Source organism: Brevibacterium oceani (genome assembly GCF_013623835.1).
Lineage (GTDB): Bacteria > Actinomycetota > Actinomycetes > Actinomycetales > Brevibacteriaceae > Brevibacterium > Brevibacterium oceani.
Window position 1 is genome coordinate 517818 of sequence record NZ_JABKDE010000003.1, and the last position, 115343, is coordinate 633160.

The 115343-nt window shown below is 65.9% G+C and carries 103 protein-coding genes, 1 tRNA gene and 1 pseudogene (2 of these 105 cut by a window edge); 61 read left to right on the forward strand and 44 right to left on the reverse strand.

Translation table 11 applies throughout. The features are described 5' to 3' along the window. The 6 genes from HK401_RS08800 to rplI form a co-directional block, all read left to right on the forward strand. A protein-coding gene (locus tag HK401_RS08800) for a transglycosylase domain-containing protein (RefSeq protein WP_309135943.1) crosses the window boundary here: on the forward strand, positions 1-964 show its 3' end. Its footprint begins 1457 nt before the window's first position; the window shows 964 of its 2421 coding nt (coding positions 1458-2421); its start codon lies off the left edge, out of view; its stop codon occupies positions 962-964. Between the two features lie 16 nt (positions 965-980). Continuing rightward, positions 981-2381 carry a glycosyltransferase family protein gene (locus HK401_RS08805; RefSeq protein ID WP_181274267.1) on the forward strand — a complete coding sequence of 467 codons (1401 nt, stop codon included), beginning with the start codon at positions 981-983 and terminating at the stop codon, positions 2379-2381. Positions 2382-2527: 146 nt separating this feature from the next. Continuing rightward, positions 2528-2818 (forward strand): 30S ribosomal protein S6, encoded by a 291-nt coding sequence (rpsF, locus tag HK401_RS08810; RefSeq protein ID WP_025779601.1) that lies wholly within the window; start codon positions 2528-2530, stop codon positions 2816-2818. 34 nt (positions 2819-2852) lie between these two features. Next, positions 2853-3485 (forward strand): single-stranded DNA-binding protein, encoded by a 633-nt coding sequence (locus HK401_RS08815; protein ID WP_181274268.1) that lies wholly within the window; start codon positions 2853-2855, stop codon positions 3483-3485. A 35-nt stretch (positions 3486-3520) separates the two neighbouring features. Then, positions 3521-3760, forward strand: coding sequence for a 30S ribosomal protein S18 (gene rpsR, locus HK401_RS08820; RefSeq protein ID WP_025779604.1), 240 nt, complete (start codon positions 3521-3523; stop codon positions 3758-3760). A gap of 16 nt (positions 3761-3776) precedes the next feature. Then, positions 3777-4235 carry a 50S ribosomal protein L9 gene (gene rplI, locus HK401_RS08825; protein WP_181274269.1) on the forward strand — a complete coding sequence of 153 codons (459 nt, stop codon included), beginning with the start codon at positions 3777-3779 and terminating at the stop codon, positions 4233-4235. Positions 4236-4440: 205 nt separating this feature from the next. Here rplI and efeB read toward each other — a convergent pair whose 3' ends face one another. Genes efeB through efeU form a run of 3 tightly spaced genes read right to left on the reverse strand, consistent with a single transcriptional unit; the run spans position 4441 to position 8106 of the window. After that, on the reverse strand, positions 4441-5796 hold the full coding sequence (efeB, locus tag HK401_RS08830; protein ID WP_181274416.1) for an iron uptake transporter deferrochelatase/peroxidase subunit: 1356 nt from the start codon (positions 5794-5796) through the stop codon (positions 4441-4443). Next, positions 5793-7106, reverse strand: a complete 1314-nt coding sequence (gene efeO / locus HK401_RS08835) for an iron uptake system protein EfeO (protein WP_181274270.1) — start codon at positions 7104-7106, stop codon at positions 5793-5795. Before efeO ends, efeB begins: the two co-directional genes overlap by 4 nt. Before the next feature lie 46 nt (positions 7107-7152). Next, entirely contained in the window at positions 7153-8106 is a 954-nt protein-coding gene (gene efeU / locus HK401_RS08840; RefSeq protein WP_181274271.1) for an iron uptake transporter permease EfeU, read from the reverse strand. Positions 8107-8362: 256 nt separating this feature from the next. On the opposite strand from efeU, the gene HK401_RS08845 reads away from it, so the two are divergent. Then, positions 8363-8998: a DUF1345 domain-containing protein gene (locus tag HK401_RS08845; RefSeq protein WP_181274272.1), complete on the forward strand. Its 636-nt coding sequence runs from the start codon at positions 8363-8365 to the stop codon at positions 8996-8998. A gap of 15 nt (positions 8999-9013) precedes the next feature. Here HK401_RS08845 and argE read toward each other — a convergent pair whose 3' ends face one another. Both argE and HK401_RS08855 read right to left on the reverse strand, forming a co-directional pair. Continuing rightward, positions 9014-10189, reverse strand: coding sequence for an acetylornithine deacetylase (gene argE, locus HK401_RS08850; protein ID WP_309135944.1), 1176 nt, complete (start codon positions 10187-10189; stop codon positions 9014-9016). Positions 10190-10528: 339 nt separating this feature from the next. Then, positions 10529-11344, reverse strand: coding sequence for a class I SAM-dependent methyltransferase (locus HK401_RS08855; protein WP_181274273.1), 816 nt, complete (start codon positions 11342-11344; stop codon positions 10529-10531). 336 nt (positions 11345-11680) lie between these two features. On the opposite strand from HK401_RS08855, the gene HK401_RS08860 reads away from it, so the two are divergent. The 3 genes from HK401_RS08860 to HK401_RS08870 all read left to right on the forward strand — a co-directional run bounded on the left by HK401_RS08860 (position 11681) and on the right by HK401_RS08870 (position 13718). Beyond that, positions 11681-12997, forward strand: coding sequence for a DUF445 domain-containing protein (locus HK401_RS08860; RefSeq protein ID WP_181274274.1), 1317 nt, complete (start codon positions 11681-11683; stop codon positions 12995-12997). 155 nt (positions 12998-13152) lie between these two features. Then, on the forward strand, positions 13153-13350 hold the full coding sequence (locus HK401_RS08865) for a type II toxin-antitoxin system VapB family antitoxin (protein ID WP_181274275.1): 198 nt from the start codon (positions 13153-13155) through the stop codon (positions 13348-13350). After that, on the forward strand, positions 13347-13718 hold the full coding sequence (locus HK401_RS08870; RefSeq protein WP_181274276.1) for a type II toxin-antitoxin system VapC family toxin: 372 nt from the start codon (positions 13347-13349) through the stop codon (positions 13716-13718). Before HK401_RS08865 ends, HK401_RS08870 begins: the two co-directional genes overlap by 4 nt. Positions 13719-13735: 17 nt before the next feature. Here the strand turns inward: HK401_RS08870 and HK401_RS08875 are convergent, their stop codons facing one another. Continuing rightward, positions 13736-14389, reverse strand: coding sequence for a TetR/AcrR family transcriptional regulator (locus HK401_RS08875; protein ID WP_181274277.1), 654 nt, complete (start codon positions 14387-14389; stop codon positions 13736-13738). 121 nt (positions 14390-14510) lie between these two features. Between HK401_RS08875 and HK401_RS08880 the strand changes: the two genes are divergently transcribed. The 3 genes from HK401_RS08880 (at position 14511) to HK401_RS08890 (ending at position 18181) form a co-directional block, all read left to right on the forward strand. Then, complete coding sequence (locus HK401_RS08880) at positions 14511-15302, forward strand: SDR family NAD(P)-dependent oxidoreductase (protein WP_181274278.1); 792 nt, start codon at positions 14511-14513, stop codon at positions 15300-15302. A gap of 90 nt (positions 15303-15392) precedes the next feature. Further along, complete coding sequence (locus tag HK401_RS08885) at positions 15393-16526, forward strand: DUF5938 domain-containing protein (RefSeq protein ID WP_181274279.1); 1134 nt, start codon at positions 15393-15395, stop codon at positions 16524-16526. 95 nt (positions 16527-16621) lie between these two features. Further along, positions 16622-18181 carry an acyl-CoA synthetase gene (locus HK401_RS08890; RefSeq protein ID WP_181274280.1) on the forward strand — a complete coding sequence of 520 codons (1560 nt, stop codon included), beginning with the start codon at positions 16622-16624 and terminating at the stop codon, positions 18179-18181. Here HK401_RS08890 and HK401_RS08895 read toward each other — a convergent pair. After that, positions 18162-18344 carry a VOC family protein gene (locus tag HK401_RS08895; protein ID WP_219921864.1) on the reverse strand — a complete coding sequence of 61 codons (183 nt, stop codon included), beginning with the start codon at positions 18342-18344 and terminating at the stop codon, positions 18162-18164. The two genes, HK401_RS08890 and HK401_RS08895, sit on opposite strands and share 20 nt — an antisense overlap. A gap of 108 nt (positions 18345-18452) precedes the next feature. On the opposite strand from HK401_RS08895, the gene HK401_RS08900 reads away from it, so the two are divergent. The 12 genes from HK401_RS08900 to HK401_RS08955 all read left to right on the forward strand — a co-directional run bounded on the left by HK401_RS08900 (position 18453) and on the right by HK401_RS08955 (position 30840). Further along, the gene (locus HK401_RS08900) at positions 18453-19202 is read left to right on the forward strand and encodes an ABC transporter ATP-binding protein (RefSeq protein ID WP_181274281.1); all 750 of its coding nucleotides are present in this window, start codon (positions 18453-18455) and stop codon (positions 19200-19202) included. Continuing rightward, the gene (locus HK401_RS08905; RefSeq protein ID WP_181274282.1) at positions 19202-20557 is read left to right on the forward strand and encodes an FtsX-like permease family protein; all 1356 of its coding nucleotides are present in this window, start codon (positions 19202-19204) and stop codon (positions 20555-20557) included. Before HK401_RS08900 ends, HK401_RS08905 begins: the two co-directional genes overlap by 1 nt. A gap of 11 nt (positions 20558-20568) precedes the next feature. Further along, positions 20569-21948: an FtsX-like permease family protein gene (locus tag HK401_RS08910; protein WP_181274283.1), complete on the forward strand. Its 1380-nt coding sequence runs from the start codon at positions 20569-20571 to the stop codon at positions 21946-21948. A gap of 153 nt (positions 21949-22101) precedes the next feature. Then, the gene (locus tag HK401_RS08915) at positions 22102-23481 is read left to right on the forward strand and encodes an MFS transporter (RefSeq protein ID WP_181274284.1); all 1380 of its coding nucleotides are present in this window, start codon (positions 22102-22104) and stop codon (positions 23479-23481) included. A gap of 34 nt (positions 23482-23515) precedes the next feature. Further along, complete coding sequence (locus tag HK401_RS08920) at positions 23516-24244, forward strand: TetR/AcrR family transcriptional regulator (RefSeq protein WP_219921811.1); 729 nt, start codon at positions 23516-23518, stop codon at positions 24242-24244. A gap of 228 nt (positions 24245-24472) precedes the next feature. Next, complete coding sequence (gene dnaB / locus HK401_RS08925; protein WP_181274286.1) at positions 24473-25810, forward strand: replicative DNA helicase; 1338 nt, start codon at positions 24473-24475, stop codon at positions 25808-25810. Between the two features lie 29 nt (positions 25811-25839). Beyond that, positions 25840-26478, forward strand: coding sequence for a YccS family putative transporter (locus HK401_RS08930; protein ID WP_181274287.1), 639 nt, complete (start codon positions 25840-25842; stop codon positions 26476-26478). An 88-nt stretch (positions 26479-26566) separates the two neighbouring features. Beyond that, entirely contained in the window at positions 26567-26926 is a 360-nt protein-coding gene (cmtR, locus tag HK401_RS08935) for a Cd(II)/Pb(II)-sensing metalloregulatory transcriptional regulator CmtR (protein ID WP_181274288.1), read from the forward strand. Next, positions 26923-27651 carry a cation efflux transmembrane domain-containing protein gene (locus HK401_RS08940; protein WP_181274289.1) on the forward strand — a complete coding sequence of 243 codons (729 nt, stop codon included), beginning with the start codon at positions 26923-26925 and terminating at the stop codon, positions 27649-27651. Before cmtR ends, HK401_RS08940 begins: the two co-directional genes overlap by 4 nt. A 130-nt stretch (positions 27652-27781) precedes the next feature. Further along, positions 27782-28948, forward strand: a complete 1167-nt coding sequence (locus tag HK401_RS08945; protein WP_181274290.1) for an MFS transporter — start codon at positions 27782-27784, stop codon at positions 28946-28948. Between the two features lie 132 nt (positions 28949-29080). Next, a complete protein-coding gene (locus HK401_RS08950) occupies positions 29081-29989 on the forward strand; it encodes a LysR family transcriptional regulator (RefSeq protein ID WP_181274291.1) in 909 nt (302 codons plus the stop codon). Positions 29990-29991: 2 nt separating this feature from the next. Continuing rightward, the gene (locus HK401_RS08955; protein WP_181274292.1) at positions 29992-30840 is read left to right on the forward strand and encodes a uroporphyrinogen-III synthase; all 849 of its coding nucleotides are present in this window, start codon (positions 29992-29994) and stop codon (positions 30838-30840) included. 37 nt (positions 30841-30877) lie between these two features. Here HK401_RS08955 and HK401_RS08960 read toward each other — a convergent pair whose 3' ends face one another. After that, on the reverse strand, positions 30878-31375 hold the full coding sequence (locus HK401_RS08960) for a GNAT family N-acetyltransferase (RefSeq protein ID WP_181274293.1): 498 nt from the start codon (positions 31373-31375) through the stop codon (positions 30878-30880). Positions 31376-31429: 54 nt separating this feature from the next. Here HK401_RS08960 and HK401_RS08965 point away from each other — a divergent pair, with 54 nt between their 5' ends. Together HK401_RS08965 and HK401_RS08970 are read left to right on the forward strand one after the other, a co-directional pair. Further along, positions 31430-31933: an SRPBCC family protein gene (locus HK401_RS08965; protein WP_181274294.1), complete on the forward strand. Its 504-nt coding sequence runs from the start codon at positions 31430-31432 to the stop codon at positions 31931-31933. A 137-nt stretch (positions 31934-32070) separates the two neighbouring features. Continuing rightward, positions 32071-32553: an acyl-CoA thioesterase gene (locus HK401_RS08970; RefSeq protein ID WP_219921855.1), complete on the forward strand. Its 483-nt coding sequence runs from the start codon at positions 32071-32073 to the stop codon at positions 32551-32553. On the opposite strand, the gene HK401_RS08975 is transcribed toward HK401_RS08970, so the two are convergent. Together HK401_RS08975 and HK401_RS08980 are read right to left on the reverse strand one after the other, a co-directional pair. After that, entirely contained in the window at positions 32538-33761 is a 1224-nt protein-coding gene (locus tag HK401_RS08975; RefSeq protein WP_181274296.1) for an amidohydrolase, read from the reverse strand. The genes HK401_RS08970 and HK401_RS08975 overlap by 16 nt on opposite strands. Positions 33762-33840: 79 nt before the next feature. Next, on the reverse strand, positions 33841-34461 hold the full coding sequence (locus HK401_RS08980; RefSeq protein ID WP_181274297.1) for an HAD family hydrolase: 621 nt from the start codon (positions 34459-34461) through the stop codon (positions 33841-33843). A gap of 136 nt (positions 34462-34597) precedes the next feature. Here HK401_RS08980 and HK401_RS08985 point away from each other — a divergent pair, with 136 nt between their 5' ends. Further along, positions 34598-35242 carry a GNAT family N-acetyltransferase gene (locus tag HK401_RS08985; RefSeq protein ID WP_181274298.1) on the forward strand — a complete coding sequence of 215 codons (645 nt, stop codon included), beginning with the start codon at positions 34598-34600 and terminating at the stop codon, positions 35240-35242. 121 nt (positions 35243-35363) lie between these two features. Here the strand turns inward: HK401_RS08985 and HK401_RS08990 are convergent, their stop codons facing one another. Further along, entirely contained in the window at positions 35364-35555 is a 192-nt protein-coding gene (locus HK401_RS08990; RefSeq protein ID WP_181274299.1) for a hypothetical protein, read from the reverse strand. Between the two features lie 265 nt (positions 35556-35820). Next, positions 35821-36024 carry a cold-shock protein gene (locus HK401_RS08995; RefSeq protein WP_062240453.1) on the reverse strand — a complete coding sequence of 68 codons (204 nt, stop codon included), beginning with the start codon at positions 36022-36024 and terminating at the stop codon, positions 35821-35823. Between the two features lie 579 nt (positions 36025-36603). Here HK401_RS08995 and HK401_RS09000 point away from each other — a divergent pair. Then, positions 36604-37650 carry an LCP family protein gene (locus HK401_RS09000; protein ID WP_309135945.1) on the forward strand — a complete coding sequence of 349 codons (1047 nt, stop codon included), beginning with the start codon at positions 36604-36606 and terminating at the stop codon, positions 37648-37650. A 46-nt stretch (positions 37651-37696) separates the two neighbouring features. Here the strand turns inward: HK401_RS09000 and HK401_RS09005 are convergent, their stop codons facing one another. Then, complete coding sequence (locus HK401_RS09005; RefSeq protein WP_181274300.1) at positions 37697-38578, reverse strand: SDR family oxidoreductase; 882 nt, start codon at positions 38576-38578, stop codon at positions 37697-37699. A gap of 51 nt (positions 38579-38629) precedes the next feature. Between HK401_RS09005 and HK401_RS09010 the strand changes: the two genes are divergently transcribed. The 7 genes and pseudogenes from HK401_RS09010 (at position 38630) to nrfD (ending at position 47474) form a co-directional block, all read left to right on the forward strand. Then, the gene (locus HK401_RS09010) at positions 38630-39259 is read left to right on the forward strand and encodes a TetR/AcrR family transcriptional regulator (protein WP_219921812.1); all 630 of its coding nucleotides are present in this window, start codon (positions 38630-38632) and stop codon (positions 39257-39259) included. Between the two features lie 38 nt (positions 39260-39297). Next, entirely contained in the window at positions 39298-40044 is a 747-nt protein-coding gene (locus HK401_RS09015; protein ID WP_219921813.1) for an ABC transporter permease, read from the forward strand. A 76-nt stretch (positions 40045-40120) separates the two neighbouring features. Then, positions 40121-40549, forward strand: coding sequence for a thioredoxin (gene trxA / locus HK401_RS09020; protein ID WP_181274301.1), 429 nt, complete (start codon positions 40121-40123; stop codon positions 40547-40549). After that, positions 40546-41274, forward strand: coding sequence for a class I SAM-dependent methyltransferase (locus HK401_RS09025; RefSeq protein ID WP_309135946.1), 729 nt, complete (start codon positions 40546-40548; stop codon positions 41272-41274). Before trxA ends, HK401_RS09025 begins: the two co-directional genes overlap by 4 nt. Before the next feature lie 145 nt (positions 41275-41419). Further along, positions 41420-44605 (forward strand): annotated as a pseudogene (gene fdnG / locus HK401_RS09035) (formate dehydrogenase-N subunit alpha); the annotation flags it as partial. Positions 44606-45102: 497 nt separating this feature from the next. After that, positions 45103-46227, forward strand: coding sequence for a 4Fe-4S dicluster domain-containing protein (locus HK401_RS09040; RefSeq protein ID WP_181274304.1), 1125 nt, complete (start codon positions 45103-45105; stop codon positions 46225-46227). After that, entirely contained in the window at positions 46224-47474 is a 1251-nt protein-coding gene (nrfD, locus tag HK401_RS09045; protein WP_181274305.1) for an NrfD/PsrC family molybdoenzyme membrane anchor subunit, read from the forward strand. Before HK401_RS09040 ends, nrfD begins: the two co-directional genes overlap by 4 nt. Positions 47475-47797: 323 nt before the next feature. Here the strand turns inward: nrfD and HK401_RS09050 are convergent, their stop codons facing one another. After that, entirely contained in the window at positions 47798-49441 is a 1644-nt protein-coding gene (locus tag HK401_RS09050) for an amidohydrolase (protein ID WP_181274306.1), read from the reverse strand. Beyond that, positions 49438-50670, reverse strand: coding sequence for an MFS transporter (locus HK401_RS09055; protein ID WP_181274307.1), 1233 nt, complete (start codon positions 50668-50670; stop codon positions 49438-49440). Before HK401_RS09055 ends, HK401_RS09050 begins: the two co-directional genes overlap by 4 nt. A gap of 128 nt (positions 50671-50798) precedes the next feature. Here HK401_RS09055 and HK401_RS09060 point away from each other — a divergent pair, with 128 nt between their 5' ends. Beyond that, the gene (locus HK401_RS09060; RefSeq protein ID WP_181274308.1) at positions 50799-51401 is read left to right on the forward strand and encodes a TetR/AcrR family transcriptional regulator; all 603 of its coding nucleotides are present in this window, start codon (positions 50799-50801) and stop codon (positions 51399-51401) included. 104 nt (positions 51402-51505) lie between these two features. Next, on the forward strand, positions 51506-51727 hold the full coding sequence (locus HK401_RS09065; protein WP_181274309.1) for a hypothetical protein: 222 nt from the start codon (positions 51506-51508) through the stop codon (positions 51725-51727). Between the two features lie 30 nt (positions 51728-51757). Here HK401_RS09065 and selD read toward each other — a convergent pair whose 3' ends face one another. Next, the gene (gene selD, locus HK401_RS09070) at positions 51758-52744 is read right to left on the reverse strand and encodes a selenide, water dikinase SelD (protein ID WP_181274310.1); all 987 of its coding nucleotides are present in this window, start codon (positions 52742-52744) and stop codon (positions 51758-51760) included. Between the two features lie 133 nt (positions 52745-52877). Between selD and HK401_RS21240 the strand changes: the two genes are divergently transcribed. Beyond that, positions 52878-53858, forward strand: a complete 981-nt coding sequence (locus HK401_RS21240) for a helix-turn-helix domain-containing protein (protein ID WP_181274311.1) — start codon at positions 52878-52880, stop codon at positions 53856-53858. A gap of 227 nt (positions 53859-54085) precedes the next feature. Further along, positions 54086-54571: a hypothetical protein gene (locus HK401_RS09080; RefSeq protein WP_181274312.1), complete on the forward strand. Its 486-nt coding sequence runs from the start codon at positions 54086-54088 to the stop codon at positions 54569-54571. A 501-nt stretch (positions 54572-55072) separates the two neighbouring features. On the opposite strand, the gene HK401_RS09085 is transcribed toward HK401_RS09080, so the two are convergent. The 3 genes from HK401_RS09085 to HK401_RS09090 all read right to left on the reverse strand — a co-directional run bounded on the left by HK401_RS09085 (position 55073) and on the right by HK401_RS09090 (position 56787). Beyond that, a complete protein-coding gene (locus HK401_RS09085) occupies positions 55073-55636 on the reverse strand; it encodes a hypothetical protein (protein WP_181274313.1) in 564 nt (187 codons plus the stop codon). A 179-nt stretch (positions 55637-55815) separates the two neighbouring features. Beyond that, complete coding sequence (locus HK401_RS21165) at positions 55816-56361, reverse strand: VanZ family protein (RefSeq protein WP_219921814.1); 546 nt, start codon at positions 56359-56361, stop codon at positions 55816-55818. Further along, complete coding sequence (locus HK401_RS09090; protein ID WP_181274314.1) at positions 56362-56787, reverse strand: hypothetical protein; 426 nt, start codon at positions 56785-56787, stop codon at positions 56362-56364. A gap of 542 nt (positions 56788-57329) precedes the next feature. Between HK401_RS09090 and HK401_RS09095 the strand changes: the two genes are divergently transcribed. The 4 genes from HK401_RS09095 (at position 57330) to HK401_RS09110 (ending at position 62537) form a co-directional block, all read left to right on the forward strand. Beyond that, positions 57330-57424: transfer RNA gene (locus HK401_RS09095), tRNA-Sec, on the forward strand. 82 nt (positions 57425-57506) lie between these two features. Further along, entirely contained in the window at positions 57507-58961 is a 1455-nt protein-coding gene (gene selA / locus HK401_RS09100) for an L-seryl-tRNA(Sec) selenium transferase (protein ID WP_181274315.1), read from the forward strand. Next, positions 58954-60825 (forward strand): selenocysteine-specific translation elongation factor, encoded by a 1872-nt coding sequence (gene selB, locus HK401_RS09105; protein WP_181274316.1) that lies wholly within the window; start codon positions 58954-58956, stop codon positions 60823-60825. The genes selA and selB overlap by 8 nt, the downstream gene beginning before the upstream one ends. Positions 60826-61160: 335 nt before the next feature. After that, a complete protein-coding gene (locus tag HK401_RS09110; RefSeq protein WP_181274317.1) occupies positions 61161-62537 on the forward strand; it encodes an NAD-dependent succinate-semialdehyde dehydrogenase in 1377 nt (458 codons plus the stop codon). A 158-nt stretch (positions 62538-62695) separates the two neighbouring features. Here the strand turns inward: HK401_RS09110 and HK401_RS09115 are convergent, their stop codons facing one another. Then, a complete protein-coding gene (locus HK401_RS09115; protein ID WP_181274318.1) occupies positions 62696-63523 on the reverse strand; it encodes an aminoglycoside adenylyltransferase domain-containing protein in 828 nt (275 codons plus the stop codon). 132 nt (positions 63524-63655) lie between these two features. Between HK401_RS09115 and HK401_RS20690 the strand changes: the two genes are divergently transcribed. Beyond that, positions 63656-64219 carry a hypothetical protein gene (locus HK401_RS20690; RefSeq protein WP_309135947.1) on the forward strand — a complete coding sequence of 188 codons (564 nt, stop codon included), beginning with the start codon at positions 63656-63658 and terminating at the stop codon, positions 64217-64219. Positions 64220-64231: 12 nt separating this feature from the next. Then, entirely contained in the window at positions 64232-64840 is a 609-nt protein-coding gene (locus HK401_RS09125; protein WP_181274319.1) for a hypothetical protein, read from the forward strand. A 9-nt stretch (positions 64841-64849) separates the two neighbouring features. On the opposite strand, the gene HK401_RS09130 is transcribed toward HK401_RS09125, so the two are convergent. The 3 genes from HK401_RS09130 to HK401_RS09140 form a co-directional block, all read right to left on the reverse strand. Further along, positions 64850-66118 (reverse strand): M20 family metallo-hydrolase, encoded by a 1269-nt coding sequence (locus tag HK401_RS09130; protein ID WP_181274320.1) that lies wholly within the window; start codon positions 66116-66118, stop codon positions 64850-64852. A 117-nt stretch (positions 66119-66235) separates the two neighbouring features. Continuing rightward, positions 66236-68008, reverse strand: a complete 1773-nt coding sequence (locus tag HK401_RS09135; RefSeq protein ID WP_181274321.1) for a thiamine pyrophosphate-dependent enzyme — start codon at positions 68006-68008, stop codon at positions 66236-66238. A gap of 146 nt (positions 68009-68154) precedes the next feature. Further along, positions 68155-69486: an MFS transporter gene (locus tag HK401_RS09140; protein ID WP_181274322.1), complete on the reverse strand. Its 1332-nt coding sequence runs from the start codon at positions 69484-69486 to the stop codon at positions 68155-68157. A gap of 234 nt (positions 69487-69720) precedes the next feature. Here HK401_RS09140 and HK401_RS09145 point away from each other — a divergent pair, with 234 nt between their 5' ends. Continuing rightward, positions 69721-70899: a PucR family transcriptional regulator gene (locus tag HK401_RS09145; RefSeq protein WP_181274323.1), complete on the forward strand. Its 1179-nt coding sequence runs from the start codon at positions 69721-69723 to the stop codon at positions 70897-70899. A gap of 268 nt (positions 70900-71167) precedes the next feature. Next, complete coding sequence (locus HK401_RS09150; protein ID WP_181274324.1) at positions 71168-72196, forward strand: LLM class flavin-dependent oxidoreductase; 1029 nt, start codon at positions 71168-71170, stop codon at positions 72194-72196. 204 nt (positions 72197-72400) lie between these two features. Here the strand turns inward: HK401_RS09150 and HK401_RS09155 are convergent, their stop codons facing one another. Continuing rightward, positions 72401-73462 (reverse strand): DUF2332 domain-containing protein, encoded by a 1062-nt coding sequence (locus HK401_RS09155; RefSeq protein WP_258234088.1) that lies wholly within the window; start codon positions 73460-73462, stop codon positions 72401-72403. Between the two features lie 200 nt (positions 73463-73662). Between HK401_RS09155 and HK401_RS09160 the strand changes: the two genes are divergently transcribed. Next, positions 73663-75030, forward strand: coding sequence for an MFS transporter (locus tag HK401_RS09160; RefSeq protein WP_181274326.1), 1368 nt, complete (start codon positions 73663-73665; stop codon positions 75028-75030). A gap of 32 nt (positions 75031-75062) precedes the next feature. Beyond that, positions 75063-76565 carry an FAD-binding oxidoreductase gene (locus HK401_RS09165; protein ID WP_181274327.1) on the forward strand — a complete coding sequence of 501 codons (1503 nt, stop codon included), beginning with the start codon at positions 75063-75065 and terminating at the stop codon, positions 76563-76565. 128 nt (positions 76566-76693) lie between these two features. Here the strand turns inward: HK401_RS09165 and HK401_RS09170 are convergent, their stop codons facing one another. Together HK401_RS09170 and HK401_RS09175 are read right to left on the reverse strand one after the other, a co-directional pair. Beyond that, a complete protein-coding gene (locus HK401_RS09170) occupies positions 76694-77215 on the reverse strand; it encodes a class I SAM-dependent methyltransferase (protein ID WP_258234089.1) in 522 nt (173 codons plus the stop codon). A 58-nt stretch (positions 77216-77273) separates the two neighbouring features. Next, entirely contained in the window at positions 77274-78176 is a 903-nt protein-coding gene (locus tag HK401_RS09175) for a LysR family transcriptional regulator (protein ID WP_181274328.1), read from the reverse strand. 82 nt (positions 78177-78258) lie between these two features. On the opposite strand from HK401_RS09175, the gene HK401_RS09180 reads away from it, so the two are divergent. Continuing rightward, entirely contained in the window at positions 78259-79203 is a 945-nt protein-coding gene (locus tag HK401_RS09180) for a DMT family transporter (protein ID WP_181274329.1), read from the forward strand. A gap of 38 nt (positions 79204-79241) precedes the next feature. Here HK401_RS09180 and HK401_RS09185 read toward each other — a convergent pair whose 3' ends face one another. Further along, positions 79242-80270 carry a siderophore-interacting protein gene (locus HK401_RS09185; RefSeq protein ID WP_181274330.1) on the reverse strand — a complete coding sequence of 343 codons (1029 nt, stop codon included), beginning with the start codon at positions 80268-80270 and terminating at the stop codon, positions 79242-79244. 250 nt (positions 80271-80520) lie between these two features. Here HK401_RS09185 and HK401_RS09190 point away from each other — a divergent pair, with 250 nt between their 5' ends. Both HK401_RS09190 and dsdA read left to right on the forward strand, forming a co-directional pair. Next, a complete protein-coding gene (locus HK401_RS09190; RefSeq protein WP_181274331.1) occupies positions 80521-81486 on the forward strand; it encodes an ABC transporter substrate-binding protein in 966 nt (321 codons plus the stop codon). Between the two features lie 29 nt (positions 81487-81515). After that, positions 81516-82931, forward strand: a complete 1416-nt coding sequence (gene dsdA / locus HK401_RS09195) for a D-serine ammonia-lyase (RefSeq protein ID WP_181274332.1) — start codon at positions 81516-81518, stop codon at positions 82929-82931. Between the two features lie 53 nt (positions 82932-82984). On the opposite strand, the gene HK401_RS09200 is transcribed toward dsdA, so the two are convergent. Continuing rightward, complete coding sequence (locus HK401_RS09200) at positions 82985-86368, reverse strand: hypothetical protein (RefSeq protein ID WP_258234090.1); 3384 nt, start codon at positions 86366-86368, stop codon at positions 82985-82987. 179 nt (positions 86369-86547) lie between these two features. Between HK401_RS09200 and HK401_RS20695 the strand changes: the two genes are divergently transcribed. Further along, positions 86548-87519 carry a hypothetical protein gene (locus tag HK401_RS20695; RefSeq protein ID WP_258234091.1) on the forward strand — a complete coding sequence of 324 codons (972 nt, stop codon included), beginning with the start codon at positions 86548-86550 and terminating at the stop codon, positions 87517-87519. Positions 87520-87600: 81 nt separating this feature from the next. On the opposite strand, the gene HK401_RS09210 is transcribed toward HK401_RS20695, so the two are convergent. Together HK401_RS09210 and HK401_RS09215 are read right to left on the reverse strand one after the other, a co-directional pair. Further along, positions 87601-88935 (reverse strand): APC family permease, encoded by a 1335-nt coding sequence (locus HK401_RS09210; RefSeq protein WP_181274333.1) that lies wholly within the window; start codon positions 88933-88935, stop codon positions 87601-87603. 103 nt (positions 88936-89038) lie between these two features. Beyond that, positions 89039-89962, reverse strand: a complete 924-nt coding sequence (locus HK401_RS09215) for a LysR family transcriptional regulator (RefSeq protein WP_181274334.1) — start codon at positions 89960-89962, stop codon at positions 89039-89041. Positions 89963-90117: 155 nt separating this feature from the next. On the opposite strand from HK401_RS09215, the gene HK401_RS09220 reads away from it, so the two are divergent. Together HK401_RS09220 and HK401_RS09225 are read left to right on the forward strand one after the other, a co-directional pair. Next, entirely contained in the window at positions 90118-91467 is a 1350-nt protein-coding gene (locus tag HK401_RS09220; protein ID WP_219921815.1) for an aromatic ring-hydroxylating oxygenase subunit alpha, read from the forward strand. Continuing rightward, the gene (locus tag HK401_RS09225) at positions 91464-92849 is read left to right on the forward strand and encodes an FAD-binding oxidoreductase (protein ID WP_219921816.1); all 1386 of its coding nucleotides are present in this window, start codon (positions 91464-91466) and stop codon (positions 92847-92849) included. The genes HK401_RS09220 and HK401_RS09225 overlap by 4 nt, the downstream gene beginning before the upstream one ends. A 75-nt stretch (positions 92850-92924) precedes the next feature. Here HK401_RS09225 and HK401_RS09230 read toward each other — a convergent pair whose 3' ends face one another. Beyond that, on the reverse strand, positions 92925-93467 hold the full coding sequence (locus HK401_RS09230) for a TetR/AcrR family transcriptional regulator (RefSeq protein ID WP_181274335.1): 543 nt from the start codon (positions 93465-93467) through the stop codon (positions 92925-92927). 163 nt (positions 93468-93630) lie between these two features. On the opposite strand from HK401_RS09230, the gene HK401_RS09235 reads away from it, so the two are divergent. Next, the gene (locus HK401_RS09235; RefSeq protein WP_181274336.1) at positions 93631-94590 is read left to right on the forward strand and encodes a quinone oxidoreductase family protein; all 960 of its coding nucleotides are present in this window, start codon (positions 93631-93633) and stop codon (positions 94588-94590) included. A gap of 72 nt (positions 94591-94662) precedes the next feature. Here the strand turns inward: HK401_RS09235 and HK401_RS09240 are convergent, their stop codons facing one another. From HK401_RS09240 to HK401_RS09265, 6 genes are all read right to left on the reverse strand, one after another. After that, positions 94663-96207: an ABC transporter substrate-binding protein gene (locus HK401_RS09240; RefSeq protein WP_181274337.1), complete on the reverse strand. Its 1545-nt coding sequence runs from the start codon at positions 96205-96207 to the stop codon at positions 94663-94665. Beyond that, complete coding sequence (locus tag HK401_RS09245) at positions 96207-97163, reverse strand: ABC transporter ATP-binding protein (protein ID WP_181274338.1); 957 nt, start codon at positions 97161-97163, stop codon at positions 96207-96209. The genes HK401_RS09240 and HK401_RS09245 overlap by 1 nt, the downstream gene beginning before the upstream one ends. Then, positions 97160-98020: an ABC transporter ATP-binding protein gene (locus tag HK401_RS09250; protein ID WP_181274339.1), complete on the reverse strand. Its 861-nt coding sequence runs from the start codon at positions 98018-98020 to the stop codon at positions 97160-97162. Before HK401_RS09250 ends, HK401_RS09245 begins: the two co-directional genes overlap by 4 nt. Positions 98021-98022: 2 nt before the next feature. Beyond that, positions 98023-98955 (reverse strand): ABC transporter permease, encoded by a 933-nt coding sequence (locus HK401_RS09255; RefSeq protein WP_181274340.1) that lies wholly within the window; start codon positions 98953-98955, stop codon positions 98023-98025. Positions 98956-98966: 11 nt separating this feature from the next. Next, positions 98967-99905: an ABC transporter permease gene (locus HK401_RS09260; protein WP_181274341.1), complete on the reverse strand. Its 939-nt coding sequence runs from the start codon at positions 99903-99905 to the stop codon at positions 98967-98969. Positions 99906-100060: 155 nt separating this feature from the next. Next, entirely contained in the window at positions 100061-101047 is a 987-nt protein-coding gene (locus HK401_RS09265; RefSeq protein ID WP_181274342.1) for a LacI family DNA-binding transcriptional regulator, read from the reverse strand. A 196-nt stretch (positions 101048-101243) separates the two neighbouring features. On the opposite strand from HK401_RS09265, the gene HK401_RS09270 reads away from it, so the two are divergent. Both HK401_RS09270 and HK401_RS09275 read left to right on the forward strand, forming a co-directional pair. Continuing rightward, the gene (locus HK401_RS09270) at positions 101244-102596 is read left to right on the forward strand and encodes an NCS2 family permease (protein WP_181274343.1); all 1353 of its coding nucleotides are present in this window, start codon (positions 101244-101246) and stop codon (positions 102594-102596) included. A 76-nt stretch (positions 102597-102672) separates the two neighbouring features. After that, positions 102673-103704 carry an adenosine deaminase family protein gene (locus HK401_RS09275; protein ID WP_181274344.1) on the forward strand — a complete coding sequence of 344 codons (1032 nt, stop codon included), beginning with the start codon at positions 102673-102675 and terminating at the stop codon, positions 103702-103704. Between the two features lie 56 nt (positions 103705-103760). Here HK401_RS09275 and HK401_RS09280 read toward each other — a convergent pair whose 3' ends face one another. Next, positions 103761-104837 carry a proline racemase family protein gene (locus HK401_RS09280; RefSeq protein ID WP_309135948.1) on the reverse strand — a complete coding sequence of 359 codons (1077 nt, stop codon included), beginning with the start codon at positions 104835-104837 and terminating at the stop codon, positions 103761-103763. Continuing rightward, on the reverse strand, positions 104834-106954 hold the full coding sequence (locus tag HK401_RS09285) for an oxidoreductase (RefSeq protein WP_219921817.1): 2121 nt from the start codon (positions 106952-106954) through the stop codon (positions 104834-104836). The genes HK401_RS09280 and HK401_RS09285 overlap by 4 nt, the downstream gene beginning before the upstream one ends. Positions 106955-107116: 162 nt before the next feature. On the opposite strand from HK401_RS09285, the gene HK401_RS09290 reads away from it, so the two are divergent. Next, positions 107117-107782: a GntR family transcriptional regulator gene (locus tag HK401_RS09290; RefSeq protein ID WP_309135949.1), complete on the forward strand. Its 666-nt coding sequence runs from the start codon at positions 107117-107119 to the stop codon at positions 107780-107782. A 119-nt stretch (positions 107783-107901) separates the two neighbouring features. On the opposite strand, the gene HK401_RS09295 is transcribed toward HK401_RS09290, so the two are convergent. Together HK401_RS09295 and HK401_RS09300 are read right to left on the reverse strand one after the other, a co-directional pair. Further along, positions 107902-109428, reverse strand: a complete 1527-nt coding sequence (locus HK401_RS09295) for an MFS transporter (protein WP_258234092.1) — start codon at positions 109426-109428, stop codon at positions 107902-107904. A gap of 302 nt (positions 109429-109730) precedes the next feature. Next, complete coding sequence (locus tag HK401_RS09300; protein WP_309135950.1) at positions 109731-111323, reverse strand: aminotransferase class I/II-fold pyridoxal phosphate-dependent enzyme; 1593 nt, start codon at positions 111321-111323, stop codon at positions 109731-109733. Between the two features lie 101 nt (positions 111324-111424). Here HK401_RS09300 and HK401_RS09305 point away from each other — a divergent pair, with 101 nt between their 5' ends. Next, positions 111425-112438 (forward strand): LysR family transcriptional regulator, encoded by a 1014-nt coding sequence (locus HK401_RS09305; RefSeq protein WP_181274345.1) that lies wholly within the window; start codon positions 111425-111427, stop codon positions 112436-112438. 66 nt (positions 112439-112504) lie between these two features. Here HK401_RS09305 and HK401_RS09310 read toward each other — a convergent pair whose 3' ends face one another. The 3 genes from HK401_RS09310 to HK401_RS09320 all read right to left on the reverse strand — a co-directional run. Then, a complete protein-coding gene (locus HK401_RS09310) occupies positions 112505-112963 on the reverse strand; it encodes an RrF2 family transcriptional regulator (protein ID WP_181274346.1) in 459 nt (152 codons plus the stop codon). Positions 112964-113062: 99 nt separating this feature from the next. After that, positions 113063-113971, reverse strand: coding sequence for a sulfite exporter TauE/SafE family protein (locus HK401_RS09315; RefSeq protein ID WP_181274347.1), 909 nt, complete (start codon positions 113969-113971; stop codon positions 113063-113065). Between the two features lie 180 nt (positions 113972-114151). Then, positions 114152-115343, reverse strand: the 3' portion of a protein-coding gene (locus HK401_RS09320) for a tripartite tricarboxylate transporter permease (RefSeq protein WP_181274348.1). The gene runs 191 nt beyond the window's last position; only the last 1192 of its 1383 coding nucleotides appear in the window; the start codon falls outside the window, past its right edge; the stop codon is at positions 114152-114154.

Consider the following 115343-nt stretch of genomic DNA (forward strand, 5'->3'; position numbering starts at 1 on the left):
GATCGGTCTGACCCCGAACCCGTCGAACGTGCTCGGTACGCCCAGCGTCAAGCCCATCGATATGGCCTCGGCGTATGCGACGTTCGCGGCGAACGGCGTCCACCATGAGACGCACGCGATCAAGAAGATCAATCAGGGTGCCGAGGACAAGGAAGTGTACAAGGCCGAAACGAAGGGCAAGCGCGTCTTCGACAAGGCCGTCGGTGCAGAGACCTCCTACGCTCTGCAGCAGGTCGTCAACGGCGGTTCGGGCAGCTACGCCCAGAACCTCGGCCGCCCGGCCGCCGGCAAGACCGGTACGACGAACGAGAACAAGGCCGCCTGGTTCTCCGGGTACACGCCGAACCTCGCGACCTCGGTCGTGCTCTACCGCGAGGTCGACGGGAAGTCCGTGTCGATCGGCGCCTTCGGCGGCCGCGGTGAGGTCACCGGTGGTTCGTTCCCGGTGCAGGTCTGGACCGACTACATGCAGCAGGCTCTCCAGGGCGAGAAGGTCGAACAGTTCCCGGCCCGCGGCGAACTGCCCGACAAGCCGAAGCCGAAGAACACCAATGCCCCTGCGGCTCCGAAGCCCGAGCCGAAGGCACCGTCGGGCAGCAACAGCGGCAGCGACGGGGACGACTCGGAGAAGAAGGCACCGATCGAAGAGCCGAAGGACGACGAGGACAAGAACAAGGATTCGGATTCCAAGGGCGACGAGAAGGGCAAGGAAGAGGGCTCGACGGACGGATCCGACGATTCCAAGGACTCCGGTAAGGACAACGGAAGCGACGGCGGTGACGGCGACAAGTCCAGCGGCTCGGACAACGGTTCCGACGATGGAAGCGGTGGCGACACCGGTGGCGGTGACACCGGAGGCAGTGGCGACAGCAACGGTGGCAGTACGTCTAAGGGCGGCGGCAAAGGTGACGGTGGTGGGGACACCACCGACGGCAATGGTGATCCCTTGGACATTGGTGGCTGACCGGTAACCTCGAGTCATGCCTTCGAAGCCCAGCACCCGGATCGCCGAGCCCCTGCTCGGCGGTCCGGTCGGCATTCACCTCGGTGTCGCCGGACGTCGGTTCCGCAGTTCGCAGGCCTACGTCCTCGCTGCGCTCCTCGGGCTGACCACGTTCCTCGGTCTGGCTCTGCAGGGACCGTGTCTGAACTCCGGCTATGCACAGCCATCCGCCTCGGCGAGGATGTGCGCAGGCCCCCTGTCCACGGCGTTCGCCGGTGACGTCAACCCCGAGGAGCTCGGTCGTGCCCACGGCGGAGCGGCGGGTCTGGCCCCGCTCGAGGCCCGCCTCGTCGACCTCCTCCACCTGTTCACGAACGACGTCTCACTCTTCATGGTCGTGGTCCTCCTGCTCAACACGGCCGGGGTCGCGGCCCTCGGCGCGGGACTCCTCGTCCTCGCCCGTGAACGCGCCTGGCTGATCGCGGTCTTCGCCTCACCGCTCATTCTCTTCACCCTGGGCTCGACGCTCGATCCGCTGGCGCTGGCACTCGCGGTGTGGGCGATGGTCCTCTTCTTCGGCGCACCGCCGCTGCGTCCGCGCGGATGGCCGGCCGGAGTCCTGCTCGGCATCGCGACGTTCATCAACCCGCTTGCGCTCCTCGTCCTCCTCGCCCTCACCCTGTCCGGACCGCGTCCGGCCCGCGGACTGAAGCGGCGAGATCCGCGGATGATGGTCGCTTCGGCCACAATCACCTCGGCGATCCTCCTCGTCATCAATATGACGACGATCGACCGGCTGATCCACTGGTACTCCGATGCCGTCGATGGCGGATCGTTCGCCTCGATCCTGCTCATGGCCCAACTCGGCGACAGTGCGCTGTGGGCTCCGCTGTGGATCACCGCCAGCGCCGGCGTGGTCCTCGCCGTGACCGTCAGCCTGTACATGGTCAGGCGCACCGGGTTGGACCCGGCCGTGTCCGCCTGCCTGCTCATCGGCGGCTGCCTGCTTCTCGCACCGGGACTCATGCCGTGGGACAGCCTGTGGCTGCTGCCCTTCGCCGCGCTGGCCGTCCGACGCTGGTGGGTGCTCATCGTCTGGACCGTCGCCGAGGCGGTCTTCGCCGTCGGCATCCAGCTCGGCGACGTCTCCGGCTACGAAGCCGACAAGGGACTCGACCCCGGCTTCGTCGCTCTCTTCGCCCTGCTGCGCCTGCTCGCCCTCGTCCTCCTCATCATCATGGTCGGCGAGAACCTCTACCGGCGCCGGATCCGCGGTGTGCCGGCTCCGGCGGCACCACTTCGGCGACCGGATGCGGACGATGGTCCCGACGGATCGGAAGACCAGCCTCGGCGGGAGAGCGGGGATGACGTTCATCAGGGGAACGACGATTCTCCGCACGAGGACAACCCGCCGCTGGTGGTAAGGAAAGCCACGTGAACGGACATGACAGCGCGCGGGCCATTCGACTAGAATAGTGAGGTCTGTTCCCATTTCGTGACCGATACGGAAGCGGAACGGACAGGCATATACCCTCCTGCCATGGACCGACCATGGCCGCAGAGACCAGAGGAGGTGGGTGACATATGCGTAAGTACGAGCTCATGCTCATTCTTGACAACGACCTCGAAGAGCGGACGCTGGCTGACACCGTGAACAACCTGATCAAGGTTGTCCCGGCTGAGAACGGCACTGTCGACAACGTGGATATCTGGGGACGTCGTCGCTTCGCGTACGAGATCCAGAAGAAGTCCGAAGGCTACTACGTCGTGGTTGATTTCCACGCCGAGCCTGCAACGACCAAGGAACTCGATCGTCAGCTCGGACTCAACGAGTCCGTTCTGCGCACGAAGATCCTCCGCCCGGACGCCAAGTAAGGCATCTCAGCTACCTCGCTTCAAGGAGCATTCAATGGCAGGCGAAACAGTCATCACGGTCGTCGGGAACCTCACCAGCGATCCCGAACTGCGCTTCACACCCAACGGTGCTGCAGTCGCAAACTTCACCGTGGCCTCGACGCCGCGCATCTTCGACCGTCAGGCCAACGAGTTCAAGGACGGGGAGACCCTGTTCCTCCGCTGCTCGGTATGGCGTGAAATGGGAGAGAACGTTGCCGAATCGCTCACGCGCGGTAGCCGGGTCATCGTTCAGGGCCGACTGAAGTCCCGGTCCTTCGAAACCAAGGAAGGCGAGAAGCGCACCGTCATGGAACTGGACGTCGACGAAGTCGGCCCCAGCCTGCGACGCGCCACCGCCCAGGTGACGAAGAACAACCCCGGCGGCGGAGGAAACTTCGGCGGCGGCAACTTCGGCGGAGGCCAGGGCGGAGGCGGCCAGCAGGGCGGCTTCGGCAACCAGCAGTCCTCCGGATGGGGCAACAACCCGCAGGGCGGCCAGCAGGGCAACCCGCAGGGCGGTCAGCGCCAGGGCGGCTACAGCCAGGGCAGCAACAACGGTCCCGCCGATGACCCGTGGGCATCATCGAATCCACAGAGCGGCAACGGCGGCTGGGGCAATCCCGGCGCCGATGAACCCCCGTTCTGATCCACGTTCAGACATTTCGTTAACAGGAGATACTCATGGCCAAGCCAGAGATCCGGAAGCCGATCAAGAAGAAGGCTAATCCGCTCAAGAAGGGCGAAGCGGCGAACATCCACTACAAGGACACCGCTACGCTCCGTAAGTTCATTTCCGACCGCGGCAAGATCCGTGCACGTCGAGTCACCGGTGTGACCGTGCAGGAACAGCGCGTCATCGCAAAGGCTGTCAAGAACGCCCGCGAGATGGCACTTCTGCCCTACTCGAGCTCAGCTCGCTGATCGGAGGGAAAGAATAATGCCTAACCGCAAAGTGATTCTCAACCAGGAAGTCGACGGCCTCGGTGCCGCCGGCGATGTCGTCGAGGTTCGTGCCGGATACGCACGCAACCTGCTGCTGCCCCGTGGCTGGGCATCCGCATGGTCCGCAGGCGCGGAGAAGCACATCGAGGCTCTCCGCAAGGCCCGCCAGGCCAAGCAGATCGCCGACCACGACGAAGCAGTGAAGGTCAAGGGCGAACTCGAGTCGACCACGTCTCGCATCGAGATGAAGGCCGGCAAGAACGGTCGCCTCTTCGGCGCCGTCACCCCCGCCCTCGTGGCAGAGGCCCTGCACACGGCCACCGGTCGCGATTTCGATCGCCGCCAGGTCGCTCTGACCGGTCACGTCAAGAGCCCCGGCAGCTACAACGCTGTTGTGCGCGTCAGCGACGAGATCACCGCGAAGATCAAGTTCGAGGTCATCGGCAAGGCCTGATCCGAACACTGCACCACCGCCGAGGCGGCACCTGAGTTCAGGTGCCGCCTCGGTGTCTATTGTGGGGGCGTGAGTCTCGGTTCGGCACGTTTTCCGCTGGATAGCCCAGTTCCGGAATTGGGCTTCTCAGCGCAGAATGTGGCGATTGTGCATCGATGCGGGCGAGTGTGGACGAGTGTGGGTGGCTGTCTGCGCCCGATGCGCCTCAGGAGAAGAGCTTCTGGCCGATCATCGTGTCGGACTCACCGAGCCCCGGTGGAATCGCGAACAGCGCCGAGGCCTGGTGCTGGAGGTACTCGGTGAGCAGATCCTTGTGCGCCATGGTCTTGAGTATCGGGTAGAACTGGGTGCGCGGGTCGCGGACATAGGCGATGAAGAACAGACCGGCGTCGAGACGGCCGAGCGAATCATTGCCGTCGGTGTAGTTGTATCCGCGGCGCAGCATCATCGCGCCGTGATTGTGCTCGGGAGCGACGATCGCAACGTGTGCACGAGCGTCGATGGCACGATCACCCTGTCCGTTCTTCGCTGCGAAGTCCAGCGGGGTGAACTCTGCGTCCGCATCCGGTGAGGCCACGGACTGTGGGGCTCCGTAGCGTTTGTCGCGACCGATGATGTCTTCCTGCTCGGCCAGGGAGACACGGTCCCAGATCTCTAAGTACATGTGGATCTTCCGAGCCATGAAGTAGGTTCCGCCGGTCATCCACGCATCCGAGGCGTCATCGTCGCCGGACTGGACCCACAGGTGCTCTTCCAGCTCCTTGTCCCCGTCCTCGGACTTGATGTTGTTGGTTCCGTCTTTGAACCCGAAGAGGTTGCGCGGCGTCTCCTGCGCAGTCGACGTCGACGAGGTGCGCCCGTAGCCGATCTGCCCCCACCGGAGTTTCGCGGTGCCGAAGGCGATGCGGGTGAGATTGCGGATGGCATGGACGGCGACCTGCGGATCGTTCGCGCAGGCCTGGACGAGGAGGTCACCGTCCGATGCATCCTTGCGCAGTGCCTCATTGGCGAACTTCGGCACTCCGTCGCGGAGTACTGCCGGCATCTTCTCGGCCAGTCCGAACCGGTCTCGGCCCTTGTCGTCGACGAAGAGGGAACGGCCGAAGCCGAAGGTGATGGTCAGTCCGCTGGCCGGATAGCCCCATGCCTCACCGGAGTCTGCGGGTGGGAACTCGCGGTTGGCGCTCGGGGCACCCCCGACGAGTTCGCCCGCGGTCATCTGCTCGGCCGCAACCGTCCAGTCCTCGAGGAGGAACCTCAGCGAGTCGAGATCCTCGTCGGTGACGTCGAACGCCGCCGTGTACATATTGTCCTGTGCCGGGGTGAGGATTCCCTGCTGGACCTCGCCCCGAAACGGGTAGCGCAGTTCGGTCGCCGACCGTTTGTCCGCCTTCGCCCCGCGGATCCCGTAGCCGACGGCACCTCCGCCGATGCCGGCGATGCCCAGTGCCCCTGCTGCCCCGCCGAGGGCGAAGAGGCGTCTGCGGTCGATGCCGCGGAACCGGCCGGAGGACTCATCGTCCCTGCCGGCCGGTTCCTTGGCGTCGTTCTGCGGGGTCAGTGCAGCACCGTCCCGGCGACCTTGGACAGGGGCTCGCTCAGTGCGTTCACAGCATCGGAGAACTCCTGCTGGGTCTTCGTGTAGTCCGTGTCCTTCGGAGCCTCACCGGCGTCCTTCTGCACGGTCGCGACCTTCGCATAGTCCTGGTAGAGGGCGTTGCCGTCGTCGTCCTTGCCGTCCTGCTGCTTCTTCAGCAGCGTGTTGACCTTGTCGAAGTTGTGCGTGATGCGCTTCGCCAGGTCGGGGTCCTGGTCCTCGACGAGCTTCTCGACGTTGCCGTAGGCCACCTCGGCGCCTTCGACATTGGCTTTGAAGTCGTAGAGGTCGGTGTGGGAGAAGGTCTCCTCCTCACCGCCGATCTTCGACAGGGCGACCTCCTCCATGAGGTCGGAGGCGCCGGTGGCGACGTCGGAGAGTTTGAGCTCGAACTTTCCGTTCGCTCCGTCGACCTTGCCGTAGACGAGGTCGTAGAGCTTCTTCGTGTCCTTGTTGAGCTGGTCGGCGACCTTCTTCCGGTCGGCGTCGGAGTCGAAGGCGAAGCCCTCGGACTTCTTTGCGAACAGGTCGGCCTCGATGCGGTGCCAGCCGGTCCAGTCGGCGAGCACGTCCGGATCATTGGGCTTCTTGTCCGCATCGGCCGAGAGGTCCTGGACGCGGGCGTCGAGTGCCCCGTCGAGGTCGCCGGCCTCCTTGATGCCGAAGGATTCCGCGGTCGGTTCGATGCGTTCGTAGTGCTGGCGGGCCAGCGGGAACAGGGCCTTGGCCTTCTCGGTGTCGCCGGAGGTGTAGGCGTCGGTGAACTCCTGCGTGGCGTCGACGAGCTGGCCGACCTGGTCCTTGACGTAGCCGGTGTAGTTCGTGATGGCCTTGTCCTCTTCGGCCTGCACGTCCTTCGAGACCTCGACCTTCTCGCCCTTCGTCACCGCGAGTTCGGCGAGTCCGACGAAGTCGCCGACCATGTTCGGCTTGCAGGCGGTGTAGTACGTGCCCTCGTCGAGTGCCGTGGTCAGGGTGGCGGTCGTGCCGGGGCCGATGTTCTCGCGTTCGGATTCGATCTGGAGCTTGTTCTCGGCGAGGATCTCGAATTCGTTCGGCTTGGTGCCGTTGTTCGTCACGGTGAAGGTGACCTTGCCCGAGGGGAACTCGGCCGGTGAGACCTCACAGGAGTCATCGGAGATCGTCACTGTGATGTCGCCGTTGCCGTCGGCATCGTCGGACTTCTTGTTCTGCGGGTTGTCGGTGCACGCCGCCAGCGACAGTGCCAGCAGCGTGGCGGTCGGCAGGGCGATGAGAGCGCTGTGTCGTTTCATGGGTGTCCTTGTGGTGAGAAGGGATGGAGGGACGGGACGGGGTGGATCAGGGATCGACCGTGGGGGCCGGGGTATCGGGTCGGGCCGTCGCCGAGGTGGGGGCCGCCTCGGCGCGGGATCCGGTGTTCGGGGCGGAGGGAGTCACGGGTGTCCGGGTCGACGTCGTGCGCGTGCGGCCGTGCACCTGGCGGGCGAAGAGGATGATGACGGGCACGGCGTAGACGATCCAGCCGATCGTCTGCAGCACCGTGGGCTGGACGTTGATCTGGAAGATCGCCTGGCCGAGGACGTAGAGCCAGTAGATGGGCGAACCCGGGTCGGGCAGGGATGAGCTGAAGTCCCAGGTATGGTTCATGATCCCCGGCAGGACGCCGGCTTCCTGGAGGTCGCCGATGCCGTAGGCGAAGATGCCGGCGGCGACGAGGATGAGGAAGTAGCCGGTGACGGAGAAGAAGAGCTTCATATTGATGCGCCTGGATCCGCGGTAGATGATCCAGCCGAGGACGACCGCGAGGACGAGGCCGGTGATGACTCCCGCGGTCGTGGCGAGCACGCTGTTCTCGACCGATGAGCGCACCGTCGCCCAGATGAACAGCGCCGTCTCGGCCCCTTCGCGGCCGACGGCCAGGACGGCCAGGCCGACGATGCCCCACCCGGAGGAGCGTTTGGTCAACGAGGCGGCCATCGACGATTCGAGTTCGCCCTTGAGTTGGCGGGAGTGCTTGCCCATCCAGAAGATCATCCCGGTGACGAGCGCGACGGTGACGATCGACAGGGAGCCGCCGATGATCTCCTGCGCCTGGAATGTCAGCGTCTTCGGGCCCCACGTGAGCGCCGCGCCGATCGAGAGCGGGATGAGCGCTGCCACGCCCACACCGAGCCAGAGCTTCGGCAGCACATCGCGTCGGTCGGTCTTGACCAGGTATCCCACGAGGATGCCGATGACCAGGGTGGCCTCGAGGCCTTCGCGCAGGGCGATGAGGAGATTCGCGACGAACATCTGACCTGCTCTCGTCAGTTCGTCGAGGCGGGGATGGTGCCGTCTCGAGGGTGGATGAACGAATTTAGCCTAACCTAAGGGCGTGGCCGAACTTCAGTGTACATCCACTTTCGGCGACTGCGGGGTTCGCGTTCGGACAGAGCGGCTCGCCCTCGGACTGGAGGGGCCCGCGTCCGGGAAGGCCCGCGGGATCCGGGGTCGGCGGCAGTAGGATGAGGACCGTCCGCGACACCCTGGAGTGAACGGAGGAAGGCCCATGGGCGGTCTGTTCATCAGCGCGACGAGGCGGCTGATCACCTCGATCGTCGCCGGCATAGTCGTCGGGGTGGGAGTCGGGCTCCTCGGCCAGCCGGCGCTCGGTGCACTCATCGGCATCACCGTGGTGACCAGTGTCTTCGTGGTGTTGGGGACGGTCGTGCTGTGGCCGATGGACGCCGAGGCGACCCGTGCGAACGCGAACCGCGAGGACTTCCGCCCGTTCGTCGACGAGGTCATCGTCACCATCGCCCAGCTTCTGGGCATCGGCGGCATCGTCGCTCTGCTCGTCATGGGCGGCTCAGCGGCCGGACCGTGGCCAGCCGCGATCGCCCTCCTCGGCGTGTTCATGTCCTGGGCGGGACTCCAGCTGCTCTACTCGGTGAGATACGCGTTCATGTATTTCGACCGCGAGCGGCCCGGTGGCATCGATTTCAACTCTGAGGCGGCACCGAACTACCAGGACTTCCTGTACTTCGGGTTTGCGGTGGGGATGACCTTCGGCGTCACCGACACGAGCGTGTCCACGACGCGGATCCGCGCAGTCGTGCTGCGCCACAGCATTCTGTCCTACCTGTTCAACGCCGTCATCCTCGCCACGGCGATCAACCTCGTCGTCGGTGTGTTCGCGGGCTGAGCCGGGACGGGAACCCTACTCGGCGCCGAGGTCGCTGATGAGGGCGTCGATGAAGGACTCGCAGGCGGCGATCTGCTCGAGTTCGATGAATTCGTCGGGCGCGTGGGCCTGGGCGATGTCCCCGGGACCGCACACGACGGTCGGGATGCCGGCCTCGGAGAACAGACCCGCCTCGGTGCCGTAGGTGACCTTGTCATCCGTGGTGATGCCGCCCCAGCCTGCGGCGAGGGAGACGATCTCGGCATCGGCGGGAGTCTCGCATCCGGGGGCGGCGGCTTCGATGGAGAAGTCGACACCGGCGGATTCGTTCTCGGCGGCCATGGCACGGCCCAGACGCTCGGCCTCATCGCGGAAACGGGCGATGAGGGCTTCGCGGTCGACGGGACCCAGCGAGCGGAATTCGAACTGCACGGTCGCCTCGGCGGGGATCGTATTCACAGCGATTCCGCCATGGAACGTGTTCGCCGTGACCGAGGTGAACGGCACGACATAGGCCTCGTCGAAGGGTCCTTCGGTGCGGAATTCGGCGGCGACCGCGTGGACGAAGGCGACGAATTCGGAGGCGTAGGCGATGGCGTTGACCCCTTCGGGGGTGAGCGAGGAGTGGGCGGCGACGCCGTGGAAGTCGACGCGGAAGACGTTCATCGACTTGTGTCCGCGGATGACACGCATGCTCGAGGGTTCGCCGACGACACAGCCGCGAGGTGCGAGTTCGGCGGCGGTGATGGCCTTGACGAGGTCGATGGCGCCGACGCATCCGATCTCCTCGTCATAGGAGAACGCGAGGTGGATGGGTTCGCGCAGCTTCGCGGAGGTGAGCGTTTCGAGGCGGGAGAGGATGACGCCGACGAAGGACTTCATGTCCGCGCTGCCGCGGGCGTAGTACTTGCCGTCGCGGATCTCCGGCGTGAACGGGTCACTCGACCAGTCCTGGCCGTCGACGGGGACGACGTCGGTGTGTCCGGACAGGACGATGCCGCCGGTGGTGGTGCCGTCGGCGGCGGGGATGGTGGCGAGCAGGTTCGCCTTCGTGCCCTCTGGGTTCGGGATCCGCTGGAAGCTGATGCCGGCGGCTGCGAGGCGCGCTTCGACGTGTTCGATGAGCGGCAGGTTCGTGTCCCGGCTCGTCGTGTCGAAGGTGATGAGATCGGTGATCTCGGCGATGGTGGCTTCGGCCGGCTGTGCTGGCACGACTGCTCCTGACTCTCGGATGCTGATGGCGTCGATCCGGTCGGTGCGCTGCGGGCAAGTGAGGGTCCGGGTGGTCCCGGGACTCGGCGGGGCCGCGTCTCCCAGGTAGGAGCGGTCCGTGGTCCCGTGTGCAGGACAGCGATGACCAGACTCCTCTCACTCTACGGGGCGCGTTGCTGCGTGGGCTCACCGGCCCCGTCAGTGGGGCCTGAGTATCCCGCACCTTTGGCGCCACGCCCTCCCGTTAGGCGGACGGCCTCGCGGCAGCCGGATCTCCTACCGTTGCACCGGTACCTTGTCGCGCTGGCGGAGCGAAACGTCGGTAACGGTGAGGGATGCTCACGTGTGTGCGAGGATGAGCAGGGCCTCGTTGCGAGCCGCGAGCCCCTCGGCTGGGATTTCGGCGTTCATCTCTTCGCGCATGACTGCTCGCTTGACCGGGTCCATCGTCAGCTGAGCCGAATGAGTGAACACCATCGACAGCCAGCCGTGCCGCGAATAGTGCAGGTCTTCGGTGAAAGTGGACTCCCGTGGGGTGAAGTTCATGGCGCGCAGCTGGGCGAGGGCCGGGTGCTCGACGGGTTCGAAATTGTCTGGCGTTGTCGCTGCCGAATTCGTCGCAGTTTCTTGGTTCGCCGCAGTTCCGAGACTCGCGGAGGCTCCTCCACCATGGAAGCGCGAGCTGATGGCGTCGAGTCGCTCCCGCAACTCTCCGCACGGTTCGATATCGTTCCAGGCCAGGGCCAGACTCCCGCCCGGTTCGAGCAGTCCCCTGATCTTCGGCAGAGCGACCAGCGGGTCGACCCAGTGGAACGACTGGCCGAAGCTCACGAGGTCGAACGTGCGGCCGCATGCATTCCAGTCTTCGAACCCAGAGATTTCGACGTCGAGACCTTTGGAACGGGCGATGGCGGCCATCTCCTCGTCGGGTTCGACCGCCAGGACCTCGGCGCCGGTATCTCTGAGTTGAACGGCGAGGATGCCCGTGCCCGAACCGACATCGAGGACGCGCGGAACACGTGAACCGGGTCCCGCCTCGGCGGCGTTGATCATGGTCGAGACGAGCGCGGCAGGATAAATCGGTCGGTAGGTGTCGTAGTCCGTGGCCACCTCGCCGAAGGATTCCGCTCGCTCACGATTCTCAAAGTACTCCATTCACCGAGCCTATCGCCGGTCGCCGGATTCGCGAGAGCGGTCATCTCCTACATGCAGCGGCATAACCAACCGGTGCACCGGGGTGTTGTGCCGCGAACGGTGGTTTATGCCGCGTGCGGGTGGGAGTGACGGCAATTGTGGTCGATGAGTGCGGTTGGGCGGTCGGTGGGAGTGACGGCAACGGTGTCAGATGCCTGATTGCGGTGACGCTGATCTCGCGCCCAGACGGCACGCCGCCCGGACGGCACGCCGAATTCCCAGCTGAGAATGCGTCGGCGGATGCGGGCCGAGCGGCGTGGTTTCGCTAAAGTCGATGACAAGTGACAAGGGGGAACGATGTCGATCGAGAATACACCGACTGTGCCGCGCTTCGGCGCCGGAAGCGGCGCCGGCGGACCGGCCGAGCTGACGCCGGAGGACCAGCAGCGCGCCCGCGGGCTGAAGAAGATGCGCACTCTCGCGCTGTCGCTGCTCGTCCTCGCCACACTCATCTTCCTTTCCACCCATCTCTTCACCGACAACTCCGGCGTCTGGGGCTTCGTCTCCCGGGCCTCGGAGGCGGCGATGATCGGTGCGATCGCCGACTGGTTCGCCGTCACCGCGCTCTTCCGCCACCCGCTCGGGCTGCCGATCCCGCACACTGCGATCATTCCCCGCAAGAAGGACACCCTCGGGGCGAGCCTGTCGGCGTTCGTTGCGGCGAACTTCCTCCACGCCGAGGCGGTGTCGACGAAGATCCGCTCCGCCGAGGTGTCCCACCGTGCCGGCCGGTGGCTGGCCAAACCCGGCAACCGGGACATCGTCGTCGACCGTGCCGCAGGAGGACTCGAGTATGTGCTCGCCCGCATCGACGATGACTCCATCAAAGCTCTGACCAGGAACGTCATCATACCGCGGCTCGTCGCGACTCGGAAGACCCCGGTGTTGGCGCAGCTGCTGCGTCAGATCGTCCTCGACGGCGCCCATCACAAGCTCGTCGATCTCATCGTCACCGAGGCATACGCGTGGCTGCAGGATAATCCGCAGGTCATCGACGAGATCGTGCATAATCGGGCACCGTCCTGGGTGCCGGACTTCGTCAACGAACAGCTGGCCAACCGTCTGCAGCGCGAAGTGCTCGGCTGGGTCGCCGACGTCCGCGACAACGAATACCACAAGGCCCGGCAGGCCCTCGACGCCTGGCTCGTCGATCTCTCCGACGACCTCGAGGCGGACTCATCGCTGTCGGAACGGGCCGAGACGATCATCAACGACCTGCTCAGCCAGGACGGCGTCGTCGACTCGGTGCTCGAGATCTGGACCTCGCTGAAACAGCTGCTGCGCGAGGCCATCATCGACGAAGGCGGTGAGGTCCGTGCCCGGATCTGGCAGCTCATCGGCGAATTCGCCGACCGCCTGCAGTCCGATTCGGACTTCTCCCGTCGCATCGACGATCGGATCGCGACGACGGCCGGCGACCTCGCCGAGAGCTTCGGTCCCGAGATCGCCAGCGTCATCTCCGACACCATCGAACGCTGGGACGCGAAGGAAGCCGCCGAGCGCATCGAACTCTACGTCGGCCGCGACCTCCAATACATCCGTATCAACGGCACCGTCATCGGCGCTTTCGTGGGCCTCCTCCTCCACACCGTCATCGTGCTCCTGCCGGGGTGACGCCAGACCGCGGGGGCCATGCAGCCAGATCAGTTCCTCGACGGGAGCCCTCGGTTCATCAATCGAACATCGCAATCATCATCTGCTGATGCTAGAATTGATGCTCACGGTCAGATGCCATTCGGGTTGCTGATGGCACTGTAGGAGGGGGCGCGATGCGAACCACAGTCACCATCGATGATGAGCTCATGGACAAAGCCGCGGAGGTCAGCGGAATCACTGAGCGCTCGGCCCTGATCCGCGAGGCTCTCAAGACACTTGTCAGGGTGGAGAGTGCGCGACGCCTTGCGGCTCTTGGCGGAACTGATCCGGAGAGTTCCGCGGCACCCCGACGGCGTAACGAAGTCGCATGATCCTTGTCGACACCTCGGTGTGGATCAACCATCTTCATCGACCCGATCCTCTGCTCCAGCGTCTGCTGGAGGTCGATGAGGTCGGATGCCACTCCGCGGTCGTCGAAGAATTGGGTCTCGGTACGCTGAAGTCTCGCAACGACTTTCTCAACGACCTCGAATCGCTGTTCCGGTTTCCCGTTCTGGCTCACGATGAGCTCATGAGCTTCATCGCGATGCGGTCGCTATGGGGTCGAGGGCTGAGCGCGGCCGACGTCCACCTTCTCGGTTCCGTGTTGGTGATCGACGGTGCCCGTCTGTGGACACGTGATAAGAGACTGCTGCGCGCTGCCGAAGAGGTCGGCTGCGCTTTCGTTGACGACGAGTGAGAGTCGAGACTGCGAGATCAGGCGGATTCGGTCTCCGCGCTCTGTGAGCACAGTGCCGGGATGAGAGTGGCGATCTGGTCGCTGATCCATTCCACTGCTCCCGCGCGACCGGCGATGTGATCGCGCAGCGCGCTTTCGAAGATGCCGTCGAACATCGTGTAGGCCGCACGCGATCCGACCAGCGGCTGATTCCCCGCGAGGTCGGAGAATCGGCTCACCACGCGCCAGATCATGTCCTCGAGGCCACGGTCGATGTCGTAGACGTCCTCGCGCAGCTCCTCCTGGAACATGCTCTGCGACCGCAAGTCGTACCAGAGGCGATGCATCGACGACTCTTCCGTCAGCGTCTGCACGAGCTTGTCGGCGAAGCCCGTGAGGAGGCCGTCGGCGCTCCTCGCTTCCTCGACGACCGAGTCGTAGCGGTGCATGCACTGGGTTTTGTAGTGCTTGACGCAGAAGACGATGAGTTCGGTCTTGTCGCGGAAGTAGTAGTGGATGACTCCGTGGCTGAACTCCGAATTGGCAGCGATCTCGCGCAGGCTCGTTCGGGCATAGCCGAGCTCACCGAGCGTCTGCAGCGCGGATTCCGCGAGCCTGATCCGGCGCTCGTCATAGCTGCCCGTGCCCCGTCTGCTGCGGGCGGGCTTCTGCTGAGATTCGGTAGTGGCCACATCTCGATGTTAGCTTCTTCGGCTGGTCTGGGCAATTGTTTTGGACAGATGGTCTTGACAGTCGTCAAGAATGAATGTGACGCTGAACACCCAACTCGGAAACAACGGCGAAGGAGCCGCAATGACTGCTTATGATCTGACCGGACGTCGAGCTTTGGTGACAGGTGGAGCGCAGGGACTCGGAGAGTCCTACGCTCGTGCACTGTCCGCCTCGGGAGCGAAGGTCGCCATCGCTGACCTGCAAGAACGCGGCGCCGAGGTGGCTGCCGACCTCGGCGAAGGTCATCACTTCGTCAAGCACGACGTCACCGACGACGCGTCCTGGCAGGCAGCGGTCGATTCGACCGTCGGCGCACTGGGCGGGTTGGACATCATCATCAACAACGCCGGAGTCGAGATCACCAGCCTGATCGCCGATATCGACCCGGCCGAGGCGAAGGCGATGCTCGACGTCAATGTCCTCGGTACGGTCCTCGGCCTCAAGCACGGATTGCGCGCGATGCGGCCAGGAGGACCTGCCGAAGGCGGCGGAACGATCATCAACGTCGCCTCGGTGGCAGCCACGATCGCATTCCCCGGAATCTCCGTGTACTCAGCGACGAAATCGGCGATCGACCGGCTCACACGAGTCGCAGCGATGGAGAGCGGGAAGCTCGGCTACGGGGTTCGGGTCAACTGCCTCTTCCCCGGTCTCGTTCCCAACGAGATGGGCGCCGGTCTGGCCAATGACGTCTCGGAGCTCGGCCTCTTCGAGAGCCCGGAGGCAGCTGTCCAGGCCGTCGTCGAATTGACTCCGTCGGGTCGCTTGGCCGAGGAGCAGGACATCACCGACGCACTGCTGTTCCTCGCCTCCGATGAATCACGGTTCGTCAACGGCGCAGCCCTGCAGGTCGACGGCGGCATGGGCATGTGAGCCCCACCGGTGACCTCCGACAATGCCTCTGATTGCTGCATCGTCGGCGACCCAGCATTACCACGAAGACAGAAGACAAAGGAGACACTGATGCCCGAATCCAACAAACCCGTCGTCGTCTACGGCGCCAGCGGCTACACCGGCCGAATCATCTGCGAATATCTGAGACAGTACGACGTTCCCTTCATCGCCGCCGGCAGGAGCGAGGAGAGGCTCCGCGAGTCAATGGACCGCAACGTGCCCGGCATCGAGACCGCGGACTATGAGATCCGCACCGTCGATACCACGGTTGAGGCCCTCACCGAGCTTTTCTCCGGGGCGAAGGTCGTGCTCAATACGGTCGGTCCGTTCAGCAAGTACGGTCCGACCGTCGTTGAGGCGGCTCTCGCCGGAGGAGCGCATTACCTGGATACCAGCGGGGAACAGGATTGGCTCATCACATGTGAAGAACAGTTCGGCGAGGCCTATGCCGAGAAGAGCCTTCTGCTCTCACCAGGACTTGCGCAGATGTATACGATCGGCGAAGTCGCCGCCAATCTCTGTCTGGAACAGCCGGGGCTCGATACTTTGGACATTGCCGTCTTCTGGGGAGGCAGCCCGACGATCGCGTCGACGCAGACGATTCTCGTCAACGCCGCGACGTCGAAAGCCTACTATCTCGAGCGGAACAATTACGCCGAGTTCGATCCCAATGAAGGTCTCGTGCCCTTGGTCGTCCCCGGGCAGCATGAGCTTGCTCAATCACTTCCCTGGGGTGGAACCAGCCACCCGGTGTGGTTCAGGAACGACCCTCGGGTCGCCAATGTGAAGGCCCAAGGCGGTGTCTTCAACACTCCTCTCATGCGCGGAGTTCCGGTGATCGTCGCCAATGCCTTGGAAGAGACCAAGGACATGAGCGAGAGTGAGCGCGACCGAGTGCTCACCGAACGTGCCGCAGAAGTGATGAGCGTGATGCCGCCGCGAGAGAATCCACGAGTCAACAAGTCATTGGATTCCGTGCATGCCAGCGGACCGCTCGGCCGCGCTCACTGCGTGATCCACGGCAACAGCAACTATCAGCAGACCGGCCTGCTGCAGGCCTTCGCGGCCTACTACCTCGTTCAGAAAGCACCTCTCAAGGTGGGCTTCGCCTCCGGGTGCCAGGCCTTCGGCCATCGTGAGCTCCTCGGGGTTCTGCGCGAGTTCGGGCTGGTGGCGCCTCCGGTGCTCTCCGTTCAGGCCTGATCCGATACCGAATACCCCTGCGGGGCCACGGACTGCGTGCAGTGGCATCTGCGGCGCATTCGTGGCCCCGCACAGACTATGGAAGGACATGGGAAATGAGGCTCTCCGACTATTTGGACAAAGGTGCGTCCATCGATGTCGATGCTGCGTGCCTGACGACCGACGGTGAGACGCTGAACTACGGGCAGGTGCAGACATTGTCGGTGCGAATCGCCGCTGGACTTGCCGCCAGAGGCGTCGGCCCCGGTGACAAGGTGGCCATCATATCGAGCAATGATCCCTTCGCCTTCACCTGCGTCTTCGGGATAAGCCGCCTCGGGGCGGTCTGGTGCCCGATCAATCCGCGCAACGAAGCGGAGGAGAATCGCGAACTGCTCGAGCTCTCCGACTGTACGGTGGTCTTCTTCGCCGGTGCTTATGTGCAGCTCGTCGAGAAGATCAGAGCCGACCTCCCTCTCGTTCACACATGGGTGTGTCTCGACCAGCAACACGATGACGCGCTGGGTTGGGACGAATTCCTCGACGGTGGTGACGGACGGGATCCCGGCGGGGTCCCGGTGGATGACCTCGCGATGGTCGTCGGAACCGGAGGCACGACCGGCAAGCCCAAGGGCGTCATGCTCACCAATCACAACCTCGAGACCATGACGGCCATCACTCTGATGTCCTACCCGTTCACCCGGACTCCGGTGTACCTGGCCATGGCTCCTCTGACACACGCCGCGGGCGTGCTGTGCTTCCCGATCCTGGCGCTCGGCGGCGAGATCGTCATCATGCGCAGCGCGGACGTCGGTCAGTTCCTATCCAATGTGGAGACACATAGGGTCACCCATTCGTTCCTTCCACCGACGATCGTCTACATGGTTCTCGCCGACGCGGGCCTCGATTCGACCGATCTGAGTTCATTGGAATGCCTGTGGTACGGAGCCGCTCCGATGTCTCCCGTGCGTCTTGAGGAGGCGCTCGAGCGAATCGGCCCGGTCATGGCACAGCTGTTCGGCCAGACGGAGGCCCCGATGATGGTCTCCACCATGGAGCCGCGGGACCACTTCTTCCCCGACGCGTCGGTGGCCACGGACCGCCTGCGTTCCGCAGGAAGGCCCTCGCCACTGTGCACCGTGGCGATTATGGATGCCGACGGCTCGATCCTGCCCCGCGGTGAGCGAGGCGAGATCGTCGTCCGCGGCTCACTCGTCATGGACGGCTACTATAAGAATCCCGAAGCCACCGAGGAGGCCACGCGCTTCGGATGGCACCACACCGGTGACATCGGCTACCTCGACGAGGATGACTACCTCTTCGTCGTCGACCGTGCCAAAGACATGATCATCACCGGAGGGTTCAACGTCTACTCCACAGAGGTTGAGCAAGCGCTGCTCTCGCACCCGGATGTGCAGGATTGTGCCGTCATCGGTCTTCCCGACGACCACTGGGGTGAGAAAGTCACCGCCGTCGTCCAGCTGCGCCGAGGCGGTGAGGTGACGATGGAGGAGCTGCGCGCCCACGTCAAGGATCGCATCGGCAGTGTGAAGGCCCCGAAGCGCATCGAGGCCTGGTCGGATCTGCCGCGGTCCAAGGTCGGGAAGGTTCTCAAGGTCGATATCCGTGACGAACTGCTGCAGGCAGATCCGTCGGTCACCCGTCTCGGTGGATGAGCTGAATGAGGTTGCCGACCGTGTCGTCGAGCACTGCCGTGGTGATCGGCCCCATCGTCGTGGGAGCCTGCGTGAACGTCACTCCGGCGGGATCGTCGGGTGAGACCACGGTCAGCCAGCGCGGACCACCCATGTCGATGTCGTGGTGCCTGGAGACTATCAAGCTCAGAGCCCCGACATCGGCTTTCCACCAACAGAGGTTGGGTTTTCCTTCCCCTACTCGTGGGCTGACTTCATGGCCTGCGCAGACACGGTGAGAAAACATGGGGACATGACTTCTTCACCGAATGCTGCACAGCACACCGCTCACCAGAACCCCGCCATCATCAACGCCGGGAACATCACGAAGCACTTCAACCAGACGTACGCGCTCGCCGGCGTCGACCTCACGATCGGCCTCGGCGAATCCCTGGCGATCATGGGGCCCTCCGGTTCGGGCAAGACCACCCTCCTGCACTGCCTGGCCGGCATCATCCGCCCTGACGGCGGCCACATCGCACTCTCGGCCACCGACCGCAGCGCCGCCGCGGACATCACCGCACTCAAAGAATCCGGCCGTACCGCCCTGCGCCGCGAAGTCTTCGGCTTCGTCTTCCAACAGGGACTGCTTCTGCCCGAACTCACCGCCGTCGACAACGTCGCGCTCGCCGCCATGCTCGCAGGGATGAACCGGGCCGATGCCACCCGACATGCCCACGCTTGGCTCGACCGCCTCGGACTGGCCGAACATCTGAACAAACGGATCGGCCAGCTCTCCGGCGGCCAGGCCCAGCGAGTGGCCATCGCCCGCTCCCAGGTCACCCAGCCCGTCGTCACCTTCGCCGACGAACCGACCGGGGCCCTGGATTCCCAGACGTCGACCGAGGTGCTCACCGAACTGCTCGGCTCCACGACCGGCCGCGGCTCCACCCTCGTCGTCGTCACCCACGATGAGAACGTTGCCGCCCGCTGCTCGCGAGTCGTCCGGCTCGCCGACGGTCGCATCGTCGCCGACTCCGCGATGCAGGATGTTGCGCACTGATGAACGTCCTACCCATCCTTCTCTCCCGACAGACCTTGACCTCGACGACAGCGAGGCTCGTGGGCATCGCGTTCTTCGCGTGCTCGACGATCTTCCTCACCGTCGCCGGCGGCGCCTGGGCATTCACCGACCGTCCTGAAGTCGCCGGATACTCCGAGATCGCCGACCTCTACCAACTGCTCGCGATCTTCGCCACCGTGTTCCTCGTCGTTCCCGCCGTCAGCCTCGGAGTCGCCTCGGCGAAACTGAGCGCCCGCCGGCAGGACGAACGACTCTCCACCCTGTCCCTGCTCGGCGCCGGCAGAGGCACGATCCGCCTCATCGCCGTCGCCGAACCCGTCATCCCCGCCGCGATCGGCATCGTGGCCGGCATCGGAGGCTACCTGCTGGTCGCCTGGCCGCTCAGCTTCATCACCTTCACCGGTGTGCCGCTGGGATATTCGGCCCTCCTCATGCCGGCCTGGCTGCTCGCAGCCGTCGTGGCCGGACTCGCCCTCATCTGCCTGCTCGCCTCACTGCTGGGTCTGCGCAGGATCACCGTCTCTCCGCTGGGTGTGCGCACCCGTGCGCTGGAGCGGAAGTTCCCCCTGATCCGCGTGATCACGGCGATCCTGCTCATCCTCGTCGTGGCCATCGCCGCCTACGTGTCAACCATGATGGAACTGTCGATCACGGCCACCATCGTCTCGAGCATCGCCACGACCGGCCTCGCTCTCCTGCTCATCAGCGTTCTCGGGGTTCTGTGCATCCGCATCCACGCCGGAATCGCGGGCAAGACCGCCCGCGGGCCCGCCTCGGTGATCGCCGCCGGAATGGTCGCCGATGCTCCCGGGCAGTACTGGCGCAGGGTCGCGGGGCTGGCGATGATCACCTTCATCGCCGTCGTCGTCGGAACGGGAACGGCGATGATGCGCAACAGTCAGGGCGACCTCACGGCGGAAGAGCGGGCCATCATGGGTCCCTACCAATTCCTCGCCGACGATATCTTCACCGGACTCATCCTCACTCTGGCCATCGCCTTCATCCTCGTCATCGTCTCCGCCACGATCAATCAGGCAGCGGACATCCTCGACCGGGCGGACACCTACCGCGAACTCCACGCCGCCGGGATGCCGCAGACGATGATGCACCGCGTCACCGTCCGGGCCGTGATGTCACCGATCCTGCTCGTCACCGTGGTCTCTCTGCTGCTCGGAGGAGGACTCGCCGGTCTCATGGCTTCGGTCGGCGACCTCGGCGATCCGCTCACCATCGGGACCGTCGCCATCGTCCTCGTCGCCGGGGTGGCGATGGTGTGGCTCGGCCTGCAGTTCACCCGTCCTCTCGTCCGCCGCGTCACCGCGGTTCCGGCCTGAAAGGAACACCCATGTCCACCACTATGCGCACCATTCCCCTCGTCCTCGGGCGACGGTCGCTGACCTCGGCAAGCTCCGTCCTCGTCGCCGGCGCGTTCTTCGCCTGCGCCACACTGTTCCTCACAGTGGCCGCCGGCGCCTGGATGTTCTTCCAGATCCCGCCGAGCACGGACCCCGCCGAGGCGGGCATGGACGTCATGTACAAGACCCTGGCCGCACTGGCCACCGTCCTCCTCGTCATCCCAGCCGCCACCCTGGCCTCGGCCTCGGCGACGCTGTCGGCCCGCCGACAGGACGAACGGCTGTCGACGATGTCCCTCCTCGGCGCCAAGCAGTCACAGATCACGGCACTGGCAGTGGCCGAACCGCTCATGCCGGCACTGGCCGGAATCGTCCTCGGCGTGGTCGGCTACCTGGGGCTGGCGCTGCCGGTCAGCCTCATCCACTTCATGGGCGAGCCCATCGGATACGCGAACATGCTCATGCCGGTCTGGCTCATCCTCGTCGTGGTCGTCTTCCTCGTCCTCGTCTGTGCAGGTTCGGCGCTGCTCGGTCTGCGGAAAGTCGCGGTGTCGCCTCTGGGAGTGCGGACGAAGAGCCTGGAACGGAAGTTCCCCCTCGGCCGCATCATCGTCGCGGTCGCCGCCGTCATCGCCCTGCCCATCGTCTTCGCACTCACGAAGGCCGGCCTCGGCGTCGGTTTCATCCTCGGCCTGACCATCGGCTTCCTGGCGCTCGGACTCGTCGTCGTCGACCTCGTCGGCGGTCTGCTCATCCGCTGGTTCGCCCATCTCAGCGGTCGGCGCGCGGCCACTCCTGATCGTCTCATCGCCGCCCGGCTGGTCTCCGATGAACCGAAGCGGTTCTGGCGGCGGGTCTCCGGACTGGCGATGGCGGCCTTCATCGCCGCCGTCTGCGGTTCCGGCGTCGCCCTGTCCCAGCTCGGCATCGATTCCGCCGAGGGCTCCGAGATGGGAGTGAGCGAGGCCGAGATCCATCTCTTCCACGACATGTTCACCGGGGTGCTGCTGGTCATGGGCATCGCGATCGTGCTCATCGCTGTCTCTGCGGTGATCAACCAGGTCGCCGACATCTACGATCGGGCCGATACCTTCCAAGACCTCTATGCCGCCGGAGCCGATCCGACCCTCATGCATCGGGCGCTGGTGCGGGCCGTCATGTCCCCGGCGATCTGGGTCTCGTTCGTGGCCGGCGGGCTCGGGCTGCTGCTCGTGTTCCCCCTGGCCGGAGCGGCACTCGTGTTCAAACCGGTCACGTTCCTCACGATCCTCCTCACCGTGGCGGTGGGCATCGGGATCATCCGCGGCGGGCTGCAGCTGACGAAGCCGATCCTGCGCTCCGTGGCCACCGCCGGCCGGGCGCGGGACTGAGGACCCCACCCCATCACCGAGGCGGCTCACCCGGTCGGGATGGGCCGCCTCGGCGATGGTGTCCGAGGTGCTCAGGCCCGTGTCATCGGCCCGTATGGTGAGAATCTGTTGAATTATGGTTGTCTACCTCCGAAAATGAATTAGCCTGGTCCCATGACCGCTGACCGCACTTCTCCCGCTGCACGAGACTCGGACCGACCGGACCCGACCGAGTCACCGACACAGGCTCCGACGCGGCCCTCGAGGCAGGTTGCCTCGCCCGTATCATCGCGACCGCAGATCCAGGTGCTGCTGACCATCGTCTTCCTCGTCTACCTCGGGCAGATGACGCTCAACCCGATCATTGCGCCCCTGGCCAGGGAGGTCGGACTGGCCGAGTGGCAGATCGGAGTGACGATCTCGACCGCGGCGATCATGGTCGTTGTCTCCAGCCAGTTCTGGGGCCGGCGCTCGCAGTCATGGGGCCGCAAACCGGTGCTCATTGCCGCCCTCCTCGTGGCGACCGTCTCAACCGCACTGTTCGCGCTCGCCTCCTTCGCGGGAATGCGAGGAGTCGTGGTCGGCACCGCGCTGTTCTGTCTCTTTGTGCTGCTGCGGGGGCTCGGCTTCGGCACTGCGATCGCCGCGGTCCCACCGACTGCTCAGGCCTACATCGCCGATGTCACCGTCGACGAATCCGCCCGCGTCAGGGGGATGGCAGGCGTCGGCGCCGTCCAGGGCATCGCAATGGTCGTCGGGGCCGTCGTCGGAGGACTGCTCTCCGGATTCGGCCTCATCACGCCTCTCATCGTCGTCCCCGTGCTGCTCGCCGTCGGATTGGTCCTCGTCATCTTCGTCCTTCGGCCCGAACCCCGTCATGAGCTCATTGCCGAACCGGCACGCATCCGGCCCGGCGACACACGCGTGTGGCCGTTCCTGCTCGCCGGATTCGGGCTGCTCACCTCGCTGGGCTTCGTGCAGGTGATCTGCGGATTCATCGTCCAGGACCGACTGGCTCTCGATGCCGAGGCGACCGGTCTCGTCACCGGCGGTGTGCTGCTCGCAGCCGGGGTCGGCATGGTCCTGGCACAGTCGATCATCGTGCCTCGCAGCGGGTGGTCGCCGGCGACTCTGCTGCGTGTCGGCGCACTGACCACACTGTCAGGGTTCATCGTCCTCATCCCTGACATCGGGCTATGGTCGGTGGCGGTGGGCATCTTCCTCATCGGCTGTGGTCTGGGGGTCGCGCTGCCCGGGTACACGGCGGGGCCTTCGCTGCTCATGCGACGCGACGAGCAGGGCGGTCTGGCGGGGCTCATCGGAGCGACCAACGGACTGACCTTCGTCGTCGCACCGACCCTGAGCACCGCGCTCTACGGGATCCGACCACAGCTGCCGATCGTCGTCGGCGCCCTGGTCGTGGCGGCCGTCGCCGGCTTCGTCTTACTTCATCCCCGTTTCCGCATCGTCGCCGAGGCGGCTGCAGCGGAGCCGTCACCCGTCGATGCCGGCGGGGCGGAGGGTGATCAGGCCGTGATAGCGTCACCGGAATAAGAGTGGCCGGCGACAGCGAGGATGGTGCGTGAGTGTGACGGGCAGACGGGGTCGACCCCCACGGGTCAGCCGCGACGAGATCGCGGACGCCGTCGTCACCGTCGGCTTCTCCACCCTGACGTTCGCGGCGGTGCGTGAGAACCTCGGGGTCGGTGAGACGACCCTCTATCGCCACGCCCCGGATCGCGACCACCTTGTGCGTCTTGGTCTCGATCTCATCATCACGAATGCCGACTGGCCGAGCCTCGATGGGGACTGGGAGCCCGTGCTGCGCAGCTACGCCTGTGCGGCATGGAATCTGTTCGCCGACCATCCCGGCTCGGCCGGTGAAGTCTCCCGCGGGGTCGTGCCGTTCGGGATCATGCGCCTCCTGGACGACCTGTGCGCCGTCCTCATGCGTGCCGGATTCAGCGCCGAAAACGCGGTTCTCGCCTGCGATGTGGTCTTCGACCTCGTCACGGACAACCGACGCGGCGTCGAGCACTTCGATGCGGTGAGCTCAGGAAGCGTGGAGTCGGAAAGCGAGAATTCCGGAGGTGAGAACCCGGGAACACCGCGTCAGCTGCTCGAACGCGCATGGTCGGGGGCGGCCTCGGCGAGTGAGGAATCTGCCACCGATGTCGAACGCGATGCCATCCACACAGCGATCCACGGGTCGATCGTGGCCGAACCGTATGCATGGTTCACGGGAAAGCTCGAGGTCGTCCTCGCAGGTGTGAGGCATGCGCTCGCACCTCGAGATTCCACGCCATCGGCTGACTGATCCGTCCTTGACGTGGGTCGGGGACCGACGCCGCGCTCGTGTCTGCACCGGTGTGTAAGGTATCTCTCCACCGACCGAGGAGCTTCGCCGACTACGCGCGGAGCTGAGCCGGCGTCGCGCGGAACCAGACGAGCGCCTCCGTAGTCGCCGGTGCCTGAGTGCCGTCGGTCACGGGTACAGTTGGATGGCACCGATTCCGGGCGTGCCGAGCGTGAGAGAGGACGACGAGTGAGCAACGACCAGGGGTATGACGGTCTGAGGACCCCTCCGCAGGACGTCGAGGCCGAGCAGAGCGTGCTCGGTGCGATGCTGCTGTCGAAGGACGCCATCGCCGACTGCGTCGAGACGATGAAGGGCGATGACTTCTACAAGCCCGCTCACGAAACCATCTACGAAGCCGTGCTCGACCTCTACTCCCGCGGTGAGCCGGCGGACTCGGTGACGGTCGCGAACTATCTGACGAAGACCGGTGACCTCGCCCGGGTCGGCGGTGCCGCTTACCTCCACACGCTCATCTCCTCGGTTCCGACCGCAGCCAACGCCGGGTACTATGCCGCGATCGTCAGCGAGCAGGCCGTGCTGCGCCGTCTCGTCGAGGCCGGCACCCGCATCGTGCAGATGGGCTACGACGCCGAAGGCGACACCGATGACGTCGTGAACTCCGCGCAGGCGGAGATCTACAAGGTCACCGAACGCCATACGACCGAGGACTACGTCATCCTCTCCGACATCCTCGGCGAGGTCGCCCAGGAGATCGAACGCAACGGCAACACCGACGGTCAGACCGCGGGTGTGCCCACCGGCTTCACCGAGTTCGACAACCTCACGAACGGTCTGCACCCGGGCACGATGATCGTCATCGCCGCCCGACCCGGTGTCGGCAAGTCGACGTTGGCGCTCGACTTCATCCGGTCGGCGGCGATCCACAACAATGCGGCCGCCGTGTTCTTCTCACTCGAGATGGGCAAGAACGAGCTCGTCATGCGTCTGCTCTCGGCGGAGTCGGAGATCCCGCTGCAGAATCTGCGTCGCGGCGAACTCAGCCCGCACGACTGGACCACTCTGGCCGCGACCGAGGCTCGGATCAACGGCGCTCCGCTGTTCGTCGACGATTCGCCGAACATGGCGCTCACCGAGATCCGTGCGAAGTGCCGGAGGCTCAAGCAGCAGCACGATCTGCAGATGGTCTGCGTCGACTATCTGCAGCTGATGTCCTCGGGCAAGCGCGTCGAATCGCGTCAGCAGGAGGTCTCGGAGTTCTCCCGTTCGCTCAAGCTGTTGGCCAAGGAGCTCGAGGTCCCGGTGATCGCGTTGTCCCAGCTCAACCGTGGCAGCGAGCAGCGCACCGACAAACGGCCGATGATCTCGGATCTGCGTGAGTCCGGTTCGATCGAGCAGGACGCCGACATGGTCCTCCTCATCCACCGTGAGGACATGTACGACAAGGAACACGAACGCGCCGGTGAGGCCGACATCATCGTCGCCAAGCACCGTGCCGGTCCGACGATGGACATCCCCGTGGCGTTCCAGGGTGCGAAATCCCGCTTCGTCAACATGCCGCAGTAGGGCAGAGGCGTCGACAGAAGGGAACATTCATGTCACCGAACAAGGCGCGGAGTCTGCTGATCCTGCTGATCATGCCTGCAGTGGTGGTGATCGGATTCGCGGTGGCATTCGCCGTGACCTATCTGAGGCCCTCGCTGCTTCTCGCGGGCATCATCGTTGCCTGCTGCGCGTTCATCGTGGCACTTGTCGGCGTGTACCAGTCGATGGGCCGCAGGTGGCCCCTGTGGCTGGTCGCTCCCGCTGTCGCGATTGCGGGCATCGGGACGATCATGCTCGCCGAAGACCTCGCACTGTCCAAGGTCGGCGAGCTCACAGAAGTGGTCGTCGTCAGCCACGACGTCGAGCAGGAGACCGTGCACGACTCGGACAACACCGGTGGTCGTGAGGTCTATACGCACGAGTACACCCTCGAGAAGACCGACGGCACTCCCGTCGACCAGCCGATGACCTACCGTGGCAAGGACGGCTTCGACGACATCGATGAGGGAGACACGATCACGGTGATGATCGATCCCGCGGGCAAAGTCCCCACCGAACCGGCCGATGAGGTGGACGTCCCCGCCGATATCGGCATCCTCGTCGTCGGAACGGTGCTGACCATCGGAGCCTTCGGCGTGTGCACTCTCGTGGTTGCGCTGAGACCGCGGGGGCCCCAGCGGGTGCGCTGACCCGGGCCGGCTTCCACTCCGTCCTCAGCTTCGGACCTCAGCCTCGGACGGCCTACTCATACGTCAGTGACCACTGTATAGTCAGAGAATGCTGACTATTGCTTCGAGGCTCGATGCGATGAATCGACTCGGCCGTGCCATGGCCGATTCCACCCGATCCCGCATCCTCCTCTCCCTTCTGAACGAGCCCGGCTACCCGGCCCGATTAGCCGCTGATCTGGCTCTGACCAGGACAAATGTATCGAATCATCTAGCCTGCCTGCACGGATGTGGCATCGTCGTCGCCGAACCAGAGGGACGACAGACCCGCTACGAGATCGCCGATCCGCACCTGACAGCGGCGCTCAATGCACTCGTCGAGGTGACCTTGGCCGTCGATGATAACGCGGAATGCATCGACCCCGACTGCACGGTCGAAGGGTGCTGCGAGAACTCGGTGACCGGATGACATCGGCCGACGTGAGCCCGACCTCGTATGCGGCCCGACCATCTCCGAGTTCGGCGCGAGCAGCGACTCTGCGACGACGGATCCGAATCGTCGTCGCGATCACGATCGCATGGAACGTCATCGAAGCCGTGGTCGCGATCGTCGCGGGAGGAGCAGCCTCCTCGGCGGCCCTCATCGGTTTCGGTCTCGACTCTATCGTCGAGGTTCTCTCCGCCGCGGCAGTGGCCTGGCAGTTCGCCGCCCCGAACCCGGAACGCCGCGAGAAGACGGCCCTGCGGGTGATCGCCGTGTCCTTCTTCGCCCTCGCCGCATACGTCGGCGTCGACGCCGTACTGTCTCTCACCGGCCTGCGGGATCCCGAGCACTCCACCGTCGGCATCGTCATCGCGGCTCTCAGCCTGCTCGTCATGCCCTTCCTGAGCTGGTTCGAACGGCTCACCGGACGGGAACTCGGATCCGCCTCCGCGGTGGCTGATTCCAAGCAGACCCTCATCTGCACCTATCTCAGCGCCGCCCTCCTCGCCGGGCTGCTGCTCAACAGCCTGCTCGGTTGGGCATGGGCCGACTCCCTTGCGGCCCTGGTCATCGCGGTCTTCGCTGTCCGGGAGGGCATCGAAGCCTGGCGGGGCGATGCCTGCTGCGCGGCTCCGATCAACGTGCTCACGGGAGAGCGTGAGGTCGAATCGTGCTGTTGTGACGATGAGGAGACGTGTCCCTGCGGCTGAGCCGTGATAGTGCGCCCTGCTGTGAGGTCCGTCGTTGGAACTCCTGTCGTCGACACCGTCCGGCATCGAATTGCGCAGCGGTTCGGACAGGTGGGGAGCGGCCGGATCGGTCGGAGTACAGTGGGCGGACGTGAGCAGTCCCGAGCTTCCGTCACCGCTGATCCGTCCACCTGTCGCGGTCTCAGCGGCAGCCTTCGTCTCGAGCTTCGACCGGTTCGCGGTCAGCCCCCTGCTCGTCCTGGTCGCCGCTGATCTCGGGGCCACACTGACGCAGAGTCTGTCAGTCGCGAGTCTGTACTACCTCGCCTACGGCATCAGCCAGCCGCTGTGGGGTGCCCTGTCCGACCGATTCGGGCGGATCCGGCTGATGTGGCTGACGCTGTTCGCCGCCGCTCTGGCTGGGGCGGTCTCCGCCGTGGCTCCGGACCTCATCACCCTGATCGTGGCGCGTGCGTTCGCCGGCGCCTTCTACGGGGCCGTCGTTCCTGCCTCCCTGACCTACGTCGGTGACACCGTGGCCGAAGAACGGCGCCAGCCGGCCCTGGCCGATCTCATGGCGGCGATCGCACTGGGCACCGCCTCGGCGACCGCGATCTCCGGCCTGCTCGCCGACTGGCTCGACTGGCGGATCGTCTTCGCCGTTCCCGCCGTCCTGGCCGTCCTCTGCTCCTTCGGGCTCATGCGACTGCGCGAGTATCGACCCGAGACCGGCAGCGGCATGCTCTCGACCTTCCGTTCTGCTCTCACCCACCGCTGGGTGCTCGTCGTCATCGGCCTCGCCTTCGTCGAAGGTGCGGTCGTCCTCGGGGTGCTCACCCTGCTCGCCCCGGCGCTGCAGTCCCAGGGGATCGGCGCCGGCGCGGCCGGACTGGCCACCGCCGCCTACGGCCTCGGAGTGATCATCACCAGCCGGTTCGTCAGACCGCTGTCGGCCAGGATGTCCATGCCGCGCCTGATGACGCTCGGCGGCTGCGCGCCGATCATCGGCTATGTCGTGCTGACCATTCACATCTCCCTGGCCACCGTCGTCATCGCCGGCCTGCTGCTCGGCGCGACCTGGTCGTTCCTCCACTCCTCCCTGCAGACCTGGTCGACCTCTGTCCTCCCGCAGGCCCGAGGCACGGTGGTCGCGCTCTTCGCCGGCTGCCTCTTCGCCGGCAGCGCCCTCGGAGCGGCGGTCGGCGGGCCGATGGGCCACGGCGATCACTGGAGCGTCCTCTTCGGCTCGACGGCACTCGTCATGGCCATCCTCACGGTCACTGCCGTCCTCAGCCGCCGGGCCTACGACAGACGATGACGACCTGCTGACGATCCTGCCGTCGGCACGACCACTCCGTCACTATGACCACTGCAGCCCCCGCCTCGGTGCCGGGCATCTGCTCCGCCCCGACGAGGGTGCGCCGGTCGGGGCGCACCTACCATGGCAGATATGGACACCACGCCGAATGACCTTCTCGTGCTGCTCGCGGTCTCTCGCACTGCGAAGTTCACGACGGCCGCCCACAACCTGGGGCTGACCCACACGACGGTCTCGCGCCGCATCGCCGCCTTGGAGAAGTCACTCGGAGGGCGGGTGCTCGCCCGCTCCGCAGACGGCTGGGAGCTGACCGAACTCGGGCAGAGGGCCGTCGCCGTGGCCGAGCAGATGGAGGCCGCGGTCGCCGACCTCGGACACACGAGACAGGGACCGGACGCGGTCACCGGAGTCGTGCGCATGACCGCCACCGACGGGTTCAGCGCCTACATCGCCTCACCGGCGGCAGCCCAGCTGCGCCGTCGACATCCGGGGCTGAGCGTCGAAATCGTCACCGTCACCCGGCAGGCCCTGCAGCAGCGTTCGGGACTCGACATCGAGGTCGTCGTCGGCGAACCTCGCGTCCACCGCGCGGAAGCGATGAAGCTCGGCGACTACGTGCTCGGCCTCTACGCCTCACGCGAGTATCTGGAGTCCAACGGCACCCCGACCTCGGTGGAGGAACTGGACGACCACCGCCTCGTCTACTTCGTCGACTCCATGCTCCAGGTCGATGACCTCGATGCGCCGAGGCGACTCTTCCCGACCATGAAAGATGCCCTGACCTCGACGAACGTCTTCGTCCATGTCGAAGCCACCCGTGCCGGTGCCGGCATCGGATTCCTCCCGTGCTTCATGGCCGACCTGCATCCGGACCTCGTGCGTCTCTTCCCCGACACGGTCGCCGAGCGTCTGCCGTATTGGATGGTGCTGCGGCCCGACTCGATGCGTCGACCCGCTATCGCTGCGCTCGTGCAGGCGCTGAAGGATCAGATGATCGTTCACCGCAATGCGCTCGAAGGACGAGTTGGAGGCAGAATATGAGTATGGACCAGCCCCGCAGCGACATCGGTGACGAACTGTCCGGACGGCGCATCGTGCTCACCGCTCAACGGCGAGCAGAACAGCTCGCATCCGCTCTCGAGAGGCATGGAGCGCAGATCGTGCACGCTCCGACCCTGTCCGTCATCCCGCACATCGATGACCCTGAACTCGCCGCCCGTACCCGTGACCTCATCGACCACCGGCCCGACATCGTCGTGGTCACGACCGGCGTCGGATTCACCGGTTGGGGCGAGGTCGCCGAAGCCGCGGGCATGCGCGATGAGTGGAAAGCGATGCTCCGAGGGGCACGGATCGTCGTTCGCGGCCCGAAAGCCGGAGGTGCGGTTCAGGCGGCCGGTCTGACGGTCGACTGGGTCGCCGAGTCCGAGACCAGCGCGGAGATCGAACAGGTGCTCCTGACAGAGGGCGTCAACGGCCTGCGGATCGCGGTGCAGCACCACGGCGCCGGAGCCGACGGCCTGGATGAGGCCTTTGCCGCGGCCGGTGCCGATGTCCGCTCACTCGTCATCTACCGCTGGGGTCCCGCGCCCGATCCGGAAGCCGTGGTCGATGCGGTCGACCTCGTTGCGCAGCGCAGGTGCGACGCCGTTGCCTTCACCTCGGCACCCGGTGCCGCCGCCTTCCTCGCCATGGCCGAGGAGCAGAGTCTGCTGCCTGCAGTGATCGAGGCGTTCAACGACGGAGTCGTGGCTGCGGCGGTCGGCAATGTCACCGCCGCGCCGCTGTGGGAACGGGGCATCAGAACCGTGATCCCGGAGCGATTCCGCCTCGGCGCCCTCGCCCGAATCCTCGTCAGCGAACTCGCCGCATCGGGGCGAGCATCGCAGTGAGCGGTTAGTCGGTCCTCGACGACAGGCCCGATGAGGGTCACAGCCTCATCGAGAACACCTCGTGGATCGGCGAGGTATGCCGCAGTGACGGGTCTCGTCGCATGCCGAGTTTCTCGGCCACTCGCTGGGACGATCGATTGTCCTGGTGGACGACGGAGACGAGATGCTGAGCGACCGCGAGGTCGCGCGCATGATCACGGCAGGCCAGAGCCGCCTCGGTGGCACAGCCCTTCCCCTGAGCCGCGGCCCTCACGTGATACCCGACCTCGAGATGAGGAGTCCCGTTCACGGTCTGCCAGGTGAGGCCGCAGTCGCCGATGAACTCGCCGTCATGGGTATCGACCGCCCACAGTCCGAAACCGTGCTCCGCGTAATTGCGCACATTCCAGTCGATCCACGCCGCAGCTTCGTCGCGATCCTTTGGCGCCGGATAGAACTCCATGACTCTCGGGTCACCGAGCAGTGCGGCCATGTCGTCGAGGTCGGTCATCGACAACTCGCGGAACTTCAGCCGAGTCGTCCGGGGAGGGTGCATAGACGTCAGGCTACCCTGTGCCCGTAGGCTGGGACGAGAGACGAAGGGACAGTGATGACACGAATCATGCAGGTCAGCGACAGTCTGGTGATCAAGGTGGATGCCGCCGCGCTGTGGGAGCAGGTGGCCGATCCGACGCAGATGCCTCGGTGGAGTCCGGAGAACACCGGAGCCAGCACACCCTCAGCTGCGGGGCCCCTGCACGAAGGTGACATCTTCGAAGGGACGAACCGTCGTGGGCCGGCGACGTGGGTGACCGAATCCGTCGTCACCGATTCGACGCCCGGGAAGCGCTTCGCCTTCACGGTGCGTCGGATCGGCCCCCGCTCGCCGAGCATCGAAGGCGCGAATGCGAGCTGGGCGTATGACTTCGAGGATCTCGGTGGGGCGACGCGCGTGACCGAGACGTGGACCGATGACCGCCGGAAATGGCCTGATGCTCTGGCCTGGGTCTTCGACCACATCGTCACGCGCGGGAAGAGCTTCGCGGACTTTCAGCGTCTGAACATCCGACGGACGCTGACGACTCTGAAGGATGACTTCGAACGCGAAGGATGACTTCGAACGGCGAACGGCGGTGACGCGGCCGAAACGACGGCGAAACATCTGCTCGCTACCCTGATCGCATGACAGAGACGGCACAGCGCACAGAGACGGCATCGCACCCCGAGAGCCCCACCGGCCACGTCGAGGGCATGAACTTCTACACCCGCAAATGGGTTCGGCCCGAGGACCTCAACGCCAACGGCTCCCTCTTCGGCGGCAGTCTGCTGCGATGGATCGATGAAGAGGCCGCGATCTATGCGATCATCCAGCTCGGCAACCATCGCGTCGTGACGAAGCTGATCTCGGAGATCAACTTCCAGGCCTCGGCCAGAAAAGGCGACCTCATCGAGATGGGACTCATCGCCACCCACTTCGGGCGCACCTCGCTGACGATGACGGCAAGGGTGCGCAATATGATCACCCGCAAGTCCATCCTCACCATCGAGAAGATCGTATTCGTCGGCGTCGACGAGGACGGTACGCCGATTCCCCACGGCTATTCGACGATCACCTACGACCGCGACCGGATGCCGCGCCCGCATGCGGAGCCGTTGCCGGAGAAGCTGCCGGAGACGCGGAAGGGGTGTGCAGAGGCGTCCCTGAGATCTACCAGGCGTCAGCCGCCGAGGTAGGCCAGCGCGCCGACGACCTGCGCCTTCGTCGCGATCTCGAGGGCCGGATCGATCTCGGGTGCAAAGAACGGCGAATGGTTGGCCGGAACGTCCGTGAGCACGGTTCCCGCCTCCTCGGCGGCCCTGTACTTCTCGGCATCGAAGGAGCCGACGAACCAGTAGGCATACGGGATGCCGAAGGTGTTGGGCAGCTCGCTGAAGTCCTCCGAGGCGGTCGCTGGGGTGGCCTCCTGCACCACCTCGGCGCCGAAGTAGTCGGTGAGCGCCTCGGTGACGGTGTCGTTGACGGCCTCACTGTTGTCCGTCAGCGGGAACTGGTCGAAGTACTCGAAGGTCGGTTCCTTCGGCGAACCGGCCGCTTCGCATTCGCCGCGGACGATGCGTTCGATCGAGTCGATCACACGCTGCCGGACGGCGGTGTCGTAGGTGCGCACATTGAGCAGGAGTTCGGCACGGTCGGGAATGATGTTCGACTTCGAGCCCGCGTTCGAGGCGCCGACGGTGACGACGGCGAACTCGCCCGGTTCGGTCTCCCGGGACACGATCGTCTGCAGCCGGAGTACGATCGAGGCCGCGAGCACGACCGGATCGACCGACAGGTGCGGCATCGACCCGTGCGCGCCGCGACCGAAGACCGTGATCTTCACCGAATCGCCGGCCGACATCACCGGACCCGAGGCGGTGAAGATGCGCCCAGCAGGCATCGGCATGACGTGCTGGGCGAGGGCGACATCGGGTTTCGGAATCGCGGTGGTCAGACCGTCGTCGATCATCGCCTTCGCGCCGGCCGCGTTCTCCTCGGCTGGCTGGAAGAGTGCAATATACGTGCCTGAGCAGGAATTTCGGTTCTCGTTGAGGAGCCTCGCGGCGCCGAGGAGGGCAGTCGCGTGCATATCGTGTCCGCAGGCGTGCATGACCCCGTCGACGGTGGATGCGTAGTCGAGTCCGGTGTCCTCGGTGACGGGGAGTGCGTCGATGTCGGCGCGGGCCAGCACTGTCGGCCCGTCCCCGTTCTCGATCACCGTGACGCGACCGGTGTTCCCGATGCGTTTGACGTCGAGTCCCAGACCGGTGAGTTCGGACCCGATGCGCTCGGCGGTCTCATGCTCGTCGAGGCTGAGTTCCGGATGCTGGTGGAGGTGTTTGTAGAGGTCACGCTGCCACTCGAGCTGTGAGTCGATGTTGTCCAGGAATTCCGGTGTCGTCATCACTTCTCCTCGCTGCGGTCGCGCCCGGCCGGTCCGGATGCGGACGATGCTCACGCTATCAGCGTGGCATCCGAGTCGGTCAGAGCAGTCCCAAGGTCTCAAGATCCCGGCGCAGCGACTGTGCGTTCGTGAACACGTGGCCGATGATGCCGTGCTTGCGGGCCGACGCCGTGTTCGCCGGCAGATCGTCGACGAACAGGGTCCTGCTCGGGTCGAGATCGAAGCGCTCGAGCAGCAGTTCGAAGATCGCCGGATCGGGTTTGATGAGCTTCTCCCGACCGGAGACCACGACGTCCTCGAGTTCGTTGATGGCCGGAGCGACGGCGGGCGCATGGTGGAAGGTCTCGGCCGCCCAGTTCGAGAGGCCGAGGAGTCGGACACCCGAGCCCTTGAGCTCGGCGACGACCTCGGCCATGCCCTCGATCGGACCGGTCAGTGACTTCTCGAAGCGCTCGTAGTAGCGGGAGACGATCTCACCGTGTCGCTCATCGACCGCGGCCGCACGAGCGACCACCTCGGCGACGGGGACGCCGCTGTCAGAGGCGGCGTTGAGGGCGGAGAAGTCGGCCTCCTCGGCGAAGGCGCGCCACCGATCGGCACTCATCCGGTCGGCGAGCGGACCGGTCTGATCCCATCCGATGAGCACGTTGCCGAGATCGAAGACGACGGTCGTGGGTGTCTGGTCGGTGGACTGAGGCATCGCGGGGTCTCCTTCGATGAGGGTTCGGCTTCGGATTCCTACGCTACAGAACATGATGACCGTCGCGGATGATGTTCAAGGAGAAGGTGATCATCGGACCATTGTGGAATCTTCGGTGCTCGCCTAGGTTGGAGTCATGATCGGCTACGCGCCACTGCAGATCCGGGTGAAGACGCCCCGACTCGAGCTCGTCGGTGCCGGTGACGACATGCTCGCGGCACTCGCCCCGCTGGGGCGCGATGGCAAGGTCTTCGCCGAACCCGCCCCCTACGACGACCCGATGTCCTTCTACGAATCGGACCCGGACGTGCGGGTGAGCAAATGGCTGCAGAGCGTGTGGCGGGCCAGGGGTCGGTTCGGTCCGTCGGAGTTCAGGTTGGCCTTCGCCGTCCTCGTCGACGGTGAAGCCGTGGGTATGCAGGACCTCATCGCGGAGAAGCTCGACACGTGCGCAACGGTGCTCTCGTTCTCCTGGCTCTCGACCGATGTGCGCGGACGCGGACTGGGCACCGAGATGCGCAGCGCCATGCTCCACCTCGCCTTCGCCGGGCTCGGTGCCCGCGAGGCCGCCTCCGATGCCTTCGTCGACAACATCGGGTCGAACCGGGTCTCCGAAGCCCTCGGCTACGAACACAACGGAGTCGAATGGGACATCCGCCGAGGTGAGCCCGGGCTCATCCAGCGATGGAGACTCACTCGTGAGGCCTGGGAGGCTTCGCGGCGTGACGATATCGAACTCAGCGGCATCGCCGACTTCCTCGAGCTGCTCGAGCAGGGGTGATCGCCGGGGCCGATCACGGCGACCACGGTTGTTTCGGCACACTCTGCGCTGATCAGCCCAATTCGGAACTTGGGCTGCTCAGCGGAAAATGGTCCGAACCTGAAGCTGGGGGTGGGTAGGGTCAGCCTGAGTGCTGGGACTGCCTGCGAGAGCGGACGACGGCGAGTATCAGCGCGGTGACCATGAGGACGAGGCTGAGGAACCACAGAAGGGCTGCGAAGCTCTGCAGCTGAGACGTCTGGGACAGTGCGATGCACGCGACGGAGAACATGATGAGGGCAAGGATCCAGCGAGTCAGCTTCGAGTGCCTCATCGTTTCTCCTGTTCGATCGATCGTCACCTCAGTGCCTGTGAGTGAGAGCCTATAAAGAGCAAGAAAACCTGTCAATGGGCCTCAGGTGGGCGGTCGCCCGCCTTGCAGGTAGGAAGGCAGATGCAATAACGGCGACCCTCCGCCCGGCAGCCGACCGGATCCGGGAATGCCGGATCGGACGGTTGTTCGGGCGAAGGATCGCCGGTGTTGCTCAGAGGTCTCGATTGAGACCTGCAAAGTCTCTAGGTGAGACTCTCAGGGAGTCTCAGAGGCCGCGGACGCGAGTCGCCTGCAGGCCCTTGGAGCCCATCTCAGAGTCGAACTCGACGTTCTGACCCTCGGTGAGCTCGCGGTAGCCGGAGGCCTCGATCGCGGAGAAGTGGGTGAACACGTCAGCCGAACCGTCGTCAGGCTGGATGAATCCGAAACCCTTTTCCGCGTTGAACCATTTCACGGTACCTGTTGCCATAATCTTTGTATCCTTATTTTTTAACTGAAGACCACTGGTGCGGTCGTGATGGTCGAATCCATTGCTGGATCCGGCTTTCCCGCTGGATGAACTGAATTCTGGATCCAGGTCCAACGAAAAACTGTGGGTGAACCGAGAGCTCGGAGTCCGGTGTGATCATGAGTCTCTGGTGAGAGGTCGTGAGTCTCAGGCGGAATCGTGAAGATGCTCGGTTTCGATCATGCACTTGGAAGTGCTGGATGGAAGTCGTCAAGTGACTGAGAGTCAGACGACTGAGATGGGAAATATGAAAATCATGAGGGGCACGGAAGGCAGACACGCGCCGATGGGCAAACACATGGTGCCGAGCTGAACCTACCTGCTCTGTGAGGCACCACCTGCTCCGCACGATGCTGTGCGAGAACACTTCAAGCCTAACAGAGAGATCGGCAATCGGTGGCATCGACCGAGATCATCGCCGAGAGTTGGCACACAGTGACACTGAATCGCTGACAGGCTCCACGCTGCATGTTTAGGATTGTATGCAAAACGTTTTGCATACAATCCGCTTTCATCCCCAACGCAGGAGCCGCCTGAACCGTGGACAACCGAGACGCACCTCTGACCATCGGACCTCGACGCCGTCGGCGTCTGGCCGCGAAGTACCGTAGACGACGCACCTTCGTGGCGGTGGCTGCGATCCTCGTCATCGCGGCTCCGCTGACGATCGCGATCGTGGTGCACAACCTCGGCGCGAACATCTCCTCCTCGGCTCTGCGCGCCCATGACGGCTCGGACGTTCCCGAGAAGCTCACCGACGAGACCAATGTGCTCATCATCGGCTCCGACACCAGGGATCTCGCCTCGGCGCAGGCCGACTCGGGGTCCGCCTCGGCGTCGGGATACGGCAGTGCCGAGGGAGCACGCAGCGATGCGATGATCCTTGCGCACATCGCCGCAGACGGCAGTCGCATCGACGCCGTCCAGATCCCCCGAGACACGATCATGGACATTCCCGCCTGCGATGACACCGGCCGCGGGGCCACGCAGGCGGTCCACGGGATGATCAACTCCGCCCTCAACGGCGGACCGGCATGCTCGGTCTCGGCCGCCGAAACGCTCACCGGCGTGCGCGTCGACCACTTCATCAACGTCGACTTCGACGGCTTCGCCGCGATCGTCGACGCGCTCGACCTTGACGAACCGCTCAAGGACCCGAAGGCGAACCTCGACCTGCTCGCCGGCGAGCAGACGATCGGGGGAGCCGATGCGCTCGCCCTCGCCCGCACCCGGCACGCCGTCGGCGACGGCAGCGACATCTCCCGCATGGGCAACCAGCAGATGGTCATGAACGCCATCATCGATCGGGCCAAGAGCAGCCACGTGCTCACCCGACCCGACCGCCTCTACTCCTTCCTCGACGCCGTGACCTCCTCACTCGAGGTCGACGACGACCTCGACTCGGTCTCATCATTGGCTTCGCTGGCCACGACCGCGGCCGCGGTGCCCAAGGACGACATCACCTTCGACATCATGCCCTGGACCCCGGCCCCGGAGGACCCGAGCCGGGTCGTGAAGTCGTCGCAGGCCGACGAGGTCTTCGCCGCCATCAACGCCGACGAACCGATCGCCGACCTCGTGAACTGAGCCGAATGGTCCGAATGGGCCGACTGCGGGGGTTCGCAGATGGCTCTCAGCGTGAGAGGTTCTCGAGATCGTCGAGCAGCCCGGGCCGAGTCGGCATCCACCCGAGAGCGGAGCGTGTGTGCTGACTCGACGCGGGCTGGTCAGCGGCGAAGACCGGCCCGAGCGGACCGAAGCTCTCCTCCTGCACGGTGCCCGACGGCAGCCCGAGCCGGCGGCCGAGCACCTCGGCGATGTCGATGACGCGCACCCCTTCGTCGGCGACGGCATGCCAGGACGTTCCACCTTCAGCGGATTCGAGCGCGAGGCGGAAGAGGGCCGCAGCGTCCTGTGCGTGGACCGCCGGCCAGCGTTGGGTGCCGTCGCCCGGGTAGCCGCAGATCCCCGATTCCTGCGCGAAGTTCGCGAGCAGGCCGGAAAAACCGCCTTCGCCGTCGGCGTGCACGGTTCGCGGCAGCCGGATCGCTGAGGTGCGCACCCCCTGGTCTCCCAGTTGGAGGGCTCGGGTCACCGCGACGCTGCGCCCTCCGACGGGGCCATCCGTCGGAAGTGGATCCGCCTCGGTCGCGACCTTGCCCGGCACCGCAGGTGTACCTGCGACCATGACAAGTGGTTTGTCCGTGCCGATGAGGCTTCTGCCGAGAGTGTCGATCGCCGAGGCTTCCTCCTCGACGGAGGCCGTCAGCGCCGCGGGAGAACTGAAGTCGTTGCGGAAGGCGAGGTGGATGACCCCATCGGCCGCGTCTGCGCCCGAGCGCAGGACGTCGGCAGAGGAGAGGTCGCCGCGGATCGCCTCTGCTCCAAGCTGCGCCGCTCGCTCGGCAGACGCATCGGACCGGGCGAGGATGCTCGCGGTATGCCCGTTGGCGATGAGCTCCGCGGTGACCGCAGAGCCGATCAGACCGGTGCCGCCTGTGATGAAAATGTGCATGGTGTCTCCTCATCGAGTGATAGGACTGAGTCTCATCAGAATACCACCGTGATGGGACTCAGTCCCGTCATCGATCGCGTGCTCACCCGTTGCTACGATGACGGAATGCCCCGTTGGACCCCGAATGCCCGCGATCGTCTCGTTGTCGCCGCTCTCGACATGTTCGCCGAAAACGGCTTCGACGGCGCGACGGTCGCTGAGATCTCAGCGCGTGCAGGACTGACGAAGAGCACCTTCTTCCGGTATTTCCCCGACAAGCGAGAAGTGCTGGCCGTCGGCCAGGACGAGATGCTGCGACTCTTGATCGACGGCATCTCTTCGGCGCCCGCTGATGCCGGGCCGCTCGAGGCGGTCCGCGCCGGACTCGACGAGGTCTCGACCTCGATGACCCCGTTCCACCGCGAACTCGGTCCACGGATCCGCCGCGTGATCGCGGAGAACGTCGAACTGCAGGAGCGGGACGCGGCCAAGCATCGTGCACTCACCGATGGGATGGCATCGGCGCTGCGAGACCGAGGAGTCGAACGGCACGTCGCGATCATCGCCGCTCACCTCGGCACCGTGGCGTTCGGTGAAGCCTACGCGGCATGGATCGATGCCGGGCCTCAAACCGACCTCAGCGAACTGGCTCACACCGCCCTCACCGATCTCGGGCGGGCGGCCGGTGCGCTTGCGGACTGATCGGTCCTGCCCCGCCTCGGCGACCGTAGACTGATCACGTGCTGATCGCCGAGGTCCTGCCCCTGCTGCTGGGCATCGCCGTGCTCGTCGTCATCGCGGTGATCATCCTCCGCCTCGCCGAGGTGGGCCTCGGATGGCTGCCGATCGTCGCGATCGTGCGTGCCGTCGTCCAGCTCGCCCTCGTCGCGCTCCTTCTGCAGGGAGCGCTGAACGCCTGGTGGACCGTTGCCGCATTCATCGCCCTCATGCTCACCACCGCCTCGGTGACCTCGGTGCGCCGGGCCCGGCGGATGCCGCGCGGCCGCCTCGGCGCCCTCACCGGCGTCATCGTCGGATCCCTGACCACTCTGGGACTCGTCCTCGCCTTCGGTCTCGTCGACCGTGAGTTCGAACGGGTCATCGCCATCGCCGGCATCGTCACCGGCACCTGTATGACGGTGGCGACCCTGTCGATGCGGCGCTTCGCTGCGAACCTGCGCACCGGGTCCGGAGAGGTCGAAGCGTGGCTGTCCCTCGGCGCCAAACCACGGCAGGCGGTGCAGCGTCTGCGCAGCGAATCCATCAGAGAGACCCTGCTGCCGAACCTCGATCAGACGAAGAACACAGGACTGGTCACCCTGCCCGGAGCCTTCGTCGGCGCACTCTTCGGAGGTGCCTCACCCCTCGAAGCCGCCGAGTTCCAGATCGTCGTGCTCGCCTCGCTCATCCTCGCCGGCGCGATCACCGCGGTCCTCGGTACGCACATCGCCGCGGGTGCACGCGTCCTGCCCACACCGGAGGAGTGAAGTTGCGCCCGCCTGTCGCGGGCCGATGACGCCTCCGTCCAGTGAGCATTCATGGTCGACCCCTAGACTGGCGCACATGTCTACGATCGAGATCACTCAGGACACCTTCGAATCGACCATCAACGACAACGAGATCATCCTCCTCGACTTCTGGGCCGACTGGTGCGGCCCATGCAAGCAGTTCGCCCCGGTCTTCGAGAAGGCCTCCGAGGACAACCCCGACATCGTCTTCGGCAAGATCGACACCGAGGCCCAGCAGCAGCTGGCCGGACTCTTCGGAATCACCTCCATCCCCACCCTCGTCGCCTTCCGCCAGGGCATCGTCGTCTTCGCCCAGCCCGGCGCGCTCGCCGCACCCCAGCTCGAACAGGTCATCACCGCCGTCAAGGGACTCGACATGGACGAGGTCCGGGCGGAACTGGAGAAGCAGGCCGCCGCCGAGGCTGCCGAGCCGGAAGGCAACGGCCCGGATGCGATCCCGGCCGACCCCGGCGTCGACAAGTGAGCGACCAGGCCGTGAGCCTGACGTCGGAGACACCCGCGACGACCGAGGCCGTCGGACCCCGGCCGGTCGGTGTGCCGGACTCCGTGGCCGCGTGGGAAGAGCGCTACTCCGGCGCGGAATCCGTGTGGTCGGGCAATCCGAACGATGCCCTCGTGGCCGCCGTCGGTGAGATGACTCCCGGCCGCGTCCTCGACGTCGGCTGCGGAGAGGGCGCCGATGTCATCTGGCTCGCCGAGCACGGCTGGGACGCCACCGGCATCGACCTGTCGACGACCGCCGTCGACCGCGCCCGCCGAGCCGCCGATGAGCGCGGGATCGACGCCGCCTTCGCCGTCGCCGACATCTCCGACTGGGAACCGGAGAACACCGATCGCCGAGGCGGCTTCGACCTCGTCACCGGGTGCTTCCTCCACACCCGCCTGCCCGACACTCGGGAGGAGCTGCTCGCCCGCGTCGCCGCACATGTGGCACCGGGCGGAGCCCTGCTCCTCGTCTCGCATGCGACCATGCCGGACTGGGCGGCCGAGCACGACGAGAAGTTCGAGCACGGCATGGAACACCATCACGAACCCGTGAGCCCGAACGGGGACTTCGCCCTGCTCATCGGGGCCAGTCCTGATCGCTGGGAGATCGAACTCGCCGAGATCCGCACCCGGCCGGTGACCTCACCCGACGGTGACCCGTCCGAACTCGAGGACGCCGTCCTCCTCGCCCGCCGGATCTGACGCGCTCGCCGGATCTGACGCGCTCGCCGGATCTGACTGACCTGTCGGAACTGACTGGCTCGCCCGGTCTCACCTCGCAGGATGAAGCCGTCCCACGGCTGCCCTGTTGATGCGTATCGGCCTCGCGAACGACTATGGTTGAGCCATGGCTCGGTTCAGCTTCCTTGAATGGCCGGTACTCCGGCAGTTCCGCACGTCCGATCGGACGGGTCGCGGCGAATCGGTGACGTCCCAGAAGACCCGAGACACCGCTCCTCGAACCGCCACGGCCGACAAGGTCGTCCAGTCCGTCTGCCCGTACTGCGCCGTGGGCTGCGGCCAGAAGATCTTCGTCAAGGACGACAAGGTCATCCAGATCGAAGGCGATCCCGATTCGCCGATCTCGCGGGGGCGCCTGTGCCCGAAGGGTGCCGCCAGCGAACAGCTCGTCAACGCCCCCGGCCGCGTCACCGACGTCCTCTACCGCGCACCGCGGGCCAAGGACTGGCAGAAGATCGAACTGAGCACCGCGATCGACATGATCGCCGATCGCTTCCTCGAAGCCCGCCGTAGGCATTGGGAGGACTTCGACGACAAGGGCCACCCGCTGCGGCGCACGATGGGCATCGCCAGCCTCGGCGGGGCAACCATCGACAACGAAGAGAACTACCTCGCGAAGAAGCTCTACACCGCCGCGGGCGCCATACAGATCGAGAACCAGGCGCGTATTTGACACTCCGCCACGGTTCCCAGTCTGGGAACCTCGTTCGGGCGAGGCGGCGCCACACAACCCGTCCAGGATATGGCGAATGCGGACTGCATCATCATCCAGGGCTCCAATATGGCCGAGTGCCACCCCGTGGGATTCCAGTGGGTGAGCGAAGCCAAGGCCCGAGGTGCCCGCATCATCCACGTCGATCCTCGATTCACGCGCACCACCGCGATCGCCGATAAGCACGTCCCCATCCGGGCGGGCTCGGACATCGTGCTGCTCGGTGCGCTCATCAACCGGGTGCTGTCCGAAGGCAAGCACTTCGACGAGTACGTGCGTGCCTACACGAACGCCGCGAACCTCATCAGCGAGGACTATGTCGACACCGAGGACCTCGGCGGACTGTTCTCCGGCTTCGACCCGGAGACGAACTCGTACGACAATTCGACCTGGTCCTACCAGACCGATGAGCAGGGTGCGCCCCTGACCGACCCAACGCTTCAGGACCCGCGGACGGCGTTCCAGATCCTCAAGCGGCACTACTCGCGCTACACCGCGGAAATGGTCGAGGAGAACTGCGGGATCAAACCCGCCGACTTCGACTACCTCTTCGAATCGGTGACGCAGAACTCGGGCCGGGAACGGACCACGTGCTTCGCCTACGCGGTCGGCTGGACTCAGCACAGCCTCGGCGCGCAATTCATCCGCACCGCCTCCATCCTCCAGCTCCTGCTGGGAAATATGGGCCGACCGGGCGGCGGAATCATGGCGCTGCGCGGGCACGCGACGATCCAGGGATCGACCGATATTCCGACGCTGTTCAACTTGCTGCCCGGTTACCTGCCGATGCCCAGCGCCGGTGTCCACGACACCCTCGATGACTACGTCGCAGCCGTCGGCACCCCGGAGACCCACAAGGGCTTCTGGGCCAACGGTCGCAGCTACGCGGTCAGTCTGCTCAAGGCCTGGTGGGGCGATGCGGCGACACCGGACAACGACTTCGCCTACGACTATCTGCCGCGCATCAACGGCGCCCACGGCACGTACCAGACGCAGGTGCGCATGCTCAACGACGGAGTCGACGGGTACTTCCTGCTCGGCCAGAACCCGGCCGTGGGATCGGCCAACGGTCGTATGCAGCGGATGGCGATGAGTCATCTCAAGTGGATGGTTGTGCGCGACTTCAGCCTCATCGAATCCGCCACCTGGTGGAAGGACGGCCCGGAGATCGAAACCGGGGAGATGAAGACCGAGGACATCGAGACCGAGATGTTCTTCATGCCCGCGGCCAACCACACTGAGAAGGCCGGCACCTTCACCCAGACCCAGCGTCTGGTGCAGTGGCGGCACAAGGCCGTCAACCCCCCGGGAGATGCGCAGAGCGAACTCGACTTCTTCTACGAGCTCGGTCAGCGGATCCGCGAGAAGCTGGCCGACTCCGATGATCCGCGCGATCGTCCGCTGCTCGATCTGACCTGGAACTACCCGGTCGACGAGGAAGGCGAAGTCGACGCCGAAGCCGTGGTCAAGGAGATCAACGGCTACCGGGTCGGCGGCGAGGACGACGGTCAGCCGCTGGAGAACTTCAACCAGTACGCCTCCGACGGGTCGACCGCCGGCGGCTGCTGGATCTACGCCGGCGTCTATGCCGGCGGTGTGAACATGGCCGCCCGACGCAAACCGCGCAGCGAGCAGGATGAGACTGCGGCCGAATGGGCGTGGGCGTGGCCGGCGAACCGGCGCATCCTCTACAACCGCGCCTCGGCGGCCCCCGACGGGACCCCCTGGTCGGAGCGGAAGAAGTTCGTCTGGTGGGACGAAGAGGCCGGTAAGTGGACGGGCAAGGACGTGCCCGACTTCCCCATCGATCGCGCCCCCGCGGCGAGGTCGGATCAGGCCTACGGCGGTCCTGCTCACCTCGACGGCGACGATCCGTTCATCATGCAGTCCGACGGCAAGGGATGGCTCTTCGCACCCAGCGGCATGGTCGACGGTCCGATGCCCACGCATTACGAGCCGCAGGAGTCGACGGTCGCCAATCCGCTCTATCCGCAACAGAACAGCCCGACGCGGAAGGTCATGCGGCGCGGGGACAACCTGTCCGCGCCCGGTGCCGGCTACCCCGGTTCCGAGGTCTTCCCGTACGTGTTCACGACCTACCGGCTCACCGAGCATCACACCGCCGGAGGCATGTCCCGCTGGCTGCCGTACCTGTCCGAGCTGCAACCGGAGATGTTCTGTGAGATCTCACCGGAGCTCGCCGCCGAGGTGGGGCTCGAGCCCTACGGGTGGGCGACCTTGGTCTCCCCGCGGGCGGCGATCGAGGCCCGCGTGCTCGTGACGAAGCGGATGAACCCGCTGACCATCGGCGGACGCACCGTCCACCAGATCGGCCTGCCCTACCACTGGGGCGTGGGCGGTCAGGGCGCCGTCGTCGAAGGGGACTCCGCCAACGACCTGCTCGGTGTGACGATGGATCCGAACGTGTTCATCCAGAACAGCAAGTACGTCGCGGGCACGATCGTGCCCGGCAGGCGTCCGCGCGGTCCCGAGCTCGTCGACTTCGTCGAGAAGTACCAGCGCGAGGCCGGTCTGACCACGGAGTCCGGAAACCAGCAGGTCACCGCTCCCGAATCCGACGTCGAAGCGGCCGCTGCCGCCGGCGCCGGACACAGCGTCGGCGGCCACCCGCACCGCGGAGGCGACTCGGCGGTGGGTGTGACCCCGGGCAAGACGCTTGGCGGAGACACCGTCGCCGGTCCGACGGTCGAGAGTGCCGATGATCGCACCGGACGGGTCGATCTGGGGCCGGTCGACACGACCGACGCGAATTCGACCGACGATGGGGACGCGACCGACGCGAATTCGGCCGACGATGGGGACGCGACCGACGGCGATCCCGATCACGGCCGTGATCTCGACGGATCCGCCGTCACCGACTCAGAGGTCCGAGATGCCGAGGCGGAGCAGGCGCAGCGCGCGCAGGCTCAGCTCGACGAACGCCCCCGGGAGAAGGCCGATGGCTCCGGCGTGCGTGACGGTGCCGGCGACGACAGCGCGGGCTCCGGCACGTCAGATGCCGGTGCAGACTCGGACCGGGTGGACAATGGAACCAGCGATGAAGGGGAGGATGACTGATGTCGGCTTCGACGCTTGACAGCGGCACGGTCGCTGACGGCCACTGGCACGATTCGACGCAGAATCGCAAGGGGTTCTTCACCGACACCTCGATCTGCATCGGCTGCAAGGCCTGCGAGGTCGCGTGCAAGGAATGGAACCGCAATCCCCAGGACGGAACCTTCGAGCTGCTCGGCTCCTCGTACGACAACACGGGCAGCCTCGGCGCGAACACCTGGCGTCACGTCGCCTTCATCGAACAGGACTCCGAACGGATCGAGAAAGCCCGCGAATCCGGGCGCAAACTCGTCAACCTCGGCATGCCCACCATCCGACCTCGCACCGACGAGAGTGCCGCAGTCCAGCCTCTGGGCGGAGCGCTCGGTGCCGCGGATGAGGGCCGGACCAGCGACGGTCTGCCGACGACGCCGCAGCTCGACGTCGACCTCCTCGCCCCCGGGGCGATGGAACCGGCCGATCTGTCCGGGGTCGACACCACCCCGCCGGACACCGCCGACTTCCGGTGGCTGATGTCCTCGGACGTGTGCAAGCACTGCACGCATGCCGGCTGTCTCGATGTGTGCCCGACCGGTGCGCTCTTCCGCACCGAATTCGACACCGTCGTCGTCCAGAACGACGTCTGCAACGGTTGCGGCACGTGTGTGGCCGGCTGCCCCTTCGGTGTCATCGAACGTCGTGATGACGGCACGATCAACACACCCACCGACCGTGATGACCGCAAGGCCGCGGACATGGACGTGCCGGATGCGGGCACCGCGAACAAGTGCACGCTCTGCTACGACCGCCTCGTCGAGGGCCAGGAACCGGCGTGTGCGCAGACCTGCCCGACCCAGTCGATCAAGTTCGGCGACCGGTCGGACATGGTCGACAAGGCGCATGAACGCGTCGCCGAACTCCATGCGAAGGGCCTGACCGAGGCCCGACTCTACGGAGCGAACCCGAATGACGGCGTCGGCGGCACCGGATCCGTGTTCCTCCTCCTCGACGAACCCGAGGTCTACGGGCTGCCGCCGGATCCTCGGGTGGCGACGAAGGACCTGCCCGGAATGTTCGCGTCCGCAGGTGTCGCCGCACTGGGCATGGTCGCGGCCGCGGGACTGGCGTTCCTCGGGAGCCGACGTTGAGCACCTCCGAATTCGATTCCTACCGCCCACCCGAGCCCGAAGGCGGACGCCGGAAACGTCGACGAGGCGGTCGCCCGGGTGGCAGTGGTGGTCCCGGCGGCTCCGGGGGCCCGGGAGGTCGGGGCTGGAAGAACCGCGGTTCCGACGGCAATCGTGAGATGCCGATGGTCGAGGACGTCGAGTTCACGTCTTACTACGGCAGGCCCATCGTCAAGGCTCCGCCGTGGGGTCACGAGATCGCGCTCTACCTGTTTCTCGGCGGACTGGCCGGCGGGTCGACCCTGCTGGGACTCGGCGCTCAATTCACCGACCGCCCGGGGCTGCGGATCGCCAGCCGGATGACGGCGATCACGGCGACCGGAGTCGGCGGAGCGGCGCTCGTCGCCGACCTCGGACGACCCGAGCGGTTCATCAATATGATGCGCGTGGTCAAGGTGTCCTCGCCGATGAGCCTGGGCACCTGGATCCTCTCGGGCTTCGGTGTCGGTTCGGGTGTGACCTTTGCGGTCGAGCTCGACCGGGTGACCGGGCAGAAGCTGCTTCCGCTGGGGCCCCTGCGCAAGGTGCTCCACGCGATGGAGACACCGGCGGCCCTCGAGTCGGCGTTCTTCGCCACGCCGCTGGCCGCGTACACGGCGGTGCTGCTCGGGGCGACGGCCGTGCCCACCTGGAACGCTGCCGGTCGCAATGGCCTGCCGTATGTGTTCGTGTCCTCAGCATCGCTGGCCGCTGGAGGTGCGGCAATGGCGCTCGCTCCGGTGCGGGAGACGGGCCCGGCACGGCTGCTCGCGCTCACCGGGGCCGCCGGTGACGCCTACGCGATGTCGGCGATGAAGAAGCGCATGCACCCGGCCGAGGTCGACCCGATGGAAGACGGCGAACCCGGCCACAAGCTCCACCGTGCTGAGAAGTTGCTCATCGCCGGCGCCATCGGTGCCGCCGCCATCGAGGTGGGCGCACGGGTATTCGCGAAGAAGCTCGGCGGGCGGGGTGCCGGCGGTTCGGGCGCGGGTGGTTCGGCTGCTGGAGGCAAACGGAGCTGGAAGACGCGGGCCGCACTGCGCGCGCTGTCGGTCGTGTCCGGCACGGCGCTCGCGGCCGCCTCGGCGTACACCCGTTTCGGGATGCTCGAAGCCGGCATCGAGTCGACGAAGGACCCGCGTCACGTCGTCGAACCGCAGCGCGCTCGCCTCGAAGAGCGCCGCGCCCGCGGCATCACCGACGACTCGATCACCACCGGCCGGTAGAGTGCGGGAGCTGCGCGGGACCCGCGAAGTGCGGGACTGTGCACGGAGAACGTGCGGCGAACTTGGGTGCTGTTTTGGATTAATTATGGCGAGAACTGGATTTGCGAGACTGCCATAATTTCTTGTAGCTATAGATTATATTCGCTGGTGAGAGGCTTGTCGGGGTAGGAGCTTGGGCCAACGGCCCGGAGTTCGGCGCCCACTTACAGCTCGGCATCTCTCACCGATAGCGCCAAAACACCACGGTGCGACGGGAGGTTTTGGCGCTAAAGGTGACGGACAGTCCACGACTCGTCGTTCAGATGGTGTTTCGGCGCGGTCCCCTATTCGCTCACGGCATCCTCATTCGCGAAGACCGGCTCACCATCGACGAATGTGGACAGGGTGTGGGCGTCGAGAAGCTTCTGGTAGTCGTCGCTGAACGGGTTCACATCGATGACGGTGAAGTTCGCCCGCCCGCCGGGCACGATCCGGCCGATGCCGTCTTCGAACCTGCCCGCCGAGGCGGCGCCGAGAGTGAGGGCCTCCAGCGCCTGACCCGGCGAGAATGCCCGCTCGGGATGGTACGACTCGTCACCCGGGGCGAGGGCGGACCGAGTGGTCAGGGCGATGAACAAATTGTGGCTGGTGATATGCGGTGCCGTCGGAGCATCAGTGCCCAGAGCCATGCGGACACCCGACTCTCGCATGAGACGCCAGGGGAATCCGGTTTCTCCTCGCTCGTCGCCGAGCACACCCATCCAGTTGGCCATAATCGCTGGGTCGCAGTGCACCGGCTGAATCGAAGCGGTGACTCCGAGGGCAGCCATCCGTGCAATCGTGGAATCGGTCACCGATTCCAGATGCTCGATTCGTGTGGCTCTCGGCCGCGGTCCATTGATTCGTCCACACTCTTCGACGAGGCGGAGCGCAATTTCGCTCGCGTGATCACCGATTGCGTGCATGGCGAGCTCGAGTTCACGAGCATCCGCGGCGGTTGCCACGGGTGCTGCCGATTCGAACGACCAGATCGGCTCTGCCTGAGAGCCGTCGACATATGGTTCGCGCATGGCTGCGGTACAGGCATCGATCACTCCATCAAGGATGAACTTCACACCGACGATGCGGAACCAGTCAGAGCCGGGACCCGCAGCGAATTGATCTCGCATCTCAGCCGCTCGTGCAACTGACTCGAGGTCGCGAGCCGAGTCACCGGTGGGACGGAGCAGCCAGTATCCCGCGACAGGAAACGGGAGGTGTCCATCCCGGTCGAGGCGTCGGCGGAACGCAGCGGCTTCGGCCTCTCCGATCGCCATGTCCGTTGCCGCGGTCACGCCGTTTTCGAGGTATACGCGGAAGGCGCTGTCAAGGAAGCGGTCCCGGTCGTCGTCGGTCGCGATGGCCTCGAGATATGACCACGCGTACTCGATGGCTGCGCTCTCAAGCAGTAAGCCCGTCGCGTCGCCGACCGTATCGCGAACGATCTGCCCGCCCGGTGGGTTGGGAGTCTCGGCTCCGATTCCCATTGCGTTCATCGCAACAGTATTCACCCACGCGGAGTGCACGTCATTGGAATCGAGCAGAACGGGAATGTCTGCGATGACGGCATCGATCATCGATGCGGTCGGCCGTCCCCCTGGTATTGCCTCGAACATCCAGCCCGCACCGAGGATGAATGCCGCGTCAGGCTGTTCCTCGCGCCGGAGGCGAAGGCGCTCTTGGATCTCTTCGAGGCTTCGGCAGTCGCGCAACTGAACCTTGTCGAGGGTCTGGCCGAGCATCACCATGTGTGTATGGGCTTCAACGAATCCGGGTGCGATGAGGGCACCGTTGACGTCGACTTCGGCGGCTGAATCGTCGACTGTCGAGCGTACTGCTTCACGACTGCCGACCGAGAGTACACGACCGTCACGGATCGCCATCGCTTCGGAGACCGGTGCATGAGCTGAGCCGGTGAAGACCGCCCCATTAGTGAAGACCGTGGTCATGATGTCCTTTCGGGCAGATGATTGAGATTGCTTTCGACTTGAGTTGAGACACGCGCAATGAGGATCGTCGGAACAATGAGGATGAAGCTGATCGCTCCCATGGCAACTCCGAACGCCGTGATCCCCACGCCATCGATGATCCAAGCTCCGATAATCGGGGCAAAACTCGAGCCGACGATATATGCGCCGATAAGCGGGCCCGACCAGCTGCCTCGAGCATCGAGGCCGGCAGCTGTGGCGAGAAAGAGCACGAAGGCGAAAGCGTAGATCGTATTGACGATGATGATGAGGATCGCAAGGGTCTGAGGGTCACTGGTCATCCCGATCCAGATCTTCGTTCCTCCTCCGAGGATGAGCGCAATCGTCAGTGGGAGTGCACGACCGATTCGACTTCCGCCGAGGGTGACGATGACCATCGCGGCGGCGCCGACACCTGCCGCGGCACTGAGCGCAAACCCGAGGCTCTGTTCACTCAGCCCCACGGCGTTGCCGAGTACCGGGGCGAGGGTCCACACGGCGTCCTCGCTCGTACCCCAGAGGGGAAAGACGATGAGCACACCGATTCCTGCCAGAATCACTCGCCGAGGTGTTTTCGGTGGCTCTGCTCTGGTGTCCGTGTCGGTGATGACGTCGAGGCTTGAGACTTCGGGAGTGCTCGGAAGCCAGACGGTCACAGCCAGGCTGAGAAGTGAAAGGAGCGCGAGTGCACCGAAGACAGTGATCTGTGCGAGTCCGAGAATGGGGATGACGGCGAGCACCACCATGACAAGGAGACGGTTGACCACTCCGCTCGTTGCACTCACTCTGTTGGGGTTGCGCACCGCAGCGATCGCTGCCCCCGAGGTCGAGATGGCGGTGCCGACGCCGATGGCACCGACAATGAATCCAGCCACGATCAGGTGGGAGTGCCCGTTGAGTGCGGCGAACAGGAAACCAGCGACGGCTACCGCGAGGCCGCTGGACGCTATCGTCCGTCGACGCTGCCCTGCGGCCGCCCGCGAAGTGCCCAGACCGACGACTGCTGAGGCGAAGAGGCCCCAGGTCAAGATGTTGCCGGAGGCGACGACGTCGAAACCGATCTGCTCGATGACGGACATGATCAACGGGGCGAGATTGGCCATCATGAGCCCGGCAAGTGATACGAGGAAGACTGCGGTTCCATTGCCAAAGCGGAGTGGGACTCGCGGGTCATCGACAGTTGTCGACTGTGTTGCGGCGGCAGAACTCATGGTTGGCCCCTTTGCCAGTGTGAGGTTTTTGGTGAACCGAAATCTTTTCGGTTATTTAGAATGGTGCACGTACCGAGAAAAGTTGTCAATCTATTCAAAGTGCTGACCCAGTGAGGAATTAGCGTTCTATGGCACGACCGATATCACCGATTCTCAGCCGTGAGAAGATTGCGCGAGCTGCGATCGACTTGATCGATTCGGGTGAAGAACTGAAGATCCAGCCGTTGGCGAAGCGCCTGGGGGTGAGTCTGTCTTCGCTCTATCACCACGTTGACGGTCGCGACGGGATCATCCACGCGATGCGTGAAGTGCTGAGCGGTGACTATGCCTTCGACGAAACGAAGAGTGGAGCGTGGCAGGATGATCTGCGCGCCGGCGTGCACTCGCTGTGGAGACTCTATTCGGACCACCCTCGGGTCATGATCCATCTGCTGGGTGTGACGATTCACGAACCCGATACGCTTCGACTCTATGAGTCGCTCGTTGGTGGACTGAGGCGTGCGGGCCTGCCGGACGAAGAAGTCCTCACTACTTTGGAGGTCCTCGACGCTTTCGCGTTCGGAGTCGCGCTCGATGCGCTGTCTCCAACGGACATCTTCTCCCCGGAGCGGCCAGGTTCACCGTTGGCGGACCTGGCCCGCAGCCATCCGACAGGACAGGAGCGCAACCGGCGTCTCTATGAGACGGGCCTGGAGATCATACTCGCCGGAATCGAAGCTCGACTGAACTAGATACGGTGCCGCGGAGTGCTCGTGGGCAGTCCGGCTGTACGTGTACGACATTTACCGACACATAGGCTTGCGAAATTCGCGGATTCAAGTAGCGTGAATAACCTATGAGGAAGCTGTTCAAAGATCGTCAGGCCCTCAGAGCCGGCATCGGCGTGGCACTGCTCTTTCCGTTGGTCTACTTCGCTATGCATCTGCTCGGCTGGGGCAACGATTCATTCAACTGGTGGCAGACGCTTCTCGCCGGTCTTTTCACGGGCGCCTTCTTCTGGTTCTTCACATCAAGCTTCCGCCAGTTCCGCGACGAGGACGTTACTGCGGGCAGATAGTTCGCCCTGCTAAGCGCAGTTGCTGCGGCTTCACCGCACGTGCACGCCAGATCCGACGACGATCTCACCGATGACCGGATGACCAGGGAGTTCGCCGACAACGAGCAGCCCTCCGGAGGTCTGCGCATCGGCCAGCAGAAGCAAATTATCCTCGGTCACCGAGTCGTCCGCGGTCAGATGCGGACGCACCCAGTCAAGGTTCCGCCGCGTTCCACCGGACACGTAACCGGCGGCGACGGACTCATCGACGCCCTCGAGGCGGGGCACCGCGGCCGCATCGATGACCGCTCCGACGCCGGAGGCCCGGGCCATCTTGAACAGGTGCCCGAGCAGACCGAACCCGGTGACATCCGTGGCCGCCTTGATGCCCGCGGCCACCGCAGCCCGAGAGGCCCCGGCGTTGAGCGCGGTCATCGTGGCGATCGCCTCTTCGGACACCTCGCCGGTCTGTTTGTGCCGATTGTTGAGGATGCCCACGCCGATGGGTTTGGTCAAGGTCAGCGGCAGCCCCGCCGCGGCGGCGTCGTTGCGCATGAGCTCGCCGGGGTGCGCGATGCCGGTGACGGCCATGCCGTACTTCGGTTCGGGATCGTCGATGGAGTGTCCGCCGGCCACGGGGCAGCTCGCCTGTCCTGCGACTTCGAGCCCGCCGCGCAGCACCTCGGTGAGCAGCTCCATCGGCAGCTTCTCCCGGGGCCAGCCGACGAGATTGATCGCCGTGACCGGGGTCCCACCCATCGCGTAGATGTCGGAGAGGGCGTTGGCGGCGGCGATGCGGCCCCAGTCGTAGGCGTCGTCGACGACTGGTGTGAAGAAATCCGCGGTGGAGAGCACCGCGAGGTCATTGCGGACGAGGACCGCAGAGGCGTCATCGCCGTCATCGAGGCCGACGAGGACCTCGGGTGCACTCTGCCCGGTCAATCCTCTGACCGCGTCCTCGAGCTCGCCCGGCGGGATCTTGCAGGCGCAACCTCCACCGTGGGCGAATGAGGTCAGACGTTCCTGGGCGGCAGTCATACGGTGAGACTAACATCCAGGCGCAACAGCCCCGCAAAGCTGGCCCGGCTGGCACACGAGCCCCTCATACGTGGCGCCCCGCCCCCGCGTTCACGAGACTTCTGAGTTCCATCACGGTCGAGCACTGCCGCACATGCTGGCCACGCTCACGCCCTCAGATGGCCGCGGGAACCGCCGAAAGGTCGCTCGTATCCTCGGCTTCAACGCCGATTTGAAGACCCTGACGACGAACACACTCACCTGGGCGACGATTTCCGAGCGCACAGGCATGTCGCGCGCCACCGTCGCCCGTCACCTACTCGCACTCCACGAAGCCGGCTGGGTCGGCCGAGTCGCCTCCGGCCGCAGCGCCGCCGCCAAACAGGCCGCCGGCTGGACCGGCGATGACTCCTTCATCAACGATGCCCCCGTCTGCGCACTCACTCAACCCGTCGACGATGCCGTTGTGGATATAAATGAGACCCCTCCCACCGTAAGTGGCTATAAGGAATTCCCTGCACGCGCACGCGAGGCAGAAGCTCCTACAGGAGCCGCTTCGCGGCCCTCACCAACCAAGGCGGCCAGCGGCCGCCGGTGCACCGTTCCGGCAGATCGGACGTTGCCAGCCTGGCCTGGTCACGTAACGCCAAGCAGCAAAGATGAGAGGATTCTCGCCTGCCGTGAGTGGGCACGTCGAGTTCCAGCCCTCAGTAAAATCTCAGACAAGCACCTGAGGTTCTTGGCCAAGGACTTCTTTGTCGCCGGCTGGACGATCCGAGATCTCATCACAGCCCTCGACACCATGCCAGACGGCCGAGCACACGGGCAGCTCGTCGAGGGCCAGTGGGTGCCTTACTCGGGAGCCGATGGTATTCCTGCAGCCCGCCTCGGGCACTGGATTAACTGGCGACTCAACGCCTGGCGAGACCGGGCTGGAGTCGTGGTCGAATCCCCCACCCAGCGCCGAACCCGCCGAGCTGCAGCTGCACACCGTGAGCAGCAGGCCCGAAGGAAAGCCGAAGCTGACCGCCTCGAACGGCTGAGTCAGGAACGCACAACCCCGGAATACCACGCCGCGAAGCAGGCATGCCTCGATCAGATCCTCGGCCGGTCCAGGCGGGCACGCCGGCGATGAGTGCGTGTGACGTTCGTTCACGATCGCGGCAACTTCGGCCGAACCTGCACACCTACCTCTCCCCTAAAATCTCGGGCGAGATGGGAACGTGAACGAAGGCGCGGACGCAGCTTAAGCAGGTGAGATCGCCCGTATTCGGGGAGGTTGCCCCTGCTGTGTGCCAGACTTGAAGAACCAGCACAACAGGCATTGTGGTCACGGCGGCCGCAAAGTGGAAGGAGACCCTGATGAACTGGACTGATCCCCCCCCCGAAGTCATCGTGCCCCTGAGTGGATGGGCATATTTCGGCTACACCCTGCTCGGACTCTTCGCCCTCGCCGTCTTCGTCGCTGCAGCGATGCTGCTGGCCAATGGAGAAGGCGCGGCAGGCTGGGTTCTCGCCGCAGGCGGAATCTTCCTCTACGCACCGGCCGCGTTCGCGTACTTCCGGACAGTCGAGATCGCGCTCGACGTGCCCAACGTTGCGCTTTGGGTCGGACTGCTCGCAGCCGGCGCTGCGGCCTCGTTGGGGGTACACAAGATGTGCGGCGGATATTTCGAATTCAGCTCGCTCCTACCGTTCGGTGGCGCAACCGTGGCCACGGCGGGCGCGGCGGGCTTGGATAAGGTCAACGAACAGCTCGCGCATATCCCGATGGCGTGGGGCACTGTCCTCGGGCTGGTGCTCATCGGCGGGTTCTTCGCGGCCCGAATGGGCGGCATCCTCCGCTAGTGCCACCGATCCGACACGCTGTGTCAGTACCGGCTGATAAGGTTTTTTCAGCGGCGCTCTCGACCTGAGAGGCCCCGGACTAGTCTGGTCTCCGGACCAAATGAAAAACCCCCGTCTGGCAACGGGGGCTGATCCGCCATCGAGTGGCTACCAGGAGGGTAATTCCTTGGTTTATGTTCACCTTGAGAATACGCGCGGGACTTGTCATACGTCAAGCTTCGCGTGCTCAGTCTCACTGGGGTCACGGAACCCTAGGAGGCATCGTGAAGCGGAAGCGCGATCACGAGCCGAACTGGGCGTTTTGGGGATTCTGTCTCAACGGTGCTCGCACCGTGTGGGAGATCCTTAAGACGTTCATCGGCTGAGCAAATAGGTAATTATGGCGGGGCAGTGCTTTCGAGCGCTGCCCCGCTTACCGGCCGCGACGCCCACCGACTCACTGCCCGAGCACGCGGACTTCACCTTTAATCATCGCCTAATGATCAACGGCAGATCACCCTGTCAAGCTCCCTCTCTGTCTGACGCATCAAGCTTCCCTACGTAACCGTCAATGAGGCTACTCAACTTCTTCGTCTCTTCGCGGAGTTCCGCCACCCCCGCTTCTCGTACGCGCGATTCGGTGTCGATCTCGTCTTGATAACGTCGGATAACCTGACCGCCGGAACCCGACTCGTCCACCAAACCCACCAGTTCTTCGAAGTCTCTGATGAAGGTTTTGCACTGCTCAATTCTTCTTTCTGCGCGCTCCACTGATCGCCAGGGGATGCGCACTAATTGGAGCTGCGCCGAAATGGGGCGTAATTCCGGGTCGGGGAGACGCGGCTGATACTCGTCCAGTATTTCAATAGCTGCTGGAATGGAGTCGGCAACGGCACCGAGGGGTTCTCCCGCCCTGAGTCTCGAACTGGCACTATCTAGACTCTTGCGCACCTCCCGGAGTCCAGCGCGCACAATGTCTCGGTTAGCTCGCACTCGTGCGCGAGCAGGTTCCTTCTTTGCTATGCGAATCGCATAGATCGAAACAATGAGGGAGATCGCGGCAATGGCGGTCGACACAAGTTCCATACGCTCACGGTAGCAATGGACCGTCTAGCGGGTATCCCCGCTCACCGAATCTGTCTACCGATTGGGTTCGGTTGCGAACGAAACTGTCGAAGATCTGACTACGCTGACACTCGAAGGCCCCAGGCTCTGTATCTGCAGCGTGTCTCCTTCATTGGCATAACCAATGAAGGAGACACGCCCTAATTCTCCCTAGTTTGCGGTTCCCCTAGTCGAATGCGCCGTATCACGGCGGAGAGAAGCACCCCCACCAACAGGCCAATCGCGATCCCGGCCCACCCGATGAGCACGGTTGCGGAATTGAACTGCGACCGACCCAAAGGAATCACTGTGAACTGCACGATTTCGACGATTACTGACACTAGAAGCGCTAGCGTTCCGAACCGCGCGATGTGTCGTCGGCGCGTGAACAATCCGCTTGTGAAACCGAGCGGTGCGAAGAGCAGTATATTCATCGATTGCCAGTTCACCGACGACAATGCGCCAGGAGACGGCAGAGACCAGGTCCATACCCGTGTCGTCCGCAATCCCTCGTCGAGTCCGAACGCATGGCCCGAGGGAGTGAGTGTCGCGGAAAGGACTAGCGCCAGACTCGCCAGCCATAAGAAGACCAATACGGGGCGCTCATGGATTCGCCGAGCGATGCGTTTCGCGACAAGTGCGGAAACAATAATCCCGGCTGCGAGGGCGGGTACTGCGAACGGTAGGGCGGTGAAGTATCTGAGCATTTACAATCCGGTGCAGAACTTTGTTCTCGTGTAGTAGATCTTGCCCGAAATGGTATCTTTCATCAGGCCACGGGCGCACGGGCGCTTCTTACTCAATGGTGCTGATCCCGAGAACGTCGCGGTCTTCTTTTGCTTGGACTTCATTTTGTAGGTTCCGGACCAGGATATGGGGCCTTGAGCTCCGCCGCCCTTGTTGACCGCCTGGAAGCCGAACTTGACCGAAACGCCTGATCCCTTCTTCTTGTTGTAAGTGATCTTTGCCTTCGAGACGCTCTTCCCGTTGGAGTACACCTGAGCATTGAGTGAGCCGTTCTGAACGTCGTTGTAGCCTGCGTTATACCATTGGTAGCTCGCTGCTTCGGCGCTGGTGGCAAGTCCGAGCGTCAGCGCGACCGTGGCAACTGCGGCGATAAGTGTCTTTCTCAAATCTTTCCTTTCTCAACTGCAGCCCAGGTGGCTTGCAGATAACGGTCAGCCTAACGCGAGGTGGTCGGCGCGCGCCTCACACGAAAGTATGAGATTTTGAGAAAATTTCGGCCCAGCGCGCTGGGTGAGTGCGATCGTGTCAATCGGGTATATGCCTTTGACAATCGAGATCTTCGCCGGAAGCATGCTCTCAAACGGGTTACGATTCCGTTGATTGGACACATATGCTTCTGACTCCCGGAGCCCCTTAGATGCCCTTTTCGGGCAGTAACTCCGCTACCTTCGAGTGAGTAGCGCCGATCAGAATCCCGGCCGGACGTAGGAGATCATCGGCTGGTGCGATAAGACGTTCGAGGGCGACCGTGTCCGCGTCGCCTCACTCGATCGGCTAGGCCGAGACATCCGAGATCTCTGATCACTCGTCCACACACTGGCGGGGAAGGGCTGCGCAGGAATCTTGGATCGGGAGAACATCACCGGCGCTCAGGTTGGAAGCTTCCTATGCGGCAGCGGCCTGTGACTGGCACGGTAGGATTCTGCACGGAGGCGTCCGAGTCCTGGTGGGCTCCCCGGTCTTCAAAACCGGTGAGACCGAGCATCTCGGTCTGGCGGGTTCGATTCCCGTCCGCCTCCGCCACCACCATCGTCGACGTCGATGGACCGCTTTCGGGCAGATCGCCCCTGCGTCGGACTTCGACGGCAATGAAGGAGCAGACGCCTTGACCGAGTCGGATCCGCGCCGCAGCATCCCGCGCACCGATTACCTCCTGACCCTGCCCGAGGTCGTCGCCGCAGCTCAGAGACTTGGTCAGGCGACGGTCAAGGCCGTCATTGCAGAAGCTCAGTCCGCCGCCCGGGACGGCCGGATCACCCCAGCCGAGGTGGCCCCCACCGTCATCGATCGGCTCGGTTCCCGTTCGGCCTCCTCACTGACCCCGGTGCTCAACGCGACCGGCATCATCGTCCACACCAACCTCGGCCGGGCGCCCCTGTCCGAGGCCGCACAGCAAGCCGTCGCGGACGCGGCCGGCTATGTCGATGTGGAGATGGACCTCGCCACGGGCAAGCGCAGCAAGCGTGGGACAGGAGTGAAGCAGGCGCTGCTGCGCACCTGCCCCGCCGCCGAAGATGCAGTGATCGTCAACAACGGGGCGGCCGCTCTGCTGCTCGCGGTCACCGCCCTGCGCGCCGATCACTCGAGCGCCCGCGGTCATCGGGCGGGCCCTTCCACCGCGCAGGGGCCTCAGGTCGATGTCCCGGTCGCGCGCTCGGTCGATGCGGAGGAGATCATCGTCAGTCGCGGCGAACTCATCGAGATCGGCGCAGGCTTCCGCCTCACCGACCTCATGACCACCACAGGGGCACGCCTGCACGAAGTGGGAACGACGAACCGCACCCACCTCACCGACTACGCGAACGCCATTGGTCCCGAGTCCGCGAATCTTCTCAAGGTGCACACGAGCAACTTCCGGGTCGAAGGCTTCACATCGTCTGTCGAGGTGAGCGAACTGCGCGGCCTTGCCGATGAACACAACCTGCCGCTCATCGTCGACCTCGGCTCGGGACTGTTCACCCACGACGACGCACTGCCCGACGAACCCGATGTCGATGCGGCCCTGCGTGCCGGCGCCGATGTCGTCATCGTCTCCGGTGACAAGCTCCTCGGTGGACCTCAGGCCGGCCTCGTCCTCGGCCGCACCGAGGCTGTTCAGCGCATCGCGACCCATCCGCTCGCTCGAGCCATGCGCACGGACAAGCTCACCCTCGCCGCCCTCGAAGCGACGATCACGCACACCGGCAACCCCGTCCACGACGCCCTCCACATCGACCTCGATGAGCTGCGCCGACGTACCGAGACCCTCGCCGAGGTGGTCGGCGCCACGGTCGTTGCCCACGACGGTCGGGTCGGCGGCGGGGGAGCCCCGGGAGTTCCCCTGCCCGGCTGGGCGATCGAACTGCCCGAGGACTGCGCGGCCGCGTTGCGCACCGATGATCCGGCGATCGTGACCCGGGTCCATCAGGGCCGATGCCTCGTCGATCTCCGCTGCGTGCCGGCCGGTGACGACGAACGCATTGCCGCGGCCATCACACGGGTGCTCACCGGAGGCGACGACGTTCATGTCGACACCGTCACGCACACGGTTGGTTCGAACCTTCTCGGCGACCATGACTGATACACCCGCGTCCCCGGGAGCCACGGGCCCCGGCACCTTCGTAATCGCCACCGCCGGACACGTCGACCACGGCAAGTCGACACTCGTGGGCGCCCTGACCGGAATGGAACCCGACCGCTGGGCCGAGGAGAAGAAGCGCGGGCTGACCATCGACCTCGGCTTCGCCTGGACCACCCTGCCCTCGGGCCGAGAGATCGCCTTCGTCGATGTGCCTGGGCATGAGAGGTTCCTGGCGAACATGCTCGCCGGTCTCGGCCCCGCCCCCATCGCCTGCTTCGTCATCGCCGCCGACAAGGGCTGGCAGGCCCAATCGAGTGACCACCGCGATGCGATCGCCGCACTCGGCATCACCCGCGGCCTCGTCGTCATCACCCGCGCTGACATCGACCCCGCCGCGGTCGAGACCACGAAAGACCAGGTCAGAACCCAACTTCGCGGAACGCCGCTCCAGGATTCCCCCATCGTCACGGTCTCCGCGACGACCGGGGAGGGCCTGTCCGAACTCATCGACGTCCTCGATGAGGTCACGGCCGCGGCCGAGCCTCCGGACACCTCGTCGCGGGTGCGACTGTGGATCGACCGCGCGTTCACGATCAGAGGTGCGGGCACCGTCGTCACCGGGACGCTCACCGCCGGCATCCTGCACACCGGCGACACGCTCCGCCTCCACGGCGAGACGAGCGACCGCAACGTGACCGTGCGCGGACTGCAGTCGCGCAATTCCCCCGCTGCCGAGGTGGCCCCGCAGGCCCGCGTGGCCGTGAACCTGCGCGACACCCCCGCCGAGGACCTGCACCGCGGCGACGCCCTGCTCACCTCCAATGCCTGGCCGATCGTCGAGGCTCTCGATGTCCGCCGCACGATGGGTGAGCCACTCGACGCCGGGGTGCGCGAACTCATGGCCCACATCGGCACGGCCGCCGTGCCCGTGCACCTGCGCGCCTTCGACGCCGACCACGCCCGGATCACCCTTGACAGGCCCCTGCCCCTGCAGGTCGGCGACCGGATCGTGCTGCGCGCGCCCGGCAGCCGCAACGTCTTCGCCGGACTATTCGTCCTCGACGTCGACCCGCCCGAGCTGAGCCGTCGCGGTGCCGGGGCTCGTCGCGGTCGGGAGCTCGCCGGGCGTCCGGTCGAGGGTGACATCCTCGCCGAGGTGGCTCGCCGCGGCGCCGTCGAACGTGCGGTTCTCGTCCGGTTCGGATTGGCGGTGCCGGGGGAGGCTGCGTTGCCGCCCGAGGTCGATGTTGTGGGCGGGTGGCTTGTGCATGAACCTGCGCTCGCGGCGTGGGTGGAGGCGGCGAAGTCCCTGGTCACCCGCGAGCTCGAGGCTCGTCCGATGTCCCCGGGTGTTCCTGTCAAGGCCATTGCCGAGGCCCTTCGACGCGCGGACCTGCCTCTGCCGGAATCGTCCTCCTCCGCCGCGACTCGCACAATGCTCGACGACATCATCGCCCGCGCCGGGCTCGAGTTCGGCGACGGCATGGTCCGCTCACCCGGCCACCGGGCCGACCTGGGCGCAGCCGAGTCCGGTATTGCGGAAATCGAAAGCAGCCTGGCTGCCGATCCCTTCTCCGCGCCGGAGGCCGATGACCTGCGCGAACTCGGCCTAGGAGCGCGGGAGCTCGCAGTCGCCGAGAAGGCTGGGAGGGTGCTGCGCCTCGGCGGGGGTGTCATCGTCTCGCCACGGACCCCCGCGCAGGCGATGCGGGTCCTCGCCGGACTCGAGCAGCCATTCACCACCAGTCAGGCCCGGCAGGCCCTGAACACGACGAGGCGGACCGTCATCCCGCTGCTCGAACACCTCGACTCACGCGGGTGGACCCGGCGACTCGACACCACGCATCGCGAGGTCGTGCGGTAGAGGCCTGGGCCGCCTCGGGCCGCCTCGGAGCGGGTGTCACCGAAGTCTCCGTGCGCACTCGGCCAGCAGCGAATAGTGTTTTACAATCGGTTCTGGAATGACTGTTCGTGCCCGTTCGGGCACTCCAGCCGATGGTATGGGTGATAACCGACTGCGATGATTCCTCGACCTGACAGGTGAGGACCGGCGAAGGTGCCGCGCATCGATCACGTGACGCTCGTCCGGAATCGCCTCACTCACTCAACAGACTGCAACCGCGAACACCCATATTCACAACACGCGATCGCCGCCCCACTGCGGCAGGCGACGATCGCGTCGACCTGCAAGGAGCCCATATGTCGAACTACCGAGTCCAGAACCCCGCCACCGGAGAGATCGTCGAGACCTTCACCGAGGCCACCGACGCTGAGATCGAAAACACCGTCACTGCCGCCCACGACGCCTATCTGACATGGAAGGACACAGACATCCAGGAGCGGGCCGGGATCGTCCGCCGGGCCGCTGAGATCTTCCACGAGCGCAAGGACGAACTCGCCAAGACGATCTCCCTCGAGATGGGCAAGTCCTATGAGGAGTCCGTCGACGAGGTCGAGTTCGCCGCCGACATCATCGAGTACTACGGCGTTCACGGCCCCACCCTGGCCACCGACTATCAGATCCCGAGCACCATCCCCGGCACCGCCCGCATCGAGGCCCTGCCCATCGGCGCCCTGCTCGGCGTCATGCCCTGGAACTTCCCGTACTACCAGGTCGCCAGGTTCGCCGCCCCGAACCTCGTGCTCGGCAACACCATCATGCTCAAACACGCCGACATCTGCGGACGCTCGGCGCTGCTCATCGAGGAGATCTTCCTCGCCGCCGGAGTGCCCGTCGGCGGATACTCCCACCTCTTCGCCAACCACGATCAGATCGCCTCGATCATCGCCGACCCCCGCGTCCACGGTGTCTCCCTGACAGGGTCCGAGCGGGCCGGAGCGATCATCGGCGCGCAGGCCGGGCAGAACCTCAAGAAGGCTGTGCTCGAACTCGGCGGAATCGACCCGATGGTCGTCCTCGACGCCGACGATGTCGCCGCGGTCGCCCGCGAGGCCTGGGAATTCCGCGTCTACAACGCCGGCCAGGTCTGCAACTCGAACAAGCGGCTCATCGTCATGGATGACATCTACGACGACTTCGTCGCGGAACTCGTGCGACTGGGAACCGGGCTGAAGCCCGGCGATCAGGCGAAGCTCGGCGAGGGCGAGTACGTGCCGCTGTCCTCGCGGGCAGCGGCTGAGACCGTCGATGCCCAGGTGAAGAAGGCCGTGTCCGAGGGCGCTCGGGTGCTCATCGGCGGGGAACTCTCCGAAGGCCCGGCTGCCTACTACTCGCCGACCGTGCTCGTCGACGTGCCCCGTGACTCGGAGTCCTACGGCGAGGAGATCTTCGGGCCCGTCGCCACCGTGTACAAGGTCAGCAGCGACGAGGAGGCCCTTGAGCTGGCCAATGACTGCGCCCTCGGACTCGGCGGCTCGGTGTTCTCGACCGACGAAGCCCGCGCGGACAGAGTCGCCGCCCGCCTGGAGGTCGGCATGACCCACGTCAACACTATCGCCGCCGAGGCCGCCGAGATTCCCTTCGGTGGCGTCAAGCGCTCCGGCTTCGGCCGCGAGATGGGCCCGATCGGCATGGGCGAGTTCGTCAATAAGCGCCTCCACTTCGTCGCGAAGTAGGGGGAGCTGGGCAACCGCGTGCCAGAAATTCCCTCGCAGGGACATGTTCGCTGCCTGGGGACTTCTGGCGCGCGGTTGTGCCACGCCGCAGTGGTGCAGCGCCGCGGTTGTGCCGCGCGATCGCCGACGCCATTGCGGGACACCGGGCGGTTCGCCGGCTATGCCTCTTCGATGATGTCCGCCATCGCCGAGGCGGTCCGCCGGCGCCATTCCGACCGCGGGGGAATGTCTGCCACCGGGGGAGCGCTCGGCAGCCGAGTGTGTCGCACCTTCGCCAGGGCCACCTCGGTGATGGGGGCGTGGTTCGGGAACGTCATGAGGGCGTAGAGCCCGGCCGCCTCCTTGCTGATGATCTCGCCGGTGGCAAGGGTGTGGTGCATGCGAGCCGGGCCGAGCAGACACCACTCGACGCTGCCGGCGGACAGCGTTCGTGAGCCGGTGTGCAGCTGCTCGGCCAGGGGCGCCCAGTAGTCCTGCAGGTTTTCCCTGACCCACGGACGCAGCTGCGCCGGTTCCGGATCGAGTTCCCAGCCGCCGAGTTCCCTGCCGCGGATCGTGATGCCGCCGTCGACGAGTTCCTTCCACACCACGGGATTGACGTCGAACGCACCGGAGGAGTCGAAGACCTCTCCCGTGTGCGAGGCGATCGGGCGGATCCGAGTCACGGGCATCGACACCTCGGACTCCCAGATGAACGCGGTGTTGCAGCAGGCGCTGGCGCCCAGCCCGCGTGCGGCCCGAAGGGCCAGGCGGGGCAGCTGGAAGAGGTGGAGCAGACGCAAGCGCCTTACCAGATTGGGACAGCTTCGCCACTCCTCGCCGATCACGGCCACGATGTCGATATCGCTGCGGCCCGGACGATAGGCGCCCAAGGCGATGGACCCGCCGACGGCGGCGGCGATGATCGCCCCGGGCAGCAGCCGATCGGCGGCCCTGAGGTAGGACTGCACGGCGGAGGCGGCATCGGCGGGCAGCTGTGAGGGCATAGGTACAGGGTACCCAGGGCGGCGCTCGTGCCGCACCGGCGCAGGCACCCCGCCCCGCCGGGCCAGGAGCACCGGATGGATTGCTCTGGTTTCGTGTCCATGGCCTGGGGTCTCGAGGCCAATGAGAACACCGTGACCCTGCCGGACTTCGCCGATAAGATCGACAAGGAAGACCTCAGGCCGGGCGATGTCTTCATGAAGAGCGGACCGGGCACCGAGGGAGCCAACGGCCACGTCGCCATCTTCAACGGTCGGGCCAACGACGAGCATATCGCCTACCACGGCATCGAAGAAGCCGGCTCGACCAGAACCGTCGCCCGGGAGATCTCCTATCCCTACGATCAGGACGATGCGTTCGTTCCGTATTGGCTGAAGGGTCTGTGGCCGACCTGGGTTTTGGCTGACCGGGCACCGACAGACTGTGCTCTGAGCCGGGAACTCCACCGGGGAAGTGGATCCCCGGCTCATCCGGCAACCTCGGCAAGCACGTTCATCGAACTCTGTGCTCATGCTCATCCTCCCTTGACGTTTCGTTGCGGCGAGACGGATTCACCTATGAGGCTCTGTTCATTGAACCTGCCCGGTGCCTCCGACAGGGTTGTGTGGGGCGATTTCCTGCAGCCCTCCTGTGCCGAACACGGGAAAGACGCCGGTTCGGCCGATGCCGTCCAGGCCGCGAGCCCTGAGCAACGATGAAAGTGAGACCAGATGAAACGTGTACGCACACTTGCGGTGACAGTGCTCTCTGCTGCCGTCATCGCGGGAGGCGTCTCCCTGTCGACGGCGACTTCGGCTGCGGCCGATGACATCTCCGGATCCGTCGCCCAAACGACCGAGGAGGACTCGTACACCAGCAAGGCCGAGGACGGCGGTGAAACCGCGGACATCCAGAACGCGGACGATCTGACTTCCGAACAGACAGACAACGCCCGCACCATCATCGGTGTGGGCAAAGGTGCGGATCTGAGCAAACAGGCGCAGAAGATCGCCGTGATGACGGCGCTGCAGGAGTCGAGCCTGCGCAACCTCGACGGCGGTGACAAGGATTCGTCCGGGCTGTTCCAGCAGCGGCCCTCGATGGGCTGGGGCACCGTCGAACAGGTCACCGACCCGGTCTACGCCTCACAGTCCTTCTACGGGGTCAACCCCGACAGCCCGAATCCGGGGCTGACCCAGATCGACGGCTGGAAGGACATGGAACCGGGTGACGCCGCACAGGCCGTGCAGGGTTCGGCCTTCCCCGACGAGTATGCGAAGTGGGAGCCGGTGGCCGCCGATCTCGTCAACGACAATCAGGACGTCGACGACATCGACTGACGGACCCGCTCAGGCGGTCAGCGCTCCCGCGGCGAGCCGTCTGATCACCGCGGTGAGGTGATGGAGACCGGACACGAGATCCTCATCCTTCGTGAACTCGGCGAGGCTGTGTGAGACCCCGTCGACACTGGGGATGAAGAGCATGACGGTGGGCACCTGATCCTTCATGTTCGTCGAGTCGTGGCCGGCGACCGTCATCACCCGCGCCGAGGTGAGTCCCAAGTCGTCCGCGGCCGACCGTGCCAGCTCGACTCCGTCTTCGGAGTACGGGTTCTGATCCCAGCTGTGCTCGGCGACGATCTCGATCGACACCCGATCGTCCTCGCTCACCTGGGCGATCGTGGCCATGAGCGAATCATGGGCGGCGGCGATCACCTCGGCGCTGGCCGACCGCAGATCGAGGAGCAGGCTGACCTCGCTGGCGACGACGACCGGTGAGTTCGGGTAGACGGTGAGCTGACCGCACGCGGTGTGCAGCGCGCCGGGCTCGAAGTCATCGACGAGCTCACGCGCGGCGACGACGAGACGCGCCGCTCCGAGGAGGGCGTCCTGCCGGTCGGTCATGAGCGTCGACCCGCTGTGGGCCTGCGCGCCGGTGACCCTGAACTCGTACTTATGGGCCGCCCATGTGGCGTTGACCAGGCCGATCGTCACCCCGTCCTCTTCCATGCTGCGGCCCTGCTGGACGTGGATCTCCGCATAGGAGGCGATGTCCGGTGCGGTGAAGTCGCCGCGCTCACCCAACTCGTCGAGCGCCTCGGCGACGGTGGTCCCATCCGCATCGCGGGTGGCCAGAGCGGCCTCGAGCTCGGCCTTGCCGGTGAACACGTTGCTGCCCATCATCGAGGGCTTGAACCGTGACCCCTCCTCGTTGAACCAGTTGACCACGGCGAGGTTGAACCGCGCCTTCGTCGGGTCCGCGCGCAGCTCGTCGGCGACGGCGAAGCACGCGTGTGCCGAGGCCATGACCCCGTAGGCGCCGTCGAAGCGGCCGGCCGTCGGCTGCGAATCCATGTGCGATCCGGTGAGCACATAGGGGGCGCCGGGAACGAGCTCGAGGAGCCCGAACTGGTTGCCGATGGCATCCCGGTGGACGCTGAACCCGTGCTCTTCGAGCAGGTCGGCGAACCATTTCCGCTGCTGACCGTCGGCCGCGCTCGCCGCCTGCCGATCGACGCCGTTCGTGCCCTCGACGGCACCGAAACGCGAGTGGACGGCCCAGTCGGCGAGGAAATCTGCTTCACGGTCGGCGCTGATGAGAGAGGCTGCAGTGGTCATGGTGGGTCCTTTCGAGGTGCTGGCGCGGAGGGGTGGTCCGCGGAGGTGGAGGGGTGCGGCGCCGGCAGGGCCGGTGTCGAGTGGGGCCGTCGCCCAGACGGGCGAGCGGGGTGGGTGTCAGGAGGTTTCGTCGCCGGCCGGGGGCATGGTCGCCGGGTCGATGAGGACGTGGATGAGCGCAGGACCGTTGTGCGCCAGGGCGCGGTCGAGCGCGGACTCGAATTCCGCGGTGGTCTCGACGCGCTCGCCGTGCCCGGTCATCCCCGGTGCGGTCACTTCCGGCGCGGTCGGAACGGACCCGGCCCCCGCCGGAGCGGCCCCGCCGTTCGCACCGGCGTCGCCGAGCGTCGATCTCGCCGAGGCGGCTCCGGAGCGTTCGTCGAACGCCGACATCCAGGTCGCGAAGTCCGGGTTGACCATCCGCGTGCCCGAAGGCCGGCCCGGGTAGTGATTCTCCTGGTGGGACACGATCGTGCCGTACACGCCGTTGTCGATGACGATGATGAGCGGCGTCCCGCCGTGGGCGAAGGCCGTGGCGATCTCCTGGCCGTTCATGAGGAAGTCTCCGTCGCCGCAGATCGCGACGGCTCGACGCTTCGGCAACGCCAAGGAGGCCGCCACCGCGCCCGGGACCGCCAGCCCCATCGCCCCATTGCGGGCCCCGACGAGGCTGGCCGGCGCATTATGCCGGATGAATCGGTGCCCCCAGATCGTGGCATTGCCTGCCCCATAGGTGAGGATCGCCTCCCCACCGAGGTGGTCATCGAGGATCCCGAACGCGACCCCGAGGTCGACGCCGGGCCGATCGGTCGCACCTGCCTCGGTGTCGGGTCGGTGAGCGGCGAACCGGGACTGGACCGCTGCACGATCGTCCAACCACGCATCAGTGCGCACACCCCGTGCGTTTCCGACATCGATGCCGGTCAACGCCTGGGTGAAGGTACGCGGTGAGGCGAGGATCTGCTGATCGATACGGCCGGCATGCTGTCGGGCCTCGGGATCGCCGGTGACGAGCACGGTCTCGGCGTCGAAGCCGATGGTGTACCCGTCGCTGGCGACATCGGATCGGGTGCAGCCGACGAAGACCAAAAGGTCTGCCTCGGCGAAACCGGCCGCCACGGCATCGGCGCGGCCGTAGCCGAGCCAGCCAGCCCACGCGGGAGACGAATGCGGCAGCGCATCATAGGCGCGCCAATCGCAGAAGATCGGGATCCCCGCAGAGGCGGCCCACCGAGCAAGATCCGCCCCGCATCCGGACTGCCAGCCGTCGCCGCCGAGGACGAACGCAGGACGCTTCGCCGCGCTGATGCGGGCGGTCAGCGCTTCCACCTCAGCGGTGGCAGGGGTCGGTGGGGCCGCCTCGGCGATCATCGGCGTCGGGGCCTCGGTGAGGCGGACGAGGACGTCCTCGGGCAGTCCGACGACGACGGGACCGGGGCGCCCGGATGCGGCGATGCGCAGGGCTTCGGCAGTGAGCTCACCGGCGCGGTGCTCGTCATCGATGGTGAGCACGCGTTTCGTCGTCGAGGAGAACCATTCGGGCAGGCTGAACTCCTGGAAGGACTCGCGGGAGCGGTCGGAGATCGGGACGAGGCCGACGAAGAGGACGAGCGCGGTCGCATCCTGCCATGCGGTGTGGAGGGAGATCATCGCGTTCGCTGCACCGGGACCGCGGGTGACCATGGCGATGCCCGGTCGGCCGGTCAGCCGGGATTCGGCCATGGCCATGAACCCGGCACCACCCTCCTGCCGGCACACGACGGTCTCGATGGACGAGTCATAGAGGCCGTCGAGCACGTCGAGGTAGGATTCGCCGGGGACCGCGTAGACGCGTTCGATCCCCGTGGATTCGAGGGTGTCGACGATGAGATGGCCGGCGGAACGCGGCATGGCAGATGTCCTTTCGACAGGCTCGGGTGGGTCGCGGATGCCGGGAGGCGGCGAGGCAGCGACGCCGCGAGGTGAGGTTGCAGCGGTGCCGCGAGGTGACGCTGCCGACACGCCGGGGGCGGGAGCGAGACCTCGCGGACCCGACGTCAGTGCTTGAAGCCGGGGAGGTCGACGCTCAGCCTCGGCGCGATGAGCCCGGCGAAGGCGGTGAACAGGGAGAGGAAGACCAGCATCGCGGCGGCCGGCCACCAGTGATCACCGGCGGAGGCGACGAAGCCCGTAGCCAGCAGCGGGATGAAGCCGGAGAGCATTCCGGCCGCGTTCTGCGCCATGCCCACACCCGTGTAGCGGGTGGTCGCCGGGAACAGGCCGGTGAGCACGGTGCCCGAGGCGGCGTAGGGCAGGGACAGGGTGGACACGGCCAGGGTCATGGCGATGACGATGAGGACCGGCTGACCGGACTCGAACATGAAAAAGGCCGGAACGGCCACCACCGCCGAGGCGACTCCTCCCCAGAGAATGACCTTGCTCGCGCCGTACTTCGTTCCCAGGGAGCCGCCCCAGAGGAGTGCGAAGATCTCGACGGCGGCGGCGACCATGCTGCCGAGCAGGAGGAGCGAGTCGTCGTAGCCGAGGACGTTGACTCCGTACCAGACGCAGAACGCGGTGACTAGGTAGAAACCGCCGACGCCGAGCAGGGCCGCGGCCATGCCGATGATGATCTGCTTCCAGGAATCGCGGAAGGTCGTGCGGATCGGGCTCTTCTCGACCTCGCCGGACTCCTCGAGCTGACGGAAGACGGGTGACTCCTCGAGTCGGGCGCGCAGGTAGACGGCGACGACGAGCAGCGGCAGGGCGATGAGGAACGGGATCCTCCAGCCGAAGGAGTCGAAGTTCTCCTGCGAGAAGACCAGTGTCATGACGAAGAAGCCGCCAGAGGAGAGGATCGTGCCGATCGGTGAGCCGATCTGCGGGATGGCCGCGTAGCGGGCACGCAGGTGGAGCGGGGCGTTCTCGACGACCAGCGTCATCGCACCGGACCATTCGCCGCCGACGAAGAGGCCCTGCAGGATTCGCAGGAGCACGAGCAGCGTGGGGGCGGCGAAGCCGATCGCAGCGTAGGTCGGCAGCAGGCCGATGAGGCCGGTGACGACGCCGATGCCGATGATCGTGATGAGCAGGACCTTCCGGCGCCCGATCTTGTCGCCCATGCGTCCGAAGATGAGTCCGCCGATGGGGCGGGCGGCCAGCCCCACACCGAAGGTGGCGAAGGAGGCCATGGCGGCTGCCGTGGCGTTCTCGCTGCTGAAGTACTGGACGTTGAAGACCAGTGCCGCTGCGGCCGAGAAGAGGAAGAAGTCGTACCACTCGAGGGCGGTGCCGATCAGCGCTCCGGCGGCGACTTTGTTCGCGTCCTTGATGCTCAGTTCCTGGGTTGCACTGAATTCGGCTGCGTCGGGGGTCTTCTGCTCGCTCATGTTCTGCTCCGTTGAGGATCGGGACACGTTCCGTGCCGCAGCCGACGTGCGGCTAAGGTGGGCCCGTGCGGGCCCCGGAACGGTCGAGTCGTTCGGGCCGGTCACGTTCAGTGGGACCCGGGAGAGTCCGCGACCGACAGAATTCGACCTTACCGAGTGTCGCGCGTCTCTTTCCAGACGCATTTGTCGCTGAAACTGCGTGTGCGATTGTGCATCTGCACATATTCTGGGGTGATGACTGCCGACCATGACCGTCAGCTCCGTGACCGCCCGCTCCCCGGCGATGAGATGAGGTGGCACGAGCTTCTCGACGCCCTCGACATCGACGAGCTGACCGAGCGATTCATGACCAGAGTGGTCAAGGTCTCCGGTTACGACCCTGCCCCGATTCCGGTCTCCGAGCTGCGTCGGACCGGACGCTCGTCGTTCAGAACTCTCATCGAGGGCCTGAGGGCCGGAGGGTTCGACGGACCCGTGACGGTCTCGACCGAGGTCGGGGTCTCCCGGGCCCGGGCGGGGATTCCCCTCGAAGCGCTGATGACCGCGATCCGACACGATTTCAACGTGTTGTGGGAGGTCCTCACTCGAGTGGCAAGCCAGGACGACGCGGAACTCGTCATCCGTCACACGGGGATCGTGCTGTCCACCGTCGACGAATACGTCTCCCGGGTGCAGCAGGCCTATACGGCCGAACTGGCACGGATGCGCGCGGAGGAGTCCTCCGTGCGGCAGGGCTATATCGCGGGACTGTTCCAGGATCTCGACCCGAGCGAGGAACGGTTGGTCACGATCGCCTCGGCGCTGGGGATCGATCCCACGGCGACCCTGCTCGTCGTCGCTGCCCGCGGGGAGGACATCTCCGCGCTGCGGGTACTCGTCTCCGACGTCGAGCGCTCGGGTGGTGAAGTCTTCACGCACCACCTCGGCGACGTGCTCATCGCGTTCACCGCGGCCGCAGACGGTTCGGGCTCCGCTGGAACGCGCGCGACGAGCATCGAGCAGCGGATCGCCGAGGAGAGGGTGGGGTTGGTGACCGCGCCCGGGATCGCGCACCTGCGCAGATCGGCGCTGACCGCTCGTGACCTCGCCGAGGTGCTCCGATCCGGTGAGGGTGGGGCGATGACCTGGCGGCGTGGGTGGGCCAGGTTGGCGACACGTGCGCTCGGTGAGGCGGGCAGCTCCGTCATCTCCGATGTCGACGAGGCGCTCGCTGGGTGCGGAACGGCCGAGCGGGAGCGGCTGGTCGAGGCCGTGCGTGCGTATCTGCACTCGGGGAGCATCGGGGCGAGTGCGGCCGAACTCTTCTGCCACCGCAACACCGTGGCCAACCGTCTGCGCCGATTCGCCGAGCTCACCGGACTCGACCCGACGATCCCCGCCGAGGCGGCCCGACTGGTCGTCGGATGGGCCTGACCAAGCGCGCCTGCAGTCTCAGTTCGACACCGCCTCGTTCAAGGGCGAGCGCGCCGACGGTACGTCGTTCAAGGCTGTGCTCACATGTCGAACCGTGCTCGGGTCGACATGTGCGCTGGGGCTTGAGTGAGGCGCCTGGGGTCGGGTGGACGGGGTGTGACGAGCCAGTGTGACGGTCGTGCGGTCCGGTTTCAGCTCGTACTGATATAAGTTGAGGGTTCAATCATTGTCGGACGATGCCTCGCTGGGGCACCGGAAGAGAGGCACTGTGAGCACGTCGACAAACGGCCGAGTCGGCCACCTCGGATTCATCCACCTCGTTCCCTTCGACCGCGACGACCCTGCCCGTGGTCTGGCCGAGGGCATCGAGCTGTTCCGCTTCGCCGAGGAACTCGGTCTCGACAGCGGATGGGTGCGCACCCGGCACATGCAGTACGGGCTGCCGTCGCCGGCGGTGTACTTCGCCGCGCTGGCTCAGCACACGGAGCGGATCGGGCTCGGCAGCGCGGTGATTCCCGTCGGGCAGGAGAACCCGTACCGGCTGGCCGAGGACCTCGCCGTTGCCGACGTGCTCTCCAAAGGTCGGGTACTGCCGGGACTGAGCGTGCATCCGCCGGCCTTCACCGAGGAGGTCAACGACATCGTCCATGGTGAGGGGTGGCGCGGCGAGGATTACAGCTACGCGCGGATCGAGCGTCTGCATGATCTCCTCGCGGGAGCCTCGGTGCGGGAGAAGCCCGAGTACAAGGGGTTCGGCGGGGATATCGACTCCGAAAGGGTGGAACCGCACGCACCCGGACTGAGCGATCGCCTCTGGTACGGGGGAGGATCGCTGCGCTCGGCCGCGTGGGCGGGCGAAGCCGGACTGAACTGGCTGATGAGCAACATCACCTCGGCCGAAGACGACATCGAAGACTTCTCCCTCAACCAGGTCAACCAGATCGAGACATACCGCGAGGCGCTCGGCGGTGAGAGCGGACGCGTCAGCCTGGCTCGGGTCATCGTTCCCACCGATGAAGCGAGTCCAGCGCAGGCGGCCAAATACCGGAAGTACGCGGAGGAGCGGACTCCGCGGACGACGCAGGTTCACGGGAAGAACACGATCATCGCTCCGGACCTGCTCGGCTCGACCGAGGAGATCGTCGACTACCTGCTGTCCAACCCGGCGTTCCAGGCCTCGGATGATTACCTGTTCGAGCTGCCATTCGAGTTCGAGCTCGAGGACTGGAAGCACATCCTCCACCAGCTCGCCACGGAGATCGGTCCGAAGCTCGGATGGACACCGGCAGGTTCTTAGGCGCCTACCTCGGTGGCACTATCCACCGTTGCTCACTGCCGACGCTTCGTTCAAGGGGGCGCTCATGGACCGAGCCTCGATCAAGGCGCAGCTCAGTCTTCGAAAGGCGCACGTGTCGAAATCTGCGCTCTGGCTTGAACGAGCCTCCCGGGGTCGTCGACTCCTTGATTACAGCGCCGATTTCGGGCCGGTTGGCGCACCTCTTCACTCGTGCTCACGATCTGCCAGTCCTTCATAGCTCTGACCGTGCGGCCCGGTCAGGGCGATCGCTTCGCCATCGACGGCGAGGACGAACCGTCCGTCGGCAGCGTGCCCGCCCGAGGCACCGGCCTCCACCTGCGCCCCGATGTCGGGCAGCACCTGAGCCCCTTCGTTGCTGATCCACACCACATCCTCGCGCGAGCGCATGAGAGTCGCGAACTCGGCTCTCGCCTCGGCGCCGATATACGCGAGCACCGCACTGTGGAACACGATCGGCTGGGTGCTGGCGGGCACCTCGGCGAGCAAGGTTTCGATCGTCTCGAGCAGATCCCCGCGGACCAACCTCGGCGGATCCTCGGCAACGAGCGCGGCCGCTGCGATCAGACGTTTGCGCCGAACATCATGCTCGGGCCAGACGAGCGAACGCAGCCACTCGCACTCGCCGGCATCGGTGACGTCGATCGGATTGAGATCGATCCCCGCGCGCCACGCGACATCGGGCAGACCACGAGGCGCCGAAACATTGGTCAGTTCGCAGTCGATGAGCACGGGGCTCGGCCCGCTCGGCGGATCGAGCCGGACCGTTCGCGCAGGATCGGGACCGGCCGTGCGTGCCGAGGTGGCGGGACCGGCCGCCTCGGCGATCGTGTATCGGTAGCTGTACCGATCGGGATAGAGGCACAGCCCCGCCGAAGCACCGACCTCGATGAGCGCAATCGGCCCATCGATCCGCGCGAGCGCCGGAAGGAGCGTCGCACACCGGCCCGCCTCATTCGTCTGCGTGGACCGCGCGAGCATGAGTTCCCGCGTCTCCGTCCAATGCTCGAGCAGCCACGAACGGAGATCCGCATAGGATCCCTCACCCGCACCGAGGTGGCGCGCCGCTGCGAACAGCAGGTTGGCCTGGCGCTTGGGCCGGGGCAGATCGAGGAGCCGGGCGATGACCTCGTCGTCGGCGGCGACGCCCTCGGCCCAGGCGGTGTAGATCGGGGAGGTGTCGGTGGCCTCGACGCGGGCGAACGTCCGGTAGTAGTCGCGCAGGGTCTCGGCGTCGAGCTCGGTCATCGGCTGCATGTGGCTCCTTCGGTCTGCGTGGACTCAGCTTAACGAGGCACTGCGCCGAACTTGTCGAGGCCGTCCCTCCCTGTCCCGGTATTCGGTACTCCGGCCCAGAACGCTAGGCGGGAGGGACCGGCTGACGTACTGTGTTGCCATAGCGTCGTCAGCGGCCATCACAGTGGCCCGACCTGATCGAGGGAGATCACATGTCATCCGAGGTGAGCCCGTCAGTGAGCGGAGCGACTCCAGCCGATTCGGCGCTGGAGAAACGGACGATGCGCAAGGTCATCGTCCGGCTCATTCCGTTCATCATCGCGATGTACTTCATCAACTATCTCGACCGCACGAACCTCGGCATCGCCGGCCCGGGCGGAATGAACGAAGACCTCGCGATGAACGCGACCCAGTTCGGGTTCGCCGCCGGCATCTTCTTCTTCGGCTACCTCATCCTCGAAGTGCCTTCGAATCTTGCGCTGCATAGGTTCGGCGCTCGAATCTGGCTCGCCCGCATCCTCATCAGCTGGGGTGTCGTCGCCGCCGCGATGGCCTTCGTGCCCAATCACTACTGGCTCTACGCGCTGCGGTTCCTCCTCGGAGTCGCCGAGGCGGGATTCTTCCCGGGCGTCATCCTCTACCTCACGTACTGGTTCCCGACCTCGATGCGCGCTCGTGCCACCGCGCTGTTCATGCTCGCGATCCCGCTTTCGAGCGTGATCGGCTCACCGCTGTCGTCCTGGCTGATCTCGAGCGGCAATTCGGTGTTCGAGGCATTCGCCGGCTGGCGGTTCATGTTCATCATCGAAGGTGTGCCGGCGATCCTGCTCGGCATCATGTGCATCGTCTACCTCACCGACCACCCTCGCGATGCGAAGTGGCTGAGCGCCGACGAGCGCAACTGGCTGCAGGCGACGATGGATGCCGAGGAGAAGGACAAGGCCGAGACCTTCCACTACCCGGTTCGCCGCTCGCTGCTGCAGCCGCGCGTGTGGGCGCTGTCCTTCGTCTACTTCGGCATGGTCTACGGCCTCTACGCCATGAGCTTCTTCCTGCCGACGATCATCTCGGGCTTCCAGGAGACCTTCGGCATCGAGTACTCGATCGTCGAGATCGGTGTCATCACGGCGATCCCCTACGTCTTCGGCGCGCTCGCCATGTACTTCTGGTCCCGCCACGGAGACCGGACGAACGAACGCGTGTGGCACGTGGCGATCCCGCTGTTCGTCGGTGGTGTGGCGATCCCGATCGCCCTCTACCTGTCTTCGCCGTTCACCACGATGATCGCCGTGACCATCACCTGCATGGCGATCTGTGCGGCACTGCCGACCTTCTGGCCCCTGCCGCAGACCTTCCTCGCCGGTGCCGGTGCCGCAGCGGGTCTCGCACTCATCAACTCGCTGGGCAATTCGGCCGGATTCTTCGCCCCCTACATCACCGGCTGGCTCGCCGACCTCACCGGAACGCAGAACGCCGGCATGTGGGTCGTCGGCGCCGCGATGGTCGCCGCCGGCATCGTCACCCTCATCCTCAAGGCCGCACCCGCGCCCGATAACCTGGAGGCGACGCTGCGGAAATAAGTCGGCGTCGACCCGGATTCGAGGAGGTCAGCATGAGCAGTGAGCAGACGATAACCGACCGTCACACAGGTGCGGGTGATCGGGCCGCCCCGACCGCCACCTCAGCTGCTGACGCGGCCGCGGACCCGACCGCCAGCTCAACCACGGCGCCACTCGACGATCTCGCAGCCCGACTGAGCGACGGCGCGCTGACGACGGACCCCGACGTCATCGACGCCCACGCCAGCGACGAAGCCCTGTTCTGCCCTCGCGAGGGCGCGATCGCCCTGGTCAGAGCCACCTCGGTGGAGGATGTGCAGGAGGTCATGCGCTTCGCCACCGAGCATTCCGTCCCGGTCGTCCCACAGGGCGCACGGTCGGGGATCTCGGGCGGGGCGAACGCCTCACCGGGAGCGATCCTGCTCAACGTGTCGAAGATGACCGAGGTCATCGCCGTCGACCCGGCCGAACGCCTCGTCACCGTCCAACCCGGCATCATCAACCAGGACCTCAAGGACCACCTCGCCCCGTACGGACTGTCCTACCCGCCCGATCCCGGGTCGGTGGCGCTGTCGTCCATCGGCGGCAACATCGCCACGAACGCGGGCGGACTGTGCTGCGTCAAATACGGTGTCACCAGGGACTACGTCCGCTCGTTGAGGGTCGTCCTTGCCGACGGGACCATCACCACGCTCGGCCCGCAGACGGCGAAGGGCGTGGCCGGACTCGACATGCGCCACCTGTTCATCGGCTCCGAGGGCACGCTGGGCATCGTCGTCGAGGCGACCCTGCGCCTCATCCCGAAACTGCCAGACCCGTTCACCGCGATCGCGACATTCCCGAACGAGCGCAGCGGCTTGCAGACCGTGGCCGACTTCATGGCCGCAGGCGGTGTGCCCAGCCTGCTCGAATTCCTCGACGGCGCGAGCCTGCGGATGCTCAACGACTACGGAGACTTCGGCCTCGACGCCGAGGCCGGCGCCATGCTCATCATGCAGGTCGATGAGAAGCCGACCGATTCGGAAGCGGCGATGGAGTCCTTCGCCGAGGTGGCCCGAGCCTGCGGAGCCATCGACGTCGCGTACTCCGACGATCCGACCGACTCCGCGGCGCTCATCACCGCCCGACGGATGATCCAGCCGGCGTATGAGAAGTTCGCCAACGCCCACGGGGGTGGGCAGCTGCTCGACGATGTGTGCCTGCCGCGCACGGCAGTGCCCGAATTCTGCGACCGGTTGGCCGCGTTGCAGGAGTCCTCCGGGCTCGAGATCGCCCTCGTCGCGCACGCCGGAGACGGCAACATGCACCCCTCGGTGTTCTTCGACGCCGGCGAGGAGGCGGAGACGGCGAAGGCCGAGGAGGTCTTCGCGGAGATCATGCGTGTGGGCCTCGACCTCGGCGGAACGATCACCGGCGAGCACGGAGTCGGCTACCTCAAACGGGCCTGGCTGCCGAACGAACTCGACGAGGGTTCACGCCGCATCCAACTGGCCGTGAAGAACGCCCTCGACCCGTTGGGGATCCTCAACCCGGGAAAGATGCTCGCCGAGATCTGAGTTGGCCCGGTGCCCGGGTCTGCCCGGAGTGGGCGCGGGGCCGCGCCCGGCGTACCGCCCTCAGGGCTTAGCGACGATAAGGACGAGCGAGCCCTCGAAGCTCGGCTGGTTCCGCAGGTGTCCGAATCTCAAGTCCCAGGTGCCGTCGTCGAGGTCGCGTCGAAGATCCGTGTCGAAGCGTGCGACCGCCTCGCCTCGGTCGAGATCGCCTCGGGAGCGTAGTCGGTGAGCCAGAACCGCTCGAGCAGATCAGGGTCGCACGTCATGATGACGACCGGGCCGCATGCCACTCGCCGCAGTTCGGCCAAGCCTGCTTCAAGGTCCCTCCACTGGTGGACGGAGAACGTCGTCATCGCCGCATCGAAGGTGTCGTCGTCGAACGGCAGTGACTCGGCGGTCGCATCGATGGCCTCGCCGAGGTGGCCAGGCCCTTGCGAGCGCATCGCCGCCGAGGGTTCGACCGCGGTCACCTGCCGGTCGGTCGGCTCGTACGAACCGGCTCCGGCGCCGACGTTGAGGACCCGTGCCGCATCGCCGAGGGCCGCGGTGATCGCCGCAGCGAAGGCGGGTTCGGGCTGTCGGTAGTTCCTGCAGCCGTGTCCGATGACTCCGTAGTCGGCATCTCCGGCCGAGCCGTCGCGTTGCGTCATGACATCAGGCTAGGCCATGGCAGCGAGTGCCCCAGGCAACCTTCAGGCAGCGGGTGCATCACGCGACCCGTGCGGCATCGTCGACGGCGAGATCGCGCAGTGCCGCGATCGCATCGGCGATGAGCGCCTGCTGAGGGTGGCCGGGGTCGCTGATGGCGTGGAGGAAACGGGTCGGTACCGGCGAGGCGATCGGCACGATCGTCACCCCTGCCGGCAGCGGGTCGATTCCCAAGCGGGGCAGGATCGTCACGCCGAGCCCGCGACTGACCATGTGCAGGGCCGTGGTGAAGCTGTGGGCTTCGTGCTTGAAGCTCACCTGCACTCCCGCACGCGCACAGGCGTCGAAGAGAATCGTCCGGCACGGTCCGTCACCCGTGTCGTTGTCGATCCACTGGTGATCGGCGAGCTCGCCGAGCCCGACCGCCGAGCGCTGCGCGAGCGGATGATCGTCGGATACGGCCACCACGTAAGGGTCTTCGACGAGGAAGGACGCGTCCACCTCGGCGGGGAATTCGAGCTCGGGGGAGGAGGAGATGACGAGCTGGATGTCCGATGACAGCTCCGTCCACGGTCCTTCGCTCAGGTTGAGCTGGACCGAGGTGTGCGGATAGCGGTTCTCCAGGTAGGCGACGAGCTCGGGCAGCCACCGCGTGCCCGCCGACGCGAAGTATCCGATCGAGAGGCGATCGCTTCGGCTCTCCTGCAGTTCGGAGATCCGCTGGTGCAGCCGACTCGAGGCGTCGAGCACCGCATCGACCTCGCCGAGGATGGTGGCACCGGTGTCGGTCAGGCACAGTCCGCGTCCGCGTCGGGCGAAGAGAGCGAGTCCGGTCTCCCTCTCGAGCTGCTTGATGTGGTGGCTCACGGCCGACGGCGAGAGTCCGAGGTGCTGTGCGGCCGAACGCACGGATCCGGTCGTCGCCACCGATTTGAACGACTGGAGATGCATAACGGTGTCCATCACTTGACTGTACGGACTTCACGCACAGGTGTGCAATAGTGTGCGCTTTTCTTATACGGTTGTGCGCACAATAATCACTGGTATGAGAACGAACCCCGACCTGGAAACCTCCGTGGTGCAGCCCTTCGATGCCAGTCGCGGCGGCATCTCCGCACTCCCGTGGGCGGCGGCACTGCTGACCATGGTCTTCTGGGCCTCGTCGTTCGTCGTCATCCGCGACGCCGCGCCCCACTTCGGCCCGGGTGCCATGGCGCTCCTGCGCAGCTTCTCCGCGGCCGTGGTCCTCTCGCTGTGGATGCTCGTCCGCCGTCCCCGCTTCCCTCGGTCGAAGCGGGTGTGGCTGATCGTCGTCCTCTGGGGCGTGGCGTGGTTCGCTGCCTATGTCGTCGTGCTCAACGCCGCCGAACATTCGATGGATGCCGGCACCGCCTCGATGATCGTCAATATCGCCCCGCTCATCGTCGCGGTGTTCGCGGGCCTCGTCCTCGGAGAGGGGCTGCCGAAGCGGCTGATCATCGGCGTGCTCATCTCGCTGGCCGGCATCGGGATGATCACCGCCGCGAGCTTCACCGGAGTCTTCACAGTGGTCGGCCTGGTGCTCAGCGTTGCGGCCGCCCTCCTCTACGCCGGGTGCGTGCTCATCCAGAAGCACTTCCTCTCGCACGAGGACTCCGTGACGGTGACATGGGCGGGAATCCTCGCCGGAACCCTCGCGTGCCTGTTCTTCACCCCGAACCTCATCGGCGACATCACGGCCGCACCCCTGTCGATCACCCTGCAGGTGATCTACCTGGGAGTGGTGCCGACCGCGATCGCCTTCAACCTGTGGGGCTACGCCATCCGCGTGCTGCCGGCTGGTCTGCTCAGCTCGTCGAGCCTGCTGGTTCCCGCGATCGTCGTCGTTCTCGCGTGGATCATCCTCGCCGAGGTGCCGCCGCCGTTGGCAGCGGCAGGCGGAGTCCTCTGCCTCGCCGGTGCCGGCTGTGCGATCGGACCGCAGATCATCGGGTCACTGCGACGGCGCTGAGCTGAGACCCGGGCAAGCAGGTCCCAGCTCAGCTGGGCTCAACCCTCGGCCTTGCCCTGTCGCCAGTAGCCCATGAACGCGATCTGCTTGCGATCGACTCCGACTTCCTGGACGAGGTAGCGGCGCAGGCGCTTGACCGGTCCGGCCTCGCCGGCGATCCAGGCGTAGAACGGGCGGGCATCCTTCTCGGTCTCGCTCGAACTGCCCTGGGCGGCCTGGGTCAGCGCGGCGGGAACATCCCAGAGGATCTCCTCGTCGATGTTGACGTCCTCCAGCTCGCGGGCCGGGGATTCCGCGGCAGTTGAACCCTCGGCGGACGCACCTGAGCCGGCCCCCACCTCGGCGAGGACCTTCGACTCGGCCCGGACGACCTCACGCACGGCCGGTTCGAGCAGCGCGCCGAACTCGGCGCCGCCGCGCGGCAGCCACTCGATTTCGAAACCGTCCGGAGCGGGGAGATCGATGATGTCCTCGGCGCGGGGGATCTCGAGGACGGCCTTGCCCTGGACCGAACTGTCCTTGAGCGAGTCGAGGATCGAGGCGATTGCGGGAACCGCGGTCTCGTCACCGGCGAGGAGGATCTGGTGGGCGTCGCCGGGCGCGAATTCGATGCCGCCGTAGGGGCCGTCGAAGTCCCGGGCGGGTCCGATGATGTGGAGTGAGTGGCCGACCTCGGCGGCTTCGGCCCACTGGGCGGCGGGACCCGAATGGCCGTGCTCATCGGTGTGGAGCACCATGTCGACGACGAGTTCGCGCTCGTCATCGCGCCATTCCCGCACGGTGTAGGTGCGCATCGCACCGCGGACGGCGGGGTCTACCTGCAGCCAGGCCTGGTACCAGGATACGCCGGCCTCCTCCTGTTCGGCGAGGAAGCCGAGGAGTTCGAACTCGGGTGCCGTGGCGCCGGCCGGGGGGATGATGAGTTTGATGCGCAGATCGCGCGGATGCGTCTTGGGGCCGAAGCCGGTGAGTCCGGGGCCGCCGAACGTGATGCGGCGGAACGAGGGGCTGAGGTCCTCGACGGCGATGACCGTAGCGTCGAAGCCGCCTATGGGTGCTCGTGACACAGTTTCTCCTTCACTTCCCGAGATCCTCGGGTTCGTCCCGCGATCGGCAAGGGATCGCAGGTGCAGCAGTCGGGGACGCCTGAGCGTCCGCTCCCACTCTACGCCACAGCGGTAAGGCAAGCCTTTCCAAATAGTGTTAATGTGATCGCGGACCTGTTGAGTTCGGTCACATCCGAACCGCGATCGTCTCGATCGACAACCCTGTCACCAGCGACTTCATCACCACTCGACCATCACCGAAAGGCCCTCGATGCATCGCCGTTCGCTCCTCGCCCTGTCAGTTCTCGCCCCTTTCGCGCTCGTCGCCTGCACCGACGAGAAGGGTGGGGACCGTGCGGCCACGGGATCGACACGGAACTTCTCCTACTCGCCCGAGGGCTATGACGGGCTGACGATCGAACTCGACAGACCTGCCGAACGCATCGCCGCCGACTTCTACTCGGCGGCCGGGCTCGCCCAGTACGGGATCACGCCGGTCGCGGTCTTCGGGTTCGGGCAGAACGAGTCGCCCGGCAAGTCCTTCGACTCGGAGGGCGTGAAGGTCGTCGGCACCGACATGGAGCTCGACCTCGAGGCGCTCGCCGTCGCCGAACCGGACATCATGGTCGCCTACGGCAACGAGAAGGGCGACGGGTGGACCTGGTGGGACGACAAGGTGAAGAACCAGGTCACCGACCTCGTGAAGTTCGTACCCGTCAAACTCGGCAACCAGACCCCGGACCAGATGTTCGCCCAGTACGCGGCGATCGCGAAGGCGCTCGGGAAGGAGACCGAGACCGGTGGCATCGCCGACAAGCGCCAGTCCTACGAGGATGCCCGAGCGCGCCTGCGCGAGGTCACGAAGAAGAAGGGGCCGCTGACCGTGCTGCTGGCGAACTTCAGCTCGGAGATGAACTACACCTCGAAGAGCTCAGGGATCGCGGACATGCTCAGCGAGGACGGCCTCAACCTCGTCGGCCCCGAAGCCACCGACGAATCCAGCTGGGCGGAGGTGTCCTGGGAGAAGATGTCCGACTACCCCGCCGACGTCCTCCTTGTCCATGACGCATCCGCCGACTACGAAGACAACCCGGTGTACAAGAGCCTGCCCGCCGTCAAGGCCGGACAGCTGGGGACCTGGGACGATAAGCGCGCGTACACCTATGACGGCTACGCCGAATGGCTCGGCGAACTCGCCGACGTCATCGATGGCGCGAAGGAGATCGTGAAGAAGTGAGCCCGGCGGCCGGCCGGTACGATCGCTCCATGAGCGCACTCCCACCTGATCTGTCCGACGATGACATCATCCGATCGCTGGCGACGGGTGCCCCGACCACCTGGATCCGCAATACCCCCGCCGAGGCGGCCCTGCCCGACCTCGGCGACATGATGGATGACGCGGCGGCCCGGTTCGACCGCTTCGCCCCGTGGTTCGCCGCGACGTTCCCCGAAACCGCGACACCCGCGCCCGGGGTTTCTGCGGCCTTGCCTGAGTCGGCGCGCTCAGGTGGTCTCATCGAGTCGCCGCTGGTCGCAGCCCCGGCAGCGCACGAGCGCCTCGACGGACTGTTCGGCACCCGGCTCGCGGGCGAACTGTGGCTCAAACGCGACGATGCTCTGCCGGTGAGTGGGTCGATCAAGGCTCGGGGCGGATTCCATGAGGTCCTCGAATTCGCCGAGGCGGTCGCTGCCGACCATGGCCTCGATGCTGCCGATCCCGCTACGTATCCGAGTGCCGAATTCCGGGAGATCGCCGCCGTGCACCGGCTCGTCGTCGGGTCGACGGGCAACCTCGGGCTGTCGATCGGAATCCTCGGCGCTCGCCTCGGGTTCGCCGCCTCGGTGCATATGTCCGCCGACGCTCGGGAATGGAAGAAGACGATGCTGCGCGACCACGGAGTCGACGTCATCGAGCACGCCGGGGACTTCGTCGAGGCCGTGGAGGCAGGGCGAGTCTCCGCCGAAGCGGATGTCAAGGCACATTTCGTCGACGACGAGGACTCGGTCAGCCTCTTCGTCGGGTACTCGGTCGCGGCTCTGAGACTGGCCCGCCAGCTCGAGGCGGCCGGAGTCACGGTCGATGCCGACCACCGCCTCGTCGTCTACCTGCCCTGCGGAATCGGCGGCGGCCCCGGGGGAGTGACCTTCGGACTCAAGCGAGTCTTCGGCGACAACGTCCACTGCGTCTTCGTCGAACCGAGTCAGGCCCCGGCGATGTTCCTCGGTGTGCGATCGGGTCGGCACAGCGACATCGCCGTCCAGGACATCGGACTGACCGGTGCGACCGCCGCCGACGGGCTGGCCGTCGCCCGACCCTCACGGTTCATCGGGCCGACGATCGGGCCTCTGATCTCGGGCTTCGCCTCGGTGCCCGACGACGTCATCCGCGCCGGCGTCGGAGTCCTCCATGAGACAGAGGGCATCGACGTCGAACCCTCGGCGACCACGGGTTTGAGCATTCCGTGGCGTCTGGGTTCGGCAACGCGGACGTCGACCGGCACAGCTGATGCGGGAGGCGAGAACCTCGAGGCATCATTCCCGTGGCCGAACGTGAGCACACACCTCGTGTGGCTCACCGGCGGAGCGATGGTCCCCGACGACGAACGGTCCCGCTACGTCGCCGAGGGCACCCGACTCATGCCGATGATCACGAGCCCCGCCTCGGCGATCTTCATCGATTGAGCCCGGCCCATCCGCGACGACTCTGCGGATGAGCCGGGCTCACGCTGCCTCGGTCACCAGTCCCAGGGGTCGTCACTGACGGTGATGACGACCTTGCCGTCGACGATCTCGGCCGTGCCGTTGAGGTCGAAGGACACGGTGTCATCGAAGGGCTCGTCATCGTCGAAACCCTCATAGCTGCCGGTCACGAGCGCCTCACCCGAGGAATCCGAAGAGATCAGCCATGCCGGCCCGCCGTTGGGGCCGGTCGCATCCGCCGGATCCGAATAGCCGTCGGAGCCGGCCGTGTCATCGGCGACGGTCACCGTCGGATACGACGAGATCGACCATTTCAGGCCGGTGGCATCGTAGCTGTCGGCCAGGGACGAGCCGAACGGACATCCGTCGGGCTGGGCGACCGTCTTCTTCGCGCAGCTGTCGATGAGGGTCTTGACCTGCTTGTCGACCTCGGTGCGGAAGGCGTCGGAGGGCTGGGCGGAAAGCCGCGGCACATCCTCGCCCTCAGTATCGGAGTCAGCGTCATCACCGAGGAAGGCGCGCACCTCGACTGGGTCGGCGGTGATGAGGTCGGACTTCTCGGCCAGACCGATCGTGTAGAGGCCGGGGAAGGCCGGCAGTGCCAGGGCCGAACCATCGGTGTCGACGTCGATCCCATTGACCTTGACCTTCTGCAGGCCGGGGGTGTCGACGGCGAGGGTGAGCAGTTCGGGGCTTTCGAGTGCCCAGTCGTCGAAGAACAGAGCCTTCTTGCCCGCCTTGTGCAGGGTCAGCGTGCTGTTGCCCTTGGAGCCGCCGACATCGTAGGTGACATCGACCGTGGCTGTGTCGCCGGAGATGTCGGCATCGCCGACGGTGACATCGCCGGGCAGAGCCTTGGCCCCGCCGAGGATGTCGTTCGTCAGCAGGGTCCGTGACTCCTGCGGGACATCGACGTCGGCGACCTTGAGTGCGCCCTCGGCGTCGCCGTCGGAGAGCTCCGAGAAGTACTTCTCCGCTGTCGCCTCGGGCCCGAACATGTGACCGTTGACCTGGGTGACGACGATGAGCGCAGCCACGAGGAGGAGGACCGCACCGCCGGCGACGGCGGAGACGAGCGTCGCCTTCCTCTTGTCGAAGGGCTTCGCGGGAGCTGCACCATAAGGCTGAGTCCCGTCGGCGGAACCGAACCCTGCTGGCGACGAACCGAACGCTCCCGGTGACGCGGCGTACGCCTGCTGGCCCGATGCAGACCCGGAGGGCTGTGCGCCTGCGGGAGTCCCATTGTGAGCCTGACCCGCTGGAGTCCCCTGGGGCGGCTGACTGGGCGGTGACGGGTAGGGCTGCTGGCCCGCACCGGGCTGGGAGCCGTAGGCAGGAGTCGACCCGGGCGGTGGCGCCATCGGCGGTGCCGTCGGCGCAGCCGCCCTGGCGAGGTCGGGATGGACGAATGCGAAGCGCGGCTCGCTCATGCCCAGGTGGGGGCCCCAGTGCGGGTGCACGGCACGGCCGGCGGCGATCCGTGCGATTGCTGGGAAGGTGAGCACGAGCCGGGGGCCGAGCGTGCGCGAGAGGACCTCGATGACTCCGCCCCACACGGCGAAGATGAGGAACGTCCACGCGAGCGGACCGATGCCCGCACGGGCCGCACCGGAACCGCCGAAGAACATGGCCGCCTCGGCGGATCCGGACATCGACATCCGCATCGGAATCGCCAGCAGCGACAGCAGTCCCCACACGAGGCAGAACGCCAGGGGCAGTTTCCACGCGCTCGCCCACTGTTGCTTGTCCGCCTCGACGACGGTCCACGAGGGACGTCGGACGACGGTGGCGACGAAGGTCGAGATCAGCACCGCCACGACCACCACGAGCAGACCCAGCCAGAGCTGGCCGGGGGCATCACGGCTGAAGATCGTGAAGTTCTCCGAGAAGCTGTCCGAATAGAAGCCGAGGTCACCCTGCGCTGTGGCACTGATCCCGCCGAGGTGGGTCAGCGAAGTGAGGATGAGCCCCATGTTGACGAAGGTCAGCGGCACCAGCTGTCCCGGCATATCGACCGAGAACGGGAGCACGAAGATCGCGACGACGGAGAACAGGCCGACGGTGACGACGAGGTGGACCCAGGTGACCAGCAGCGGCGGCACGGCCCAGCGCAGGAACGGAGCGCCGATGGCTTCGGTGCCCTTGAAATGGCCGGCGACACGGCCGGCGATGCTCGTGATGAGAATGGCGAGAAGGGGCAGGAAGAACGACCTAGCGGTGATCGCCGAGAACGAGAAGGTCAGAGTGCCGTCGCTTTCGAAGCTCGAGAAGCGGGCGGCGAAGATCAGCTGCAGAAGGAAGAGCACGAGGGTCATCGTCAGCGTCGAGACCGCGATTCGGATCCACGTGGCGACTCGGTTCGGTGACGGTGCTCTCCGTTCGCTGAGTTTCGTCATCCACCACAGCAGGCCGATGACGAGGATGGTGAGCACCAGCGGAGCCCCGGACATGAAGATGTTCAGCTTCGCGTCGAAGGTGTCAGGAGCGTGGATGTCCAACCGCAGCACCGCAGACCCGAAGAGGGACAGGGCGAGGAGGATGAACGGCATGGCATAGCTGAGTCCGTCGAGGTCGAACCCGACCTCCTCCGACATGGACGAGAAGTCCTGCATCGACGCGAGGATCACCGTGAGGATGATCGCGACGACGATCCCGCCGAGGAGGGCGATCCCCGGTGGGATGAGCGCGGTGCGCCAGGTGGCACCCTTCGCCAGCGCCGAGGTGAACCGTGACGTCGTCGAATTCCCCGGCTGTCCCGGCCCGGCTGGGTAGGGCACCGGCCCCGAGGCCTGAGGATGGGGTGCCATTCCGGGGGCGAACGGCCCCGAGCCCTGCGGGAAGGGTCCCGAGCCCTGCTGATAGGGGCCTGGGGTCTGAGGGAAAGGCCCCGAACCCTGTGCGTACGAGCTCTGTCCGTAGGGATCGGCTCCGCGTGCATACCCGGCAGTGCCCTGGACGTAGGGATCAGTGCTCGGAGAATAGGTCCCCGTTCCGGACGGGTTCGGAGCTGACTGCGGAGGCGCCGGTGCAGAGTAGTCGACCGAGGGCGTCGCTGCGGAACCGCCGGACTGGCCCTCGGCCGGTGGAGCCCACCGAGCAGTCTCCTGGGTCGGATCGGCGTCTGGCTCGTCGGCGACCTCGGGCCTCTCGGCGGTCACCGTTTCGTCGGCGGTCTCGGTGACGGCACTCTCCGTCGTCGCCGAATCACCCTGTTCGGTCGAGCGGTCCGTATTCGCCGAACCACCGGGTTTCTTCGACTTGCCCGATTTCGTCGAAGCGTCCTTCTTCGAGTCCTTCGATTTCGAAGGCTGAGTGGACTTCTTTGAGCTGTCCGCCGTGTTGTCGGCGGGCCGCTTCTCATCTGGGCTCTTCGGGCTCGACGGTGTTTCGGGAGTGGTCTCGTCGGAAGGGTCGGTCATGCTCAGTCCTCAAGTGCCGTTGCCGGAAGTTTCCGAATAGTAATTTAAATCGTTCAACCATCGGAACGCTGCAGGTCATATGTAGTTCACACTTATATTAGGCTGTAAAAGCAGGGGAAGTTATTTTCACGACTTACTCTGAGACAAAGCGTGAGCGACTGAACGATCTGGAGTTGCCGATGAGTGCGAACCCTCCCGGACGCGGAGATGAGAACGAGTGGGACGTCAACGACCGGTCGGGCAGCCAATGGCCGTCGCAAGCCACCCCGCAGTCGAACAACGGGTGGGGCGCGCCGCAGCCGGGACCGCAGCCGCCCCACCAGCAAAGCGGACCTGCCCAGCCGCAGTCGCGCCCCTACGTCCAGGCACCCCATTCGCAGAGCGGGCAGCCGAACCAACGACCGATCCAGCAGGCATACAACCAGGGTGCCCAGCCCTACCCGCAGGGTCAGCAGTCATACTCCCAAGGTCAGCCGCCCCACCCGCAGACCGGGCCGCAGTTTCAGCAGGGTCAGTACCCCTACCAGCAGCAGGCAAGCCCCGCGCCGAAGAAGCGCGGCGGGCTGATCGCGTTGTTCGCCGTGGTCGTCATCGTCCTCGGCGTCGGCATCGGGTGGGGAGCCGCGAACCTGTTCCCCCGGGGCTCCGATGACAACGCCGCTGTCGCCCCGACCGACGAACCGACCGGTGAACCGACCGGTGCCGGTGACGAATCGGCTGCGGCGAGCGAGGACCCTGAACCCACCGAGACGGAGTCGAAGCTTCCCGACGACCCGAAGGAGGCGCTCAAGCAGCTCGCCGCGACCGACGGCAAGGCGGTCACCGACGACCTCGACGGGAAATGGGTGCCGCAGCTGAGTTCGAAGAAGGTCGGCCTCGAGGCCGAGGGCAAGACGTGGAAGGAGCAGGACATCCTCGACGAGCACGAAGAGCTGCGTGAGGAATACCCGCGAGTCAGGCTCGTCTGGTCCGGTGACTTCAGCAGCTTCAGGGAGAGCAACTTCTGGGTCACCGTCGTCGGCATCGGCTACAGCGATCCCGAGGACGCCCTGTCCTGGTGCTCATCGCACGGTCTCGGACCCGACAGCTGCTACGCCAAACAGCTCAACACCTCGGGCGGAGATGAGGGCACGACCCGCCTGCAGGACTGAGAATCACGTTCACCGAGGCGGCCCACCGGCATGGTGACTCGCCCGCCGAGGTTCGTCAGTGTGCTCCTGTCGTCGATGGTCTCACGCCCGAACCTGCCGCCGGTTCTCCAGCAGGTACACCCCGATGCCGATGACGAACCAGATCGCCCCGATGATCAGAGCCAGGGGATTGGCACTGACGAGGACCGCAATGAGCAGGCCGGCTCCGATGACGGGAACCACCCCGTGGTTGAACCAGCTCGGTGCTTCGCTTCCCTGCTTCTTGACGAGGAAGTAGCCGACGACCGAGGCCTGGAGGAGCACGAACGCCGTGAGCGCCCCGACGTTGACGATCGAGGTCAGCTGGTCGAGGCCATCGGCCCGGGTCGCAGCCCACCCGGCGACGATGACGTTCCCGCCCGCGGCCACGAGGATCCCTTTCCAGGGCACACCGGTCTTGGGAGCCACCTCGGCGAGGAAGGACGGGACCTGCCGGGACCGTCCCATGTCCATGAGGATGCGGGAGCCTGCGGCCTGCCCGATCATCGCGGAGAACGCCGCGCCGACGGCCTTGGCCAAGGCGAGCAGCCAGTGCAGCCACGAACCCAGCGTCGAATCGACAGCGCTGTAGTAGGCGGCGCCCTCGAGGGAGGGGTCGGCCTGCAGCTCGGCCGGCGACAGCGGTGAGAGCAGGCTGCCCACCCAGGTCTGGGCGACGAAGAACAGGCCGGCGAGGACGAGGCAGATGAGGGTCGCCCGCCCGACGATTCTGGGACCGCCTTTGGCCTCCTCGGAGAACGTCGCGAGCGAATCGAATCCGAGATACGACAGCACCGCCACGGACGCGGCCGCGAGCACGGCGGTCACGGAGAACGCATCGACCCCGGTCAGCGGGGTCAGCCAATCGCGGGTCGGTCCGTGCTGGGAGAGGTAGGCGATGCCGAGGATGAGGACCAGGGCGAGGACGGCCACCTCGGCGAGGACGACTCCGGTGATCACCCGGGAGGCGACCTTGACTCCGGCGAGGTTGAGCCCGGTGGTGAGGACGACGGCCACAGCCACGAACGCCCATACCGGGATGGTCGGGAAGATCGAGTTGAGCGCGATTCCGGTGAAGAGATACGCGACGGAGGGGATGAAGAGGTAGTCGAGCAGGATCATCCAGCCGGCCACGAACCCGGCTGGCTTCCCGATGCCCGCCGAGGCGTAGGCGAAGACGGTGCCGGCGCGCGGGACCTCCCGTGACATGCGCATATAGCTGACCGCGGTGAAGGCCATGACGATCGTGGCGACGATGTAGACGAGCGCTACCGCGCCGCCCGAACGGGCGTCGAGGGTGCCGAAGACACCGACGGCGGCCGCCGGGCCGATGAAGACGAGTCCGAAGAAGACGAGCTCGGTGAGCCCGATCGTCCGCCGCAGTGTCCCTGTTTCCATGATGCTCCTCGTATCCGGTCTGCCTGGACAGTATGTCACTCCGGTTGGGTGGCCCCTGGCTGGGGCCGTCGCCGGACCGACCCTGCTCCTGCCTGCCCGGCACTCACTCCGGTTGGGCGAGTTCGGTGGAGACCGATTCGAGGACCTTCAGCGCCGAGGCGATGATCGGCTGCGATCCCGAACCGCTGCGGATGCCGGTGAGGATCTTCCGCGAGGGCACCGGATCCCCGCGCAGCGGCACCCGGACGACGTCGAAGCCGTCGGGCAGCCTGGCCAGGCGGGGGATGAGCGCGACGCCGAGCCCGGCCGAGACCAGCGCTGCTCCCGTCTCCCATTCGCGTGACTGGTGGGCCTGCTCGGGCTGGAATCCGGCGGCCGCGCAGGCCGTACGCACCAACCGGTGATACGGCGAGCCGGCCCGGTCGAGGATCCACGACTCCTCGGCGGCCTCGCTCAGCGTCACCGCCGCTCGTCGGGCCAGCCGGTGTCCGGCGGGAACGAGCAGATCGAGCCGGTCTGAGAAGAGAGCGGCCTGTTCGAAGCGGGTGTCGCCGCGCGGAGGCAGCGGGTCGGTGGCCACGACGACGGCGACATCGGCGTGCTCGGCCACGAGCAGGTCGAAGCACTCCTCGGGTTCGGCCTCGATGATCGTGACCTCGGCACCGGGGAAGAGTTCCTTCACGGCGCTCGCCGTCGGTGGCAGCAGTGTGGCCGCGGCGGTGGAGAACCCGCACAGACGCAGTCGACGACTGCGGATGTCGGACCCGGAATCGAGGCCGTCGAGCTCCCCGCGGATCTCCTCCCACCGAGTGAACAGCTCCTGCGAGCGCTCGAGGAGGACTTCGCCTGCCCGGGTGAGAATGAGGCCCCGGCCGCGCGGTTCGACGATGCGCACGCCGAGGTCCTTCGACAGGGATTTCAGCTGGTGCGATACGGCCGACGGCGTGTACCCGAGACGGTGTGCCGCCGCGGTCAGGGTGCCGACCTCGGCGAGGACGCGGAGGACATGGAGACGCGGATCGATCATGCAACAGTATTGCACGATTCGGATGAAGAATATTCGCTTTTCTTCAGCAGCCGTCTCGCGGACACTGGGGGCAAGGAGCACAGACTCCGTGGCCGCAGCCGGCACAGGGGCCGGCGGGGGAGGCGGCCGACGATCACGACGAGGTGGTGGACGAATTGACTCTGGCACCAGAGCAGAAGCGGACCGAATCCGACTCAGGCAGCCGAGGCGTGCTCGCCGGATCCGGTGGGCACGGACCGACCGACATCGACCGACTCATCGACGAACGCGTGCCGGGATACTCGCTGCCGGCGCCGTTCTACATCAGCCCGGAATTCTTCGCCCGTGACCTCGAGGCGATCTTTGCCTCGACATGGATCTTCGTCGCCTCGACCGCCGAGGTGCCCGAGGCCGGTGACTACCTCACGATCGATATCGGCACCTATTCGGTCATCGTCATCCGCGACGACGATGACGAGATCCGGGCTCATCACAACGTCTGCCGCCACCGGGGCACCCGACTGCTCAACGACCTGTCCGGATCTGTGGGCAACATCGTCTGCGGCTACCATCAATGGACCTACACCCCAGCTGGCGACCTCATCTCCGCGGGTGTCCAGGCCCCCGGCTTCGACCGGAGCTGCTTCTCCCTGCGCTCGGTCAACGTCCGTGTCATCGGCGGGCTGATCTTCATCTGCCTCAGCCCCACCCCGCCCGACGACATCGACGAGGTGGCCGCCGTGATCGAGCCCTACCTGACCGGTCACGACATCGCCGGAACGAAGGTCGCTGCGCAGGTCGACCTCATCGAGGACTCGAACTGGAAGCTCGTGATGGAGAACAACCGCGAGTGCTACCACTGCGAGGCCGGGCATCCGGAGCTGACCTGCACGTTCTTCCCCACCTACGGGTACGCACCCGAGGAGATCCCCAAACGGCTGCAGCCGGCCTACCAGCGGTATCTCGACGCCGAGGCGCAGCTGCACGCCGACTGCGACCGCAACGGCCTGCCCTACGCACTCGTCGAGGAACTCAGCGGACGGCCGACGGGATTCCGCATCGAACGGGCAGCGCTCGACGGGAAGGGCGAGTCGTACACGATGGACGGATCGGCCGCCTCGGCGAAGCTGTTGGGCAACCTCGACACCTTCGTCCTGGGCCGAGCCTCGCTGCATGTGCAGCCGAACATGTGGTTCCACGCGATGGGCGACCACGTGGTGACGTTCAGCCTGCTGCCGCTGGCCGAGGACAAGACGCTCGTGCGCACCACCTGGCTCGTCCGGGCCGATGCGGAGGAAGGCGTCGACTACGACCTCGAGAACCTCACCACGGTATGGATCAAGACGAACGAGCAGGACGCCGCCTTCTGCGAACGCGGGCATCTGGGGATCTCGTCGCCGGCGTACGAACCCGGCCCCTATGCGCCGACCGAATCGCAGGTCGATGACTTCGTCACCTGGTACATCGAACGGCTCAGGGCGCACAAGGAGCTCACGACGCACAAGGAGAAGGGATTACGGCGATGAGATACCGTCACTCGACCTTCGGTCCCGCAGCGGGATATCAGGCGTCGACTCCGACAGCGCTGTCGCCGCTCTCGACGGTGTCGCCGATCGCGGCGGGCAAGGCGACCTTCCGGGTGCCGACACGGAATCGTCGGCCGGCCGCTGACGAAACGATCGGCGTTGCGCCGGTCAGCGTCGGTCCGGTCGGTGTCGGTCCGGTCGGTGTCGGTTCGGCACTCGTCCCCGTGCCCGTGGCAGCATCGGCGCAGGCCGTCGCAGCAGCCCAGACTCGCGCCGCGTCTCCGCCGGCAGCCCCGGGCGCGACCGCCGTCGAACCGCAGCTCGATCCCGAACTGCTCACCGGGTTCGTCGATGTCGTCGGCATCACCGACGTCACCCACGACGTGAAGACCTTCGAACTGCGGGCGGCATGGATGCCCGCCGTCGACTTCGAACCCGGGCAGTACGTGACGATGCGCATCCCCGGGCTCGGACTCGAGCGCTGCTATTCGATCTCCTCGGCGCCGTTCGGAACGAACACCTTCACCATCACCGTCAAACGGGTGGTCGGGGGAGTCGTCTCGACCTATCTGCACGATTCGATCCGGGTCGGCGACCGCGTCCACGTCGACGGCCCCTACGGACTGTTCAGCACGAGCTTCCACCCGGCGCAGCGCCACCTGTTCCTCTCCGCCGGATCGGGTATCACCCCGATCATGTCGATGGTCCGCAGCCTGCTGGCCAGGCAGGGCGGTCCGGCCACGGACATCGCGTTCGTCCACAGTGCCGCCACCCCCGTGGACATCATCTTCCGCGCCGAACTCGAGCAGCTCGCCGAGCTCGCCGGGGTCAGCGTCACCATCCTCTGCTCCCGCGACAGCGAGACCGAGACCTGGACGGGGCGGCATGGTCGGCTCGATGCGAGGACCCTCGCCGAGGTGGTCCCCGACGCGGCCGACCGCGAGACCTTCGTGTGCGGACCGAGCGGATACATGGACGCCGTGCGTCCCCTCCTCGCGGAGGCGAGGGTGGCGCAGGTGCACGAGGAATCGTTCGTCTTCGCGACCGCTCCGGCCGACCGTGTGGCGAAGTCGCGGTCAGGTGGGCGGGCGGGCCGGAGCGGCGCCGCATCCGCCGGGGCCCGCCACACGATCGACTTCGTGGGCAGCGCTCGCAGCATCGACTGCGACTCTGACACGACGGTGCTCGACGCCGCCTTGGACGCGGGGCTCTCCATGCCCTCGTCGTGTGCGGAAGGCGCGTGCGGAACGTGCAAATCCACGCTGGTCAGCGGTGAGGTCGAGATGAACCATGCCGGAGGCATCCGTCCCAAGGAGATCGCCGCCGGAAAGTTCCTGCCCTGCTGCTCGACCCCGCTGACCGACCTCGTCGTCGAGACGTGAGCACAGCGCGGGGAGTCATCGCATCCGAACCGGGGCACCACCCGTGACTCAGAAGCGTCGAGGCCCGGAGTCAGCTCATCCGCGCGCGATGCCGACCACGACCTCCTGCACGCGAGTGATGAGTTCGTCGAGTTCGTGTCCTTCGAGCCGCAGCCACTGTTCGAGCTGAGCGGCCGAGAGCACCGCCATGATCGCCTCGGCGCGGAATCGAGCATCGTCGGGGCGCTCTTCCCTGATGAGTACTTCGATGTGCAGGCGCCAGAAGGGGTAGACGATCCTGTCGAAGCGTCCCCTGGGACTCGAGGCCTCGGTGAGCAGCACGAGATCGAGGTTGCCTGAGATGTGCCGGATGTACGATTCGACGAAGGCTGCCAGCCGTTCGATCCCAGGCGATCCGGGTCCCAGCGGAGGGGGACCTTGGATCATCCGCGCGTGCATATCGCGGACCCGATCGTCGAGCAGTGCCGAGGCGATCCCGGCCTTGTCGGTGAAGTTCCGGTACAACGTGCCCTTGCCGACCTGTGCGCGTTTGGCCAGCACATCCATGGTCAGACCGCTCACACCCACCTCGGCGATGAGTTCGGACGCCGCTTCGAGGACTTTGCGTCGGTTTCTCATGGCGTCGGCTCGTTGGGGTTTCGCAGCCGTCGCCAGAGGAAGATCCGGCGACGGCCCTCTTGTGGAATCGGACTGCGGTCCGTTAAGGTCGCTCATATACGGACTATAGTCCGTATTCGCATCGAGTGCTCGGCGCAATGCCGACGCGGACGAAGGAGGACTCATGGCATCGGTGATCGTCAACTCCCATGGCGGACCAGAAGTGTACGCGCAGACAGCAGACGACCGACTCGAACCCGGAGAGGGACAGCTGCTTGTCGAGCTCACGGTCTCCGGGGTGAACTTCCTTGACGTCGTGCAACGTCGGGGTGCTCTGCCGACGCCGTTCCGTGCCGGCGTCGAAGGTGTCGGCACGGTCGTGACGATCGGAGACGGGGTCGAGGGCTTCAGCGACGGCGATCGCGTCGGTTGGATGGCCGGTGGGCAGGGCAGCTTCTCCGGCCACGCGCTCGTCGCGGCCGACAAGGCAGTTCCGGTGCCGGAAGACATCGACGACGAGACCGCGGTCGCCGCGCTGATGCAGGGCATCACCGCCCACTACCTGACCACGGACACTTTCCCTGTCGCCGCTGGTGACGTCGTGCTCATCCATGCGGCGGCAGGCGGCCTCGGCCAGATGCTCACCCAGATCGCAGCGCTCAAGGGTGCCACGGTGATCGGTACGACGTCGACCGCTGAGAAAGCCGAGATCGCCCGGGCCAACGGCGCCGTGCATGTCTTCGGCTACGAGGACTTCGCCACGCGGGTGCTCGACGTAACTGACGGGGAGGGGGTCTCGGTGATCTATGACGGTGTCGGGGCCACGACTTTTGAGAGCGACCTCGAGGCAGTGCGGACCCGCGGAACGATCGTCGTCGTCGGCAACGCGAGCGGACCGGTCCCTCCGGTCGACGTGAATACGCTCAACACCTCTGGGTCACTGTTCCTCACCCGGCCGACCGTGGCCGACCATGTTCGGACGCCCGAAGAGCTGCGTGCTCACACGGACGAGATCTTCGAGTGGATCCGCAACGGCGAGCTGAAGGTCAGCATCGGGGCGCGATTCCCCATCGCCGAGGTGACCGCCGCCTTCGATGCCCTCGAGTCCCGTGCGACGACCGGAAAGATCGTGCTCGAACACTGAGGGCATGGACCCGCCCGACCCGGCGGAGGACGAAGCCCGGCCCTGGGTCGGATACCGCAGCGCTTCCGTCGCTCAGTGCTTGAGCTTCGTCTCCTTGAGGCCGTAGGTTCCGAGCACATAGGGTCGGAAGCCGACGACGTCCTTGCTCATCCCGTACAGCGCCTTCTGGTAGGCGACGGGGATGATGGGTGCGTCGTCGGCGACCTGCTGCTGGATCTTCGCGTACAGCGCGTTCTGCTTGTCGGGGTCCTCCTCGGCCACGGCCTGCTTCGCCCACTTCTCGACCTTCGGGTTCGCGTAACCCGAACGGATCCCCGAGTCATCGGTGACGGAGAGGAAGTTGATCATCTGCGAGGTGTCGGAGACGTCCGAGGTCGCATAGCTGACCTGGACCTGGAAGTCGCCCTTGGTCCGGTTCGTCGTCAGCGTCGCATCGTCGAGCTTCTGCACATGGACGGTCAGCCCGATGTCCTCCCACGCCTGCTGCGCGATCTGGGCGAGCAGTTCGCGGTCCGCCACGCCCGAGGGGATCTGGATCGTGATGTCCACGCCGTCGGGATGGTCGGACTCCTCGACCAGCTTCTTCGCCTTGTCCATGTCGAACTCGCTGCTGTCGACCTCATCGGAATGCCCGCTCAGTCCGGGGGAGATGAACGAGGTCGCGGGTTCGGCATAGCCGGCGTAGACGACCTTGACCACGGACTCGCGGTCGATGGCATAGGACATCGCGCGGCGCAGCTTCGGGTCGTCGAGTCTCTTCTTCTTGTTGTTGAGATTGAAATAGAGGATCTTCGTCGAGTCGAACGCCGAGGCGTTGATGTCCTGTGACCGGGACAGCTGACTCATGCTCAGCGGGGCAGGTTCCTGATTGATATCGGCCTGCCCGCCGAGCAGCTGCAGTCGGCGGGTGTTGTCCTCGGTAACGACGTTGAAGGTCGCCGAATCGAGCGAGGGCACCCCCTTCTGCCAGTAGTCGGGATTCTTCTTCAGCTTGAGGCTCTGTCCCTGCTTCCACGAGTCCACCGAGAAGGGTCCGGTGCCGTCGGCGTGGGTGGCCATGTACTCGGCATCGTGTCCGCCGAAGTCATCGGGATAGATCGAAGCCGCGAAGAGTGCCATATAGCTGGGCAGAGGTCCCCACGGCTGCGACAGATCGATCCGGACGGTGTGGCTGTCGACCTTCTTCACATCCTTGATCGGAGCGAACTCGGAGGCCCAGAGATTGTCGTCATCGTCCTGGTCGCGGGCATAGTCGAGGGAGAAGACGACGTCGTCGGCATCGAGGTCCTTGCCGCTGTGGAACTTCACGCCCTCGCGGAGGTGGAAGGTCCACGACATCTTGTCCTTCGACTCCTTCCAGTCCGTGGCCAGCCCCGGTTCGACCCCGGTGCCGTCCGGTTTGTTCAGCGTGAGCGTTTCGTAGACCTGCTGCAGGGTCCAGATGTCCTCGTTCTGCGTCGTCGTCGGAGGCAGCAGGGTCGTCGCATCCTCGGCCCTTGCGAGGACGAGGTCGCCTCCGGGACGGACTGATTCCGTCTCTCCTGTTCCGCAGCCGGCGAGGACGAGCAGGCCGGCGCACACGCCGGCGATGACAGTGCCGAAACGGGATCGTCTCATCACTCTGGCCCACCTTTCGTCGGTCGCGGTCGCAGGCGGTACGTCTCGGGGCCTGCGTCCTCAGCTGACACTGCGTTCTCCCGACGGGGCGATTCTCCGTCCCCTCGCCGAGGCGGCGCTGCACCTTCGCTGACGGCACTGCTGCCTGCCGGGACCCTGCCGGGGGACGCACTGTCGAGGAACGCACTGTCGAACCGGGGAATAGCGGCGAGGAGTGTGCGTGTGTACTCATCCTGCGGTGCGGAGAAGATCTCCGCGGTCGTGTTCTCCTCGACGATGACGCCGTTGTGGATGACGTAGACCCGCTCGCACAGACTCCTGACCACCGCGAGATCGTGGGAGATGAAGAGGATCGACAGACCCAACTCCTCACGCAGGCGGGCGAAGAGTGCGACGATCTCGGCCTGGACGCTGACATCGAGGGCGGAGACCGCCTCGTCGGCGACGATGACCTTCGGCTCCACGGCCAAGGCGCGGGCGATCGCCACCCGCTGTCGCTGCCCGCCGGACATGGCGGTGGGGGTGCGGTCGAGGAATTCCACGGGCAGTCGCACCATCTCCATGAGCTCTTCGCACCTGGCCCTCAATGCACGGCCGGTGGCCAGACGGTGGTGACGGATCACCTCGGCGAGGGTGGCGCGGACAGTGTAGCGCGGGTCCAAGGACGCGAAGGGATCCTGGAAGACCATCTGCACGACCCGCCACTGGGCGGCGGTGCGTTTGGGGCTGAGCTCGCCGCCGGCGAAGGACACCCGGCCCGAGTATTCGCGTTGGAGTCCGCAGATCACGCGGGAGACGGTCGACTTTCCCGAGCCGGACTCGCCGACGAGTCCGACGATCTCGCCGGGAGCCACGACCACGGTGGCATCGTCGACGGCGGTGAAGGCACGATCGCCGCGGCCGAAGGTCACCGTGATGTTCTCGGCCCGCAGGCCGGTCTCCGGTGTTGCGCTCACTGCGCCTCCTCCCTGCTGGTGAGCCGGGACGCTGAGCCGTCGACCCGTTGAGCCGGACCGTCGATGCGCGGCGTGGCGCTCAGCAGCGTGCGCGTATAGTCCTCGGCCGGGTCGTCGAAGACCTCCTGCAGCACGCCGTGTTCGATGATCCGACCGTCCTTCATCACGCTGATGGACTGACACAGCTGTGCGACGACCGCGAGATCGTGGGTGACGTAGAGGAGGCCGAGGTCGTTCTCCTGCTGCATGCTGCGGAACAGGTCGAGCACCTGGGCCTGGATCGTCACATCCAACGCGGTGGTCGGCTCGTCACACAGCAGGACCTGCGGTTCCTGAGCCAAGGCGGCGGCGATCATCACCCTCTGGCGCATGCCGCCGGAGAGCTGGAACGGATAGTTCGCGGCTCGGCGTTCGGGGTCGGCGATGCCGACCCGGTCCATGAGGTCGACGGCGAGGTCGTGCGCGGCCCGCTTCGACAGGCCTCTGTGCTCGGCGACGGCGTCGGTGATCTGACGGCCGACCTTCATCACCGGGTTGAGCGCGATCGCTGGCTCCTGGAACACCATCGAGATGCCCGTGCCGCGGATACGCTGGTCGAATTTCCCACCCGGCCCGGAGGTGAGGATGTTGCGTCCCTGGAAGCGGATCTCCCCGTCGACGATCGTGGCCGTCGGTGGCAGCATGCCGAGGATGCTGCGCAGGGTCATCGACTTGCCCGAGCCGGACTCTCCGACGAGTCCCATCGGTTCCCCGGCCTCGAGCCGAATCGAGACGTCGTCGAGGATGCGGCGCCTGCCGGCCTGCCCGTCGATGTCGACGGTCAGCGAGTCCACTTCGAGGATCGGTTCGCGGCTCATGCTCACCTCTTCGGCTTGAGGATGTTCGTCAGGCCGTCACCGATGAGTGCCAGCGCGAAGGACACGAGGACCACAGCGAAGCCCGGCCACAGGATGAGACCGTAGTTGCCGCTGCCCATGTACTGCTGACCGTCGTTCATCATCTGCCCCCAGTCCGCCGTCGGCGGGACGATGCCCAGGCCGAAGAAGCTGAGGGTGACGACGACGCCGATGTTGAGCACGATGTCGCTCATGGCGTAGATGATGCCCTGGCTGGCGGTGTTGGGGATGACGTGTCGGGCAAGGATCCGCGGAGTCGTCAAGCCCGAGGCCCGGCAGGCGGAGATGAACTCCTCCTCGCGCAGGACGAGGACCTCGCCGCGGACGATCCGGGCATAGGCGACCCAGGACACGGCGCTGATGGCCACGAAGATGCTGGCCATGCCGTTGCCCATGACGAAGACGAGGACGATGACGAGGACGTAGAACGGGAACGCGGAGACGATGTCGGCCAGGCGCATGATGACCACATCGACCCAGCGACCGAAGTATCCGGCCAGCGAACCGAGAACGGTGCCGAGGAGGAAGGGCACGATCACGGCGACGACGGCGACGATGAGGTCGACGCGACCGCCGTGGAGGAAGCGGGAGAGGATGTCCCGCCCGAGCTGATCGGTGCCCATGGGATGGGCCGCCGACGACGACCCGAAGGCGTTGAGCAGATCCTGCCGGTTGGGGTCCTCGGTGACGAAGAGGGGTCCGATGGCCAGCAGCAGAACCATCGCTGCGAGGATGACGACGCCGGTCCACAGCTGGAGATTGCGGCGCCGGAGGAAACCGGGCAGAGGCAGCGTGAATCGTGCGCTCGGGGTGGCGCGCGCGGCAGTCCCGCCCCGGGTGCGCGGCGGCTTCCCGGACGGGCCCGGCGCCCCGGCCGGGCCGGGACCGGAGGTCATCGGTGCACTCATCACGCCCCCAATCGCACGCGCGGATCGACGATGCTGTAGACGATGTCGGTGAGCAGATAGACGGCGACGACGAGGACGCCGAAGATCACCGTGAGCGCCTGGACGACGTTGTAGTCGCGGGCGAGCACGGCCTCCATGAGCAGCGAACCCACACCGGGGATCGCGAACACGTTCTCGACGACGAGGGCACCCCCGACGAGATGGCCGACCTGGATGCCGAGGATCGAGATCCCCGTGATCCCGGCATTGCGGAACGCATAGTTGCGCACGATCTTCGACCTGCTCAGGCCCTTCGAGGCGGCGAAGTTCGTGTACTCGGCCGACATCGAATCGCTCAGCGCGGCCGTGAGGCTGCGGATGAGCACCGGGCAGATGGTCAGGGCCACGGCGATCCCGGGCAGGACGAGGGAGTACAGATGCTCGCCGAGGCTGCTGCCGTATCCGCCGACCGGGAACAGTCCCGTATTCACTCCCAGGACGAGGATGAGGAGGGTGCCGACGAAGAATGCCGGCATGCCCTGGACCGTGGCCGTGAAGACTCGGGATACGATCGCCGAGGCCGATGACTTCGTGGCGGCGACCCACAGTGACAGCGGCACCGAGATGATCACGGCGAAGACCAGCGAGACGAGCATGAGCATGAGCGTCGCGGGCATCCGCAGCTTGAGCAGTTCGAGGACCGTGGTCTGGAAGAGAAAGGAGCGGCCGAAGTCACCGACGACGAGTCCGCCGAGGAACTGGAAGTACTGGATGATCATCGGCTGGTCGAGACCCCAGGCGCGATGGAGGCGAGCGACGGTCTCCGGGGTGGCTTTGTCGCCGAGGTAGGCGGCCGCCGGGTCACCCGGTGCGAGCTTCATGAGAATGAATGAGAGGGTCGCGACCCCGAGGACGATGGGGATCATCAGCAGCACGCGTCTGAGGATGTACTTTCCCACGCGCGCTCCCCCGAAGTGTGACTTGGATTACATCGGTCAGTCTATTCGCAACATGAGTTGTCTCCGGGAACCAGCCGGCGGTGTGTCGGCTTTCGGTGGGCGAGCTCGTCCTCGAGCGGATCGAGCCTGAAGCACGAGGTCGCGATCCTCGTGGGTCAGCAGGTCTCGCCGATGACTAGGGTCGATGGGAGTACGAGGTGCTGAATCGTCCGTGCGCGGGTGTCCGGGTCGGTCCCGCTGGGGCGAGCGGCCTGTCCGACGAGCATCCGACCGGCCCTGCTTCCGGCCTCGCCCATCGGTTGGGTGATCGCCGTCAGCGAGGGCAGGCCGAGGCCGATGTCGATGAGGTCGTCGACGGCGGCCACAGCGAGATCGTCGGGGACCCTCGCTCCGACAGTGGCCGCAGCGAACATCAGCCCGTGCGCCACGAGCGCGTTGTAGGCGATGACGGCGTGGACGCCGGCCTCTTGGAGCATCGATAGGCTCTCGGCACCGGCACTCACTGTCGGTTCGACGGGCCCGAACCTCAGTACCTCGCCGCCGTTGTCACCGATCACTGTGCGAGCTGTGAGGAACCGTCCGTCATCGGAAATGGAGCCGGGAGGGCCGCCGAGGTAGGCGATCGTTCGGTGTCCGGCGGTGATGAGGAGCTCGCAGAGTTCTGTCAGCCCCGCTATGACATCGACGCTGACAGAGTCGATGTCGGGCAGCTCCCGATTGACTGTGACGACCGGGAAAGCTCGTGCCGCCTCCGCCAAAGCGGCCCCCGGGCTGCGTGGGCTGGCGAAGATGATCCCGTCCACCCGACCGCGCAGGCGCCTGGCAATCTCGATCTCGGACTCGGGGCAGCCGCGTGAGTCGACGATGATGAGTTCGAAGCCTGACCTCTCCACCTCGGATTGGACGGCGGAGATGAGAGGTGCGAAATACGAGCTCGAAAGCTGAGGCACGACCAGCCCGAGCAGACCTGAACTGCCCATGGCCAATGCTCGCGCGGTCGAGTTGGCGACATAGCCGAGACGGTCTGCGGCTTCAATGACTATTGCTCGCGTCTCAGCGCCGACCATATCCGGCCTGCCGAACACCCGTGAGGCGGTCGCCGAGGAGACCCCCGCCTGGCGGGCGACATCGGCCAAAGTCACCACTGTCGATCCTTCCTGCGGTTGTCTGTCCCTGCAAAGATACCCCAGCAGCCGACAGTGGGTCCGAAAGTCGGAGACGACATGGTCTTGACCGCTTCGGAAGGTCTCCCACATACTGATGTAAGCGCTTACATCAATTGTGACGCGTCGACGAGACGACCGATCGGAAAAGCTTCATCGCAGCGAGGAGAGAACTGTGTCTCAGAGACAGAGCGCCGACGGGGTTCGCGGCGCGGACAGCGACTCGACCGAGCGCAAGTGGCTGAGGTTTCCCGTCGCCGCCCGCGGATCGACGCGTTCGCGGGAATTCGTTGCCGGACTGAGCATGTTCCTGGCGACCGCCTATACAGTCGTGGTCATCCCGGGAATGCTCTCCGACGCGGGACTGCCCGTGGCAGCCGTGACGACGAGTGTGCTCATCGTCGTCATCCTCGGCACTGCGGCCATGGGCTTCTTCGGCAACCTGCCGATGGTGCTCGCCCCCGGCCTCGGCGGTGTCTCTCTCGTCGCCTACACCCTCGTCCTCGACGGAGATGTGTCCTACCCCACGGCCATGGGCATGGTGCTGTGGTCGGGCGTCATCTTCCTGCTCCTCACGCTCTTCGGTATCCGCAGCCTGATCACCCGGATCATCCCGCACTCGATCCGACTCGCCATCGGCCCGGCCATCGGCGTCTTCATCGCCTTCGTCGGGTTCCGGTCGGCCGGCCTCGTCCGACCGGGAGAGAGCTCGCTCGAACTCGGCGACCTCTCCAGCTCCGCGGCACTAGTCACCTTGGCCGGCGTCGTCGTCCTCGTGGCGCTCAATGTTCGAAAGGTCCGAGGCAGCTTCATCATCGTCATCATCGCCGCGACGCTCGTCGGCATTCCACTGGGCCTGACCCGTCTCGAGGGCTCGCCAGTGTCGCTGCCGACCATCGACGGCTCGCTGTTTATGCACGTCGACCTGATCGGGGCCCTGTCGCCGCACTACCTTCCGTTTCTCTTCGCGTTCTTCGCGTCCGAGTTCTTCTCGACGACGGGCGTGATTATGACTGTCACCGAGGCTATGGGTCGCACGGCGAAGCCCGATGGCGGTGTGATCGATCCGAAGCGCCCGTTCCTCGTCGATTCGTGCACGATCATCGGCGGTTCGCTGTTCGCAGCTCCCTCGGTGACCACCTACGCGGAGTCGACGGCAGGGGTCGAAGCGGGCGGACGCACCGGCCTGTCCTCACTGTGGGCTGCCGCGTGCTTCGCGATTCTGCTCTTCGCGACACCGCTGGCGGCGGCAATCCCCTCGGCCGCGACCGCCCCGGTTGTCATCGTGGTGGGTCTGACCATTGCGGTAGGCTTCCGCCGTATCGATTCCGAGGACCTCACCGAGCTCATCCCCGCAGTGATCGTGCTCATCTGCACCCTGCTGTGGGGCAACTTCGGCACGGGCATCGCAGCCGGACTGCTCGCCTATGTGCCGATCAAACTTCTGGCCGGCAGATGGCGGGAGATCCACCCCGGCATGTGGGTGATGACCCCGTTCCTCGTCTACTACTTCATCGCCATCGCCTGAAGGCCCCAGATCCCCTTCCGTGGATTCGCCGCTGTGAATGACCGACGGACAAACGACCAAGGAAAGGTAAGACACCGTGCTGCCGCTCATCGATCTCCATCTCCACCTGCCCGGCACCGTTCGGGCCGAAACGCTGGCCGATCTGGCCGGCGCAAATGGCGTGGAACTGCCGTTGCCGGCTGCTCAGCTGTATCCGCGTATCAACTCCGATCCCACGGAGGACGAGAGCACCCGTGGTCCCTGGTTTCCGCTGCTGCGCGTCTATGAGCTCATCTCGGCCAGCCTCCGGAGACGAGAGGACTTCGCGCGTGTCGTCTTCGAGGCGCTGGAGGATGGGCAGCGCGACAGCGGACTGTGCTACGCGGAGCTCGCCTTCAGCCCTTCGGTCCATATGCAGGCCGGCGTCGACTACACAGCCATGATTGCAGGCATCTCCGAGGGTTTTGCGCGAGCGCGCGACGAGCTCGGGGTCGACGGCCGTGCCATCGCCGCCATCAACAGGGAGGACACCGCCGAGGTGGCCGTGGAGATGGTCGAGACGGTCATCGCCCGCCCGTGCTCCGACGTCGTCGGCATCGGTCTCGACTTCTATGAACTCGGGGGCATGCCTGAGAAGTTCGTCGAGGCGTTTCGGCTGGCGGGCGAGCACGGCCTCTTCCGGACTGCCCACGCCGGTGAGCACGCACCGACTGCGGAGACCGTGACGACCGCAATCGACGTCCTCGGCTGTGACCGGATCGATCACGGCTATCAGATCCTCCGCAGCCCCGAGATCGTGGCGCGCTGCGCCGAGCGGGGGACCATCTTCAATGTGGCCTTCACGACCTCGCGCCGTGCGCTCATCGACTGGCGCAAGGAATCCGTGGCCGACATGGTGGACGCCGGTCTGAGAGTCTCGATCAACTCCGACGACCCCGCCCTGTTCCCGACCACCCTCCGCAGGGAGATGGGCATCGCCGGTGAGATCATGCCCGCGGTCGACGAAGCGTGGTTCGTCGAGAACTCGATCGCTGCGGCCTTCCTCGACGATGCGGCGAAGTCGAGATTGCGGGCAGAGGTGTTCGGGCCCTCGACACGCGGTGCGTCGACCCCGGACCGGCTCTCATGAGTTCGGGCCGGACGGCCCTGTCGCTCCTGACCGGCCTCGTCGTCTGACGGTAGGCGTCAGCGCAACACGAACCCGGGAACGAGGCCATCGAGGGGGTCGAGTTCGACGCTGGTGATGGCGACCCGGTGCGCGCTTCCGGTGACGACCGGGATGACGCCGTCGTCGGTATCCGCGAGCACGCGAGCGCGGAAGCGAGTGCCGACGATCGAGTCGTGGATGAGCGTCTGACCAGGGGAGAGCTCCCCGGCGGCATGCAGGGCGGCGATGCGTGCGGCCGTGCCCGAGCCGCAAGGGGAGCGGTCGACCTGACCGTCGGCGAAGACCGTGACATTGCGCTGGTGCAGCTCGCCGGTCGGCAGGCTGCCGAGGCGGTCGACGATGATCGTGCCGTAGACCCCGGAGAGGCGGTCATCGTCCGGATGTTTCGTCAGCGGATGCCCGGCCAGTCCCGCCTTGATCTCTCGGCCGAGTCCGATGAGCTCGCCGAGGTTCTCCGGCGCGACCACGCCACCACAGTTCGCGCTGCCGCCGCTGCTCCCGCCGGCTCCATCCGCATCCGAGCCGCCCGCCGGTGCCGCGCTGAGCTGGGCGCCGTCGACGAGGGCATAGATCGCTCCTCCCCACGCGAGGTCGAGGCTCACCGGGCCCCGACTGGTGGGAACCGTGATGCCGGTGCCGATGAGCCGGCTGGGCACATTGACGAAATCCACCGAGGCGACCCGACCCCCTTCGTCCGTGTGCACCTGCGCGCGCACCCGCCCCGAGGGCACATCGATCGTGACCTCGGTGATCCCGGACGGGTCGAGCGCGACGAGTCCGGATGACACCGCCCACGCCCCGAGCGCCATCGTCCCGTGACCGCAGGCCGTGGAGAATCCGTCTTTGTGCCAGAACAGGACTCCGAAGTCGGCTTCGTCGTCATCGGGTGCGGTGATGAACCCGCCGTACATGTCGGCATGGCCGCGCGGTTCGAAGCACAGCAGCTGTCGCAGCCCGTCGATCCGCTCACTCGAGATGGCGCTCATCCGCTTCTCGGCCACGGTGTCGCCGGGAATGTCCACGGGTGGATCGGCGACGATGCGGAAGGGCTCCCCGGCCGTGTGGAAGTCGACGCTCGTGCAGATCGTGTTCACAGTCCCATCCCCACCCGCAGACCCTCGAGCACGGCCGCATGGACATTGCGGGAGGCGACCGCGTCCCCGATCCGAAAGAGCGCGAACGATGCGTCCGCCTCGGCGACGGGGGAAGTCGTCGTCGGCTCCGCACCCACTGCAGCACCAGCATGAGTGCTGGCTGCGGCGAGGTCCGGCTGTGACCGGCCGTGCACCCACGCGTCGAGATCGGTCGCCCCATGATTGGACGACCGCGGCTTGAGAGCGAAATAGACCTCATCGTTCGGCGTCGTCCCGAAGTCGACGACCACCGCATCGGTGACGATCTCGGTCTCCCGGTCCGAATAGTCGCTGCGCAGGTTCGCCACGATCTCCTTCCCGTCGATCCGCGGCTTCTCCGTCAGACGCTCGCCGAGGCGGACCTCGACTCCGAATTCGGAGAACACCTGGAGATAGGCCGGAGAATTCATCGACCCCACATCGATGCCGATCGTGCGTTCGGGGCTGACATAGGTGACCTGCCCACCGCCCCGAGCCAGGCGTTCGACGGCGTCGAGGGCGGGGTAGAACCCGTGATCGTCGAAGACGAGCACCCGCTGCTTCGACTTCAGCCGGTCGTCCATGACGTCCCAGACGTCGAAGCTCGGCCCCTGCTCACGGAACGGATAGCCGGAGTCGGGGACCCCGCCGGTGGCGACGATGACGACGTCGGCGTCGAGTGCCAGGATGTCGGCCGCCTCGGCGAAGGTATTCAGTCTCAGGTCCACGCTGTGCTTCTGACACTGCTGCACGCGCCAGTCGATGATGCCGATGAGATCCCGCCTGCGCTGGGATCGGGAGGCGATGCGGACCTGACCGCCGGGGGCGTCATCGGCCTCGAGGACCGTCACACGGTGCCCGCGGACGGCGGCGACCCGGGCGGCCTCGAGCCCTGCGGGGCCGGCCCCGACGATGACGACGTGCTTGGGGTCGGAGCCGATGTCGTGAGGGATCTCCTGGGGCAGATCCGCCTCCCGCCCGCTGGCGGGATTGTGGATGCAGGTGGCCGACCCGGAGGTGTAGATCGAGTCGAGGCACATGTTCGCGCCCACGCAGGGGCGGATGTCCTCTTCACGATGCTCGCTGATCTTGGCCACGAGGCGCGGATCGGCCAGCTGTGCGCGGGTCATCCCGACGAGGTCGAGGCACTGGTCTTCGATCGCGTACCTGGCGGTGGGCACATCGGCGATGCGGGCGGCGTGGAGGACGGGGATGTCGATGGCCTTGCGGATGCGACGGCAGGTCTCGAGCCACGGCGCCGAGGGGGTGCCCATGCCGGGGATCGCCTCGGCGAGCTCGCGGTCGGAGTTGATCATCCCGACGTTGAGGTTGAGGAAGTCGATGCCGTGGTCGGTGTAGGTCTCGAGGATGTCGACGGCGCGGTCCTCGCGCATGCCGTCCTCACGGCGTTCGTCGACGGCCATGCGGATGCCCACGAGGAAGTCCTCCGGCACCGCCGCCTTCACCGCGTCGATGATGCGCAGGGGGAAGCGGATGAGGTTCTCCAGCTCCCCGGAGTACTCATCGTCGCGGTCGTTGAGCCAGGGGGCGAGGAACGAGTCGATGAGGTGGCCGGCATGCATGATCTCGAGCCCGTCGAGACCGGCCTCGGCGACCCTGGCGGCGGCGGACGCGAAGTCGGAGACGATGCGGTCCATGTCGAAGTCCTCAAGGGCCTTCGTGAACGACCGGTGCGCGGCCTCCCGCGTCCGCGAGGCCGAGACCAGGGGCAGCCAGTCACCGGCGAAGTTCGAGGATCGATGACCCAGATGAGTCGTCTGGATCATCACGGCCGCACCTTCGTCGTGGCAGTCCTGAGCGAGCGCGGCCAGCCAGGGCACCACCTCGTCGGTGGTCAGGTCGATGTTGCCGAACGCGGCGGGCGAATCCTTCGACACGATGGCCGAGCCGCCGATCATCGTCAGCCCGACCCCGCCGCGGGCCTTCTCCCGGTGATAGAGCCGGTAGCGGTCCTTGGGCATGCCGAGTTCGGTGTAGGCGGGTTCGTGTGAGGTCGAGACGATGCGATTGCGCAGCGTGAGTGGTCCGAGCTCGAAGGGCTGGAGCAGGGGGTCGGCGGTCACGGGTTCCTCCTTCATTGCAGGAACGTCCTTGGTCGACGCCCGCGGGGAGATGTCCCGCGCCGTCGACCGGTTCACATTCAGGTAATCGATTACCGATTACCTGGTTCCATCGTGCGTCTGCGCGGTTATGCTGTCAATAGCTTTCAGGCAGTTCTTCGATGTGGAGGTGGAGTCGACGTGGATCGTGAAAGGCCGCAGGCGCAGTCGCTGCGAGAGCATGCGCTGGCGATCATCCGTGACGCCATCACCGCCGGTGACCTCGCCGAGGACCGGATCTACTCCGCTGCCGGGCTGGCCAAGGAACTCGGAATGTCGCTCAGCCCGGTGCGTGAGGCGATGATGTCGCTCGTCACCGAGGGGACGGTCGAAGCGGTCCCGAACCGCGGCTTCCGACTCGTCCCGATCACCGAGGTCGACCTCGAGGAGATCATCCGCATCCGTGTGCTCCTGGCCGTCCCTGCCGTGCGGCACCTGTGTGAGACGGCAGCTGCGGCGGAGGTGGCCCCGGGAGTCACCATCACTGAGGCGCTCGCCCGTTTGCGTGAGCATGCCGAGGCCACGATCGTCGCCGCCGAATCCGGTGACGTGCCCGAGTTCTACACACGCGACCGCAGGTTCCACGAGGCGTTGCTCGAGTTCGGACTCGGCCGGAGGGCGGCCGAGATCAGCCTGCGGCTGCGCGACCAGTCGCGTCTGTTCAACGTGCGTTCGGAGATCGATGACATCGCCGTCGACTCGGCCAGAGAGCTGCCGCGCATCGTCGACCTCATCGAGGCGGGCAAGGCCGATGACGCCGGCGAGCTCGTCACGTCCAACCTCTATTTCTTCAAGCGCGGCAACTGACGGGTCGGGCAACGACAACGGCCGGCGTCCCCGCAGGGACGCCGGCCGTGTTTCGAACTCAGCTGCCGGAGCGGCTCAGCCGACTGACGATCTGTCGGTCGAGCCGCCTCGGCGCCGGCTCACTTCGCGGCTTCGTGGATGACCGGGATGGGCATCGTATCGGGGTCGAGGTCGGGATTCTCGTCCTGACCGGCCACGAGCGCGACGGCCTCCTCCTTCGTCTCCACCGTCGGGAAGGACCCGAGCAGCGGACGGCGTGCGGACTCCTTGATGAAGCACACGGCGACGAAGGCGATCACGGAGAAGAACATGATGTAGAACGCCGGCATGTACGAGTTGCCCGTGACATCGATGAGCGCCTGCGCGAACAGCGGGGTCGTACCGCCGAACAGGGACACACCGAGGTTGAACGTCAGACCCATCGCACCGTAGCGCGAAGCCGTCGGGAACAGTGCCGGCAGCGTCGAGGCGAGGCAGGCGATGTAGAAGCCGGCCGGAACCGCGACCATGAACAGCGCAACCGTCACAGCGGTCATCGTGCCGATCTGCATGACCGCGAAGGCCGGGACGATGAGGACGATCGTGGCACCGGCGGCGATCATGAAGACGAACTTACGGCCCATCTTGTCCGAGAGCTTGCCGATGAGCGGCAGGCACACGGACATGATGATGAGCACCGGGATGGTGACGACGGCGGCCTGGATGTTCGAGACCTTGACCGTCTCCTCGAGGTAGGTGGGCATGAAGCTCGTGAGTGCATAGCCGACCGTCTGCGAACCGGCGACGATTGCGATGCCGAGCAGGATCTCTTTCCAGAAGTGACGGACGACGCCGATGAGGCCGTGGCGGGCGTACTGGTCGTCCTTGTCCTTCGTGATGAGGCCGGCATCCTCGTTCGCCTCGAAGCTCGGGGTCTCGGGGATCTTCAGACGGAACCAGATGGCGACGGCGCCGAGCGGGATGGCGATGAGGAACGGGATCCTCCAGCCGCCGTCGAGCATCGCGTTTTCGCCGTAGATGCTCGTGCTGATCACGGTGGTGATCGCCACGGTTCCCGCGCCGGCGGCGAAACCGAGGTAGGAGCCGACATCGAGCCAGGAAGCCCAGTAGCCGCGCGACTTGTCGGGCGCGAACTCCGAGACGTAGGTGGTGGCACCGGCGTACTCGCCGCCGGTGGAGAAGCCCTGGATCATCTTGAGCAGGTAGAGCGGGATGATGACCCACAGCCCGACCTGGGCCGCGGTGGGCAGGACGCCGATGAGGGCGGTGGCGGTGGCCATCGTGGCCATCGTGAAGAAGAGGATCTTCTGGCGGCCGACCTTGTCACCGAGGGGTCCGAGCACCATGCCGCCGAGCGGGCGGACGAGGAACGAGACGGCGAAGCCGAGCAGGGTGACGAGCAGACCCATCTGTCGGTCCATACCTTCGGTGAACACCGAGGTCATGGTCACGGCCAGGTAGCCGTAGACACCGAAATCGAACCACTCCATGAAGTTGCCGACCGTGGTGCCGCCGATGGCGGTGCGGATCGACTTGGTTTCGACGACGATGCAGTGCTCTTCCTTGAGCCGCTTCTTCATCGCCTTGCGCTCTCGGCGCGAGGGTCTCTTGCCCTCCGGAGCGGAACCAACGTGTTCAGTTGTCATGAGTGGGTCCTCATTTCGACATATTCATAGCCGCCGAGAGGGGCTCGACGGCGAGGCGTTCGGTTTCGAACAACGCGGAACATCCTTACGTGCTCGCATAGGTGCGTCAATAAAGTGCGTGAGGCAGGTCACATTCATGAGTATGGCAGAAACGTGTCTGTGTGGCGTCGGAAATGTGAAATTCGCAGAAACACGGAAGGCCGTTGTTCCCAGTCGGGACAACGGCCTTCCGTGGATGCGGGCTGAGTGGAGCCTGTGTGGATGTTCGGTGCGATCGGCCGCCGAAAACGGCCGCTGCTGACTCAGAATTTAGTCACACGAAAGTAACCTAATTCGGGATCGACGGCTCCGCGGACGTGCCCCGAGGGGCTCGCGGCCACGGCTTGGAGGAAATCGACGGTCTCCGCAGTGATCTCCTCGCCGGGCAGGACATTCGGAATGCCGGGCGGATAGGCGGCCAGCGAGCTCACGCTCACCCGGCCGACCGCCTCGGCGGCGGGAACGAGTTCGGAGTCGGCGAAGAATGCCTCACGGGGCAGCATCGCCAGCCGTCCCGCATTTGGCAGCGGAGGAAGCGCGCCGCGGGCGTTCGATGAGGTCGCGGAGTCGGAATCGATCCCCGCCGAGGCGGCCCTGTCGTCCCGATCGCCCGTCGCCTCGGTCTCAAGCCGCAGCGTCTCGAGCGCATCGATGAGGCGAGAGATGTCCGGGGACTTCCCGATCCCGATGAGGGCGACGAGCGTCGTGGCCGTCGACATCTCGGGAAAGATGTCGAAATCCTGGGCCAGGCGCTTGCGCACCGTGTGGCCGTCGAGGCCGGTGGCCGTGATGTCGATGGGCAGGCGGAACGGGTCGATGTCGACGACATCGGCATGGCTGAGGAACTCGCCCGAGAGCAGGTGGTAGCGGTCGGTGGCCTCGATCTGCGCACGCACGTGGCGGATGTTCTCCAGGGACTCGGCGATCGCCTCTCCGGAGGTCATGAGTTCCCGGCGGGCCAGGTCGATCGAGGCGAGCAGGTGCGCGTTCTCGCTCGTCGAGGACGTCATCATGAAGGCGCGGGCCAGTGCGGGTTCGAGCCGGGCGGCGAGCTCGGTGTCACCGAGGTGGAGCAGCGCGGACTGGGTGAGTGAGCCGGCGAGCTTGTGCGTGCTCATGATGACGATGTCCGCGCCCTGGGTCACCGGCGAGGCCGGCAGGTCGGGGTGGAAGCCGAAGTGCGCTCCCCAGGCGGCGTCGACGATCAGTGCCGCACCTGCGGAATGGGCCACCTCGGCGAGGGATTCGACGTCGGCGACCGCACCGAAGTAGCTCGGGGTGACGAGGTAGACGGCGGTGACCGGTTCGGGGTGATTCCGGATCGCCCGGCGCAGGGAATCGGGGGTCACGCCGTGGGCGATGCCGTTGACCTCGTCGACGTTCGGGTAGACGAAGCCGGGGTTGAGCCCGCCGAGCACGATGCCGTCGATGAAGCTCGAATGAGCGCTGCGCTGGGTGACGACGCCGGAGCCGAGGGTCCCGACGGCAAGGGCGGCCATCCGGTTGCCCTGCGAGGAGCCGTTGGTGAGGAACCAGGTGCGGCGCGCGCCCCAGGCCTCGGCGGCCAGGCGAAGCGCTTCGTCCTTCGGGGTGTGCGAGCCGAGGTCGATGCCGTCGAAGAGCGGGGGGATGTCCAGGGAGAGGGTGTGCTCGCCGAAGAATTCGGCCTGACCGGCCGAGATGCCATCGGCAGTGCCGCCGTGTCCGGGGGTGGACAGGAACAGCGAACTGCGGTCCGCCGCGTGCGCGAGCGCTTCGGCGTAGGGGGCGCGCGACTGCGCGTCGGAGGGATGCGGCATCGGTCCCGCGGAGGAGTGCAGGGCCGGGGGCATGGGGGAGTCATGATGCACGGTCATGTCTCCAGATTAGGGAGACCAGTGGTGCGAGGAGAATAGCAACTTTCCTCCCATGCTCTATAGTCAGTATTGAACTCAATGAGGGTCAGATGGGGAGGGTGATGGAACCTCTGGACACGCGCGGACTCACCGCCCTGCGGGCCGTCGCCGTCGCCGGGTCCGTGGCCGCGGCTGCTGCGGATCTGCAGTGGAGTCAGCCGACGGTCAACCACCATCTGCGCAATCTGGAGAGGGCGCTGGGTGCCACGCTCATCGAACGCAGTCCGCGCGGATCGCACCCGACGACGGTGGGCAGCCTCGTGGTCTCGCGGGCCGTCGAGATCCTCGGACTGTGTGAGCGCCTCGGCGCCGAGGTGGCCCTGTGGCGCGATTCCCAGGCGGTCCCCGTCCGGATCGGTGCGGTGCCCACGGTCGGCGCCCGGGTGATCCCGCGCCTGCACGATCAGCTCCAGGCCCGCCCGCGCTGGCAGACCCGCGACGAGGCGGTCGCCGGGGATCGGACCGAGGTGCTCACCGCGGCGCTGGATGTGACGATGGACGAGCACGCGAAGCTCGTGGCCCGGCTCGAGTCCGGCGACCTCGACCTCGCGCTGCTCGTGTCGACCGACATCGACCGAACGTGGATTCCGACGACGCTGAGTGCGACGCACCTCTACTCCGAGCGGCTGTTCCTGTGCGTGCCGAGGTCCATCGGCCCCATTGCCGTCGACGCTCAGGGTCTGCCCGACCTCACGGTGCTGGTGTCCCAGACGTGGGCGTTCAGCATTGATCCGGGCGACGCCATCGACGAGGTGGTCCGCTCCTTCTGTCTGGCCGCGGGCTTCGAGCCGCGGGTGGGGATGCGGATGGATGACTACGCGGCCATCAATCGGATGATCTCGGCCGGCCTGGCGGTGGCGATGATCCCCGAGTCCTCGCTCTCAGCCGAAGCGGATATCGAGGTCATCCCGATGCCGCTGAGCGCCTGCCGTCGCGACGTCCTGTTGGTCTCCCGGTCCGCCTCGGCGCAGTCGGCGGGTGCGCGGACGCGGCACGATCCGATCGTCCAGGCTCATGATTCGGCCATCGCCGAGGTGGTCGCCGACGTCCGCACGGTCACCCGGCGCTGGCGGTGAGGGTGGGCTGTGACTCCGGGCCGAGCGGGACGCCGGCGCGGTACGTGAGCGCTGTGCGCGGTCAGGTCAGTGCGGGTTCCAGGCGTCCTCGATCGCGACCTTGTCGGTGACCGCCTCGGGCAGCGACTTCTCGGCGAGGTGGGCGATGGACACGTGTTCGAGCACGTCGCGCAGGGAGTAGCGGGCGGCGATCCACACCTGCTGGAGTGAGTCGGCGGTCGAGTCGTAGCTGACGTTTTCGGGGCGCTGGCCGTAGATCGAGACGAGGGGGCCGTCGACGGCGCGGATGACGTCGGCCACGGACACCTCGGCGGCGGGCTTCGTCAGTCTCCATCCGCCGGACTTACCGCGGACGGAGGTGAGGATGCCGACGCGGCGCAGGTCGGCGAGGATGGCCTGGAGGAACCCCTTCGGGATGTCCTGCCGGCGGCCGAGCTCATCGGCGCTGATGGGTGCGCCGTCGTCCGTCGCGGCGATCTCGATGAGAGCGCGCAGCGCGTAGTCCGACTTGGTGGTCACCCTCATGCCGTCATCGTAACAGTGGGTGCCGGCACCGGTGCGCCCACCGCCGTCGACCTCGGGCCGCGGCCGCCCACGGGGCACGTGTCGTCGGCGGCGTTCGGGTCAGGCTCCGGCGACGGGAACGACCTCGGCCGCCTCGGTGGAGTCGTCCTTGCGCACCTTCCGCTCCACGCGACTGACGTGGACGAGCAGGCCGACCCATGCGAGGGCGAGGACGATGAGCGTCGTCGTCAGCACCGGCGTCGAGGCGCCGAGTGCGATGGCGATGGTGCGCGCATTGGTGAGGATGATGATTCCGCCGGCGGCAACCGCGAGGATGCGGGCGGGCAGGATCTTCACCAGCCAGGCGGCGAAGGGTGCGGCGATGATCCCGCCGATGAGCAGGGCGGCGACGATCGTCCAGTCGATGCCGGCGTGGCCGAGGGCGAAGAGGAAGCCGAGCGATCCGCCGACGGCGACGACGAACTCGCTCGTGTCGATCGAGCCGACGACCTTGCGGGGCTCGAGGCGGCCCGAGGACAGCAGCGTCGTCGTGCCCACCGGTCCCCAGCCTCCGCCGCCGATGGAGTCGAGGGCGCCGCCGACGAGGCCGACGGGGACGAGGAGCTTGGCTCCGGGGCGGCCCTTGAACTCGGGGCGACGGCCGCCGAGGGCGAGGAAGCGCCAGATCACGTAGATGCCGAGGGCGAGCAGGATCCCGGAGATCCAGGGGGTGGCGCCGTCGCCGTTGAGTCCGGAGAGGAAGGTGGCCCCGGCGAAGGCGCCGATGAAACCGGGGACGGCAAGGATCGACACCGTCTTCCAGTCGACGTTGCCGAAGCGGTGGTGAGAGATCCCCGAGACCAGCGTCGTGCCGAGCTCGGCGAAGTGGACCGCCGCCGAGGCGGCAGCCGGGGCGACGCCGGCCGCGAGGAGCAGGGTCGTCGAGGTCACCCCGTAGGCCATTCCGAGCGATCCGTCGATGAGTTGGGCGAGGAGTCCGACGAATCCTAGGACGATGAGCTGCCGCATGGTGGTGCCTTTCCACGAGCCGAATATTGTTGAGCAATTCGTTCTCGCACCACAATAGCTACTAAGTCCAGTGAATAACTACACTATGACTTTCTGTGACGATCGGGTTGTCTGCGGTGGCTGACATTACGGAGGGCGGCATGGCCCGGCGCAGCCGTCCGCGCAGGCGAACCTCGGGACTTACAAGGCGAGGATCGCGGGGACGGTGAGCACTGCGACGTAGTAGCCCATGAATTGGACGCCCGCGTGCATGCCGATCATCCGGTTGAACAGGCCACCGACGAGCCCGACGGTGATTGTCACACCCAGGGCCAGCAGGCCGCCCTCGTAGAGGCAGATGACGCAGATGAGGGCGGCGAATCCCGCGATGATCGCCTCGTGGGAGACCGAGGTCATCACCCACGTCGCTGCCCGGTGGGCGTTCTTCATCACGAAGGGGTAGGCGATCGCGATGGCGATGACTGCGGCGATGACGGCGAAGAGTGCGAACTGCCCGGTCGTGAGCAGGTCGTGGAGGTTGTTCGTCACCCCCGTCTCCGTATCCAAGGTATAGACCGGCGGGGCGTTGAAGAGAGGAGCTGCGGGTCCTGCGGCGACCGGGGAGAGCGGCAGGCCGATGGCGATGAGCGGGATGAGCGTCTCGGCGAGATAGGTCGACTCGGTGGTGCCGTTGCGCACCGTCGCCACGGTGGTCAGTCGGCGGTAGCCGTTCTTGATCCGACTGCCGACGATCTCACCCATGAGTACGGCCATCGCCACCGGTGAGAACACGAAGGTCGCCGAGGTGATCGCCGCCGAGCCGCTCGTATACGCCAGCTGGGTGCGGTCGAGGACCTTGAGCGGGTTGGGCAGGCGCCCGCCCGGCCGGCGGACGTCGGGAGCGAGTGCGAACTCGCGCTTGCCCTCCTGGCGCATCGCCCGCCGGCCCGCCGGCGAGAGCGAGGCGAAGAGATCGAAGATCAGCGGTCCGGTGGCGATGCCGAGGAAGAACGAGGTCGTGAACGTCGTCTCCTTCTGCTCCATGATGAACGCCTGCAGGCCGACGATGACGAGGACGAAGGGAATGAGAGCGACAACGGCGCCGAGGCGGCCCTTCGAGGTGTACGCGACGAGCACGGCCGCTGCCGCGAAGATCCACGGAGCCACCGCCTCGATCGCCTCGGCGAAGGGGGTGAGGATGAGGGCGAAGATGATGGACAGCGGGATCGCGATGACCACGGCCACGACCCCGCCGGAGATCGCCTTCTGCAGCGCCAGGTGCGGAACTCCCAGAGCGCGCAGCAATTGAGCCTCGCGCAGCATCGGCACGGCCGTCGTGTCACCGGGGATGCCCAGCAGGGTCGTCGGCACCGCGTGCGAGATGTGTTTGGCG

What these genes read in the sequence shown, in the direction of transcription:
- HK401_RS08805 (WP_181274267.1), top strand. Translation starts at nt 981, where the DNA reads ATGCCTTCGAAGCCCAGCACCCGGATCGCCGAGCCCCTGCTCGGCGGT.
- rpsF (WP_025779601.1), top strand. Translation starts at nt 2,528, where the DNA reads ATGCGTAAGTACGAGCTCATGCTCATTCTTGACAACGACCTCGAAGAG.
- HK401_RS08815 (WP_181274268.1), top strand. Translation starts at nt 2,853, where the DNA reads ATGGCAGGCGAAACAGTCATCACGGTCGTCGGGAACCTCACCAGCGAT.
- rpsR (WP_025779604.1), top strand. Translation starts at nt 3,521, where the DNA reads ATGGCCAAGCCAGAGATCCGGAAGCCGATCAAGAAGAAGGCTAATCCG.
- rplI (WP_181274269.1), top strand. Translation starts at nt 3,777, where the DNA reads ATGCCTAACCGCAAAGTGATTCTCAACCAGGAAGTCGACGGCCTCGGT.
- efeO (WP_181274270.1), bottom strand. Translation starts at nt 7,106, where the DNA reads ATGAAACGACACAGCGCTCTCATCGCCCTGCCGACCGCCACGCTGCTG.
- efeU (WP_181274271.1), bottom strand. Translation starts at nt 8,106, where the DNA reads ATGTTCGTCGCGAATCTCCTCATCGCCCTGCGCGAAGGCCTCGAGGCC.
- HK401_RS08845 (WP_181274272.1), top strand. Translation starts at nt 8,363, where the DNA reads ATGGGCGGTCTGTTCATCAGCGCGACGAGGCGGCTGATCACCTCGATC.
- HK401_RS08855 (WP_181274273.1), bottom strand. Translation starts at nt 11,344, where the DNA reads ATGGAGTACTTTGAGAATCGTGAGCGAGCGGAATCCTTCGGCGAGGTG.
- HK401_RS08860 (WP_181274274.1), top strand. Translation starts at nt 11,681, where the DNA reads ATGTCGATCGAGAATACACCGACTGTGCCGCGCTTCGGCGCCGGAAGC.
- HK401_RS08865 (WP_181274275.1), top strand. Translation starts at nt 13,153, where the DNA reads ATGCGAACCACAGTCACCATCGATGATGAGCTCATGGACAAAGCCGCG.
- HK401_RS08870 (WP_181274276.1), top strand. Translation starts at nt 13,347, where the DNA reads ATGATCCTTGTCGACACCTCGGTGTGGATCAACCATCTTCATCGACCC.
- HK401_RS08880 (WP_181274278.1), top strand. Translation starts at nt 14,511, where the DNA reads ATGACTGCTTATGATCTGACCGGACGTCGAGCTTTGGTGACAGGTGGA.
- HK401_RS08885 (WP_181274279.1), top strand. Translation starts at nt 15,393, where the DNA reads ATGCCCGAATCCAACAAACCCGTCGTCGTCTACGGCGCCAGCGGCTAC.
- HK401_RS08890 (WP_181274280.1), top strand. Translation starts at nt 16,622, where the DNA reads ATGAGGCTCTCCGACTATTTGGACAAAGGTGCGTCCATCGATGTCGAT.
- HK401_RS08900 (WP_181274281.1), top strand. Translation starts at nt 18,453, where the DNA reads ATGACTTCTTCACCGAATGCTGCACAGCACACCGCTCACCAGAACCCC.
- HK401_RS08905 (WP_181274282.1), top strand. Translation starts at nt 19,202, where the DNA reads ATGAACGTCCTACCCATCCTTCTCTCCCGACAGACCTTGACCTCGACG.
- HK401_RS08910 (WP_181274283.1), top strand. Translation starts at nt 20,569, where the DNA reads ATGTCCACCACTATGCGCACCATTCCCCTCGTCCTCGGGCGACGGTCG.
- HK401_RS08915 (WP_181274284.1), top strand. Translation starts at nt 22,102, where the DNA reads ATGACCGCTGACCGCACTTCTCCCGCTGCACGAGACTCGGACCGACCG.
- HK401_RS08930 (WP_181274287.1), top strand. Translation starts at nt 25,840, where the DNA reads ATGTCACCGAACAAGGCGCGGAGTCTGCTGATCCTGCTGATCATGCCT.
- cmtR (WP_181274288.1), top strand. Translation starts at nt 26,567, where the DNA reads ATGCTGACTATTGCTTCGAGGCTCGATGCGATGAATCGACTCGGCCGT.
- HK401_RS08940 (WP_181274289.1), top strand. Translation starts at nt 26,923, where the DNA reads ATGACATCGGCCGACGTGAGCCCGACCTCGTATGCGGCCCGACCATCT.
- HK401_RS08950 (WP_181274291.1), top strand. Translation starts at nt 29,081, where the DNA reads ATGGACACCACGCCGAATGACCTTCTCGTGCTGCTCGCGGTCTCTCGC.
- HK401_RS08955 (WP_181274292.1), top strand. Translation starts at nt 29,992, where the DNA reads ATGGACCAGCCCCGCAGCGACATCGGTGACGAACTGTCCGGACGGCGC.
- HK401_RS08960 (WP_181274293.1), bottom strand. Translation starts at nt 31,375, where the DNA reads ATGCACCCTCCCCGGACGACTCGGCTGAAGTTCCGCGAGTTGTCGATG.
- HK401_RS08965 (WP_181274294.1), top strand. Translation starts at nt 31,430, where the DNA reads ATGACACGAATCATGCAGGTCAGCGACAGTCTGGTGATCAAGGTGGAT.
- HK401_RS08970 (WP_219921855.1), top strand. Translation starts at nt 32,071, where the DNA reads ATGAACTTCTACACCCGCAAATGGGTTCGGCCCGAGGACCTCAACGCC.
- HK401_RS08975 (WP_181274296.1), bottom strand. Translation starts at nt 33,761, where the DNA reads ATGACGACACCGGAATTCCTGGACAACATCGACTCACAGCTCGAGTGG.
- HK401_RS08980 (WP_181274297.1), bottom strand. Translation starts at nt 34,461, where the DNA reads ATGCCTCAGTCCACCGACCAGACACCCACGACCGTCGTCTTCGATCTC.
- HK401_RS08985 (WP_181274298.1), top strand. Translation starts at nt 34,598, where the DNA reads ATGATCGGCTACGCGCCACTGCAGATCCGGGTGAAGACGCCCCGACTC.
- HK401_RS08990 (WP_181274299.1), bottom strand. Translation starts at nt 35,555, where the DNA reads ATGAGGCACTCGAAGCTGACTCGCTGGATCCTTGCCCTCATCATGTTC.
- HK401_RS08995 (WP_062240453.1), bottom strand. Translation starts at nt 36,024, where the DNA reads ATGGCAACAGGTACCGTGAAATGGTTCAACGCGGAAAAGGGTTTCGGA.
- HK401_RS09005 (WP_181274300.1), bottom strand. Translation starts at nt 38,578, where the DNA reads ATGCACATTTTCATCACAGGCGGCACCGGTCTGATCGGCTCTGCGGTC.
- HK401_RS09010 (WP_219921812.1), top strand. Translation starts at nt 38,630, where the DNA reads ATGGGACTCAGTCCCGTCATCGATCGCGTGCTCACCCGTTGCTACGAT.
- trxA (WP_181274301.1), top strand. Translation starts at nt 40,121, where the DNA reads ATGTCTACGATCGAGATCACTCAGGACACCTTCGAATCGACCATCAAC.
- HK401_RS09040 (WP_181274304.1), top strand. Translation starts at nt 45,103, where the DNA reads ATGTCGGCTTCGACGCTTGACAGCGGCACGGTCGCTGACGGCCACTGG.
- HK401_RS09050 (WP_181274306.1), bottom strand. Translation starts at nt 49,441, where the DNA reads ATGACCACGGTCTTCACTAATGGGGCGGTCTTCACCGGCTCAGCTCAT.
- HK401_RS09055 (WP_181274307.1), bottom strand. Translation starts at nt 50,670, where the DNA reads ATGAGTTCTGCCGCCGCAACACAGTCGACAACTGTCGATGACCCGCGA.
- HK401_RS09060 (WP_181274308.1), top strand. Translation starts at nt 50,799, where the DNA reads ATGGCACGACCGATATCACCGATTCTCAGCCGTGAGAAGATTGCGCGA.
- HK401_RS09065 (WP_181274309.1), top strand. Translation starts at nt 51,506, where the DNA reads ATGAGGAAGCTGTTCAAAGATCGTCAGGCCCTCAGAGCCGGCATCGGC.
- selD (WP_181274310.1), bottom strand. Translation starts at nt 52,744, where the DNA reads ATGACTGCCGCCCAGGAACGTCTGACCTCATTCGCCCACGGTGGAGGT.
- HK401_RS21240 (WP_181274311.1), top strand. Translation starts at nt 52,878, where the DNA reads ATGCTGGCCACGCTCACGCCCTCAGATGGCCGCGGGAACCGCCGAAAG.
- HK401_RS09080 (WP_181274312.1), top strand. Translation starts at nt 54,086, where the DNA reads ATGAACTGGACTGATCCCCCCCCCGAAGTCATCGTGCCCCTGAGTGGA.
- HK401_RS09085 (WP_181274313.1), bottom strand. Translation starts at nt 55,636, where the DNA reads ATGGAACTTGTGTCGACCGCCATTGCCGCGATCTCCCTCATTGTTTCG.
- HK401_RS21165 (WP_219921814.1), bottom strand. Translation starts at nt 56,361, where the DNA reads ATGCTCAGATACTTCACCGCCCTACCGTTCGCAGTACCCGCCCTCGCA.
- selB (WP_181274316.1), top strand. Translation starts at nt 58,954, where the DNA reads ATGACTGATACACCCGCGTCCCCGGGAGCCACGGGCCCCGGCACCTTC.
- HK401_RS09110 (WP_181274317.1), top strand. Translation starts at nt 61,161, where the DNA reads ATGTCGAACTACCGAGTCCAGAACCCCGCCACCGGAGAGATCGTCGAG.
- HK401_RS09115 (WP_181274318.1), bottom strand. Translation starts at nt 63,523, where the DNA reads ATGCCCTCACAGCTGCCCGCCGATGCCGCCTCCGCCGTGCAGTCCTAC.
- HK401_RS09125 (WP_181274319.1), top strand. Translation starts at nt 64,232, where the DNA reads ATGAAACGTGTACGCACACTTGCGGTGACAGTGCTCTCTGCTGCCGTC.
- HK401_RS09130 (WP_181274320.1), bottom strand. Translation starts at nt 66,118, where the DNA reads ATGACCACTGCAGCCTCTCTCATCAGCGCCGACCGTGAAGCAGATTTC.
- HK401_RS09135 (WP_181274321.1), bottom strand. Translation starts at nt 68,008, where the DNA reads ATGCCGCGTTCCGCCGGCCATCTCATCGTCGACACCCTCGAATCCACG.
- HK401_RS09140 (WP_181274322.1), bottom strand. Translation starts at nt 69,486, where the DNA reads ATGAGCGAGCAGAAGACCCCCGACGCAGCCGAATTCAGTGCAACCCAG.
- HK401_RS09145 (WP_181274323.1), top strand. Translation starts at nt 69,721, where the DNA reads ATGACTGCCGACCATGACCGTCAGCTCCGTGACCGCCCGCTCCCCGGC.
- HK401_RS09155 (WP_258234088.1), bottom strand. Translation starts at nt 73,462, where the DNA reads ATGACCGAGCTCGACGCCGAGACCCTGCGCGACTACTACCGGACGTTC.
- HK401_RS09160 (WP_181274326.1), top strand. Translation starts at nt 73,663, where the DNA reads ATGTCATCCGAGGTGAGCCCGTCAGTGAGCGGAGCGACTCCAGCCGAT.
- HK401_RS09165 (WP_181274327.1), top strand. Translation starts at nt 75,063, where the DNA reads ATGAGCAGTGAGCAGACGATAACCGACCGTCACACAGGTGCGGGTGAT.
- HK401_RS09170 (WP_258234089.1), bottom strand. Translation starts at nt 77,215, where the DNA reads ATGACGCAACGCGACGGCTCGGCCGGAGATGCCGACTACGGAGTCATC.
- HK401_RS09175 (WP_181274328.1), bottom strand. Translation starts at nt 78,176, where the DNA reads ATGGACACCGTTATGCATCTCCAGTCGTTCAAATCGGTGGCGACGACC.
- HK401_RS09180 (WP_181274329.1), top strand. Translation starts at nt 78,259, where the DNA reads ATGAGAACGAACCCCGACCTGGAAACCTCCGTGGTGCAGCCCTTCGAT.
- HK401_RS09190 (WP_181274331.1), top strand. Translation starts at nt 80,521, where the DNA reads ATGCATCGCCGTTCGCTCCTCGCCCTGTCAGTTCTCGCCCCTTTCGCG.
- dsdA (WP_181274332.1), top strand. Translation starts at nt 81,516, where the DNA reads ATGAGCGCACTCCCACCTGATCTGTCCGACGATGACATCATCCGATCG.
- HK401_RS09200 (WP_258234090.1), bottom strand. Translation starts at nt 86,368, where the DNA reads ATGACCGACCCTTCCGACGAGACCACTCCCGAAACACCGTCGAGCCCG.
- HK401_RS20695 (WP_258234091.1), top strand. Translation starts at nt 86,548, where the DNA reads ATGAGTGCGAACCCTCCCGGACGCGGAGATGAGAACGAGTGGGACGTC.
- HK401_RS09210 (WP_181274333.1), bottom strand. Translation starts at nt 88,935, where the DNA reads ATGGAAACAGGGACACTGCGGCGGACGATCGGGCTCACCGAGCTCGTC.
- HK401_RS09215 (WP_181274334.1), bottom strand. Translation starts at nt 89,962, where the DNA reads ATGATCGATCCGCGTCTCCATGTCCTCCGCGTCCTCGCCGAGGTCGGC.
- HK401_RS09225 (WP_219921816.1), top strand. Translation starts at nt 91,464, where the DNA reads ATGAGATACCGTCACTCGACCTTCGGTCCCGCAGCGGGATATCAGGCG.
- HK401_RS09230 (WP_181274335.1), bottom strand. Translation starts at nt 93,467, where the DNA reads ATGAGAAACCGACGCAAAGTCCTCGAAGCGGCGTCCGAACTCATCGCC.
- HK401_RS09235 (WP_181274336.1), top strand. Translation starts at nt 93,631, where the DNA reads ATGGCATCGGTGATCGTCAACTCCCATGGCGGACCAGAAGTGTACGCG.
- HK401_RS09240 (WP_181274337.1), bottom strand. Translation starts at nt 96,207, where the DNA reads ATGAGACGATCCCGTTTCGGCACTGTCATCGCCGGCGTGTGCGCCGGC.
- HK401_RS09250 (WP_181274339.1), bottom strand. Translation starts at nt 98,020, where the DNA reads ATGAGCCGCGAACCGATCCTCGAAGTGGACTCGCTGACCGTCGACATC.
- HK401_RS09255 (WP_181274340.1), bottom strand. Translation starts at nt 98,955, where the DNA reads ATGACCTCCGGTCCCGGCCCGGCCGGGGCGCCGGGCCCGTCCGGGAAG.
- HK401_RS09285 (WP_219921817.1), bottom strand. Translation starts at nt 106,954, where the DNA reads ATGAAGGAGGAACCCGTGACCGCCGACCCCCTGCTCCAGCCCTTCGAG.
- HK401_RS09295 (WP_258234092.1), bottom strand. Translation starts at nt 109,428, where the DNA reads ATGACAACTGAACACGTTGGTTCCGCTCCGGAGGGCAAGAGACCCTCG.
- HK401_RS09300 (WP_309135950.1), bottom strand. Translation starts at nt 111,323, where the DNA reads ATGACCGTGCATCATGACTCCCCCATGCCCCCGGCCCTGCACTCCTCC.
- HK401_RS09305 (WP_181274345.1), top strand. Translation starts at nt 111,425, where the DNA reads ATGGAACCTCTGGACACGCGCGGACTCACCGCCCTGCGGGCCGTCGCC.
- HK401_RS09310 (WP_181274346.1), bottom strand. Translation starts at nt 112,963, where the DNA reads ATGAGGGTGACCACCAAGTCGGACTACGCGCTGCGCGCTCTCATCGAG.
- HK401_RS09315 (WP_181274347.1), bottom strand. Translation starts at nt 113,971, where the DNA reads ATGCGGCAGCTCATCGTCCTAGGATTCGTCGGACTCCTCGCCCAACTC.